Source organism: Roseibium sp. MB-4 (genome assembly GCF_053005265.1).
On the sequence record NZ_JBRKQB010000001.1, the window covers coordinates 112,666 to 225,129 of the forward strand.

113 protein-coding genes (2 of these 113 cut by a window edge) are annotated in these 112,464 nt (G+C 57.5%); 77 read left to right on the top strand and 36 right to left on the bottom strand.

Features of this window, described 5'->3' with window-relative positions:
- The 6 genes from ACVDG4_RS00595 to ACVDG4_RS00620 form a co-directional block, all read left to right on the top strand.
- Positions 1-1,986, top strand: the 3' portion of a protein-coding gene (locus tag ACVDG4_RS00595; protein WP_447233613.1) for an HWE histidine kinase domain-containing protein. The gene continues 591 nt to the left of window position 1, outside the view; 1,986 of the gene's 2,577 nt are visible here — the last part of the coding sequence; its start codon lies off the left edge, out of view; it ends in the stop codon at positions 1,984-1,986.
- A 501-nt stretch (positions 1,987-2,487) separates the two neighbouring features.
- Positions 2,488-2,973 carry a DUF992 domain-containing protein gene (locus ACVDG4_RS00600; protein WP_447233614.1) on the top strand — a complete coding sequence of 162 codons (486 nt, stop codon included), beginning with the start codon at positions 2,488-2,490 and terminating at the stop codon, positions 2,971-2,973.
- A gap of 80 nt (positions 2,974-3,053) precedes the next feature.
- Positions 3,054-3,638, top strand: coding sequence for an exopolysaccharide biosynthesis protein (locus ACVDG4_RS00605; RefSeq protein WP_447233615.1), 585 nt, complete (start codon positions 3,054-3,056; stop codon positions 3,636-3,638).
- A gap of 141 nt (positions 3,639-3,779) precedes the next feature.
- Positions 3,780-4,229, top strand: a complete 450-nt coding sequence (locus tag ACVDG4_RS00610; RefSeq protein WP_447233616.1) for a host attachment family protein — start codon at positions 3,780-3,782, stop codon at positions 4,227-4,229.
- Positions 4,230-4,278: 49 nt separating this feature from the next.
- Complete coding sequence (locus ACVDG4_RS00615; RefSeq protein ID WP_447233617.1) at positions 4,279-4,914, top strand: exopolysaccharide biosynthesis protein; 636 nt, start codon at positions 4,279-4,281, stop codon at positions 4,912-4,914.
- An 88-nt stretch (positions 4,915-5,002) separates the two neighbouring features.
- Entirely contained in the window at positions 5,003-6,046 is a 1,044-nt protein-coding gene (locus ACVDG4_RS00620) for a DNA topoisomerase IB (protein WP_447233618.1), read from the top strand.
- Between the two features lie 319 nt (positions 6,047-6,365).
- Here the strand turns inward: ACVDG4_RS00620 and ACVDG4_RS00625 are convergent, their stop codons facing one another.
- The 6 genes from ACVDG4_RS00625 to cyaB form a co-directional block, all read right to left on the bottom strand.
- Entirely contained in the window at positions 6,366-6,920 is a 555-nt protein-coding gene (locus ACVDG4_RS00625; protein ID WP_447233619.1) for a VOC family protein, read from the bottom strand.
- 12 nt (positions 6,921-6,932) lie between these two features.
- Positions 6,933-7,265, bottom strand: coding sequence for a DUF3140 domain-containing protein (locus ACVDG4_RS00630; RefSeq protein ID WP_447233620.1), 333 nt, complete (start codon positions 7,263-7,265; stop codon positions 6,933-6,935).
- 4 nt (positions 7,266-7,269) lie between these two features.
- Positions 7,270-8,034, bottom strand: coding sequence for a hypothetical protein (locus ACVDG4_RS00635; protein WP_447233621.1), 765 nt, complete (start codon positions 8,032-8,034; stop codon positions 7,270-7,272).
- Positions 8,034-9,431 carry a dihydrolipoyl dehydrogenase gene (locus ACVDG4_RS00640; RefSeq protein WP_447233622.1) on the bottom strand — a complete coding sequence of 466 codons (1,398 nt, stop codon included), beginning with the start codon at positions 9,429-9,431 and terminating at the stop codon, positions 8,034-8,036. Before ACVDG4_RS00640 ends, ACVDG4_RS00635 begins: the two co-directional genes overlap by 1 nt.
- Positions 9,424-10,806 carry an NAD-dependent succinate-semialdehyde dehydrogenase gene (locus ACVDG4_RS00645; RefSeq protein WP_447233623.1) on the bottom strand — a complete coding sequence of 461 codons (1,383 nt, stop codon included), beginning with the start codon at positions 10,804-10,806 and terminating at the stop codon, positions 9,424-9,426. The genes ACVDG4_RS00640 and ACVDG4_RS00645 overlap by 8 nt, the downstream gene beginning before the upstream one ends.
- A 402-nt stretch (positions 10,807-11,208) precedes the next feature.
- The gene (gene cyaB, locus ACVDG4_RS00650) at positions 11,209-11,796 is read right to left on the bottom strand and encodes a class IV adenylate cyclase (protein ID WP_447233624.1); all 588 of its coding nucleotides are present in this window, start codon (positions 11,794-11,796) and stop codon (positions 11,209-11,211) included.
- 415 nt (positions 11,797-12,211) lie between these two features.
- Between cyaB and ACVDG4_RS00655 the strand changes: the two genes are divergently transcribed.
- Positions 12,212-18,496 (top strand): DUF4347 domain-containing protein, encoded by a 6,285-nt coding sequence (locus ACVDG4_RS00655; protein WP_447233625.1) that lies wholly within the window; start codon positions 12,212-12,214, stop codon positions 18,494-18,496.
- An 87-nt stretch (positions 18,497-18,583) separates the two neighbouring features.
- Here ACVDG4_RS00655 and ACVDG4_RS00660 read toward each other — a convergent pair whose 3' ends face one another.
- On the bottom strand, positions 18,584-18,976 hold the full coding sequence (locus ACVDG4_RS00660) for a GNAT family N-acetyltransferase (RefSeq protein ID WP_447233626.1): 393 nt from the start codon (positions 18,974-18,976) through the stop codon (positions 18,584-18,586).
- 15 nt (positions 18,977-18,991) lie between these two features.
- Positions 18,992-19,246 carry a hypothetical protein gene (locus ACVDG4_RS00665; RefSeq protein ID WP_447233627.1) on the bottom strand — a complete coding sequence of 85 codons (255 nt, stop codon included), beginning with the start codon at positions 19,244-19,246 and terminating at the stop codon, positions 18,992-18,994.
- 725 nt (positions 19,247-19,971) lie between these two features.
- Here ACVDG4_RS00665 and ACVDG4_RS00670 point away from each other — a divergent pair.
- From ACVDG4_RS00670 to ACVDG4_RS00685, 4 genes are all read left to right on the top strand, one after another.
- Positions 19,972-21,606, top strand: coding sequence for a hypothetical protein (locus tag ACVDG4_RS00670; protein WP_447233628.1), 1,635 nt, complete (start codon positions 19,972-19,974; stop codon positions 21,604-21,606).
- 315 nt (positions 21,607-21,921) lie between these two features.
- A complete protein-coding gene (locus ACVDG4_RS00675; RefSeq protein ID WP_447233629.1) occupies positions 21,922-23,997 on the top strand; it encodes a putative bifunctional diguanylate cyclase/phosphodiesterase in 2,076 nt (691 codons plus the stop codon).
- A 489-nt stretch (positions 23,998-24,486) separates the two neighbouring features.
- Positions 24,487-25,473 (top strand): hypothetical protein, encoded by a 987-nt coding sequence (locus tag ACVDG4_RS00680; RefSeq protein ID WP_447233630.1) that lies wholly within the window; start codon positions 24,487-24,489, stop codon positions 25,471-25,473.
- A 33-nt stretch (positions 25,474-25,506) separates the two neighbouring features.
- Complete coding sequence (locus ACVDG4_RS00685) at positions 25,507-26,274, top strand: alpha/beta fold hydrolase (protein ID WP_447233631.1); 768 nt, start codon at positions 25,507-25,509, stop codon at positions 26,272-26,274.
- 14 nt (positions 26,275-26,288) lie between these two features.
- Here the strand turns inward: ACVDG4_RS00685 and ACVDG4_RS00690 are convergent, their stop codons facing one another.
- On the bottom strand, positions 26,289-26,903 hold the full coding sequence (locus ACVDG4_RS00690) for a TetR/AcrR family transcriptional regulator (RefSeq protein ID WP_447233632.1): 615 nt from the start codon (positions 26,901-26,903) through the stop codon (positions 26,289-26,291).
- An 87-nt stretch (positions 26,904-26,990) separates the two neighbouring features.
- Between ACVDG4_RS00690 and ACVDG4_RS00695 the strand changes: the two genes are divergently transcribed.
- From ACVDG4_RS00695 to ACVDG4_RS00720, 6 genes are all read left to right on the top strand, one after another.
- Positions 26,991-28,397, top strand: coding sequence for a flavin monoamine oxidase family protein (locus ACVDG4_RS00695; RefSeq protein WP_447233633.1), 1,407 nt, complete (start codon positions 26,991-26,993; stop codon positions 28,395-28,397).
- 112 nt (positions 28,398-28,509) lie between these two features.
- Positions 28,510-29,136: a histidine phosphatase family protein gene (locus tag ACVDG4_RS00700; protein WP_447233634.1), complete on the top strand. Its 627-nt coding sequence runs from the start codon at positions 28,510-28,512 to the stop codon at positions 29,134-29,136.
- A 2-nt stretch (positions 29,137-29,138) separates the two neighbouring features.
- Positions 29,139-29,576, top strand: coding sequence for a nuclear transport factor 2 family protein (locus ACVDG4_RS00705; RefSeq protein ID WP_447233635.1), 438 nt, complete (start codon positions 29,139-29,141; stop codon positions 29,574-29,576).
- 69 nt (positions 29,577-29,645) lie between these two features.
- Positions 29,646-30,308, top strand: a complete 663-nt coding sequence (locus ACVDG4_RS00710; protein WP_447233636.1) for a DUF6151 family protein — start codon at positions 29,646-29,648, stop codon at positions 30,306-30,308.
- Between the two features lie 176 nt (positions 30,309-30,484).
- On the top strand, positions 30,485-31,192 hold the full coding sequence (locus ACVDG4_RS00715; RefSeq protein WP_447233637.1) for a hypothetical protein: 708 nt from the start codon (positions 30,485-30,487) through the stop codon (positions 31,190-31,192).
- Positions 31,193-31,879: 687 nt separating this feature from the next.
- Positions 31,880-32,278 carry a VOC family protein gene (locus ACVDG4_RS00720; RefSeq protein ID WP_447233638.1) on the top strand — a complete coding sequence of 133 codons (399 nt, stop codon included), beginning with the start codon at positions 31,880-31,882 and terminating at the stop codon, positions 32,276-32,278.
- 224 nt (positions 32,279-32,502) lie between these two features.
- Here the strand turns inward: ACVDG4_RS00720 and ACVDG4_RS00725 are convergent, their stop codons facing one another.
- The 5 genes from ACVDG4_RS00725 to ACVDG4_RS00745 form a co-directional block, all read right to left on the bottom strand.
- Positions 32,503-33,912, bottom strand: coding sequence for an amidase family protein (locus ACVDG4_RS00725; protein ID WP_447233640.1), 1,410 nt, complete (start codon positions 33,910-33,912; stop codon positions 32,503-32,505).
- 31 nt (positions 33,913-33,943) lie between these two features.
- Positions 33,944-34,852 carry a helix-turn-helix domain-containing protein gene (locus tag ACVDG4_RS00730; RefSeq protein WP_447233641.1) on the bottom strand — a complete coding sequence of 303 codons (909 nt, stop codon included), beginning with the start codon at positions 34,850-34,852 and terminating at the stop codon, positions 33,944-33,946.
- A gap of 117 nt (positions 34,853-34,969) precedes the next feature.
- Positions 34,970-36,160: a low temperature requirement protein A gene (locus ACVDG4_RS00735; protein ID WP_447233642.1), complete on the bottom strand. Its 1,191-nt coding sequence runs from the start codon at positions 36,158-36,160 to the stop codon at positions 34,970-34,972.
- A 103-nt stretch (positions 36,161-36,263) separates the two neighbouring features.
- Entirely contained in the window at positions 36,264-37,436 is a 1,173-nt protein-coding gene (locus ACVDG4_RS00740; RefSeq protein WP_447233643.1) for an FAD binding domain-containing protein, read from the bottom strand.
- A 200-nt stretch (positions 37,437-37,636) separates the two neighbouring features.
- The gene (locus ACVDG4_RS00745; RefSeq protein WP_447233644.1) at positions 37,637-38,311 is read right to left on the bottom strand and encodes a DsbA family oxidoreductase; all 675 of its coding nucleotides are present in this window, start codon (positions 38,309-38,311) and stop codon (positions 37,637-37,639) included.
- Positions 38,312-38,482: 171 nt separating this feature from the next.
- Between ACVDG4_RS00745 and ACVDG4_RS00750 the strand changes: the two genes are divergently transcribed.
- On the top strand, positions 38,483-39,403 hold the full coding sequence (locus ACVDG4_RS00750) for a LysR family transcriptional regulator (RefSeq protein WP_447233645.1): 921 nt from the start codon (positions 38,483-38,485) through the stop codon (positions 39,401-39,403).
- 207 nt (positions 39,404-39,610) lie between these two features.
- Here the strand turns inward: ACVDG4_RS00750 and ACVDG4_RS00755 are convergent, their stop codons facing one another.
- Together ACVDG4_RS00755 and ACVDG4_RS00760 are read right to left on the bottom strand one after the other, a co-directional pair.
- Entirely contained in the window at positions 39,611-40,480 is an 870-nt protein-coding gene (locus ACVDG4_RS00755) for a hypothetical protein (RefSeq protein WP_447233646.1), read from the bottom strand.
- A gap of 565 nt (positions 40,481-41,045) precedes the next feature.
- Positions 41,046-41,984 carry a LysR family transcriptional regulator gene (locus ACVDG4_RS00760; RefSeq protein ID WP_409689164.1) on the bottom strand — a complete coding sequence of 313 codons (939 nt, stop codon included), beginning with the start codon at positions 41,982-41,984 and terminating at the stop codon, positions 41,046-41,048.
- Between the two features lie 96 nt (positions 41,985-42,080).
- Here ACVDG4_RS00760 and ACVDG4_RS00765 point away from each other — a divergent pair, with 96 nt between their 5' ends.
- Positions 42,081-42,548, top strand: a complete 468-nt coding sequence (locus ACVDG4_RS00765) for a cupin domain-containing protein (RefSeq protein ID WP_447233647.1) — start codon at positions 42,081-42,083, stop codon at positions 42,546-42,548.
- 267 nt (positions 42,549-42,815) lie between these two features.
- Here ACVDG4_RS00765 and ACVDG4_RS00770 read toward each other — a convergent pair whose 3' ends face one another.
- On the bottom strand, positions 42,816-43,100 hold the full coding sequence (locus ACVDG4_RS00770; protein ID WP_447233648.1) for a DUF1330 domain-containing protein: 285 nt from the start codon (positions 43,098-43,100) through the stop codon (positions 42,816-42,818).
- A gap of 247 nt (positions 43,101-43,347) precedes the next feature.
- Here ACVDG4_RS00770 and ACVDG4_RS00775 point away from each other — a divergent pair, with 247 nt between their 5' ends.
- Positions 43,348-43,494, top strand: coding sequence for a hypothetical protein (locus tag ACVDG4_RS00775; RefSeq protein ID WP_447233649.1), 147 nt, complete (start codon positions 43,348-43,350; stop codon positions 43,492-43,494).
- Positions 43,495-43,685: 191 nt separating this feature from the next.
- Here the strand turns inward: ACVDG4_RS00775 and ACVDG4_RS00780 are convergent, their stop codons facing one another.
- A complete protein-coding gene (locus tag ACVDG4_RS00780) occupies positions 43,686-44,009 on the bottom strand; it encodes a potassium channel family protein (protein WP_306149879.1) in 324 nt (107 codons plus the stop codon).
- Between the two features lie 249 nt (positions 44,010-44,258).
- Here ACVDG4_RS00780 and ACVDG4_RS00785 point away from each other — a divergent pair, with 249 nt between their 5' ends.
- Together ACVDG4_RS00785 and ACVDG4_RS00790 are read left to right on the top strand one after the other, a co-directional pair.
- The gene (locus tag ACVDG4_RS00785) at positions 44,259-45,590 is read left to right on the top strand and encodes a metal-dependent hydrolase family protein (protein WP_447233650.1); all 1,332 of its coding nucleotides are present in this window, start codon (positions 44,259-44,261) and stop codon (positions 45,588-45,590) included.
- Between the two features lie 13 nt (positions 45,591-45,603).
- Positions 45,604-46,341, top strand: coding sequence for a DUF3299 domain-containing protein (locus tag ACVDG4_RS00790; RefSeq protein ID WP_447233651.1), 738 nt, complete (start codon positions 45,604-45,606; stop codon positions 46,339-46,341).
- A gap of 121 nt (positions 46,342-46,462) precedes the next feature.
- Here the strand turns inward: ACVDG4_RS00790 and ACVDG4_RS00795 are convergent, their stop codons facing one another.
- Positions 46,463-46,681 carry a hypothetical protein gene (locus ACVDG4_RS00795; protein WP_447233652.1) on the bottom strand — a complete coding sequence of 73 codons (219 nt, stop codon included), beginning with the start codon at positions 46,679-46,681 and terminating at the stop codon, positions 46,463-46,465.
- Between ACVDG4_RS00795 and ACVDG4_RS00800 the strand changes: the two genes are divergently transcribed.
- A complete protein-coding gene (locus ACVDG4_RS00800; RefSeq protein ID WP_447233653.1) occupies positions 46,675-46,809 on the top strand; it encodes a hypothetical protein in 135 nt (44 codons plus the stop codon). The two genes, ACVDG4_RS00795 and ACVDG4_RS00800, sit on opposite strands and share 7 nt — an antisense overlap.
- Here ACVDG4_RS00800 and ACVDG4_RS00805 read toward each other — a convergent pair.
- Positions 46,806-47,357, bottom strand: coding sequence for a hypothetical protein (locus tag ACVDG4_RS00805; RefSeq protein WP_447233654.1), 552 nt, complete (start codon positions 47,355-47,357; stop codon positions 46,806-46,808). The two genes, ACVDG4_RS00800 and ACVDG4_RS00805, sit on opposite strands and share 4 nt — an antisense overlap.
- A 278-nt stretch (positions 47,358-47,635) precedes the next feature.
- Between ACVDG4_RS00805 and ACVDG4_RS00810 the strand changes: the two genes are divergently transcribed.
- On the top strand, positions 47,636-47,941 hold the full coding sequence (locus ACVDG4_RS00810; RefSeq protein WP_447233655.1) for a hypothetical protein: 306 nt from the start codon (positions 47,636-47,638) through the stop codon (positions 47,939-47,941).
- Here ACVDG4_RS00810 and ACVDG4_RS00815 read toward each other — a convergent pair.
- The gene (locus tag ACVDG4_RS00815) at positions 47,913-48,245 is read right to left on the bottom strand and encodes a helix-turn-helix domain-containing protein (protein WP_167578943.1); all 333 of its coding nucleotides are present in this window, start codon (positions 48,243-48,245) and stop codon (positions 47,913-47,915) included. The two genes, ACVDG4_RS00810 and ACVDG4_RS00815, sit on opposite strands and share 29 nt — an antisense overlap.
- A 144-nt stretch (positions 48,246-48,389) precedes the next feature.
- Between ACVDG4_RS00815 and ACVDG4_RS00820 the strand changes: the two genes are divergently transcribed.
- From ACVDG4_RS00820 to ACVDG4_RS00925, 22 genes are all read left to right on the top strand, one after another.
- The gene (locus ACVDG4_RS00820; protein WP_447233656.1) at positions 48,390-48,662 is read left to right on the top strand and encodes a hypothetical protein; all 273 of its coding nucleotides are present in this window, start codon (positions 48,390-48,392) and stop codon (positions 48,660-48,662) included.
- Positions 48,659-50,128 carry a helix-turn-helix domain-containing protein gene (locus ACVDG4_RS00825; protein ID WP_447233657.1) on the top strand — a complete coding sequence of 490 codons (1,470 nt, stop codon included), beginning with the start codon at positions 48,659-48,661 and terminating at the stop codon, positions 50,126-50,128. Before ACVDG4_RS00820 ends, ACVDG4_RS00825 begins: the two co-directional genes overlap by 4 nt.
- Positions 50,125-50,772 (top strand): transcription termination/antitermination NusG family protein, encoded by a 648-nt coding sequence (locus ACVDG4_RS00830; RefSeq protein WP_447233658.1) that lies wholly within the window; start codon positions 50,125-50,127, stop codon positions 50,770-50,772. The genes ACVDG4_RS00825 and ACVDG4_RS00830 overlap by 4 nt, the downstream gene beginning before the upstream one ends.
- Before the next feature lie 403 nt (positions 50,773-51,175).
- The gene (locus tag ACVDG4_RS00835) at positions 51,176-51,502 is read left to right on the top strand and encodes an HNH endonuclease (protein ID WP_447233659.1); all 327 of its coding nucleotides are present in this window, start codon (positions 51,176-51,178) and stop codon (positions 51,500-51,502) included.
- A gap of 226 nt (positions 51,503-51,728) precedes the next feature.
- On the top strand, positions 51,729-52,229 hold the full coding sequence (locus ACVDG4_RS00840) for a helix-turn-helix domain-containing protein (protein ID WP_447233660.1): 501 nt from the start codon (positions 51,729-51,731) through the stop codon (positions 52,227-52,229).
- A complete protein-coding gene (locus ACVDG4_RS00845) occupies positions 52,226-53,923 on the top strand; it encodes a terminase large subunit (protein ID WP_447233661.1) in 1,698 nt (565 codons plus the stop codon). The genes ACVDG4_RS00840 and ACVDG4_RS00845 overlap by 4 nt, the downstream gene beginning before the upstream one ends.
- Positions 53,923-55,209 carry a phage portal protein gene (locus ACVDG4_RS00850; protein ID WP_447233662.1) on the top strand — a complete coding sequence of 429 codons (1,287 nt, stop codon included), beginning with the start codon at positions 53,923-53,925 and terminating at the stop codon, positions 55,207-55,209. The genes ACVDG4_RS00845 and ACVDG4_RS00850 overlap by 1 nt, the downstream gene beginning before the upstream one ends.
- Positions 55,196-56,050 carry a head maturation protease, ClpP-related gene (locus ACVDG4_RS00855; RefSeq protein WP_447233663.1) on the top strand — a complete coding sequence of 285 codons (855 nt, stop codon included), beginning with the start codon at positions 55,196-55,198 and terminating at the stop codon, positions 56,048-56,050. The genes ACVDG4_RS00850 and ACVDG4_RS00855 overlap by 14 nt, the downstream gene beginning before the upstream one ends.
- Positions 56,051-56,064: 14 nt before the next feature.
- Positions 56,065-57,303 carry a phage major capsid protein gene (locus ACVDG4_RS00860; protein WP_447233664.1) on the top strand — a complete coding sequence of 413 codons (1,239 nt, stop codon included), beginning with the start codon at positions 56,065-56,067 and terminating at the stop codon, positions 57,301-57,303.
- A 106-nt stretch (positions 57,304-57,409) separates the two neighbouring features.
- A complete protein-coding gene (locus tag ACVDG4_RS00865; RefSeq protein ID WP_447233665.1) occupies positions 57,410-57,568 on the top strand; it encodes a hypothetical protein in 159 nt (52 codons plus the stop codon).
- A 6-nt stretch (positions 57,569-57,574) separates the two neighbouring features.
- Positions 57,575-58,165, top strand: coding sequence for a head-tail connector protein (locus tag ACVDG4_RS00870; protein WP_447233666.1), 591 nt, complete (start codon positions 57,575-57,577; stop codon positions 58,163-58,165).
- Entirely contained in the window at positions 58,165-58,503 is a 339-nt protein-coding gene (locus ACVDG4_RS00875) for a phage head closure protein (protein ID WP_447233667.1), read from the top strand. The genes ACVDG4_RS00870 and ACVDG4_RS00875 overlap by 1 nt, the downstream gene beginning before the upstream one ends.
- Positions 58,500-58,955 (top strand): HK97 gp10 family phage protein, encoded by a 456-nt coding sequence (locus ACVDG4_RS00880; protein ID WP_447233668.1) that lies wholly within the window; start codon positions 58,500-58,502, stop codon positions 58,953-58,955. Before ACVDG4_RS00875 ends, ACVDG4_RS00880 begins: the two co-directional genes overlap by 4 nt.
- A 1-nt stretch (position 58,956) precedes the next feature.
- Entirely contained in the window at positions 58,957-59,352 is a 396-nt protein-coding gene (locus tag ACVDG4_RS00885) for a DUF3168 domain-containing protein (protein WP_447233669.1), read from the top strand.
- A gap of 11 nt (positions 59,353-59,363) precedes the next feature.
- Positions 59,364-59,789 carry a phage tail tube protein gene (locus ACVDG4_RS00890; protein WP_447233670.1) on the top strand — a complete coding sequence of 142 codons (426 nt, stop codon included), beginning with the start codon at positions 59,364-59,366 and terminating at the stop codon, positions 59,787-59,789.
- A gap of 14 nt (positions 59,790-59,803) precedes the next feature.
- The gene (locus tag ACVDG4_RS00895) at positions 59,804-60,163 is read left to right on the top strand and encodes a hypothetical protein (protein ID WP_447233671.1); all 360 of its coding nucleotides are present in this window, start codon (positions 59,804-59,806) and stop codon (positions 60,161-60,163) included.
- 77 nt (positions 60,164-60,240) lie between these two features.
- Positions 60,241-60,513, top strand: coding sequence for a hypothetical protein (locus ACVDG4_RS00900; protein WP_447233672.1), 273 nt, complete (start codon positions 60,241-60,243; stop codon positions 60,511-60,513).
- A gap of 277 nt (positions 60,514-60,790) precedes the next feature.
- Positions 60,791-63,364 carry a bifunctional diguanylate cyclase/phosphodiesterase gene (locus tag ACVDG4_RS00905; RefSeq protein ID WP_447233673.1) on the top strand — a complete coding sequence of 858 codons (2,574 nt, stop codon included), beginning with the start codon at positions 60,791-60,793 and terminating at the stop codon, positions 63,362-63,364.
- A 300-nt stretch (positions 63,365-63,664) separates the two neighbouring features.
- Entirely contained in the window at positions 63,665-65,305 is a 1,641-nt protein-coding gene (locus ACVDG4_RS00910) for a hypothetical protein (RefSeq protein WP_447233674.1), read from the top strand.
- 91 nt (positions 65,306-65,396) lie between these two features.
- Positions 65,397-66,029, top strand: coding sequence for a phage distal tail protein, Rcc01695 family (locus ACVDG4_RS00915; RefSeq protein WP_447233675.1), 633 nt, complete (start codon positions 65,397-65,399; stop codon positions 66,027-66,029).
- Complete coding sequence (locus ACVDG4_RS00920; protein ID WP_447233676.1) at positions 66,026-66,916, top strand: phage/gene transfer agent baseplate hub protein; 891 nt, start codon at positions 66,026-66,028, stop codon at positions 66,914-66,916. The genes ACVDG4_RS00915 and ACVDG4_RS00920 overlap by 4 nt, the downstream gene beginning before the upstream one ends.
- On the top strand, positions 66,891-67,331 hold the full coding sequence (locus tag ACVDG4_RS00925; protein ID WP_447233677.1) for an NlpC/P60 family protein: 441 nt from the start codon (positions 66,891-66,893) through the stop codon (positions 67,329-67,331). Before ACVDG4_RS00920 ends, ACVDG4_RS00925 begins: the two co-directional genes overlap by 26 nt.
- Positions 67,332-67,335: 4 nt before the next feature.
- Here ACVDG4_RS00925 and ACVDG4_RS00930 read toward each other — a convergent pair whose 3' ends face one another.
- Positions 67,336-68,103, bottom strand: coding sequence for a hypothetical protein (locus ACVDG4_RS00930; RefSeq protein WP_447233678.1), 768 nt, complete (start codon positions 68,101-68,103; stop codon positions 67,336-67,338).
- A gap of 175 nt (positions 68,104-68,278) precedes the next feature.
- Between ACVDG4_RS00930 and ACVDG4_RS00935 the strand changes: the two genes are divergently transcribed.
- The 6 genes from ACVDG4_RS00935 (at position 68,279) to ACVDG4_RS00960 (ending at position 75,603) form a co-directional block, all read left to right on the top strand.
- Entirely contained in the window at positions 68,279-72,262 is a 3,984-nt protein-coding gene (locus tag ACVDG4_RS00935; protein ID WP_447233679.1) for a baseplate multidomain protein megatron, read from the top strand.
- A complete protein-coding gene (locus ACVDG4_RS00940; RefSeq protein WP_447233680.1) occupies positions 72,259-72,972 on the top strand; it encodes a DUF2793 domain-containing protein in 714 nt (237 codons plus the stop codon). The genes ACVDG4_RS00935 and ACVDG4_RS00940 overlap by 4 nt, the downstream gene beginning before the upstream one ends.
- A 370-nt stretch (positions 72,973-73,342) precedes the next feature.
- Entirely contained in the window at positions 73,343-74,263 is a 921-nt protein-coding gene (locus tag ACVDG4_RS00945) for a glycoside hydrolase family protein (RefSeq protein ID WP_447233681.1), read from the top strand.
- Positions 74,260-74,556 (top strand): hypothetical protein, encoded by a 297-nt coding sequence (locus ACVDG4_RS00950; protein ID WP_447233682.1) that lies wholly within the window; start codon positions 74,260-74,262, stop codon positions 74,554-74,556. Before ACVDG4_RS00945 ends, ACVDG4_RS00950 begins: the two co-directional genes overlap by 4 nt.
- A 102-nt stretch (positions 74,557-74,658) precedes the next feature.
- Positions 74,659-74,928, top strand: coding sequence for a hypothetical protein (locus ACVDG4_RS00955; RefSeq protein ID WP_422022968.1), 270 nt, complete (start codon positions 74,659-74,661; stop codon positions 74,926-74,928).
- Between the two features lie 234 nt (positions 74,929-75,162).
- On the top strand, positions 75,163-75,603 hold the full coding sequence (locus tag ACVDG4_RS00960; protein WP_447233683.1) for a GNAT family N-acetyltransferase: 441 nt from the start codon (positions 75,163-75,165) through the stop codon (positions 75,601-75,603).
- Between the two features lie 72 nt (positions 75,604-75,675).
- Here the strand turns inward: ACVDG4_RS00960 and ACVDG4_RS00965 are convergent, their stop codons facing one another.
- Positions 75,676-75,921, bottom strand: a complete 246-nt coding sequence (locus ACVDG4_RS00965; RefSeq protein WP_447233684.1) for a hypothetical protein — start codon at positions 75,919-75,921, stop codon at positions 75,676-75,678.
- Positions 75,922-76,095: 174 nt separating this feature from the next.
- Between ACVDG4_RS00965 and ACVDG4_RS00970 the strand changes: the two genes are divergently transcribed.
- On the top strand, positions 76,096-76,488 hold the full coding sequence (locus ACVDG4_RS00970; protein WP_447233685.1) for a hypothetical protein: 393 nt from the start codon (positions 76,096-76,098) through the stop codon (positions 76,486-76,488).
- A gap of 74 nt (positions 76,489-76,562) precedes the next feature.
- Here ACVDG4_RS00970 and ACVDG4_RS00975 read toward each other — a convergent pair whose 3' ends face one another.
- Positions 76,563-76,808, bottom strand: a complete 246-nt coding sequence (locus tag ACVDG4_RS00975) for a hypothetical protein (RefSeq protein ID WP_428525967.1) — start codon at positions 76,806-76,808, stop codon at positions 76,563-76,565.
- A gap of 266 nt (positions 76,809-77,074) precedes the next feature.
- On the opposite strand from ACVDG4_RS00975, the gene ACVDG4_RS00980 reads away from it, so the two are divergent.
- The 5 genes from ACVDG4_RS00980 (at position 77,075) to ACVDG4_RS01000 (ending at position 83,896) form a co-directional block, all read left to right on the top strand.
- Entirely contained in the window at positions 77,075-78,130 is a 1,056-nt protein-coding gene (locus tag ACVDG4_RS00980; protein ID WP_447233686.1) for a JAB domain-containing protein, read from the top strand.
- 46 nt (positions 78,131-78,176) lie between these two features.
- Positions 78,177-78,617, top strand: coding sequence for an RNA polymerase sigma factor (locus tag ACVDG4_RS00985; protein ID WP_447233687.1), 441 nt, complete (start codon positions 78,177-78,179; stop codon positions 78,615-78,617).
- Between the two features lie 139 nt (positions 78,618-78,756).
- A complete protein-coding gene (locus tag ACVDG4_RS00990; RefSeq protein WP_447233688.1) occupies positions 78,757-79,539 on the top strand; it encodes a hypothetical protein in 783 nt (260 codons plus the stop codon).
- 22 nt (positions 79,540-79,561) lie between these two features.
- The gene (locus ACVDG4_RS00995) at positions 79,562-83,710 is read left to right on the top strand and encodes a putative Ig domain-containing protein (protein WP_447233689.1); all 4,149 of its coding nucleotides are present in this window, start codon (positions 79,562-79,564) and stop codon (positions 83,708-83,710) included.
- An 18-nt stretch (positions 83,711-83,728) separates the two neighbouring features.
- A complete protein-coding gene (locus ACVDG4_RS01000; RefSeq protein ID WP_447233690.1) occupies positions 83,729-83,896 on the top strand; it encodes a hypothetical protein in 168 nt (55 codons plus the stop codon).
- Between the two features lie 469 nt (positions 83,897-84,365).
- Here ACVDG4_RS01000 and ACVDG4_RS01005 read toward each other — a convergent pair whose 3' ends face one another.
- The 5 genes from ACVDG4_RS01005 to ACVDG4_RS01025 all read right to left on the bottom strand — a co-directional run bounded on the left by ACVDG4_RS01005 (position 84,366) and on the right by ACVDG4_RS01025 (position 88,611).
- Positions 84,366-84,653: a hypothetical protein gene (locus ACVDG4_RS01005; protein WP_447233691.1), complete on the bottom strand. Its 288-nt coding sequence runs from the start codon at positions 84,651-84,653 to the stop codon at positions 84,366-84,368.
- A 641-nt stretch (positions 84,654-85,294) separates the two neighbouring features.
- The gene (locus ACVDG4_RS01010) at positions 85,295-85,945 is read right to left on the bottom strand and encodes an NAD(P)-dependent oxidoreductase (RefSeq protein WP_447233692.1); all 651 of its coding nucleotides are present in this window, start codon (positions 85,943-85,945) and stop codon (positions 85,295-85,297) included.
- 192 nt (positions 85,946-86,137) lie between these two features.
- Positions 86,138-86,902 carry a DUF3750 domain-containing protein gene (locus ACVDG4_RS01015; protein ID WP_447233693.1) on the bottom strand — a complete coding sequence of 255 codons (765 nt, stop codon included), beginning with the start codon at positions 86,900-86,902 and terminating at the stop codon, positions 86,138-86,140.
- Positions 86,903-86,983: 81 nt separating this feature from the next.
- Positions 86,984-87,709, bottom strand: coding sequence for an SUMF1/EgtB/PvdO family nonheme iron enzyme (locus ACVDG4_RS01020; RefSeq protein ID WP_447233694.1), 726 nt, complete (start codon positions 87,707-87,709; stop codon positions 86,984-86,986).
- A 170-nt stretch (positions 87,710-87,879) separates the two neighbouring features.
- Positions 87,880-88,611 (bottom strand): dienelactone hydrolase family protein, encoded by a 732-nt coding sequence (locus tag ACVDG4_RS01025; protein WP_447233695.1) that lies wholly within the window; start codon positions 88,609-88,611, stop codon positions 87,880-87,882.
- A gap of 264 nt (positions 88,612-88,875) precedes the next feature.
- Here ACVDG4_RS01025 and ACVDG4_RS01030 point away from each other — a divergent pair, with 264 nt between their 5' ends.
- Positions 88,876-89,436, top strand: a complete 561-nt coding sequence (locus ACVDG4_RS01030; RefSeq protein ID WP_447233696.1) for a hemerythrin domain-containing protein — start codon at positions 88,876-88,878, stop codon at positions 89,434-89,436.
- A 27-nt stretch (positions 89,437-89,463) separates the two neighbouring features.
- Here the strand turns inward: ACVDG4_RS01030 and ACVDG4_RS01035 are convergent, their stop codons facing one another.
- Together ACVDG4_RS01035 and ACVDG4_RS01040 are read right to left on the bottom strand one after the other, a co-directional pair.
- On the bottom strand, positions 89,464-89,721 hold the full coding sequence (locus tag ACVDG4_RS01035) for a TIGR03643 family protein (RefSeq protein ID WP_447233697.1): 258 nt from the start codon (positions 89,719-89,721) through the stop codon (positions 89,464-89,466).
- A gap of 13 nt (positions 89,722-89,734) precedes the next feature.
- On the bottom strand, positions 89,735-90,316 hold the full coding sequence (locus ACVDG4_RS01040; RefSeq protein ID WP_447233698.1) for an SOUL family heme-binding protein: 582 nt from the start codon (positions 90,314-90,316) through the stop codon (positions 89,735-89,737).
- Between the two features lie 262 nt (positions 90,317-90,578).
- Between ACVDG4_RS01040 and ACVDG4_RS01045 the strand changes: the two genes are divergently transcribed.
- The gene (locus tag ACVDG4_RS01045) at positions 90,579-91,565 is read left to right on the top strand and encodes a zinc-dependent alcohol dehydrogenase family protein (protein ID WP_447233699.1); all 987 of its coding nucleotides are present in this window, start codon (positions 90,579-90,581) and stop codon (positions 91,563-91,565) included.
- 141 nt (positions 91,566-91,706) lie between these two features.
- Here the strand turns inward: ACVDG4_RS01045 and ACVDG4_RS01050 are convergent, their stop codons facing one another.
- The gene (locus ACVDG4_RS01050) at positions 91,707-92,081 is read right to left on the bottom strand and encodes a PAS domain-containing protein (RefSeq protein ID WP_447233700.1); all 375 of its coding nucleotides are present in this window, start codon (positions 92,079-92,081) and stop codon (positions 91,707-91,709) included.
- 194 nt (positions 92,082-92,275) lie between these two features.
- Here ACVDG4_RS01050 and ACVDG4_RS01055 point away from each other — a divergent pair, with 194 nt between their 5' ends.
- The 4 genes from ACVDG4_RS01055 (at position 92,276) to mgtE (ending at position 98,733) form a co-directional block, all read left to right on the top strand.
- On the top strand, positions 92,276-92,635 hold the full coding sequence (locus ACVDG4_RS01055) for a DUF2237 family protein (protein WP_447233701.1): 360 nt from the start codon (positions 92,276-92,278) through the stop codon (positions 92,633-92,635).
- A 123-nt stretch (positions 92,636-92,758) separates the two neighbouring features.
- Positions 92,759-93,214, top strand: a complete 456-nt coding sequence (locus tag ACVDG4_RS01060) for a DUF1499 domain-containing protein (RefSeq protein ID WP_447233702.1) — start codon at positions 92,759-92,761, stop codon at positions 93,212-93,214.
- Positions 93,215-93,514: 300 nt separating this feature from the next.
- Complete coding sequence (locus ACVDG4_RS01065) at positions 93,515-96,769, top strand: EAL domain-containing protein (RefSeq protein ID WP_447233703.1); 3,255 nt, start codon at positions 93,515-93,517, stop codon at positions 96,767-96,769.
- A 548-nt stretch (positions 96,770-97,317) separates the two neighbouring features.
- Positions 97,318-98,733 (top strand): magnesium transporter, encoded by a 1,416-nt coding sequence (mgtE, locus tag ACVDG4_RS01070; protein WP_447233704.1) that lies wholly within the window; start codon positions 97,318-97,320, stop codon positions 98,731-98,733.
- Between the two features lie 19 nt (positions 98,734-98,752).
- Here mgtE and ACVDG4_RS01075 read toward each other — a convergent pair whose 3' ends face one another.
- Complete coding sequence (locus tag ACVDG4_RS01075; RefSeq protein WP_447233705.1) at positions 98,753-99,493, bottom strand: MarR family winged helix-turn-helix transcriptional regulator; 741 nt, start codon at positions 99,491-99,493, stop codon at positions 98,753-98,755.
- A gap of 144 nt (positions 99,494-99,637) precedes the next feature.
- Between ACVDG4_RS01075 and ACVDG4_RS01080 the strand changes: the two genes are divergently transcribed.
- Positions 99,638-100,063: an organic hydroperoxide resistance protein gene (locus ACVDG4_RS01080; RefSeq protein ID WP_209174959.1), complete on the top strand. Its 426-nt coding sequence runs from the start codon at positions 99,638-99,640 to the stop codon at positions 100,061-100,063.
- Between the two features lie 77 nt (positions 100,064-100,140).
- On the opposite strand, the gene ACVDG4_RS01085 is transcribed toward ACVDG4_RS01080, so the two are convergent.
- Positions 100,141-101,049 (bottom strand): transporter substrate-binding domain-containing protein, encoded by a 909-nt coding sequence (locus ACVDG4_RS01085; RefSeq protein ID WP_447233706.1) that lies wholly within the window; start codon positions 101,047-101,049, stop codon positions 100,141-100,143.
- A 296-nt stretch (positions 101,050-101,345) separates the two neighbouring features.
- Positions 101,346-103,283 carry a tetratricopeptide repeat protein gene (locus ACVDG4_RS01090; RefSeq protein WP_447233707.1) on the bottom strand — a complete coding sequence of 646 codons (1,938 nt, stop codon included), beginning with the start codon at positions 103,281-103,283 and terminating at the stop codon, positions 101,346-101,348.
- Positions 103,284-103,454: 171 nt separating this feature from the next.
- On the opposite strand from ACVDG4_RS01090, the gene ACVDG4_RS01095 reads away from it, so the two are divergent.
- The 11 genes from ACVDG4_RS01095 to ACVDG4_RS01145 all read left to right on the top strand — a co-directional run bounded on the left by ACVDG4_RS01095 (position 103,455) and on the right by ACVDG4_RS01145 (position 111,126).
- On the top strand, positions 103,455-103,877 hold the full coding sequence (locus ACVDG4_RS01095; RefSeq protein WP_306148390.1) for a VOC family protein: 423 nt from the start codon (positions 103,455-103,457) through the stop codon (positions 103,875-103,877).
- 55 nt (positions 103,878-103,932) lie between these two features.
- Positions 103,933-104,643 (top strand): GH25 family lysozyme, encoded by a 711-nt coding sequence (locus ACVDG4_RS01100; RefSeq protein WP_447233708.1) that lies wholly within the window; start codon positions 103,933-103,935, stop codon positions 104,641-104,643.
- 79 nt (positions 104,644-104,722) lie between these two features.
- A complete protein-coding gene (locus tag ACVDG4_RS01105) occupies positions 104,723-105,121 on the top strand; it encodes a MerR family transcriptional regulator (RefSeq protein WP_008194610.1) in 399 nt (132 codons plus the stop codon).
- A 2-nt stretch (positions 105,122-105,123) separates the two neighbouring features.
- Positions 105,124-105,567 (top strand): PaaI family thioesterase, encoded by a 444-nt coding sequence (locus ACVDG4_RS01110; protein ID WP_447233709.1) that lies wholly within the window; start codon positions 105,124-105,126, stop codon positions 105,565-105,567.
- 2 nt (positions 105,568-105,569) lie between these two features.
- A complete protein-coding gene (locus tag ACVDG4_RS01115; protein ID WP_447233710.1) occupies positions 105,570-106,028 on the top strand; it encodes a GNAT family N-acetyltransferase in 459 nt (152 codons plus the stop codon).
- Positions 106,025-107,197, top strand: a complete 1,173-nt coding sequence (locus ACVDG4_RS01120; protein ID WP_447233711.1) for an isovaleryl-CoA dehydrogenase — start codon at positions 106,025-106,027, stop codon at positions 107,195-107,197. Before ACVDG4_RS01115 ends, ACVDG4_RS01120 begins: the two co-directional genes overlap by 4 nt.
- 348 nt (positions 107,198-107,545) lie before the next feature.
- Positions 107,546-107,905 carry a YciI family protein gene (locus ACVDG4_RS01125; protein ID WP_447233712.1) on the top strand — a complete coding sequence of 120 codons (360 nt, stop codon included), beginning with the start codon at positions 107,546-107,548 and terminating at the stop codon, positions 107,903-107,905.
- 31 nt (positions 107,906-107,936) lie between these two features.
- Positions 107,937-109,175, top strand: coding sequence for an RNA polymerase sigma factor (locus ACVDG4_RS01130; protein ID WP_447233713.1), 1,239 nt, complete (start codon positions 107,937-107,939; stop codon positions 109,173-109,175).
- 81 nt (positions 109,176-109,256) lie between these two features.
- Entirely contained in the window at positions 109,257-109,655 is a 399-nt protein-coding gene (locus ACVDG4_RS01135) for an SET domain-containing protein-lysine N-methyltransferase (protein ID WP_447235066.1), read from the top strand.
- A gap of 153 nt (positions 109,656-109,808) precedes the next feature.
- Positions 109,809-110,315 (top strand): hypothetical protein, encoded by a 507-nt coding sequence (locus ACVDG4_RS01140; RefSeq protein WP_447233714.1) that lies wholly within the window; start codon positions 109,809-109,811, stop codon positions 110,313-110,315.
- Between the two features lie 121 nt (positions 110,316-110,436).
- A complete protein-coding gene (locus ACVDG4_RS01145) occupies positions 110,437-111,126 on the top strand; it encodes an SDR family NAD(P)-dependent oxidoreductase (protein WP_306148398.1) in 690 nt (229 codons plus the stop codon).
- 38 nt (positions 111,127-111,164) lie between these two features.
- Here ACVDG4_RS01145 and ACVDG4_RS01150 read toward each other — a convergent pair whose 3' ends face one another.
- Positions 111,165-111,476 carry a DMT family transporter gene (locus ACVDG4_RS01150; RefSeq protein WP_306148399.1) on the bottom strand — a complete coding sequence of 104 codons (312 nt, stop codon included), beginning with the start codon at positions 111,474-111,476 and terminating at the stop codon, positions 111,165-111,167.
- A 154-nt stretch (positions 111,477-111,630) separates the two neighbouring features.
- Here ACVDG4_RS01150 and speB point away from each other — a divergent pair, with 154 nt between their 5' ends.
- Positions 111,631-112,464, top strand: the 5' portion of a protein-coding gene (gene speB, locus ACVDG4_RS01155; RefSeq protein ID WP_422023031.1) for an agmatinase. It continues 144 nt past the right edge of the window; only the first 834 of its 978 coding nucleotides appear in the window; it begins with the start codon at positions 111,631-111,633; its stop codon lies beyond the right edge, outside the window.

The window sequence follows — 112,464 nt, forward strand, 5'->3', positions numbered from 1 at the left end:
GGATTGCGGTACCCGGCGAGCGATATTCCGAAACAGGCCCGGGCCCTCTATCTGAAAAGCGTGTTGCGCATCATCGCTGATGTCGATGCTCAGACCATTGCAATTCAGCCGGAAATGGATCCCAACGGTCAGCCGATCGATCTGTCCCTTGCCGTGACACGCGCAGTTTCTCCAATCCATCTGGAATATCTGAAAAACATGGGCGTTCAGGCATCCATGTCGGTGTCGATCATCCGCAATGGCGAACTTTGGGGACTGTTCGCCTGTCACCATGGCAGCGCGAAGTATCTTGGATACGAACTGCGCAGCGCCATTGAGCTTTTCGCCCAGCTCTTCAATTACGAACTGGCGCAGTTCGAATTGAATGCGGAACTCAAAAACGAGGATCGCGCCCGTGCCCTGCATGACGGCTTGATGTCGCAACTCTCGAGCGGCACATCCACTTTCGAAGCGTTTGATGCGTTTGTCTCTCAACTCGGCAGTATCATTCCCTTCGACGGTGCGGCGATCTATTCGGACGGGATATTCAAGGCCGTCGGATCCGCGCCGACCCTTGAAGAGTTTCTTGGTCTTGCAAGATTTTTGAACACGACACCGGCCGGGCAGATCTATGCCACCGAGGAGATTGCCGCGCGGTATCCGGCCGCCGAGCAGTTTGCTGATCGTGTTGCGGGGCTTCTTGCGATCCCGATTTCACGCACCCCGCGGGACTATCTTGTGCTTTTCCGGCGTGAAATCGCGCAATCGGTTGTTTGGGCCGGCAACCCGGAAAAGCCGGTCGAGGCCGGACCGAACGGCCAGCGGTTGACGCCGCGCAAGAGCTTTGAGGCATGGCAGCAAGTGGTGCACGGAACGTGCGCGCACTGGAAAACGGGGGAGCGGCGCGCAGCGGATGCTTTCCGGGTCACGCTCCTGGAAGTCGTCCTGAAGCTCACCGACGAGAGCAATCTGGCGCGCAAGCGGGCACAGGACCAGCAGGAACTTCTGATCGCGGAATTGAATCACCGGGTGCGCAACATCCTCAATCTCATTCGCGGCCTCGTTTCTCAGGGAAAACAGGATGCCGGCAGTCTGGATGCCTATCAAAGTGTGCTGGATGCCCGGATTCATGCGCTGGCGCGCGCGCATGACCAGTTGACAGAGACGGAGTGGGATTGGGTCTCGTTCCGAGGCCTTTTGCAAACGGAAGTTTCTGCTTTCCTTGGCGGCAATGCCGACCGCGTTCACCTGAGCGGTGATGAGATAGATCTTACGCCGGCCGCGTTCACGACGCTCGCCCTGGTGGTTCATGAGCTGGTGACCAACTCCGTCAAATACGGCGCGTTGAGCGATACGAACGGAACGGTGCTGCTGGAGGTCGATCTCACGGCCGACGGCACAGCGTCCCTGTCGTGGCGCGAAAAAAACGGTCCTCCGGTCGCTGCGCCGACACGCCGGGGTTTTGGCAGCACGATTATTGAACGGTCGATCCCCTTTGAACTGAACGGCAAGGCGGAGGTCCGCTATCGCATGTACGGATTGGAGGCCGATTTCCAGCTGCCAGCCAAACACATCCGCAAGGGCTCGAACGGAGAGCCAACACGCCACGGCGACCTTCCGAAAACTGAACCGGCGCAGCTTCTTTCCGGGAGAGCGCTCGTTCTGGAGGACAACATGATCATCGCGCTGGACGCGGTCGACATGCTGACCGAGCTCGGGGCTGAAAATGTCCAGACCGCAAGCCGTGTCAGCGATGGTCTGGACGCGTTGTCGACGGGTAAGATCGCGTTCGCACTCGTTGATGTCAACCTGGGGGACGAGCTGTCCCTTCCGGTCGTGGAGCGCTGTGTCGAGGCGGGAGTTTTCTGCATCCTGGCAACCGGGTACGGCTCTTCGAACGATGTCATCGGGCAATATCCGGATGTTCCGATCGTTCGGAAACCCTACACGGTTGAACACCTTCGAGCGGCGCTGTCGGACTGGCCGAACCAAAAGGGTTCAGCATAATCGACCTCCGCCCGAGATCTCCCGCCTCACGGCGGCAGAAAGGGAAGGGGCGGCGGCCCGTCAATGGAGCATAACGATATTGCCAAAGGAAACGTGCCCGCGGTGCGACCGCAATTTCATCTCAACGTTTGTCCCCGGCCCGCAGGCCCCTCCGCAGCTTTTGGACGTTGTCTGCGTACACTGCGGGACAACAACCCGGCGGGTTGCGGGACAAGGCCAGTTTGTCTCTAGCAAGCCGGTGACATCTAGCGGGTAGGCCGCGAGGGCAGGTCCTGACGCCTTGCCGGAGACACGGCCTTGCGTGTCCGCAGCTGATATCCTCCAACCTGCTTCGTCAAACGCGCTCACCGCGAACCGGTTGCGCATTTAAAAATCAAGAATTTCCGGAACCTTGGACGTGCCGGACCGTTCAGTTCCTAGTGCGGCACTCCAACGCGCCGCACCGGTCACTGCGGTGCGACCCCTTTGATCCCGCCGCGTCCAAAGCATAGGAGTTCGTTCATGACACGTCTGATGACCATCGCAGCTGTTTTTTCCGGGGCCAGCCTGTTGGCTATTTCGGCCGCTGCGGACACCAAAGGCGCCGGGGTCAAGGTTGGCACGCTGACCTGCGCCGTTGAACAGGAGACCAATTTCATCGTCGGCTCCTCCGCATCCCTGGCCTGCACGTTCAAGCCTGCCAATGGTCAGGGCGCTGTGTTTTACACCGGTACCGTCAATGACTACGGGCTTGATATCGGCACCACCGACACGGCGACCATGGTTTGGGGCGTGCTTGCCCCAAGCGCCGACATGGAAAAAGGCGCCCTCGAAGGGACTTACGGTGGCGTGACCGCCGGAGCGAGCCTTGGAGCCGGCGTGAAGGCCAATGCCCTGATCGGCGGATTCGACAAGTCGATCGCGCTCAACCCGATCAGCCTTGAAAGCCAGACGGGCACGAACCTGACACTTGGCGTGAGCCGGCTGACACTGGAAGCAGCGAGCTGACACCGCGCATGCAGGGAACGGGCCGGCATTTCGCCGGCCCTCTCTTTTGTCCGGCACCCCCTTTTTTTCCGAGCCGTTTCATGGCCCATGACACACTCACCACAATAACCGGCGTTCTGGACAGCTGGGAAACAGAGATCGAAGACGGATCTGCCGATGTGGGCTCCATCTTGCGCGCCGTCGGAAGCCGGGCTGCCGGACCGCTTCTGTTCCTGCCGGCCCTTGTGATGATTTCACCCCTGGGCGCCGTTCCTGGCGTGCCGCTGGTTTTGTCCGCATGCATCATTCTCATCTCAGTGCAGGTTTTATCCGGCAACGGGTCTGTCGCGGTTCCGCGCAGTCTTGCCAACACCTCGATCCCACGGGAAAAGGCCGCAAAAACCGTTGACTCGCTCCGGCCATATGCTGCGTGGCTGGATGGCATTCTCGGCCGGCGCCTGCAGCTGTTGACAGGCACCTGGGCAACAAGGGCTGTTGCCGCCTTGTGCGTGTGTCACGCCCTTACCGTTTTCCCGGCCGCGCTGGTTCCTCTTGCTGCTGCACTTCCGGGCGGCGCGATCATGGTCTTGTCTCTCGGGCTGTTGACCCGCGATGGCATCGTCACTGCAGCCGGTTTCCTGTTTTCGGCCGCGGCGTTTGCTGCGATCTGGTGGCTTGCGTTTTGACCTGCCGCCAAAAGGAAAGGCCTGCCGTGACTCCGTCTAACGCCACCCCTTTTTGCCGTCATACCGAGGGCAAAACAGACCGCGCACCGGAACCATTTGTCCCGTGAACCGTTCTCTCGAGAGACACAAGGGAGACACACGGTGCCGAAAAACATCACGTTGAAAAACAAGGGTTGGGTGGTCGTCGCAGATGGAGAAAAGGCCCTGTTCCTGCGCAATGACGGCGACGAACAGCACCCCAATCTTTCGGTCTTCAAAAAAGAGTCCCAGGACAATCCACCAACACGCGAGCAGGGAACGGACCGTCCCGGGCGCATGTTCGACGGCGGTCCGGGCCATCGCAGCTCTGTTGCAAACGCCGATTGGCACGAACTCGCCGAGGAGGACTTCGCGTCGGATCTTGCAGACATCCTCTACAAGCGCGCCCACGAAGGGAAGTTCGATGAACTGGTTTTGGTGGCGGCGCCTGCGGCACTCGGTCAAATACGAAAGGCGTTGCACAAGGAGGTCAGTGATCGGGTTCTTGCCGAAGTCGACAAGGACCTGACAAACCATCCGGTAGACGAGATCGAGCGAATTGTCCTTGGCTGAGCGCGCATCAACGGGATCGCTCGGCACCCCATGCGCGCGCAGGACCAGAATGATCAAAAGCATGCGTCCCAGGCTCACAAGTCCGGTTTGTCAACAGGGCGCGCTCGGGGACGAGGCCTCGCTCGGCCAGCTGATTGATGCCGCCGACGGTCTCTCGACGCACGGACAGGTGTCGGTCGAACAGATCATCGAGGCTTTCGGTGTGCGGAGTTTTGCTCCGGTCCTGCTCATCCCGGCGCTGGCTCTGGTGACGCCCTTGAGCGGCATTCCGCTGTTTTCCAGTGCGTGCGGCGTGTTGATCAGCCTCGTGGCCGGCCAATGGCTGATTGGCCGCCGGCGGATCTGGTTGCCGGCACAGTTTGCCCGGCGGGGCATTTCATCTGACAGATTTTCGGCGGCGATTGACCGTCTCCGGCCGCTGGCCGGCTGGCTGGATGCAAGATCCGACAATCGTCTTGGATTCGTATTCAAGCCGCCGCTGAAGTTTTTGCTGCCCCTGACCTGCCTGATGATCGGTCTGGTGATCCCGGTCCTGGAACTTGTTCCCTTCTCCTCGTCCCTTCTGGGTGGGACCGTGGTTCTGATTGCCTTTTCCCGATTGGTCCGCGATGGGGTGTTCGCACTGCTCGCGGTCCTTCCACTCGGGCTGGCGGGACTGGCCGCAAGTGCACTTTTGAGCGGGTGACGGCTGCTGACCGGCGCAGGTGCACCAAACGGGACGCATCTTGCGCGCGGGCGCAAGGCCATTCTCGCATCACGGTTGAGAGACCAAGATGGACACGGACGTGACAGAGCAAACACCAAGGTGCAACGGTGCGGCCCCCGGCATGATCGGCCTGAAATATGTCTCAGACCAGGAACCCGGCATCACCCGGATCCGGCGCGGCCGTGGCTTCTCGTATCACTTACCCGGCGGTGATCTCTTGCGGGACGAGGAGCACCTGGTGCGTGTCCGGGCGCTGGGCATTCCTCCCGCCTATTCGGATGTGTGGTTCTGTTTGTCCGCTGACGGATATTTGCAGGCCACCGGTCTGGATGCACGCGGGCGCAAGCAGTACAGGTACCACGCCGACTGGTTAACCTTCCGGGACCGGACCAAGTTTGATCAACTGCTGCCGTTTGGTGATGCCCTGCCAAGAATCCGAAACCGGGTCCGAACAGACTTGAAAGGGGAGGCGGACCGCGAACGCACGGTGCTTGCCGCCTTGTGCGTGTTGCTGGACAAGGCCCACCTGCGGGTCGGCAATCAGGTTTACGCAGACGAAAACGGGTCCTTCGGGGCCACAACGCTGCTCAAGCGGCACGTGCGCATCACCGGGGACCGGCTTCAGCTCAGCTTTACCGCAAAGGGCGGAAAACGGGTCCGGCGCTCGGTCAAACATGCCACCTTGAGCAGACAGCTTGAGAAAATCTCAGATTTGCCCGGCCGGCAGCTGTTCGTCTGGCGCGGCGAGGACGACCGCCTCCGGCCGGTCGATTCTGGAAGGTTGAACGCCTATCTGGCCGACGTGTCGGGTTTGGACATCACAGCGAAGACCTTCCGGACCTGGGCCGGGAGCGTGGCGGCCTTTGATCTCGCACGGCAAAGGGTTGCAGACGGCACACGGCCGAACATCAAGGCGATGTCCGAGGAGGCTGCCGCGGTCCTTTTCAACACACCGGCCATTTGCCGGTCCAGCTATATACACCCGGCAATCGTCCGGCTCGCGGATCCGGAGACCGCTGTCGACGAAGACTGGTTTGCATCTGCGAGCGGTGCTGAGAAACGGCTCAAAAAAGCGGAAAGCCTGATGCTGGATTTTCTCAAGACCGGCTGACGTCACGCCGTTCTTTTAAGGGCCGCCTGTCTTCAGGGTCTTCTGGTTTGATCCTTGCCGTTGCTCGCACCGTGCGCCGGCATTCCGGATCATCTGAATGCCGGGCCTTCGTGTGCGGTGGACCCGGTATCAATTGCAGCCGGGCCTTCCCAAACAGGTGCCCCGTCCGGGCGAGCGCAGTACTGCCCGGATCAGACCATTTCAGCTCAGAACACTCCGGCGCACAACACCTCCACCGTCCGGGCTTCTTCCGGTGACATCCTCGTGAGACACCGGAGGAAAGCCGGCGCGGTTGGTGTCTCTTTGAGCCGACCTGCTGTCAGTCGCTCAAGCTGGTCCGGTTTTCCGAGATCCGGGTCAAGGCTGCGGCAACATGTTTTGTTGCGATGGCATCGTCACCGGATCTGACCCGCTCCAGATGCGCGTGGTGCAGAACGCTTGATGCTGAATGACCCGCCGGAGGCACAAACTTGTAGGAGGCGAGTTCGATTGTCAGCCCCAGCGGGTCCTTGAAGTAGCAGGAATTCATAAAGCCCCGGTCCTTGAGCGAACAGGATATGCCGTGGGCCTCCAGTCTCTCTGTCAGTTCTTCGTAGATCGCGGCGGACACCTCAAAGGCGATGTGATGCACGGCACCGAGGCCCTGGGGCGCGGTGTCATCCGTCGGTTTTCGGCTTTCAGAAGTAAAAATCGTGATCAACCGGCCGTCGCCCGGGTCAAAATAAAGGTGCCCATCTTCCGGGTTGTCGAGGTTCGGCTGTTCAAACAGGAACGGCATTCCGAGAACGCCTTCCCAGAAGCCGATCGTGCTCTGCCGGTCCGCACCGATCAACGTGATGTGATGAACGCCTTGCGTTGGAATGATCTCGGGCATTGCCATCTCCCTTCATGTCTTGAGGGGGTCATGCCCCCAGTTCTTCAACGAGCAGCGCCAAGCAGAGGTCTCAACCCCGTCTTCGGGGCCGCCTTGCGCCAGATGGCGCTTAATGTAACCGACCACCTTGCCCATATGTGCCCATTGTCCGGTGGACAGCGCGTCTTTCCTGGTCCTCATGATGTCAACAATGCGGCGGCCGGATGCGTGACCGGTACTTTCTCCATCTTCCGTATCTCCCACGGACCTGGAGGCGTCTGTTTCCAGCCACTCTTCGAGTTCCTGTGGGGCCATGTTCACCAGATCCCGCCATTCGTTCCAGATTGTCTCCCTTGACTTGGACATTTGTTTATCTTTCCGTTTCCGCCGCCAGCTTCGGACGTACGGTTCTTACAATCTCAGACAGTGTTTCCGCGAATTCACCCGGACCAAAACGCACCATTCCGGAATGGGCTGCACAGAGCGTGCGTGTCTGCGCCCACTCCCGTGCGATCTCCTCCATCCAGTCGCAGAACGCCCACCCGGCGTCAGGCCCCCCCGTTAGCGCCGTTTGCAGTGTGGGATGGAGCCGGAGGCGCCGGATCCCGGTCATCTTTTGCAGGACCTTAGGGATCGGCAGAACATTGAACGTGTCGTCGACATAGAGCGTTCCACTCTCACGATGAAAGACGAGGAGAGATCCGGCGTGGACATGGTCTTTTTCATGGATGTAGGCAATTCCACGGGGCAGGGAGAACGCCAACTCCGGAAACCGGGCTGCAACGGCATTGCTCTCGACAGGGTCGTTTTCCCAGACGACTTCCGGCGCTTGTGCGTGATGGCGTGCCGATCCAAAAAAGGCGGCGCCGGGAAAATCCCGGGCCATCTGGGCACAATGCGTGGTGTGATACGGATGCACGTTCAAGACGGCTTCGACCGTTTTGCCGTTGTCGGTCCTGGCCATGATTTCCTGCCGCACCGCGCCTTTCAACGGGTAGCTGTCAAGAAACAGGTGCGTGCCCGACGGGCGCTCTATCAGGGCGCACTGCGTCCCAATGTCGACGAAGCCGCCGAGCTTGAAACTGCCGCGCACACACCAAAACCGGGGGGCTGGTTTTACAAGAGTATCCGACATCAGAAGTCTCCCGGCGCATGCGCCCGGTCCCTGTTCTCCGGTGCGGGCGTGCCGGACTGCGCGCAAATCTCGCGCAAGGCGTCTTTCAGGCCTTCTTCGAGGGTCGGGTGATAGAACGGCATTCCCAGAACCTCGTGGGCCGTCAACCGGTTTTCGATTGCCCAGGCGATAAGATGCGCCAGATGCTCGCCGGCGGGCGCGCATAAATCCGCGCCCGTCAGGCAGCCCGACCCATCCGCGTGAAGCTGCACAAGCCCATGGGCCTTGTCCTCGACCCGGGCCCGGCCTTGCTCTGCATAAGACACGCTTCCGCTGAGCGTTGCGGTGTCCGGGCCCTCTCCGATCGTGGCAACCGGCGGATCGGAAAAGGTCAGTGAAAAGGCGACCATCGGGTCCGAGGCGACCACCTCGGGAAAACGGGCGGCATTCCGTCCGGCAATCGTGCCGTCCGTGGAAGCTTCATGCAGCACCGGGCGAGTTCCCGTTGCATCGCCGGCCATGAAGACCGGCAGATGCCCGATCTGGAACGTGGACGGGTTCACGTCCGGACGACCTTTTTCATCCAGTCTTGCGCCGGTTGCGGGCAAATTCAGCCCGTCCAATGTCGGCGGCCGGCCGGTGGCCAGCAGGATGTAGTCAAAGGTTTCGCATCGGTTTTCCCAATGCATCTCCACCTTGCCGTGTTGCACCTTTGGTGCCGGATCTGCATCCAGATGGACCGTCATGTCCCGTTTCAAGGCGGCCAGCAGGGCGTGTTTGACCTCCGGCGTGCGCCCCGATGACAGCACGCTGCCGCGTTCGAACAGCGCAACCTCCACACCCAGCCGGGCGAAAGCCTGAGCCAGTTCTACACCAATGGCACCGGAGCCGACGACGGCAAGCCGGTCGGGGAGGCGGGGCAGGTCGAAGACCGTCCGGTTTGTAAGAAGCCTGTCTCCCAGATCCGTGTAGGCGTCTGGCACCATGGGGTGAGACCCGGTTGCGACGACCACGGATCGTGCCGAAATCGTCCGGCCGTCGTCCAGCAGAAGACTGTTCGGATTGGTAAAGCGGGCCGTGGCCTTGATCCGGACGCTTTCTGGCAAGGCATCAATGCTGTCTTGAACGCCGTCCACGAACTGCTCCCGGTAATTTTGCACGCGCGCCATCACCGCCGGGCCATCGATCTCGGGCGTGGCACGGATTCCAAAGGTTTCCGCATCACGGACGGCTTCCGCTGCCCCGGCTGCCGCAATCAGCAGCTTTGACGGCATGCACCCGACCTCCGCGCAAACGGTCCCGGCAAATTCCGGGTCGATGAGGCGGGTTTCCGCGCCTTCGTCCCGGGCGGCGCGTTCAGCGGCGAGGCCGGCGGTTCCAGCCCCGATCACGGCCACATCACACGTCAGATCAGGCATCATTTGCCGCCGGCAAGGTGATCGCCTTTGCGTTCACGAACTCCTTGATCCCGAAGCCACCATGTTCGCGCCCATATCCGCTGTCCTTGACGCCGCCAAAAGGCATGTCGGGCGAAGCGAGATTGAACTGGTTGATGAAGACCATGCCCGTATCGAAGTGGTCTCTTGCAATGCGCACGGCTTCGTCCTCATCGGCGCTGAAGATGCCGCCGCCAAGTCCATACCGGCTGTCGTTGGCAATCCGTAGTGCATCATCGGTGTCCTTCGCCCGGATGATCGATGCAACCGGTCCGAACAATTCATCGTCATAGGCCGGCTGACCGGGCAGGACATTCGTCAGGACCGTGGCCGGATACCATGCTCCCTTGCGGTCCGGGATTTCGCCGCCGCATTCCAGCCTTGCGCCTTTTTCGAGGCTCTCCTTGACCTGGTCATGCAATTCGTCCCGCAGACCCGCATTGGACATCGGGCCGAGGTCCGTGGTCTCGTCCTCAGGGTCGCCGACCGTCAACGCTTTCATTCCCTCGACATATTGCCGGACAAATTCGTCGTAGACGCTGTCCACGACCACAAAGCGCTTGGCATTCACACAGGTTTGTCCATTGTTGTAGACGCGGCCCTTGATCGCCGTTTTCACAGCCATTTGGAGATCGGCGTCAGCCAGAACGAGGTAGGCATCGTTCGATCCCAGCTCCAGTACGGTTTTCTTGATCGCGGCGCCGGACTTCTCACCCACGTGGCGGCCCGCACCACCGCTGCCGGTGAGTGTGACGCCCCGGACAAGGTCGTGCGCGATCAAGGTATCCGACTGATCGTGGTCAATCAGCATCACCGTAAAGAGGTTCTCCGGCAGTCCCGAGCGCTCCATGATATCCCGCAGGAGGAGACCGGACCCCGTGCAAATCTCGGCATGTTTGAGGAGAATCCCGTTGCCGGCCATCAGGCTGGCAATGGCATAGCGGATGGCTTGATAGGCGGGAAAGTTCCAGGGCTGGATCCCGTAAATGACGCCCAGCGGCGCATAACTCACGATGCCGCGGCGCCCGTCAACAAGGGTCTTGGTGTCATCGGCGAGCGCGTCCGGGCCGGTCTTCGCCGTCCAGCGGCAGATTGCGGCGCAAAGCTCCACTTCCTGACGGCTGTCGGACAGCAACTTGCCGGTTTCAGTGGTCATTAACCGGGCGAGGTCTTCGGCTTCCTTCTCCAGACCGTCCGCGATCGAATTGATGATTGCCGCGCGGTCTTCAAGCGAGACATGGCGCCAGCGTTCGAAGGCCGCGTGACAGGCCTCAAGGGCCTCCAGCATCCGGGCATCACTCATGGTTTCGTAAGACGCGACCGGTTCGCCCGTCGCCGGGTTGACTGTTTTCAACATGGCTTTCCCTGTTTCTCGGTTATGCGGCCAGCCGGGGCATGAGCCGTGGGACCATCGCCCGGGGACGGCAGGTTTCTTGCGGGGCCGCAACTGCCTGCCGTCCGGCGTGGTCCGCATCCAACACACCAGCCGGCTTCTAATTTCCAACGGCCAGGAGGCTGGTTGGTTCCCCGAATCTCAAAATCGGCGGGGCGGCGGACTGGACAAGACCATAGGCGGAGCGGTGCCCCCGGCGAGGCGGCGGAGGGGGGCGTCTTTCAAGAGGCACAGGCGGCTTTGCGCGCCGGAGGTGGCGCAGAAATCCCAGGGTATGGGGCGCGAGAAACGGTCCGGTGCGGTTTTAAACCGGTTCACCGGGATCCGGTGACGGTGGCGCCAGAGACCGGGATTGCCCGGGACGGCCTATCCGAACAGCAATTGCCGGTAGGACCCGGTTTCTTCCTGATGATGGGTGAGGCCGAGGTCGGCGACCACGTCTTGAATACCGAGCCGCAAGCCGGGCAGCTGGTTTTCATCGTCTGTCATGGCAGCGACTTCAACGAAAGACCCGAGACCGTCGACAACATCCAGCGTCACGTGAAAATCGCCAAGGAAGTAGATGTCGCGTTTCTTGCTGATTTTCCATTTTTCTACAAACCCGAGGGACTTGAGCATCGATCGCGCCTTGCCGATGTCCGGGAGGTCCATCGCCACACATTCGTCCTTTTTCGGACCCTTGGAAATCCAAAGCACGCGCCCGGACGGTTGCATGTGCCTGAGCGTGTGGACCTGATTGTTCCTCTCCAGCCGACAGTCAGACAGGTCGAAAAAGATATCGACTTCGGCATTTCCAAGGGTGAAAGCCACTGCGTTCCGCATCTCCAGCTCTTGCCGCACGGCTTCGAGATCCGCTACGCGAAATTTTCGCTCTACCTCGAAGCGCCCGACAAAATGGGTGCCCGGATCGGCAAGCATTCCCTTGGTCTCAAGATCGCGGGTTCCCTGAGGCATGGCTTGCTCCTTTCGTGGGGTGACCGGGCTCCGGGTTTTTTGCACCGGTGGGGTTCCAGCAGCAACTTTGCCCGGTAACTTTCCACCGGTAGATTTGCGCCGGCTGCCTTGCGCAGGCGCTTTTGCACAAGCGCTTTTGCCCAGGCGCCTATGCCCGCCAAGCCCCCCTGTGCGTGACCTCGCGTCCAAGCGTCCTTTCAGTCCTATCATTGTCAGAACCGGTGATAAGTAAATCCTCGGCTCGGACCGCCGGGGTAGTTAATCAATATACAATTTTAAATAGCATTTGACGGTGCATGACATTATTAAACTTACCTGTGGATACGGAGAAAAATTAGCTATTTTTAACAATCACCTACTGGAAATTATCGACTCTATTCAACAACTCTGACCGCTGTTTTAGGAATGGTCCATTATGCAAAAAGTCTTTTCTACCCCGGGTCGCCAAAGCAATGTTGTTTATGTCTTTGACACCTCTGTCGATAAATTTGAAACCCTTGTTTCCGGGATCAATAGGACTGCAAATATCATCCTGATTGACGGGTCCTGCGATGGTCTTCGACAGCTGGCCATTCATCTTTCCGGACAAGCGGATATCGAAGAGCTGCATATTGTCTCCCACGGCCGCGACGGCACGCTGGTGCTGGGCAATACGGTCCTCTCCAAAGAGACGCTGGGCACCTACGCCTCCGAGCTGATGATCCTCAACCGGGCCCTGAGCAGCTCCGCAGACATTCTTCTTTATGGCTGTGAGATAGCCAAAACGGAAAAAGGCGAAGCGTTTGTTGCGGACCTTGCGGAGGCAACAGGCGCCAACATTGCCGCGTCACAAACGCTGACCGGTTCCGCCGATCTTGGCGGCGACTGGGATCTTGACGTCCATGTTGGGGCGCTCACGGCAGGTATCGGGTTTTCTGACACTGCGCGCGCGCGCTACAAAGAGGTCCTTGCCCCGACAACCCTAACCTTTAGCTCCAATGGCGGCGGTAGTATTGGGTCTGACAATACAGCAAGCGATGGCGAGGGTGGCAGTACCGATATTTCCGGTATCGAAATCCAGATTATCAACATCTCCGATACAAACGGCACTCAGATCAGTTCCCTCAACTGGTACAGCGACGGTGATCTAAGCGCCGGCGATGGATTTACCGGTGTAACAACAGACTTCGGGTTCGGCGGCCAATGGAAGGGAATGGCGATCAAGAGCGCAGACGGCTCTGAATTCCAACTGGAGTCTTTTGATTTCTTTGACTGGGGGACATTCCCGTACAGCTCATCAACTATGGATATAGTCGGCTACCGCGACAACGTACAGGTGGCGACCGGAAGCTTCAGTTCAAATGGGAACAACAACCGCGTATCAGTCGATATTGCGTCCAATACGTCTTTCGATTCTGTTGATGAAGTCAGGATAACCTTTAACTCTGGCACCGGATACCTTTCCCTTAACAATATAGTTATTGACGACAATGTTCCGGCCAACTCCGCCCCTGCGCTCGGCGGTACCCCTGCGGACGATACGGCGACGGAAGATGTTGCAACGGCGATCGACCTGTCCGCCTACAATGTGTCCGATGCAGATGGCGATACGATCACGCTGACGCTGGCCGTCGACCGGGGCACAGTTGCCTCGACAGATGGCAACGGGACCACAGCCGGTGTCACAGTTGCCAATTCCGGCACCGGATCCATGACCCTTCAGGGCACGGCTGCCAATCTCAACACGTATCTCAACGATACGTCCAAGATTACCTACACCACAGCCTCCAACGATACGACCACAGCTGTTCTGACGGTCACGCCGAATGATGGCACCGTGAACGGCACGGCGGATACGGTCAACATCACGATTTCGGCGGTCAACGACGCGCCGGTCCTGGACGCCGCGCAGTCGCCTGTTCTGACGGCCATCGACGAAGATGCGGGCGACGATGACGGGTCGGGCGCGGATGGCGATGACGATGGCGCGAACAATGCCAACAACCCGGGCACCACGGTTGCCATGATGGTGGTCGACGGGTCGATTACGGATGCGGACGGCGGCGCGGTGGAGGCCATTGCCATCACCACCGTCGACAACACCAACGGCGTCTGGCAGTACTCGACCGACAACGGCACTTCCTGGAATGCTTTTTCCGGGACAACCGGATCTTCTGTCGACATTACATCGACGGCGCGGCTCCTTGATGGCAGCTTGAGTGGGGCCAGCACACAACTCGTCCGGTTCGTTCCGGAAGCGGGTTACAATGGCACGGCCACCCTCACATTCTATGCATGGGACAAATCCTCCGGAACTGCAGGCGGGACCGCCGATGCATCCACGACGGGCAATGCAACAGCGTTTTCCACCGCCTCGGACACCGCTTCGGTCACGGTCAATGCAGTGAATGATGCGCCAGTGTTCACGGGCCTCGACGGCACGCCGGCGTTCACGGAAGGCGGATCCGCGGTTGTTCTGGATGCCAATGTCACGGTTGCAGATGTCGAACTGGACGCGCTGAATGGCGGCAACGGTGACTATTCGGGTGCCAGCCTGACCATTGCCCGCAATGGCGGAGCTGATGCATCGGACGTCTTTGCCGTTCCAACGGGTGGCAACCTGACCGTCGCCGGTGGGCCGAACGGCGGCGGCACGATCACGGCGGGGGGCAATGCCATTGCCACCATTGCCAATACGGGCAATGGCCAGATCCAGCTGTCCTTTGCCGACAATGGCACCACCCCGACGACCGCGCTGGTCAACGAGGTGCTGCAGGCCATCACCTATGAAAACACCGGAAACGATCTGACCTCCGACCCGCAGCTCGACTGGTCCTTCTCCGATGGTGCCACCAACGGCACCGGGTCGATCACGGTGACCCTCACCGATGTCAACGATGCACCGACCCTAACCGCGACGGGGGGCAACCCGACCTTCACCGAAGGCGGTGGCGCCCAGGACCTCTACAACACCGTCAGCGCCGACACAGTCGAGACCGGTCAGACCTTCACCGCACTAACGCTCACCGTCACCAACGTGGCGGACGGGGCTTCGGAGATACTGTCCTTCGACGGCTCGGACGTGGCGCTGACCCACAACAATACGGTCACGCCCACGGCAACGAACGGCTTGACGGTCGGCGTGTCGGTCACCGGATCGACGGCGACCCTCTCCTTCTCGGGGGCAACCCTGTCCGAAGCGCAATTGCAGACGCTGGTGGACGGACTGACCTACCGCAATGAATCGCAGGACCCGACGACAGCGGGCAACCGGGTGGTCACCATCACCTCGGTCACCGACAGTGGCGGCGGCACCAACTCGGCCACACCCAACCTGACCTCGACCGTGTCGCTGACGGCCGTCAACGATCCGCCCGTGATCGGCAACCTGAACGGCGACAATACGGGCCTTCAGCCGGGCGCGACCGCCACTATCGACACGGATGGGAACGCGACGGTCGCGAACCCGGATGCGGCCGATTACAATGGGGGGTTCCTGACCATCACCCAAACGGGCGGGGCGGCAAGCGGCGATTTCTCGGTCGACGGTACCGCGGTCACATCGGGCGGAGATGCAACGGTTTCAACCGGTGAGGCCGTTCAGGTCGGCGGGATCGATATCGGAACGGTCAATGTGTTGGATGATGGTCAAGGCGGCAATGACCTGACCATTAACTTCGGCGCGAACGCAACAAGCGCCCGCATTGAGACCCTGATCCAGAACCTGTCGTGGAGTGCGGCCGCCGGATCCGGCGCCCAGACCTTCACGCTGACGCTGAACGATGCCGATGGCATTGCCAACGGCGGTGACGCGGACACGACCGCCAACTTCACCATGACGCTCGGCAATGCTCCAGTGCTGGATCTGGACGGCAACGACAGCGCGGGCACAGGCTCCGGCGGCTATGCCACCGCCTTCACAGAGAGCACCCCGGTCGCGATCGCCGATACAGACGTTGTGCTGACCGACAGTGATGGCGGGGCGACAATTTCCGCAATCACCATCTCTCTGACCAACGACCAGAACGGGGCCGATGAAGGTTTGTCCGTCAGCGCCGCGGCCCAGAACGCGCTCACGGGCATTGCGGGCGCTGCCGACATCACCCGCCAGGATACGATCTCGATCACTGGCGTAACGGCGAGCCTCGCGGAAGTGCAGACCTTCCTGCAGACCGTCTTTTACGACAACGTCTCGGACGCGCCGGATCTCACTGCCCGAACCATCACCGTGACGGTGACCGACAACGACGGCCTGACCTCCTCAAGCGTCACCAGCACGATCTCGGTGGCGAATGTCAACGATGTCCCTGTATTCGCAGGCGTGGACAACGCGGCCGCTTTCACCGAGGACGGCGCTGCCGTGGTGCTGGATGCCAATGCCACCGTTGCCGATGCCGAACTCGATGCTCTGAACAGCGGCAACGGCAACTACAATGGGGCCACGTTGACACTGGCGCGCAATGGCGGCGCAAACGCGGAAGACACATTCGCAAACAACGGATTGCTGGCGGCACTCACCGAAGGCGGCAATCTGACCTACAACGGCACGACTGTTGGTACGGTGACGACCAATTCGAGTGGCACTCTGGTGCTCACGTTCAACGCAAGTGCAACCTCGGCGCTGGTCGACAGTGTGTTGCAGAACATCACATATTCGAACAGCAACGACACTCCGCCGGCGAATGTCCAGATCAACTACACGTTCAACGATGGCAACAGCGGGACGCAAGGATCGGGCGGCGCCGGATCCGATGCCGACGATTCGATCACGGTCACCATCACCGCAGCGAATGATGCCCCCGTATTCACCAACCTTGATGGCGACGCTCCCTCCGGGGCTCCAAGTGCTGTCATTGCCTTCGATACCGGCGGCAACGTTACGGTGACGGATGCCGACTCGACCGATTTCAACACCGGGATTCTAACGATCACCCGCACCGGCGCGCTGGAAGGCAACTTTGCTCTTAACGATGCCAACGCCACATCGGGCGGCGACGGCACGATCGCGGCCGGCCAGACCATCGCGGTCGGCGCAACCAGCATCGGCACGGTGACCACCGATGGTCAGGGCGCGAACAATCTCGTGATTACCCTGAATGCCAATGCGACGCCAGCGAACGTACAGGCCCTTATCCAGGCGCTTACCTATTCGAGTGCGGAAACCGGATCGCACGGCTTTAGCGTTACCCTTACCGACGGCGATGGTGGAACTTCCTCGGCTGCCACCGTCACGCTGAGCGTTGCCAATCCCTCGACTGGCGGGGGAGGAGGCGGCTCGACCGGACCGGTTACGGTCGTGACCGAAGACAATGACGACGGCAGCGGACCTCCGACCACCACAACAACTGTGACGACGGGATCGGGGGGATCGGGATCGGCCGCCATCGTTCAAAACACGAACAACAACGGAAATGTTGTCACCGCAACCTTGCCGGCCAATACGAGCATCTCCTCAACGGGTCCGAAAACGGCTCAAACGCCGTCAGATGCGGTAACGACCCTTGTAAATGCTGTCGATGCACGTAATTCCAACTCAGAGAGCGACCTCATCATTGGGGCGCAAACCTTTCTCAATCAACTCGCGTCAACGACGACTTTGGATGTGCGCACCATCATTCCGACGACCACCCAAACCAGTCTGTCCGATCCGATCGTTATTACCGGAACTTCAACATCCGGAGGCTCCAGCCAATCGGAAGCCTTCGTGATCGATATGCGGACCCTGCCCACCGGCTCGACCCTGCAACTCGACAACATCGAATTTGCCTCAATCATAGGCTCGACAAGGGTGACTGGAGGGGCTGGCAGTAACTATGTCGTCGGGGATGACAATTCACAGTTCATCGTTTTGGGCGAAGGCGATGATCAGCTCTTTGGCGGAGCGGGCGATGACACGGTCGGCAGCACTACAGGGAACGACCAGATTTTCGGCGACGCCGGAGATGATCTTCTGTTTGGTGGTGCCGGCAACGACACGCTGAGCGGTGGTGCCAACCGGGATGCCGCGCTCTATGGCGCGACCCGCGACGGCGTCACACTTTCTGGAACCCGTGGCACGGTGACGGCTGTCGATGCCGGTGGGACCGACACGCTGACCGGTGTTGAGCTGGTTGTCTTTACCGGTGAAAACACGACAGGCAAGGACCGCGTGACGGTGTTGCTACAGGATAATGCGCCGGCTGCCGGGCAATACGGCTTCAATGAAGCGGCTTATCTGAATGCGCATCCGGACGTCGCAGCGGCGGTCGCAGCCGGTATTTTCGCCAGCGGTGCGGAGCACTATGCTCTGTACGGCGACGGTGAAGGCCGCATTGTCGATCTTGTGTTCGATGCACAGTTCTATCTGGCCGACAATCCCGATGTCGCCGCTGCGGTAACAGAAGGTATTTTTGCCTCGGCGTCAGAGCACTATCAGCTCCACGGCTATGCAGAAAACAGATCGCTCAATCCGCTGTTTGATGGTGAGTATTATCTCACGCAAAACGAGGATGTTGCCAATGCGGTGACTTCAGGGGCTTTTGAAAGCGCCTACCATCACTTCGTGCTTTACGGCGACCAGGAGGGACGGGCGGCGTCGCGTTTCTTCGATACAGCAGCCTACCGCACAGAACAGGGGCTCAGCAACGATGTGAGTGCCCTGGAGCATTTCCTGCTCATCGGCCTGCCGCAGGGCATGACGGCACCAACTGCCGCGGATTTTACCTCTGAAGGGCTCGCATAAGACTCTCACAGCCCGGCCGGTGTCACCGGCCGGGCGTAGGTTGTAGGATCTTCCGGTTCAACGCAGACCAAGTCGGTGACCTCCAAACTACCGATCGTCTGCGCTGCTTCGAAAATCCTGAAGGCGGATGATCTGCCGCCCCTGCGCGTCAAAGTTTTCGGGGTTCAGCCATTTTTCGAAGGCATCTCTGCACAGCGGCCATTCGTCCCGCAATATCGAAAACCAGGCAACGTCCCGTTGCCAGTTTTTGATGATCATTGCACGCCGCCAGGTGCCTTCGTGCGCAAAGCCAAGGTTGAGAGCTGCACGAAACGACCTGGCGTTTTGCGCCTGGCATCGCCACACAAGCCGCTCATACTGCAAATCATCCATACCCAGGCACATCAGAAGGAAGATGGCTTCCCGCGCTTCCCGCGATCCTTGCAGAGCCGGTGAAAACCAGATGCTTCCGATCTCGAACGCACCATCATCTTGATACACGTCGCATATCGAAAGTCAGCCTTCCGCGCGGCCTGACGTTCCAATGACAGCCCAGAAGGGCTGGGTATCGCGAGAGCTCAAGTCCGCGATCAGGGATTTCAGGTCTTCGCGGTCGTCGAAGGGGCCATAGCGCAAATAAGTAAAGCTGACCGGCGCATCCTTGGCACACATCCAGAGGTCATCCAGGTGCTTGGCTGAAAGTGGCTGTAACTCGATGTACCGCCCGGAGAGGACCGTTTTTTCAGGGAAACTCCATTCCTCACGATCCATTGCCTTGCCCAATGACACAGCAGCACACCTTCTTGCTGATTTCTGACCCCTTCGGATGCCAAAAATCACAGGACTTCGCAATGGCATCGACGTTCGCAAGTCAGTCATTCGGTGCCTGTGCAGCGAACGTCCGTTTTCCGCCCAAAAACGCCTACGGCGCTTGCAACGATCACCGACTTGAGCGGGCTTGGTTTCGAGCGGCGTCCGCGTTTCAAGCCCGGCCGGGTTGATCCCCCGTCTTCCAGCTTTTTTTGCACCCGCGGGCAGGCATTTTCGTTGGGTTCAGGCTTCGCGGGCTCGGTTTTTGAGGCGCAGGACAAACGGCAGGTCATCGTCGCCGAACATCCGGAGGGGGCGGGGCCTTTACCGCAACTCTGGAAACGAATGGATCCCCGATCAGGCCGGGGATGACATGAGCGGGGGCGGGTTTTGGCTTTCCAACTTCGGCTGAAGGCTGCGCTCCTGCGGTGCGTTTCCAACGCCGTTTCGATTGATTTGCCGGCAGAAGTATCCTTATGTTTTTGGGCGCACGGGCTTGTTGACGTCATTCAGTGCCTGCGTGCAGATGACGCTGCTCCAAACCGGGGTTTTCCGGGCGTTTTGCTCACACAACAGGGGGCTTTCGGTCCTTGATCACTTCTTGGGAATGTGCCTGCTTTTATCAGAAACGCAGTCAAATGGTCCCAGTTGCCGTGCCGAGGGTGTCAGGGCTCGAATGATGAAGCATGTCAGACTATTTCGACCTTGGTCGCTATTCGCGGCCTTCAAGTGATGTGGCAAACGCGCAAATCTGGCTGGACCGCGGCCTTGTCTGGACGTTTGCCTACAATCACGAAGAAGCGATCATCTGTTTTGAAAAGGCGTTGAGCGCTGATCCAGCCTGTGCGCTTGCATGCTGGGGCATCGCCTATGCAATCGGTCCAAACTACAACAAGGCCTGGGATGTTTTCACACCCGAGGAAAAAGCACCCTCCCTCGCAAAAGCCCATGCGGCGATTGCCGCCGGATTGCGTATTGAAACCCTGATGCCTTTGGAACGGGCGCTCCTGGAGGCTCTTGCCACGCGGTATCCACGGGATCCGGATCTGGAGGATTACCAGCCGTACACCGATGCCTTCGCCAATGCGATGCGGGAGGTCTACGCAGCCTACCCGGACGACCTTGATGTTGCCTGCATCTTTGCAGAAGCCCTCATGAACCGGACCCCGTGGCAACTCTGGGACTTTCACAAGGGCCTTCCGAACCCGGAGGCGTCGACGGTTGAGGCCATGGACGTTCTGGAACGCGCATTTGACCACATGCCAGGCGCGTGGGACCACCCGGGTTTGTTGCATATGTACATTCACCTGATGGAAATGTCGCCCTATCCGGAACGGGCGCTCCGTCATGGGGACTGTCTCACAGGCCTTGTCCCCGATGCCGGCCACCTGGTTCACATGGCGACCCATATCGATGTCCTGTGCGGTGATTACAACAACGTCCTGTCGCGGAACCTTGCAGCCGTTGCCGTCGATGACCGCTACAAGGACTATGCGGGTGCGGCGAATTTTTATGCCCTTTACCGCATCCATAACCTGCATTTTGCATCCTATGGTGCCATGTTCCTTGGTCAAAAGGCGGCGGCCCTCAAGACGGTCCTGCGCCTGCGGGACGAGGTTCCCGACGAGGTTGTCAGGTCGTATCCGGATATTTTCGAGACCTTCGTTGCTGCCGCGCCGCATGTCTATATCCGCTTCGGTCTCTGGTCGGAGATCCTGGATCTTGAGCAGCCGGCGGACACGGACCTTTATGTGACAACCCATGCCTTGCTGTATTACGCAAAGGCCGTGGCTTACGCGAATCTTCACCGGCACGCAGAGGCCGAAGCGGCGGCAAAGAATTTCTCGGACGCCTATGCGCGGGTGCCCGACACTCGGTTGCTCTTCAACAACACGGCCCGTGATGTTCTGGCCGTTGCCGAAGCCATGATGCAGGGGGAACTCGCCTTCAAGGCGGGGGATCACCAAGACGGACTGGCGCATCTGCGCCGTGCCGTCGTGTTGGAAGACACCCTCATGTACGAGGAACCCTGGGCGTGGCCACAGCCGACCCGCCATGCCCTTGGCGCCTTGCTGATGGAAGCGGGAAACCACGCGGAAGCCGAAGCGGTGTACCGGGCCGATCTCGGCCTGGATGGCAAACTGCCGCGTCCCTGCCAACACCGGCGGAATGTCTGGGCCCTCCACGGATTGCATGAGTGCCTGTTGCGGCGCGGCGAAACCCTGGAACGGCCGCACGTCGAACTGCTGCTGCAGCAGGCAACGGCCCGCGCCGATATTCCCATCAAAGCCAGTTGCCTTTGCCGGCACCGCGCGGCTTGACCGAGCGCGCCCGTGGCCGGTGGACAGAGCGCTGGTGCCGTCTGGGCCGCCTTGGAGAGATCCCATCAGCTGTCCGTCTTGCCGAATTGGCACCCGGACGGTCTGACACCGTTGTCCGGTTTTCGTTCGCCCGCGCAGCAGCGGAACCGCGCCGGCGACCGCCAATGCTGCCCGAATTTCAAATGGTGCTCTGGTCCATTTGCCAAAGGTCTTTGTCCTGGCAAGCACACGGGGAGGAAGTTCTTGACCGGTAAGCGAGACTGATGGACGCTGCGTCATCCGCCTGCAGGAAAAGAAAAACGAAAGCTGGCACACATGACTGACGTTTCGGAAGAGTCGGGCCCATCGATTATTTCCCTCCCAGTACCCGCCGGAAGACTGCCGGAGTTCAAGCAACCCTTTGACGTTGCACGGCGCCTGACCCAAGCGGTCTGGGTTTATGATATTGACCATTGCCGCGTCGTTCTGGCCAACGCCGCAGCCTTACGCCTGTGGAAGGCCGATACGGAAGCGGAACTTGCAGCCCGGGACCTGTCGATCGACATGTCGACGACCGTGGCGAAACGGCTCAAGCAGTACCAAGCCGGTTTTGGCGAGAGTGACGCGACCTTCAGCGAACTCTGGACGTTGTATCCGCAGGGGAAACCGGTCTCCGTCGACGTCATTTACACCGGCTACCGCTTGCCGGATGGCCGCATCGGGATGATGTGCGAAGCAACCCGGATTGCCGAAGATGCACCGGAAACGCTCAGAAGTGCGGAAGCCCTGTTGCATACCGATGTCATGATCTCCCTTTTCGCGGCCTCCGGCCGTGAGCTCTACATGAATCCGGCAGCCAGAAACACCTGGCGGTCGGAGACAACCCATTTGCCGGATATCTTCGAGACGTGCTCTGATTATGAGGCTATCCGCAGTGAAGCCGAAAACCGAGGTGATGCAAGAAGGGTCGTGCGGATCAAAACCGATGCCGGGCTGGCCTGGCATGACATGTCTTTCAAGAGCTGCAGGGATGCGGCGACCGGTGTGCCCGCGATCCTTGTGACTTCGATTGACGTTACCGAGCTGAAACACGCTCGGGACCGCGCATCCTATCTTGCAGACAAGGATCAACTTACCGATTGCTATAACCGGGCCTTCTTTCAACGGCACCTGGAAGCGCTCGCAGGTGATGGCAATGCTCCGTCGATCGCGCTTCTTTACCTTGATCTCGACAAGTTCAAACAGACGAACGACAAGTTCGGACATGAAGCGGGCGACAAACTCCTCATTGCGACATCGCAGCGGATCAAGGCCTGTCTCGAGCCATCGGACCTTCTGGCGCGGATTGGCGGTGATGAGTTTGTTGTCCTGCTGTCAGTTGCAGGCGCGTCCGATCATGTGAAACACCGTGTCGGGCAGATCCAGGAAACGGTGTGCCAGCCGTTCTTCTACAACAACAAGAAAATTGAGGTGACCACCAGCATCGGTGTCTCCGTCATGCCGCGCCACGATGGCGACTTTGAAAAAATTGTCCGTCAGGCGGATGTCGCACTCTATGAATCCAAGCGGCTCGGCCGAAACAGGGCCTCTCTTTATACCGAACAGATGGGCCACATCGCTGACGAACTGTTGCGGACCGAAGCGGAACTCGCATCGGCTTTCGAGCGCGGGGAGATCCAACTTCATGTTCAGCCGTGCGTGGATTTGTGTTCGGGAAAGGTGGTAGCGGCCGAAGCCCTGGCGCGATGGCAGCATCCAGTCCGTGGGCTCATCATGCCGGCCGACTTTATCACCGTGTGTGAAGAAACCGGGCTCATTGAGGTCCTCGATCATTATGTCCTGCAACACAGTTGTGGGTTGGTGAAACACTGGCACAGGGCGGGCCTGAAGATTGGCGTGTCGCTTAATGTTTCCCCGCGGCAATTTCTGGATGAGAGTTTCATGTCAGCTCTGGCCGCACATGCCCAAGATCCCGATTTTGCAACCGGGGATGTGCAACTTGAAATCACCGAGTCTGTTCTTGCAGAGGAGCAGGACGCGGTTGCCGAACGGCTGAGACGCATTACAGCCTTGGGGTACAAGATTGCGGTTGACGATTTTGGGACCGGCTATTCCAATCTCGCCTACATCTCCAAGTTTCCGATATCCTGCATCAAGATCGACAAGTCGTTCATCGATACGATGCCGGCATCAGTGCCGGTGATCCGTCTGATCCAGAGACTGGCGGAAGAGGTCGGGGCGCAAACGGTTGCGGAAGGCATAGAGGATCTTGCCGCGCTCAAAACGATTTCCGAGATCGGATGCTGCCGCATTCAGGGGAATTACTTTTCTGCGCCGGTGGCGATCGAAGCATTTCAATCAGCTGTCGACCGAATTGAAACGCAGATTGCAGCTGACCGTCGCGGCGTGTGACGCCTATGTTCGCCTGAAAGCCGCGTACAGACCTAAGGTGCGATCCCCTATCTTCGAGGCTGACCTTAATTTGACGGTTGCAGATAGAGCCGGGAACAGGTTCTAGCCTCATTTCAGGTTTGCGCGTGCGCTTCTTTTTTCCGTTTCCCAAGTTCACACGGGTTGGCCCCAGGGAATGTCGACTTAACGGCAACCTTAAAAGCGGCACTTTCTTCCGTGTCCGAATGTGGCATCGGTATTTTTTACCTGTCTTGTTTTGCGGTGTCCGTCAAACGGGGTCGGCGATGCTGAATACAAAGCGGTGTTTCTCTTAGGTTGTGAGCCTTCTTGAAGTGTGCCGAAAGTGGCATGTTTTTTGCCGATCAAGTGCAGTCCATGCGTAGATAGGCAACACTTATGCACAAAGTCGGTTTTTCAACTCCCCACTTTTTTCCAACCAGTTCCCTGAGGTCTCCCGGGACCAATCCGGTAGACGCTCCGGAGCAGCCAGTGGGGGCGCAAGACCGGCCCGTCTCCGCTATTGGCACGCAGTCGTCTGCGCCCGGCCAAGAGGCGTCCACCGGTCAACACGGCTCCAGGTCTGCATTTTCAACTTACTCCACTCAAGATTTCTTGGGTGTTCACCAGCTGATGCAGGCGACCGGAGGGTCTGAGGACGTGCGTTCGAGTGGGCAGACCGGCGAGTTGGATTCGTTGCTGTTAAAAATGTCAGATGATGTCGCCTCCTTGAGCCTCGATGAGCTCGATAAACTGCTTCATTTTCATGCGGAGCGATACGATGCCAGCGGTTCCGGAACGAGTGAGCGCAGGGATGCAGTCCAGAAAATCAATCTGTTGATGCAGACCATGGCAGATGCCCGGTATGAACTCGCCCAACACGATCAAGCAGAATTCACGTCGGCCGGCGGCGTCAAAGTCGCAGTTTCTGGACATCGCTTCGACACTCCAAACGCAACAGAAACGGGTCCTAGTCCCGAAATGACTGAAGAGGAAATCTCGGCACAAAACGAAGCGATCCAGCAATTGCTCTCAGATGGCCTGAAGCTGGCAACGATGAAACAAGGGATTACGCTCGGTGATTCAGAACTGGGGTTCGGTGTTGCGCCGATGATGCCGCTTTCATATGCCGGTGTCGGCAATGGAGGCACGGGCATGCTTGAACCGCTGTTTAATTCGCAAACGGAACAACGGGAGTTTGCACGAAACAAGCTGAATGCGTTTATGGATATGCTCGACATCGAGCGCGATCTGAAAAGCCAGTACGGGGAGGATGTAAAGGTTTTCTACAATGCTTTGGACAAGCAATGGACAATGTTGCGCCCAGGAGACCAGTTCTATGACAGTGATAGAATTGTGAGTGGGGAACAAGCGCTAAGCGACTTGCGTCAGGACATTGTGAAAAGCAGCACTCTTGGTGCACTCGGCCGTCATGAAATCGAAGCGATGCTCAACGCCCGCGGCTATTCAATGGCCTAACGGCATGACTTTAACGCAAAGAGACTTTCGACAGTGACCGCCGTTAACAACCGATCCGCGGATCACACCGATCCAACCGGCAACCACCTTCTCAACTATAAAACAGTCTGGATCCATGGAGCGGGTCTTTCCGGGAGTACCTGGGATCGGCTGGCCGCTCGTTTTGAGGACGCTGCCCAGCCAGATCTGCCGGGACACGGCAGAGCAGCCCCGGTACTACCTGCGCGGGTGGAGACATTTGCCGATACGATGCAGGGTGATGTTCCGCAAGGGGCCGTATTGATCGGACATTCGCTTGGCGGCATGGTCGCCCTCGAACTTGCGTCCAGGCTTGGAAGCAGTGTCAAAGCTCTCGTTCTGATCGAATGTGTTCCAACAGTTCGCACCGGACCGGCAGCAAGACTGATCGCGTCTATGTTTGCGGGCATATTCTCCGCTTTGCCACCCGGCTGGCTGGCCAAGCTGTCCGCCTTAGGCCAAACAGCGGACACTGCGGCAGAACTTCAAAACCAGATATCCAGAATGACGAGAGCAGGGGTGCGATCCGCTCTTGAAGCCTGTGTTCACTATGATGGCCGCCGTCACCTTGCAAACATCCACGCGCCCTGCCTGATTCTGATCGGCCGAAGAAACAAAGCAACACATCAAGGCGCCAAACTGATGGCAAGCCGGATTGCCAAAGCAAAGCTGGTCGAGCTTGAGGGCGGACACATTCTGCATACCGATGCCCCAAATGCTCTCATGACCGCAATTGAGGATTTTGTGCGGAAAATCGAACCAATAGAAAAAAGGCCGTCTTGAAAGGTTGGGAGGAGTTAGCTTGCCGGCAACGCCTCACTTTTGCGTTGTCGGTACCCGAGTTCCATTTCGAACTGGGCGATTATCAGTTTTTTGGCCTCATCAAGTGTGAGCCCGCGTGTTCTTGTGACCAAGATACCGGCCAAACCGTCAATTAATGCGCTGAGCCGCCACGCAGCGGCTTCCGATTGAAAGTTCTTCAAACCGCGTGCTTCGGAAACGCGGACAAGGAGCGCCGCAATGCATTTATGCCATCGGGCATACGCGCTTTTCATCACCTCTTCGAGCGCTGCGTCCTGACGGCCTTCAACAATGGCGTTGAGCCAAAGGTTCCAGTGCTTGTGTTCATCATCTTGGGCCATCCAATCGACGAATGTCTCAACCAGAAGATCAGCCGGCAGGCAAGACAGTCGTTGCTCCAGATCCGTGATCTCGGAATGCACAAATGCGTCTACGGTTTCCGCTCTCAATGCCTGCCAATTCACAAAATGATGATGAAGAAGGCCTGACCCCATGTTGAGGCGCGTTGTCACATCCCGAGTAGACACGTTTGCAAGGCCCTTTTCCAAAAAAAGCTCACACGCTGTTTCGATGATTTGGTTGCGTCTTTCGCGTGCAGTCGGGCGGGGCACAGACATACTCCTTGACATGAGGAACAAATTGAGCGACTGCTCAGTTGAGCGATTGCTCAATTAAACTATATTCCCGGGTTTAGCATAATGCACACTTCTGTAAATGTGGTCGTTGTTGGTGCAGGTGCGGCCGGGCTCGCCGCTGCGGCCCAGTTCAATGAACTGGGTTTGAGCTGTCAGGTAATTGAAGCGCAGAACCGGGTTGGTGGCCGGGTCCGCACGCTGTTTCATGGCAATGGCCGTGCCGTAGATCTGGGCGCGCAGATGATCAACGCCGACATGCGGAGCGTCCTGGATTTGGCAAGAACCGGCAGTCTTCACTGTTCTGTTGTCCCGAATTCCGGGCAGGACTTGTGCGTGATTGCAAACAAGGTTTTTCCACGCGACGAATTTATTGACCAAGACACGGTCGATATGGTGCTGGAAGCACGACTTGACCGCGTTTACGGCCCGTCGAGCGATGTCCGGTTTTTTGATTGTCTCACGACGTGGTTTCGGACTGTGGGCTTTAGAAAACCTTTTCGAACCCAGCAGAACAGCCGGGATGCTTCAGTCCTTCGGATGAGTGTCGCTGATGTTTTGCGCATGCTGCCGCTTTCGACCCATGACAAACAACTCGCCCGTACCCAATTCTGTGAACAGTATGGCGTCGCGGCCGAGTGTCTGAACGCTCTTGCCGTGAAGCAAGCTTTTCAGTCTTATCAGTCTGACCGCCCTGACCTTGAGTTTCACTTCCCCGAAGGCATGGAGAAGATAACCGATCAACTGGCCGGTCAGTTGTCCTTCCCACCTAAGTTAAACGCGCGGGTGGAAAGAGTGTCATGTGTTGGGCAAAGGGTTGAGGTTGTCACAGGCGCAGACATTTGGCTGTGCGATTTTGTGGTGATCGCAGTCCCGCCTCCGGCAGCGAGCAAAATCAGTTTCGTGATTGAGGAAAGCAAGGCGCTGAGGGACCTCCTCGGTTCCTTTCAACCGGGCTCGGTCATCAAGACAACGCTGGAGTTTCGGTCAGCGTTCTGGCGGTTGCACGGCTGGAGTGGCCGGATTTCTTTCACTGATCCGATGGGTCTGGAGGTTGTCGATACGAGTTTTGATGACAGCAGTCCTCCGCGCCTCACAGCTTTCTTAGGTGGTCCCAAAGCGGCGGAATGGGCCAGTTTGAACTCTGATCATAGGATCGCAAAGCTCTTGGACCTTCTTGCTCTCGCGCTTGGTGATGAAGCCAGAACCCCCAAGTCTTTCGAAGAAGCTCTATGGGTTGAAGGTTCTGTTTGCGGTGGTGGCTACAACTCGTCTGTTCGTGTTGAGGGAGTTCATAACGCGGCCCAAAAACTGCGGGAATGGACCGGCCGTGTCCGGTTTGCTGGTGCCGAATTGGATACCGCCTTTGCAGGATATGTTGAAGGTGCCATCCGAAATGGGCGGGCAGTCGCCGCCGAAATTGCTCACACACTGCACGCGAACGGCAAACCTCATTTGGCGCATGAGCGCTGATCCAATCGCCTGCCACCAGATCAAACAACTTTTTCAAAGGCTTAGGGGAGCAGCTCTCAGCGATATAACTCCCTAGCTGCCGCTGACGTTCACTTATTCAAAGGTCACCAGAATGCTCGCAAGATATCTGACCCACCCCCAGGTGTTGATTGATGAAGCTACCCCTATCCAAGATTGGGCTCTGTCAAGCCAAGGACGGGATCGCGTCATGAAACTTGCCGATGCAAATCCCTGGCCCCAAACCGGCCGGATCATTTCCAGCCGGGAACGGAAGGCTGTTGAGACAGCCCGGATACTTGCCGAGGCCTGGGACTGCTCTTTGGAGCTTCGAGACAACCAACACGAAAATGACAGAAGTTCCACCGGCTTTCTGCCGAGACAACAGTTCGAGGCCGCAGCTGATCAGTTTTTTGCCTCTCCAGACGACAGCTTTCGGGGTTGGGAGACAGCAAGGGCTGCACAGCACAGGATTGTTTCTGAAGTGGATCATTGCCTCTCTCAACCCGTCGGCCACGACACTCTGTTTGTCGGTCACGGAGCCGTCGGTACTCTGCTTTATTGCGCGCTGTCGAAACACGAAATTGATCGCAACTTTGACCAGGCAGATGGTGGCGGGAACTGGTTTGCGTTTTCCGCGGTCGATCTGAAACCGTTGCACGGGTGGCGACCGCTTGAGGATTGCCTGAGTCGAGTTTTGCCCACCACTCCGGGCGGTGTTTACCCAAAACACAAGAGATAAACATGGACAGAGATCATCCCAATCTCTCGCTGCTCAAGGATCTTGATATTCAAAATGTCCGGGATCTTAAGCACGTATTCCGTGAGGATGTGGTTTGGCACTTCTTCCATGCCGCAATGCCGGATCTTCATGGGGACTATACCGGCATCGAGCAAATTGCCGACTTCTTTGAGTCTCTGAAGCAGCGGTCTGCCGGTACCTTTACGGTCCTTCCGCGCGATGCACGGGCAATCGGTAATGAACTGGTCGTTGTCGAGACGCAAAACAGCCTTGTGCTGGATGGGTCAAGGCTCACCTTTGAGGTGGCCATCGTTTGGCGGATTATCGACGGTCAAATCGCAGAGGTCTGGGACATTCCCGCGATCAATACGGCAAGCCACGATTCACTGAACGCCATGCCGTATGACAGCGGGCGAACGGGCGGGGCAACAAGACCATGAAGCGTCGCGAACGGACGAACCTGGCAATTTTCGTCGCCATTGCGGTGGCTGTGTTTGTGGCCGTTACCAATGCCGACTGAATACAGTGCACAAGCGCAGCCGGTTGCAGACGTGAACCTCTCTTGCAGCTGTGGTGTGGTGCAAGGCACGCTGACTGTTTCGAGGCGAGCTTCGGTGCCACGCTATGTCTGCTATTGCACGGACTGTCAGGCATTTGTCAGACATTTGAGAGCAAACGAATTGGTGTTTGATCAAGCCTCGGGCAGCGAAGTCATCCATCTAGAACCGGCAGCACTGAAGATCAGCAAAGGGCTGGAACATCTCAGGTGTCTGGACTTGTGCGGGAGAGGTACCCTTCGATGGTATACCGTCTGTTGTTCAACACCAATCGGTAGCACCCTGTCCAGTGGCGGCTTTCCGTTCGTCAGCCTTCTCACATCATTTTGCTGCGAAAGCAGCGAACCAACGCCATTTGGTGAGGTTCGAGGGCGGGTTGGTATCCGGAATGCCACCGCATTGCTTCCCGGGGAAAAGGTGAAAACAGTTACCGCGTTTCGGATGCTGTTTGGCGTTGCCTGGATCATGGTCCGTGCGCGGTTGTTTGGCCGGCACAAGCCCTTCGTTTTCTTTCCTGAAGGCGGTTCAAGACCCATCGCATCGCCCGGCCGCTTGACCAAGCACCAGCGGGCGACCGCTTATGGATTGTCTGGACGATGCTGCAATGGGACGTGAATGAGCGTTTCCACCGCCGGTGCAGCGCTGGTCGTCAAGAACCGAAATCGGCTGCGTTCCATTTCCGAAAAGGACCCCAGTTTCGCCAAAAAGACTTTTGGAGCGTGGAAGGAACTTAGTCTCTGACAATAACATGCAGTATTCTGAAGAAAAATCAAATAATTAGGAAATATTAAATGGAAAATATACTTTTAAAATATGTCTCTCCGATGCGTGCTTGCATGCCCTCTTTCACCTTGATGATCGTATCTTTGCTGGTCGTATTCTTCAGTTGTGCCCCTGCACAAAGCAGCTCCTTCCAATCGGCCAGTGCTCCAAACGAAGAAATGTATCTCATCTACGTTCACGGGAGAATTATCGAAAACAAAGGCCCGAATGCTGTTTCGGACACATTTGGACTCTACGAGTTTTATGAGATCAAAGAAAAGCTGCAATCGAAAGGTCATTTGGTGACTGCTGATATCCGGCGGCCGGGTACGCTGGAATATGTTGATGTTATTGTCTCGAAAGTGTCCGATTTGCTCTCAAATGGCGTAAGTCCCGACAAAATCACGATTGTTGGGTTTAGCAAGGGCGGATACATGGCGCTCAGAGCGGCCGCCAAACTTCAGAACCCTGACATAAACTATGTCATCCTTGCCGGCTGCATTCATGGTGTGGTTTCGGGCGATGACCGTTCGGCAGATGGAGCAAAGGGCCGTTTCCTGTCAATGGTCGACGCGTCCGATGACCTCGGTTTTTCCTGCCGGAAATTCTTTAACCGCAACCCACAAATTACTGAGCGTGCCGACATCATCTTTAAAACCGGCGAAGCTCACGGCCTTTTTTACAAAGCGAACCCCATGTGGATCAATCCTGTTCTTGAGTGGTCCTCCAGGGACTAGACGGTTCTGGCGAACAATTTCCCAATCCAGGTCCACCCTTCCTGTAAGCTCCGGTCCATAAGGAAACGTATGATAAACAAAAGATATCTGTTGTTCTTTTACTTTGTTCTTTTGACGCTGATCGTCTGTCCGGTTCGTGGTGAGGCTGAGACACGTGATGAACGGCGCGTCAGAAACTGTACCGCCTACAAGGAAACGTATTCCAAAGCGCTCACATACATAGAAGAAACAAAGCTGACACAGGAGTTTCGAGCCGCACATGACGCGTTCTTGGCGACTGGATGTCTGTCAAACATACCAGCGTGTCCCATTTCTGCGGAGGATCTGTGGCTCGCTGACCGGCTATTCATGATGACAATAAATGCCAACATGGGAAGTACATTCACCCCATTTCGTTGCCCGGGCTCAGCGCGCTGAGGCTGGGGGCAAGGGAGGCGACACTTTGGTGCAATGCGGTTTGCAGGCCATTTCGTTTCATTTTCGCACCGGTTTCTTCACAGGTGATGGCCTCCAATAATTGTGATCGTCATGGACGTTTGCGCTAATCGAACGAAAGCCGGCCAGTGGTTTTCATGCCGCGGCGTCAAAGTTCTGTCTTCGGCGATCAGGTTTGTTTACGCGTCAGCGTCGAACGTCATGTACGGGGGGGTAAAAAATAAATAAATCAATATATTAGCGGAGTTCGATATGATCGGATACATTACACTGGGTACAAACGAACTCGAAAAAGCGGCAGTTTTCTATGACACGCTTCTTGAGAAGTTCGGCGCTGCACGTACCTATTCACTGGAGAGAATGATTGCCTGGGGCAGTGACCCTGCCAAGCCCATGCTGGTGGTCACAAAGCCGAGCGATGGCAACACCGCTCGACCTGGAAACGGCAATATGATTGCCCTGATTTGTAAAGACACAGATCACGTGCGGGCGGTACATAAGCTTGCGGTCCGCCTTGGAGCAGAAAACGTAAGCCCGCCCGCAGAATACGGCGGTCAATTTTTTGGCGATTATTTTCGTGATCTCGACGGCAACAAGATCTGTGTTTTCGTTATGTCCCAAGACACAACAGCGCCAGTGTCGGAGGACTAACTTGCCCTGAGATCGCTGGGGGCATCAATCCAGTCCACCATTTAAACTGACAAAGTTTCATTGAGGTAGCTGAAGTTTATCTTGTTGGTTCGGATTGTCTCTGCCTCCATCAAAAGCGTTGCGCCGCAACATCCATCCTGCTTGACCAGCCGAAGACGGGCGCTGTTCAGTTGCTTGCGCGAGTCGTCGGTGACCGTTTTCCGGTGCCGGAGGAGCAACGGCGTTTATCGGGAGTTTTCTCCAGGCCTCATTTGGCCTCCCGTGATCTCCATCAGCTTCGCTGCGGTTTCAAGCAATCGGATTTCTGTGCCGGGGTGACCGGTAATCTGTGCGCCCACTGGGATGCCGTTGGGGTCCTTGCCAATCGGAATGGTGATGACTGGCCAACCGAGCACGGTCACCGGCAATGTGAAGTGGGTCAGGGCATCGAAGTAACCGATCTCACCGGCTTGGGTCGCAAACCCTTCATCATAGCGGCGCACCCCGTTTTGATCGGAGTTCGCACCGCGGTGCGGGAAGGCGCACACCCCGGTGACCGGCAGGACAAGCGCGCGATGGTCGGCGTATGTCCGGCCCATCGAGGTTCTGAAGTCTTCCAGCGTCTTAAGGTTGTTCGAGTATCTCTTGGAGTTTCGGCGGTATCCTTCGTGGATTGGAGCGAGAAAGCCTGGCGAGCCTGCTGCCGCCCGCCGGTCACGCCGCAGGAGCCATCGGATGATCCCCGGCATCAAGGCCCCGGTCTCGTGGCCCAGAACCTCACCGGCAGCGCACCGCACTCTGCTCTCAAGAAGTTCCGTCATGCCATGCTCCTCAACCAGATCTCTGGAACGACCGATCACCGTCTTCCGGAACGTCTCCCACGTGTGCAGGGTCGCGCTGTCGCAGACAGGGGCAGCGCCCGGTGTCCAAATCGCAATCCTGTCCGGGGTTCGGTCCAATTCCGGGGGGGCTTCGGGCTGAAATGCCGTTCTCCAAAGAAACTCCAGATCCTCCGGACTGCGCGCGAGAAACCCGATGCGGGCAAAATGGTCGAGCGTCTGCTCCTTTGGCAGCATCCCCTTGTTCGACAGGGCCCCTTCGGTTGGCACAAGAGAACTGACGCCGCACCAGGCCGCCGGAATTCTCAATGACCCGCTCAGGTCAGCGCCGACATCAAGGCAGCTCATGCCGGTGGCGACGGCCGCAGCTCCCCCTCCGGAGCTTCCCCCACATGTGTAATCCTGGTCGAAGGGATTGCATGTCGGGCCCCGGCGCTTGCTGTAGGTCTGAAAGTCCATGGCGTGCGGCGGCAGGGCCGTTTTGCCGGTCACAATGGCTCCAAGGTCTTCAAGACAGGCGATAACAGGCGCGCTTTTCCGGTCGGGCTTTTTCGCGGGGCGGTCGGTTCCAAAGGTCCTTTGCCAGCCGGCCACAGCGATCTGATCCTTTACCGTGATCGGAAGTCCGTTCAATGGCCCATGGACGGTGACAGGACAGTTTTCCTGCCGTTGTTCGAAAGCGTTGATGCCAGGTTCCCAATGTGACCGGCTCGCGGATAGACAGTTATAAAAATCCCGCCGTTCAGCCTCCAGAGACAGCTGTTTGCTGAGTGTCTCCAGCGGTAAATCCCAAGGGTGTGATGTGCCGGTGCGCATGGGCCTCTCCAGTTGATTGAAGAGGTCTGGTTTAGGGGACCGGAACTGGCGGCGTTTGTCCGATTGTGCCTTTGTGAACCGGCAAGTGGATGAGGGCTGACAATTTTTCCGGTTTGGCAAACACGGTGTCGATCAAATAGGTCTCGAACATCCACGTCTTTGCAAACGTCAGCCCATGCTGTTCAACACCGGCCCGAACGCATTTGTGCCAGGTCAGATGCAGCGTTGTCAGGGGGCCGTAATGGGGAAACACTGCGTAGAGACCCGCTTCCAGCAGGTTCGCACCGTCCGCCCAATCAAGATCAGTCCTGTCCGAAAGAAGCGCTCCGAAATACGCGACCGCCGTGTCGTCAAGAAAGGCGCGCGGTCCGTTAATGAAACCGGTCGCCAAGTGCGCTTTTCGTGATCCAAGCTCCTGTCTCAAAGCCCAAAAGGCTTTGCCGACAGATTTCAGATCCGGGAAATACCGACCGTCAACCATTCCCGTTGCCTTGCGCCAGTGCAGCCACTGCGGTGGCAGGTCGATCAGATCAAAATCGACTGACAGGCCCCGGGAGGCGAGGGGCCGCAGGAACGGGCGTGGCGGCATTCCCTGGAGGTGGTCCGGAAGGCCTTTGTCCCGGAACGCCGCCGGGCTGAGACCGAAATGTGAGCTAAATGCACGGGTCAGGGCAGCATGGGTCTGGAACCCGCACTCGAGCGCGATATCCAGAACGCGCATGTTCGACATGGACAAGAGACGTGCCGCTTTTTCCAGCCGCCGGCTTTTGACGTATCCCGCGACCGTTTCGCCAGTGGCGGCCGCAAACCGGCGCTGAAAGTGATGCTGGGCCATGGCACAGGCATCGGCCAACTGGTCAATCCGCCAAGGTCTGCTCAAGTCACTTTCGATCAGGACACAGATCCGGGCTATGCGGTGCTGCGGCGAAACAGCCGTCATGTTTCCTGTCCTTGGAAATCCATACATCTGTTCAAAGCGTTTTGCGGAAAATCGGCCAATGGTGTCCGCCCAGGTTGGAACTGGAGCCATTCTTGCCTTTGGTTTGTTTGTTCTGCGTTACACATTGAACCCTTTCATTCGCGTGCGTCCGAGCGGCAAGAGAATCTGCGACAGAAGTGCTGCCCCCCATATCAAGTTTCCCACCAGAGATGGAGCATGGAGGACCACTAAGAAGCACAGGACTGCGAGGGAAATTCCAATTATCTGGTCATACCCTTGTCCCACGGCTCGAGCCTGATCGTTGTCCATAACGCGCCGCAGTGTCCAGAGCATGGCGATGTATCCGGCAAGACCAAAACAGCCGAGAGCTGCATAGGCCAATGGGTAAGGTTCCCAGAAACCGATCTTGACTTCGGCGGCCAGCGCAACGCCAACCATGACCGCACACAACATCAACACCAAATGGGCAAGCCACCAAATCACAAGTGTCGACGGTTTCCCGTCCTTTGGTTTTGTGCTGCCGATCGTGTCGAAATAGAGCCAGCACATCAAAAACATGGATGCTCCACCAATCACGAAATTGACCAGCACATCGCCGGATACCTTGTAAATTCCTTTCTCAGAAAGCGTAACCACGAGTTTGAAAAAGCCCTCTCCAAGAACGATCAGCGTCAGCAGAGCAAATCGTTCAGACATGTGACCCATGCGCGGTGCAAACCGGTCAAGATGCAGAACCGAAGTCGCGGGGATGATGTAAACGGCCTGTGTTGCCGCGATACCTGCTGCAAAAAGCCAAAAGGATAAGGGGTGCGGCAGAAAGGCGGATATCGCAAACAACCCGGCAAAAATGGAAAAATTGCGGGCCTGGTGTTGCGACAGAGGACTGTTGTCCGGGTCGGTCTTCCTTGCGCGAAAATACAGGAGCGCAATGATGAGCCGGTTCGCAGCGAAACCCAGTGCGAAGTATGTCCACCCATGGCTTTCAATCGCTGGAATGGAAGCTGCCATGAACATCACGGTGCTGATCATCATCAACATGTACAGCCGGTGCCAGACATCGGTGCTGACGTAGATGGAATTGAAGATGCTCAGTTCCCCCCATGCGAACCATAGGGCGATAAAGACACCGGCGAAGGTTACGAACCCGTAGAGGTCCAGATTGTTGGTCAGATAATTGCCCAACAGGAAAATGGAGACCACGTGGATCAGATCGTAGAAGAGTTCAGCCCAATGAACATGCTCGGATTTGGTATCGAGATCGTGGTGGTGCTGCGGCTTTCGCCATATCGGGAGGTCACGAAATGTCATGGGTTTGATGTCTTTCCTGTTCGAACATGCCGGGCTCTCAACGGGCGCCATGACGGACCCGGCCTGCACCTGTATCCTGTCACGGCTCCTGGCCAAGGCATGTCTAGCCAATCCGTTCGCTGCGGTTGCGCCCGAAAAGCAGACTGTCCCCGGCTCTGGTGCCCTGTTCATAAAGAACGTCTCCGAGGTACAACTGCTGCGGCTCCCAAAGCGCAAGAGCTGCGTCTATGTCATCCGGGGATCTGGCCAGAGCATCATGGAGGGCAAGTGCGTTTGCCGCCGCCTTGGAGGTGCTGGCTGCCGTATGCGGCCGGGGGATAAACGCCGCATCACCCAGCAAGATCACACGGCCGTCAACCATGGTTGGAACCTTCAGGTCCCGAATGGCTTGAGCGAATGGTTCGCGGGTTGAGCGGACCGCGTCGCGGAAAGGTTTAGGCAACAGATCGTCCGCCTGATCGTAGACGTGACCTTTCCAGTGTGTGCTCAAAAAGCCTTCCGGCATGGAATAGCCCCGGTCCCGGCCGTTCCTGTCGGTCATGATCAACCGAAGCGTCTCATCGTCAGCGACACGGTACCAGACCCAGTTATAAAGGCGTTGACCTTCCCGTGTGGCATTGTTTTCGCCTGGAACAAGATATCCGAGGATATGCGATCCGGTGGTGTTCGCAAAAGCGAAGTCGCCAGCCAGGCCTTCCCTTGCAGCCGGTGGCAGGTCGTTTTCAGGAACCAAGCCACGCCAGGCCAAGTAGCCGGCGTATTTGGGGATCGCGTCCGGCCAGATGAGCTGGCGGACTGTTGAACCGTTGCCGTCAGCACCGACAAGCAAATCGCCGGTCTCCCGTGTCCCGTCCTCAAATATCGCCGTCACGGTTCCCGCCTCACGGTCCTGTTCAATATCCGACAAAACTCGACCGGCGTGATAATGGGCGTCACCGAAAACATCCTTCATCGTCGTGTAAATCAATGACCAGGACGTTTGAACTTGCGGGGCAAGCCGTCTATCGGCAAGGCTGCCGTCAGGTGCGAACACCACCCGGTTTTTGGACGGAACCCCAAGGTTCATTTTCGAGGTTTTAACACCGACCTCCCGAAACACCTCGACAACGTCCGGCTGAAGCACAACGCCCCCCCCTCGGCTGTCAAGGTCGCGCACCGAGCGTTCAAAAATGTCGACCGTCCAGCCGGCTTTTTGCAACATGTTACCGGCGAATAGACCGCCCAGGGATCCGCCGATCACGAGCGCGCGGGGGCGCGCATTATCCGTCTGCGTCATTTGATGATCCTTTCCAAGCTTCGTTTCCGGTTAATCGCAAGGTAATCGAGTGTATTTCTGACGATAATCTTTTTGTTTTCGATAACAGCGTTGCGTCTGGAGCAATGATAAGTGCGCAACAAGAACGCCGGCAGCATCCGAAGCGCGGCTTATTGTCTTACACTGCATATTAGAGCACCCGGGGGGCGGGGATGCCGAGGTCAGACCTTGTTCAGGCCGTCAGACTGTTTTCGCTTCGCGGCTGCCTGGATCGTTTTTGCGAGGAGCCGGGCAGATCGCGCTCCGTACACCGGTGTGCCGTCGATATCGAAATGCGGCACACCTGTAATGCCGGCTCCTGATGTTGCTTCCATCAATTTGACCACAGCGCTGTTGGTGTTCTTGTCCTTCAGGTACTGGCTGGCCGCATCGGGGTCGAGGCCAACATCCGCGGCGATGCGGGCAAGAACGGCGGGATCGCCTATGTCCTCGCCCATGACAAAATACGCATTCAAAATGCGATGTGCGGTATCGGCTTGTTTGGCATGTAAACCGGCCCAGTATGTGAGCTTGTGAGCCGCAAACGTGTTCGGCGTGCGCTTGATCCGGTCATAGTTGAAGGTGACACCGTCAGGTTTACCGGCCTCGACAGTGCCGGCATCAAGTTGCCTGCTGCGGTCCCAGGAGCCGAATTTTGCTGACCTGTAGGTCTTCCGGTCCAGACCCTCTTTCGGCATGTCAGGGTTCAGCTGAAAAGGCAACCATCGGACGTCGACCTGAATGTTTTCGGGTATTTGCCTGATGGCATCTGCGAGCCGTTTTTCGCCAATACGGCACCATGGGCAAATGAAATCTGACACGAGATTGATGGTTACGGCAGGTGTCGGCCGGGTCATGGGATCACTCCGGTTGATCTGATTGAGCGACAGGTGATCTTCCGACAAGACATAGACAATAGATGTCTTTTGCGCGTCAGCGTTGCGCAACTTGCAACAATAGGGTTGCCTTTCGATCCATGCGGGCTAGTCTGGCCCGGACTCTCACTTAGGTTTGCCCCGGAGACTGCCATGGATCGGTTCGCGGCCTTGAAGGCCTTTTGCACGGTTGTCGAAGAGGACGGATTTGCACCAGCTGCCCGGCGGATGGGGCAGGCGACCTCGTCTCTCACGCGCCAAGTCAATGCACTAGAAGAGAGCCTTGGTACCCAACTGCTGAACCGCTCGACCCGGAGTGTGACCCTGACCGACGCAGGGGGCGGATACTATGATCAGGCTGTTCTCATTCTTGAAGCCTTGGACGAGGCCAACAAGTCTGTCAGCGAAGCAGGCGAAGGACCGCGCGGACACTTGCGGGTGTCACTGCCGGTAGTTTTTTCTTCTCTTCATATCGCACCGGCGATTGGCCCGTTTCTGCGTCGGTTTCCGGATATTAAGCTGGAGCTGGAACTTAGCGACAAACTTGTGAATCTGGTCGAGGACCGGATCGATGTAGCCATCCGGATCGGTATCCTGGAAACAGGTAGTCTCATTGCCAGAAAACTGGCCCCAAACCGGCGCCTTGTCTGTGCAAGCCCGGATTATCTTGCCGAGCGTGGCGTTCCGCGGCATCCGGAAGACCTTTTGGCCCACAATTGCCTGTGCTTCAGATTTGCTGACGGGGACCGCACCTGGCGGTTTGAAACCGCGGCCGAACGCCTTTCCGTCAAGGTTCATGGCACGATGGTTGCCGACAACTCCGAAATGCTACGCCAAGCGGCTGTCGGTGGCGCAGGACTGTTGATGATGCCCAGCTGGCTTCTTGGAGATGACCTCACGGCCGGGCGGTTGGTTCCCGTGCTTGAGAGCTGGACGGCCGGCCACCGGGATGTTGAAACGGCGATACACGCTGTTTATCTCCCGAACCGCAAAACCTCAAAAAAGGTGCGCGCATTCGTCGATCATCTGATGGATCATTTCGGCACTCCGCCTTATTGGGATAAACCAGCGTGAGGGACCCAGGGGGCTCTCGCATTCCGTAAAACGGGTCGTGACCCGGCCCATCTTCCGCTTGCGGGCGTGTGACAAACGCCAGGTTGCCATCGGATGCCGGAACGGGGAAGGTTGAAGTCTGCAAGGGTCGAGAACATACGACTCTGTTCCTGAAACCTCTTGGGCCAACGTTCAGACGGGTACCGCCCGGCGCCAGGACCCGCAGAGCTACGCGATCTCCACGAAAAAAGTGTCGGAGCGTTCCAGTTTCCAGCCAAGTATGTTTTGAACGTTGTCTGCCTCAGCCTGAGACGCGGTGAACAAGTGCGTGCCGGTTTCTTCATTATAGAGCCGGAACACGCCCTGGTCGTTGCTGCCAGTCTCTTGCGTATATACGTACATGGCAACGCCCTCATATGAGAACTGCGGAAAGCTGGCCTCGACATAGGCTTTTTCTTCTTCCGAGGTCGTGAAGAAATGCGCATCCGTCACAGTGTTGTAGAACCGGTGCAGGGCAGTGCCCGTGCCCGCACTGGCATCCATGATGAATGTGGGGCCCTCAAGGGTCATGTGAGGAAGGTTTGCGGCTATGTCGTCACGTTCTTCCACCGATGTCGTGTAAAAGTGCGCTCCGCTCTCAGAATTGTAGAACCTGTACACAGCCCCCTCTGGCCCAGCCAGATCGCTTAGTGCGGTGCTCAGCTGGTTCGCAGCTGTTTCGATCATCAAATTCAGGTCCGAGGAGGGCAGTGTGCCTCCGTTTGTCTCGGCCAGCGCCTGGTACTGCGCGTCGGAAATGTCGTTGATGGCATTCGTCAGGACGGTCAGGATCTCTGTGGTTGAGAACTTCTCACCGTTGCCGGGCGGCACGTCCACGTCGACGAGGAAGCTCGCGAATGCGGTTCCAAAGACCGCGCCGATATCCGTGCCTAATTCGCCCGAGAACACAGCTCTTACCGTATCGGCAACGCCGTTTTTGCCAGCGCTGGTCACTGCGTCGTCCAGTGCAAATGCAATGTCCTGCTGGGTTTTTGCATCTGCCCGCTGATCAGACAGGCCCCTGATCAGATCTGGCCTGATTTCTTCGATGGTGGTCATTTCAGACTGTTGGCTCGTTATTACGCCTTGTGTGGACGTTCTTTGGAGGCGCTAACCCGCTGATTGCGTGGTTTGGGGTTCAGCTCGTTCCTATCCGAGATGCTTGCGCCTCTTGGGAGTGCCGGTGTTGAAGTGTTGATATGGACACCTTTGGGTTGTCGGTACCTGATCTAGGCACTGAATATGTCGGATTTTCGACAGGCCTTTGAGTTCGGCACCTCTTGGTGTTTCAACACAGCTCACTGAGTGCCACCAGCTGGCCCGTGGGGATCGATAAAGTAAATCGCCCTGCTGCTGGTCTTCTTGGTCCTCGCCCGTCTTTCAGCCTCAATATCCAGGCCCGGGTGATGGCCTCTTTGGTGCGCCACGGAGGATCCTTGTTTGGAGTTCGCTCGAACCGGGCGTGTCCTTTAAGGTCTTGGGGAGGGATGAGTATGAGCGGGCCGTGCGTGCGACGCCGTCGATCGGCGCTCTCGGCCCTGAGCAGACTTTTGATGCACGGGTGGTGAATGTCTGCTCATGAGATGCCGGACACTGTTCGCAGCCGAGACTGTAGGTCTGTATACTAGGCATCGTCATAGGACTTCAGGAGGGCGCATATCTGCTCGCGAAGCCATTGGTGCGGAGGGCTGACCGAGTATCGACGATGCCAGATCAAAAAGAGACGGGCAGGATCGACTGGCACTGGCGGCCGAAAGATATCAATGTTCACAGAACCAGCCACACGATTTGCAAGCGCGGTCGGCAGCAACGCAATTAAGTCCGACCCCGCCACAGCACGATATACTCCGGAGAAGACCGGAAGCGTCATTTTTACGTCTCGGCTGCGGCCGACACGCGCCAAAGCCTCATCTCCGACGCCCGTCGGATGTCCCTCCGTCGAAAACAGGACGTGACCCAGTTCACAAAAGAGATCCAACGGCATCTCATCACCCGCAACGATCCCACTTGCGGCCAGCCTAGGATGCTTTTTGCGGGCAATGGCTGAAAAGGAGGCGCTGAACACCGGTACACCTTCAGCCCAATCTGGCAATTGCGTTTCTGGCAGGAGCGCAAAATCTACTTCGTAGCGTGCCAACGCCCCAACGCGGTCGTCTGGAACAAGGTCGACGAGGTGAACCCGCATCGATGGCGCCTCATGCGCCAAATGCTCAGCCAGTTGCGGCATGAGCATTTCCGCAAAAAAATCACTTCCGGAGATCCGAAAGGTCGCCTCAGAATGCGCTGGGTCAAATGCCGCCCGCCCGCCGATGAGCAACTCAATTCGGGTTAGAATATCCTGAAGAGGCTCCTGCAAGGATAGTGCAAATTCGGTTGCCTCAAGCTTTTGCCCGCTTCTGAAGAATAGATCGTCTTCCAGTGACAAGCGAAGCCTTCCAAGCGCTCCGGACACAGCCGATTGGGAAAGACCTAAGCGTTCACCGGCCTTGACAGTCGAATGCTCAATAAGAAGCGCATTCAGTACGCGCAAGAGATTGAGGTCAAAATTGGATAAATTGGCCATGCCAATTAATATGATCAAAACAAACGATTTAACAGATTTATTAGTCCCGATTACCGTTTGCTGAGTTCACCGCTCACTAAGAGAAGGAGCCTCAGCATGTCGGATCGTCCCCGCACCTACAATGTTCTCAATATTCTCATGAAGTTTCATGCGTTTCCGTCTGAGACTATGGGCAAGTTCTGTTTCGTTGAATGCCTGGTCCCTGTTGGTGCAGGCGCACCACCCAATCACCATGCAGGAGAGACGGAATCGTTCTATGTGACAGAGGGTCAAATAGGCTTCATGGTTGATGGAGAAGAGTTTTTGGCGGGGCCGGGCGATCATGTGGCGATCCCTGACGGGGCAGTTCATGCGTTTCAGGCAGTCGGCGACAAGCCCGCACGGGTCTTGATCATCAATGCGCCCGGGATGATGCATGACAGATTTTTCACTGGCATTGGACACCCTCTGCCGGAGGGGCAGACTGACCTGCCAACACCGAGTGAACCCGATATTCCATCAGTCTTCGCGATGGCACAGGAAGTCGGCATGACACTTGTCACTCCCCAACCTGAGCCCGCTTAACCGCAATAATTCTTGCAAACATAAAATGGTGCGTGGCACCTGGCGTGCCCGCATCAACAACCAGATTAGTAATAACGGCCCGGAGCGGACATTTGAGCCGATTGCGGTGAGTGACCGGAACGAACCCATTCCGCTTGATGCTCCGTTTCCTAAGAACGTCCGGAATTCGAAACATGTTCAAAAACGCAACACAAACAGTTGCAATTCTGGCGAGGGCCTAGGTCAAGCGATTAATCAGTAAAGTTGCAGATCGCAGTCTAACCGAGTCTACACGCCCTCGATGACGCGCATGTCGCGCATCACTCCAAGGCGAGGCAATATGGCTTGATACGTTGGATGCTCGTAAGCCTCGATTGCTGCGTCTGTGCTCTCGAATTCGATAATTACCGACCGCTCACTCTGACCGGCTTCGAATGTTCTAACGGGCATGCCTCTCGCGATAAACCTGCCGCCGAGCGCCTCAATTGCCTTCTTTGCGTCTGCCGCATAAGCGGATAGATTCTCTTCGGAAGGTGGACTTTTGTAGCAGACAACCAGATAACCTTTTGCCATCGGTAACTCCTCTATTTGACGTCAGGGAGCAAACTGGCCTGAACAGCACACTTGGTCAACGCGCTTACGGGACGCGCGAGCCATGCTGAAAAGGCGTAAACGACTATTTATGCAGATGATTGCGGGCGGAGGGTTCTTGTTTGATAACTCCTAAAGCTGACCTTTGCGCAGTGCGCAGCGAAGGTCTAAAATCCGCCCATTCTGGCCATTGCCCTGCCACGCATCAACGACCTAAGCGGGTGCGTTTATGAGCCGCGTCCGCGTTTCAGGCCCGGCCAGGGGGATCCCCGTCTTCCAGCATTTTTTTCACCTGCGGGCGGGCATTTTCGTTGGGGTCAAGCTGCGCGGGCTCGTTTTCGTGGCGCAGGGCAAACGGCAGGTCATCGGCGCATAACATCCGGAGGGGGCGGGGCCTTTGTCGCAGCTCTGGAAATGAATGGATCCCCGATCAGGTCGAGGATGACCTCAGTAGGAGCGGTCGGGGCCTGGCTTTCCAACGTCGTCGTGCGTGCAGCGCAGGTACTAGCGGGCCGTGCTCGGGGCGCCACCGATTGGTGCTCTCTGCCCAAAGCAGACGCTCGCGGTTCACTTGGTGTCGCGTAGAAGTGCTCTGCCGAATTGTGCAAAGAGAGCAACAAAAACACCAACGCCTGCAAAGATATAAACGACCGTGAACAGCTTACCGGCTTCGGTTTGAGGCGTCAGGTCACCATACCCCACCGTCGAGAGTGTTGCGGCGCAAAAATAAAGCGCGTCGATCCACGGCCAACCTTCCACGCTGCTGTAGAAAACAGTGCCCGAGACCAGCATCAGAATGCATAGAACAAAGCCACCCTTGAAATGCGGGTCTTCCCAGGATCGCACGATCGCTTTGAAAAGCCGAAGGGCGTTCAGGAAAAAGGCAAGCATTTCATAGTCTCCCGGTAAGTCAGCTATCCAGACGTTCGGCCTGCGGCCATGAGATTGTCAATGATCCATTTATGCGAGCGCGCACCGATGTGGTTCGGCAGCTGCGCTCGCCGCCACCGCATGTTTGAAATGCGCATTGATGAATTTACGCAGTTGCGCGGGAGAAGAAACGCCCCTTAGTCTCGCTACGGTAGGACGAAACTGGCAAGTCGCACGATGCTTGTCGACATCGAGGCAGGAGGTTTACGCATGAGGCTCAAATTCTGGATAGGTGTCGTTGTTGCCTGCTGTCTTGGAGTTCAAGCAAGCGCCCAAGATGCGAAACCGAAAATCCTGATCAAGAACGTCCACATCTTTGATGGTGTCAACGAGGCGCGCATCGAGAATGCCAACGTTCTTATAGAAGGCAATCTCATCGCGTCCATTTCTACCGATGAAATCGATGCCGCGGAAGCAACGATCATTGATGGCGGCGAACGCACAATGATTCCAGGCCTGATCGATGTGCACTGGCACACAACATATGCCTACACGCCTGCAACTGTGCTCATGTTGAACCAGGGCGATATGGCTGAAGTTGCGATCCGAAGCATGACAGGCGCAAAGGAGACACTTTTGCGCGGCTTCACGACCGTTCGGGACCCCGGCGGCAATCCCTTCGCCATCAAGAAGCTCATTGACAGCGGAGACTATCCCGGACACCGGATCCTGCCGTCCGGGCCCTTCATGAGCCAGACATCAGGACATGCGGACTTTCACAGCCTCTTGGAAAATCCCAGAAGCTCTTATTCGGAATTGAGCTATTGGGAACGCAATATGATGGCCATGGTGTCAGATGGTGTTCCGGAAGTGCGCAAACGGACACGTGAGATCCTCAAATACGGGGCGACTCAGGTCAAGATCACGACCGGCGGCGGGGTTTCTTCTCAGTTCGATCCGCTCGATGTCAGCGAATACTCCGTTGATGAGATCCGGGCAGTCGTCGAAGAAGCAACCAACTTCAACACATATGTGCTCGCACACGTCATGACAGACGAGGGCATTCGCACTTCTGTAGAAAATGGTGTGATGAGCATTGAGCACGGGTTCTTTGCCTCGCGGGAAACTCTTGAACTCATGAAAGAGAAAGGGGCCTGGCTCAGTCCGCAGGCCATGTTCGAACCCGACATGGTTTGGGACAGCCCGATTAGCGCTGCAAAATGGAAACAGGTCACGGATGCGGTAGACCAACTCTACCCGATGGCCGTGGACCTTGGGGTTAACCTTGCCTTTGGGACGGACCAGTTAATGGACCCGGCGAAAGCTTACCAGCAGAGTATCTACCTTGCCCGCCTTGGAACATGGATGACACCCTATCAAGCACTCAAAATTGCAACCTCCGAGAATGCAAAGCTGCTTGAGTTGAGTGGCCCGCGCCATCCCTATCAGGACGGTCCGCTTGGTGTGATCAAGGAGGGCGCTTATGCGGATCTGATCCTTGTCGATGGTAACCCGCTGGAGGATCTCGAATTGGTCGCAAACCCAGGTGAAACCTTCGATCTGATCATGAAAGACGGCGTTGTCTATAAGAACGAGCTCTAATGGGAGAAAACGGATGCGTATGACGGCTTGTCTTGTCAGTTTCCTCCTGTTTGTGCTGCCCGCTTCCGCAACGCAAATTGGGGCAGATTGGTCGCAACTTATCGATCAGAACGCTCGGACTTTTGAGGACCCGTTTAAGGCCCTTACAGTGTCCCAGCTTAACGATGTCGCGACAGTTTCGCGCTTGCGGCAAAGACTGAACCGGGAAGAGCTCACGGAAGACGAGAAGACGCAGGTTCTGGCGCGACTTGAGCTCAAGGAAACGTCGCTCTCAAAGGCAGACATTGATTTCGACTGGCTGATCTCCCAGCGCTGGATTGTGGCTGACAAGCGAAAGAAAGCCGCATGGTCAGTGAACGGGCAACTGGACGGACAAACGATCAGTATCAAGGGGTATTTCCTGTTAGCTGGTTCCCTGTCCGAAAAGAAGCTGTTGACCTATCTCGTGCCGGAGATTGGTATGTGCGCGCATGTGCCGCCGCCAGCGCCCAACAACCTTGTCCGTTTGGCGTTGCCAGAGGAGATGGAGCTTCCAGAGAAACTGTTCACACCTGTCGAAATCGTTGGAACCCTCAGATCATCTCCGGACAGTATAACAGCACGGGTGGTGGACGGCCCTGTTAAGATGGCCAGTGCCTGGGAGCTATCGGTCGATAGCATGAACGTGTTTGAGAGGGCGGACTCTGAAGCCACTGGAAACTGGCCAGTGGTGATGCAAGCAGGCGGACATATCAAAGTGCCAAATCGCTAGGTTCGTGGCAATAAGGCAAACGTCCGGTTCCCGCCCATTCTAGCCGTTGCTCCGCCACGCATCAACGACCTAAGCGGGTGCGTTCTTGAGCCGCGTCCGCGCTTCTGGCCCAGCCGATCTGTCACCCGTCTTCCAGAACCTTTTGGACCCGGGCGCGGGCGGCTTCCTTGGCTTCATGCTGCGCAAGCTCGGTTTCCAGGCGCATGAAAAACGGCAGGTAGTCGTCGCCGAGTTTCTGGACCAGGAGGGCCGTGACCTTCAGGGCGGACTTCAGCCGGGCTGTGTCGATGGGCCGGCCGGCCGCTGCTGATGGCGCCGTCGATGGCGCCGTTGATGTCAAAGATGTTGCCAAAGATGATGCCAAAGATGTTGCCGGTGCGGCTGGCGATGCCGCTGCCACCGTCGATGCCGATGCCGATGCCGATGGCGATGCTGCTGCTTGGGCAGATGCTGAGGGTGGGGCTTTAGTCCGGGGTGTGCCCATGGCGGGGTCCGTTCTCGGCAAGGAGGCGGCTGGTTTCCAGGATCAGGGCAATGAGCCCGTGTCTGGCGAGCAGCGCTGCGGCGCGCTCGCGGGCCTCCCGGTACTGGTCGAGCCAGAGATCGGGATCGGTGTGCGGGATGGAGACAGTGGCAAGATAGGCCTCCAGCCAGTAGCGCACCGCCGTCTTTGATTGGGTGGTGCCGGTTGCGCGCAACAGCGCGTGGGCATTCAGCGCCTCGGCGATCAGCCGGGCGGCGCGGTCCGGGTCCTCCAGGCCTTCGTTCACCACACACATCAGATAGGACGGCACCCGGATGCGCGCCTTGTAGCCCTGAACCCGGCTGGCGGTCTTGAACACCAATGGCCCTTCCGCCCGGTAGGGGCTGGCCGTCGACCGGTCGCAGGTGACGGGACGCGAGCCTTTCGGGAGCGAGCCTTTCGGGAGCGGTCCTTTTGGGCGTGGTCCGGGTGTCATCACGTCTCTCCTTTGTGGATGAGCACGTTCAAGTTGCAAAAACAGGTATAAAATCATACTAAAAGGTTAAATTAGTCAATAGGGGCGATTGAGATGGCCGGGGAATTCGGAGGGTGTGGCGACGGTTTTTACCGACATAAATGTCCTCAAGATATTGAATTGTTGTACTTTCTCTGATCCGTCCCGTTTCTTTTCGGGGGGCGCCGTGCCGATTTCGTTGAGAGCGGGGTGCCACACTCAAAAGATGTGCTTGAGAGTGGTGGTGCCAAAAGGGTGTGATTTGGGGATTTGAGAGTGTGGGATTTGGGAGATCGGGATGAGGGGGAGTGGGGACAATGGGGCAAGAGCTTGCGGGGCGGGACGGCCGGGATGTCAAAGCCCGGCTTTGGGCGCTGATAGATCAACTGGACGAGGCGGAAGCGGCCGCGTTTCTTGCCGAGCTTCAGGGAGAGCTTCTGGGGGACCTTCCGGGAGAGCGTCAGGGGGACCTTCAGGCAGAGTTGCCGACGGAACCCGATCGGTCCGGCCCGGAAGATCCGGATTTGGCGGCGCCAGACTTGGGGGCGCAAGACTTGGGGGGACCGGACTTGGATCTGGCGGATGCGGGGCGGCTCAGGCCCGGCGGGACAAAAGACGGTTGAGCGCGTCCCTGGCTTCGTCCTCGCTCATCGCCTCCACCAGGGCATGGAGCTGCTTGCGGTTTTCAGACCAGGGGTTCTGGCTGTCGAGCACCGCCGTGTTGGAAATCTCCAGCGCGGCACAAATCCGCTCCAGGCTTTCCCAGCGCATGGTGCGGGTGTCGCCGCGCAGGAACTTGTTCAGCGTGTTGACGCTCAAGTTGGCGTCCTGGCAGATCCGGCTCGGGTTCGTGCCCTGCCAGGCGATGACCGCCCTCAGGTTGCGCCGGCGCCGGTCCCAGATGTCGTCCGATGTGTGGCTGCGCATGGTGTCCGTCCTGTCGTTCGCGTCCCGATCTTCACCTTTTTCGGTGAACTTGTGAATAACGGGAAAAAGCATTTCCATAGAAACTGAGTATGAATTTAACCTTAAAAGGTGATTTTCTACCATTTAAGGCCCCGGGAGTGGATCATGGACCTGCCAGAGCCTCGTGATTTTCGCCAATGGATCAAACGGGTGCTCACCGTGCTCGATCTCACCGGATACCGCTGGTCGCGGGAGGCCGGGGTGCCGCCGAATCTCGTCTCCAAGTTGTTGAGCGGCGAGCAGACGGACCTGAGGCTTTCCGCAGCTTGTGCCCTGGTGCGCATTGCGCAAAAGACCGCCCGGGACCAAGGCATTGCCCTGCCGCCGCTGGAGCGGGACCGGTTTCCATCTGATCTTGGAAGGTGGTCCCGGCCATGAGCCACAAGGCGACCAACTGGGCGATCCTGCAGCGCGGCTTGAAACCGGCCGCCAAGATCGTTCTTTGGCACCTGTGCGACCGGCACAATCCGGACCACGGCTGTTTTCCCAAACAGGAAACCCTGGCGCGGGACTGCGAAATGAGCCGCTCCACCTTGAACCTGCATCTGAAGGACCTGGAACGGCGCGGCCTGATCCGCCGGGAACAGCGGCGCAACCCGAAGACCTATCAGCAGGAGGCGACCCGGTACAAGCTGGGCTTTGAAGCCGATTTTGTCGCCCTTGCGGCCGAGCGCCCTTGTCCGGATTCCGGACAGGGGACCAAGACCGATCCCGTGTCCGGATCTGCGTGCAGTCCGCGTCCGGATTTGGGCCGGTCCCGTGTCCGGGTTCCGGACACAAACCCTGTAAAGGAACCTGTAAAGAACCCTCTTTCGGACCACGTGCGCGTGGAAGAGGCTAGGGGCGTGGATGGGGGCGCGGATGAGGGCGCGGACAAGGGCGTGGAGGCTGAGCCAGAAACGTCTCAAGCTGGGTCTGAGGAGGAAGTCCCCGACATGGGTCCCGATGGGGGTTCAGATGCAGCTCACAATCCGAAGCAGATCGAACGGCAGTTCTGGAAGCTGGTGCGGGACTGGCCGGGGCTGGACGGCATGCCCAAGCAGCGGGCCTTGCGCGCCTTTCAGGCCTTGAGCGCTGCGGACCGGGCGGCCGCGCTTGCCCGCCGGGACGCCTGGTTTGCCTTGCTGCGCGCCACCGGCCGCTCGTTCACGCCCGCGCCCTCGACCTATTGCACCGAACGGCTCTGGCAGGATGTGCCGGATCCGGACACACGCTCCGGGGGCAGTGGATCCGGGGGCACCGCGACAGGTCCCGTAAAAAGTTCTTTGGCCGGGACCCGGGCGGCGCCCTTCGGCAAGGCCTGGAGCGCGGTGCGTTTTGCCGACCTGATGCGCCCGCCCTATGGCCGGTTCCCCAAGCCCTCCGCCTACTTGCAAGGGGTGCTGTCAGCGGGCGGTGCCATGGCGGAGGGCGAACGGCTGCGCCGCAGGGCCGTTTATGGCTGGCCGAAGGTGAGCGCGCTGCAGGCCCGGGCCCTGCGCCAGCGCAAGGGCTGCGCCGCGGACCCGGCCCTTGTCCCCCTGGAGGGGCTGTTCGGCGCGGTGCGGGTCGGGTCGGAGCTTTGGGCGGCGTGGCAGGCGCTGCACGCGGCCCGCGGCTGGCCGTGGTTCGGCGCGGACCGGGATCTGCCGGACTGGATCTATCTGCCGGAGCCGCCGGAGGGGTTTGACCGGTATCCGGATCTCAGCGCCGCAGTGGCGGCGGCGCTCGCCCGGTTTAAGGCGCAGCATCAGGTGCTCGATCGGGCCCAGACTCAGACCCAGACTCAGGGTGTGGGCGCGGGACAGGACCGGGGGCTCGACGGGCCCCAGGACAACGGGAGCAAGGGGGAGGCGGCGGAATGAGCATCCCGCGGATCAAGCAGCCGCAGATCGTGCACAATCTGGAGCTCCTGAGCCGGCTGCTCTTGCGCGCCGAGGCCGAGTGGGTGGTTATCCACACCAATCCGAAATGCGAGACCCGGGCGCGGGACGGGCTCTTGGGCGCGGGGCTTCTGGCCTTCCTGCCGATGGAGCAGATCGAGCGCCGGCACGGGCGCGGGCGCAAGGTCAAACCCGCGCAGACCTACACCGTGATCCGGCCGATGTTTCCGCGCTATCTCTTTGCCGGGATGGACGTCAAAAAGGGCCAGAGCGTTGACCAGATCCGCGCCTGTGACGGGGTGAAAGGTGTTCTTTCCTTTGACAAAACCGGGGCGGTTGCCCGGGTGGCGGTGGGCGATCTCATCAAGATCCTGGAGCTGTCGCACGGCACCTTTGAGGGCCGGCCGGTGGCGGACGGACAGATGGCCGATGTGGCGCGCCTGAAAGAGGGCGCGGTGGTGAAACTGGTGAAAGGCTCCTGGTGCGGGCAGGACCTCACCGTGACCGGCTATGACGCGGCGAAGGACCGCGTGACCGGCGAGCTGACGGGCTCTGCCATGCGCCTTGCCGTGACCGCGCCCCTTGACGCGGTAATACAGCCTGAGGTAGCAAAACGAACACGCTGAACGCGCTGGATCCCTCGGGCCCGGGTGAGACTGTTCACCATTAAGCGGAGCGACCGGGGCAGTGCATGGCCAACCTGAGACGCAGGATCTGCGGAGTTGGCGCGGCGGGGATCTATGGGATTTTTCTGAAAAACAAGCGGGATGGGACGGGGCTCCGGCGAGGGCTGCGGAGCGTCGGTGGCTGGGGGGCGGATGGTCGTTGGCTGGGGGATCGGTGGAAGCGGGCCGGGCTGTGTGATGCGGCTTCCAAGATTCCGGCGGTGTCCGGCACGTGCGTTTGTCTGAGCTTTGCGTGTGGTAGACTGTGGTTCCGTCGAGCGGGTGGCGTGTCCAGGATCTGCGTGGTTTGGAGCCGGCGATTGGGAGCAGGACGGATGGGAGCCGCATGTAGGGGAGAAAAGCCGTGGCGTTGAAGATGATCCGCAAAACCACGCGAACCCTTGCGCCCCGGATCAGGCCGCCGGTGAAGCTCACCGACCCGTTCTACCAGTCAGCCGCCTGGCGCGCCCTTGCTGCCGACATCAAGCGCCAGCGCCGCTACCGCTGTGAGGCCTGCGGCAATGATTTCTCCAGGCGGGCCGACAAGCTGATCGCCGATCACATCGTGGAACGGAGCGCGGGCGGGGCGGAGTTTGATCCGCTGAACATCCAGTGCCTGTGCATCGCCTGCCACAACCGCAAGACCGCCAGAGCTCGAAAGGCCCGCACGGCTGGCACGGCGGGCGGTTAAGGCCTCGATCGCAGCCGATCGAACAGCGATGCAGCTCTCGCGCGGGCAGCGGATTAAGCGGTCACGAGCGAGCCGGACTTATCGTTGGGGGCAGGCCTGATTGTCGGTCGGGAGCGGGCCGGATTCATCGGCAAAGGGGGCCGAATTCACCGGTTATAGGGGGGGGCAAAAACTCTGACTCCACCCCCACCCGGACCGGTGGGGGAACTCATGGGGGGATTTTTTTTTGGGGGCGTTTGATTTTGACCTGCTTGGTGATCCGATCCCGGAAGGGTTTGGCAAGCGCGGGCGGCCGCCGCACCGGCCAACGGAGGAAAAGCGTAAACTAGTCATACAGTTATGCGCCTTCCAATGGCCGGTCGACAAGATCGCGGCCGCGCTCGGCATCACCGCGCCGACCTTGCGCAAGAATTATTTTCGGGAGCTGAAGGCCAAGGCGGAGGCCCGGTGCCGGGTCGAGGCCAAACTCCTGAGCGCGCTGATGGGCGAGGTGGAAAAGGGCAACGTGTCGGCGATCGACAAATACATGAAACGGCTGGAGCGCCATGACCGGCTGATCGTGGCCGAGGCCATTGCCAACCGGGGGCAGGCGGCCGACGTTTTGGCCGCTGGCGCGCCAAGTGTCGGCGCGGCCGGTGGAAAGCTCGGCAAGAAGGAGGCCGCGCGCCGGGCGGCCGGCGACTACACCGGCATCTTCGCACCACCCGACGGACCGGTTCTCCAGTGACGCCGACCTGGTCGACCGCCTGTCCGGACTGGGAACAGCGGATTGTTGCAGGCCGGTCGCTGATCCCGTTCGCCCCGCTTTTCCCGGAAGAAGCGGAGGCGGCGCTGAAGGTGTTCAAGTCCCTGCGCGTCGTGGACCTGCCCAACCAGCCGACCTTCGGGGCCTGTTCGGACCAATGGGTGTTCGATTTCGTCGGGGCGATCTTCGGCGCCTATGATGCCCGAAATGCCCGCCGTCTGATTTCGGAATTTCTCCTGCTGATCGCGAAGAAGAACAGCAAGTCGACCATTGCCGCCGGCATCATGATCACCGCGTTGATCCGCAACTGGCGGCACACCAACGAACTGACGTTGCTGGCACCGACCATGGAGGTGGCCAACAACAGCTACATTCCCGCCTCGGCCATGGTGAAGGCGGATCCCGAACTGCAAATGGTGCTCAGGACGAGCGATCACCAGCGCACCATCAAGCACCTGACAACGGACGCGGAGTTGAAGGTGGTGGCGGCCGACAGCGACACATCCGCGGGCAAGAAATCCGGTTTCATTCTGGTGGACGAGCTCTGGCTGTTCGGCAAGAAACCGAGATCCAGCGCCATGCTGCAAGAGGCTACGGGCGGATTGATTGCCCGGCCCGAGGGTTTCGTCATCTACCTGACGACACATTCCGACGAGCCGCCTGCCGGTGTCTGGAAAAGCAAACTGGACTATTTCCGAGATGTCCGGGACGCCAAGATCACGGACACCGAAAAGCTGGGCGTTCTCTACGAATTTCCGGAGCCCATGATCGAGGGGGAAGCGTATCTCGATCCGGACAATTTCTACATCACAAATCCAAATATCGGCCGGTCCGTGCGGCGTGGCTGGCTGGAAACCAAGTTGAAGGAGGCCGTCTCGGGGGGCGGGGACGACGACAAGCAGACCTTCCTTGCCAAACATCTGAACGTGCCGATCGGAACCCGGTTACGTAGGGACCGCTGGGCGGGAGCTGATGCCTGGGACAGCGCCGCCGATCCGGAACTTGCCAGCCTTGAGGACCTTCTTGACCGGGCCGAGGTTGTGACGGCGGGGATCGATGGCGGCGGCCTGGATGATTTTCTGGGTCTCGCCCTGATCGGCCGGGAGCGCGGCACGCAGCGCTGGATGCTCTGGACGATGGCGTGTTGTCACGAAAAGGCGCTGGACCGCCGCAAGGATATCAAAACCATGGTCCAGGGCTTTGCACAGTCCGACGAGGTTCTGATTTGCCGGTCCGGGGAACAGGACATTATTGCGGTGGCGGACATCATCGAGCAGGTCTGGAGCCGGGGCCTGTTTCCTGAAAAAAATGCCGTCGGCCTCGATCCGGTCGGAGTGGCCGCCATCATGGACGAACTGATGGCCCGGGAGCTGCCCGAAGACATGCTGGTTGGCGTTCCCCAGGGCTACAAGCTTTCCGGTGTGACAAAGGGCATGGCGCGCAAGGTGGATGACGGGTCTCTGGTGCACGGCGGCAGCGGCCTGATGTCCTGGTGCATCGGGAACGCCAAAACCGAAAAACGCGGCAACGCCGACTACGTTACCAAACAGGCCTCCGGCTCCATGAAAATCGATCCGTTGATTGCCGCTTTCAATGCCTTCGACCTGATGAGCCGTCATCCGGATCCCGCCGGCGGACCGTCCGTCTATGAAGATCGCGGGATTCTGTTTCTCTGATGGCCTCTCTCTTCCGGTTCTTGAGCCGAACGACCGTACCGGCGCGGACCGAGCCGCCCGCCTTGAATGTGGACGCAAGGCCCGGAACGCCGCTTCAGGCCATGGCCGGTGACGCGGCCGTCTTCTACGACTTTGATGATCCACGGTTTCTCGACTTTGTGCGTGGGGGCGGCGGGGCCCTGACCGAAGCCGGCGTGACGATCACACCGGAAAAGGCGCTGAAAAACACGACGGTGTTTCGATGTGTGTCCCTCATCAGTTTTGCAATCGGAATGTTGCCCCTGCACCTGCGAAACAAGGCAACCAAAGCCAAGGCCGAGGACCATTCCGCTTTCCGGGTTCTGCATCGAAAGCCGAACGCCTGGCAAACGGCCTTTGAATTCCGGAGCCTCATGCAGCAAAGGGCTCTGATCCATGGAAATGCCTATGCCAGGATCCTGCGCCGGGGACACAGGGTCTTGCAGCTTGTGCCGTTTGATCCGGCAAGGACCAAGGTGGAACAGATGCCGGACTGGTCCCTGCGTTACCGGTACCAGCGGCCCGAAGGCGGTGAAACCGTCCTCCCGGCCAAGGATGTGTTTCACCTCCGGTTCGGACTGTCCGAAAACGGAATTGAGGGCATTTCCCTGGTCGCCAAAGCGGCTGAAGCCATTGGTCTTGCCATCCAGACGGAAACTGCCGCAGCGCGCCTGTTCCGAAACGGCGTCATTGCCGGTGGTATCCTGTCCATGAAAAAGCGTTTGTCTCCGGAAGCGTATGACCGTTTGAAGGCGAGTCTCGAAGACCGGCGGGGGGCGGGCAACGCCCATCGGGACATGATCCTGGAAGAGGACATGGACTACAAGGACGGCACCCAGTCCGGCCGGGACAACCAGCATCTAGAAACGCGCAAGCATCAGATTGAGGATGTTGCCCGACCGTTCGGCGTGCCACGGCCGCTTCTGGCAGTCGACGACACCTCCTGGGGATCCGGGGTGGATGTGCTCGGACAGATGTTTGTCCGATACGGCTTGAACCCCTGGTTTACCGCCTGGGAACAGGCCATTGAGCGGGACATTCTGACCGACGCCGAGACCGAGACCATCGAGGCCAAGTTCAATGCCGGCGGGCTTTTGCGCGGATCGATGACGGACCAGGCCGAGTTTTTTGCCAAGGCGCTTGGGTCCGGTGGCCATCAGCCCTGGATGACACCAGAGGAGATCCGGGCGTTGAGCGATCTAACACCGGGCGCCGATCTGCCCATGGCGCCCGGAAAACAGAGGGAAGCGGACCATGAGCCTTCTTGAGTTGCCGGACGTCAGGGCGTTTCAGCGCCCGGACTGGATGGCATTTGAAGCACCGGCACAGACCCTGGATCACTATGATGCAGCCGTCTCTGCCACCGAGACAGATGATGACACGGTTATCACGATCTATGGCCAGATCGGTTTGGACCCCCTGTCATCGGCCGACAATTCGGAACGCCGGATTTCCCGGGCGCTCCGGGCGATCGGACAGCGGGATGTCACGGTCAACATCAACTCACCCGGCGGTAATTTCTTCTCCGGCCTTGCGGTCTACAACCTGCTCCGCATGCACAGGGCGAAGGTGACCGTGAACGTGATCGGGCAAGCGAGCTCGGCGGCCTCGGTGGTTGCCATGGCCGGCGATGAGATCCTGATGGCGGATGGTGCGACGCTCATGGTGCATAATGCATCCGGTGTCACGATCGGCAACAAATTCGACACGCAGGACGCAACCGACATCTTGACGGATATCGACGCGGTGATGGCCGAGATCTACGCGGCGCGCTCTGGCGCGGATCCCAGCACCGTGTCCGGGTGGATGGATCGCGGGCGCGGCGCCGGAACCTGTTTCAGCGTCAAGCGGGCCCTGGAGGCCGGACTTGCGTCCGGCAAACTGGACCAGCGGCTTGTCACAGCCGATGCGGACGCACCAAAGCCGGCGCCACCGGCCCGGGTTCTGGAAGCCGCTCTGATTGCCCAATGCAACATGTCGCCGAAGGACGCCAAAGCCTTCGTATCCCAATTCAAGGCCGAGACGCGGGATGCTCCGGCCGCTGTCACGCGCGATGCTGACACTGTGCGCGAAGCGCTGACCGCCCTTCGCAAAACGCTCACGTCCTAACAAGGATCATACCGATGAAACATTTGATGCCAGCGCGGGTATCCGCGCGGGGGCTCTGTTCCGTGCGCGCCGACGCTAGCGGCGACATTGCCCAGTTGATCACTGCATTGAACAAGGATTTCAGTGCCTTCAAAGAAACACTTGAAGCAAAAGAGCAGGAAACCGCAAGACGGTTTGAAGATGTGGTCACGACAGACAAACTTGAGCGGATCAACGCCAGCGTAGGGGAGTTGCAGGCAGCGGTCGACATGGTCAATGCTCAAATGGCAGCGCTGGAGATGGGTGGCCTTGGCGGCAGCGCCGGGCCCGTCGATGCGGACTACACCAAAGCCTTTCAGGCCCATTTCCGGCGCGGTGATGTCGAGGCCTCGCTGAACAAGGGCACCGATTCCGAAGGCGGATATCTTGCGCCGGTTGAATGGGACCGGACAATTACCGGCAAGCTGATCGAGGTCTCGCCAATGCGGCAGGTGGCCAGCCTGCAACAGATTTCGGGGACCACCTACCGAAAGGTTTTCAACCTGCGGGGAACCGCCTCCGGCTGGGTCGGTGAAACGGCCGCGCGGCCCGAGACGGACACGGCAAGCATTGCCGAGATGCCAATTGCAACGGGTGAAATCTACGCAAAACCGGCCGCAACCCAACAATTGCTCGACGATGCGGAAATCGACGCCGAAACCTGGCTTGCCGGAGAAGTGGAAACGGAATTTGCCTTTCAGGAAAGCAATGCCTTCATTGCCGGCGACGGTGCCAACAAACCCCATGGGTTCCTGACCTTTGCCGACGGGGCGGCCAACGCAAACCGGAATCCCCTCGGGCCGATCGAAGCCGTGCCGGTGGCAGCCGCTGCAGATGTGACATCCGATGAATTGCTTGATGTCATTTACGCGCTGCCGTCGGTGTATACCCAAAATGCCCGCTGGGTGATGAACCGCACAAGTCTTGGCACCATCCGGAAGCTGAAAGACGGCCAAGGCAACTATTTGTGGCAACCGAGTGCCCAGGCCGGGCAACCCGCAACCTTGCACGGGTACCCGGTCAGTGAAATGGCAGGAATGCCTGACATGGCTGCAAATGCCCTGTCGATCGCGTTTGGAGATTTCCGCAGAGGGTATCTCATCGTTGATCGGGTCGGCATCCGGGTTCTGCGGGACCCCTATACCAACAAGCCTTACGTCCTGTTTTACACGACCAAACGGGTTGGTGGCAGCGTGATTGACCCGCAAGCGCTGAAGGTCATCAAACACGCGTGACGGCGGGGCCGCAGAGCGGGCGACCCAGCAAAGCAAGACGCCGGGTGGCGGTCATGCCACCCGCAAGAGCTCCCCATTCGTTTGAACCTCAAGAGGGAAGACCACCATGGCAAACACCAAGCAAGCTGCCACCTCCGATGAGGAGACCGGCTCACTACCCGAACCGGCCCGCCCGAAACAGTCAACCCGAACCCCGAGATACACGCGTGACCAGATCCTTGCCTGGGGGCTCGATCCGTCCGTGTTCGGGCTCAAGGCGGATTAAACCGTCGTGTTGCGTCCGAAGCGCGTTCTTGCACCGACGGAAACGCCGGTGACCGTTGAGGAGGCGAAATGCCATCTCAGGGTTTCGACCTCTGAAGAGGATACCCTGATCGCCGGTTTGATCGACACCGCCGTCGACAGTTTCGACGGCCGGGCCGGCATCCTCGGCCGGTGTCTGGTGTGGCAGACCTGGAAAGCCTGGTACCACGGGTTTCCTTGTGGCCGATCTGTCCGCCTGCCATTTCCGGATGTCGATGCGGCGTCCGTGGTCGTTCGGTATCTCGACACAACTGCCACCGAACAGACCTTTCCGGCCTCCGGCTTCAACGTCTTTGAAGACACCAGCGGCGCCTATCTCCTCCGGCATCTGGAGGGCTTGTGGCCCGCAACGTGCGACCGGCCGGATGCCGTCTCCGTTGAATTCCGGGCAGGGTTCGGATCTCCTTCGGACGTGCCTGGACCTCTCAAGTCCGCCATCTTGTTGCTGGTCGGGCACCTTTACGAAAACCGGGAAGCCGTGACCCAAGGTGCCCGGGCCGGAGAAATGCCGCTCGGTGCGATGCATCTGGCCGGGCCCTACCGGGTCAGAAGACTGTGATGCCGGCAATCGGAAAACTTGACCGCCGCGTGACGATCCAGCGTGCGTCCTGGCAGCAGAATGAATTTGGCGAGGATATTGCGTGGTGGTCGGAGGTGATCACGCTCTGGGCGATGCGCGCCGATGTCCGCGACGGAGAACGATTGGCCGCCGGTGAAGTCGGGTCCCGATTGCAGGCCCGGTTCACGGTCCGGGCGTTCAGCACGACGAGGACCGTTACTCCGGCAGACCGGCTTCGGCACGAGAGCGCCGTCTGGGACATCATCGGCGTCAAGGAAACCGCCGGCGGACGGAACCGGTTTATCGAAATCACAGCGGTTCGGGATGCGGATGCATGAGCGTGACCTACAAGATAGCCGGGCTTCGAGCGGTTGAGAGATCTCTGAAGGCTCTCAACAGCCATGTCACGGCCCGGAGCGTCGCACGGCGGGTTTTGAAGAAGGCGGCTGCACCCGTTGCCGAGAAGGCCGCCCTTCTGGCGCCGGATGATCCCGCAACACCTGGGAATGACCTGAAAGCCTCGATCGGTGTGTCCACAAGACTGACAAAACGCCAGCGGCGGGCAGTTGGAAAAACCGGAAAGAGCGCCGTTGAAGTCCATGCAGGGACCAGCGACCCGGCCGGCGTGCAGCAGGAATTCGGGAACGTCAACCACGGCGCGCAACCCTTTCTGCGGCCGGCCTGGCTGGCGACCAAAATGCACGCGCTGGCCGTGGTGACGCGGGACCTGGCGCACGAGGTGACGAAAACCGCGCGCCGGGTGGCCGCCCGGTCAGCGAAGCGGCGGTGACATGGAGGAGGGGCTGCTGGACCTTTTGCGTGGAACGGCCGCACTGACGCAGCTGACGGGACCGCGCATTTATTGGGGACGGCGTCCGCAGGGCCGCGAGACCCTTCCCGCGATTGTCCTGACCCGCCTCGGGGGACGGCGCGACAGCAACCTTGGCGGCCCATCCGGTCTGGTGGACAGTCTGGTTCAGGCAGACGTCTATGCCACGCGCTATGGTCAAGCCAAACGGGCAGCAAGGGCTGTCCGGGACGCCGTGAACGGATATTCCGGTGACCGGTCGGGGACGTTTTTCCAGCTGATAGCCATCGCAAACGAGCGGGACAGCTCCGAAACCGCCGCAGCCGGAAAGCCGGTCTTCCGCATTTCGATCGATCTGACACTTTGGCACGATGAATAGGAGGCGCAGCCATGTCGGCGCAGGCACGCATTGGACACGGGACCAGTTTTCAAAGATCGGGGGACGGAACCGCCGGAGGTGTTTTCGCAAGCCTTGCCGGTGTGATGGCGATCAGCGGTCCGGGACTTTCCCGCGATGCGGTGGATGTTACCGACATGGCTTCCTTGGGAGGGTGGCGGGAGTTTGCCGGTGGGCTGAAAGACCCTGGCGAGGTCAGTCTTGATCTGGAGTTCGATCCGGATGGCCCGGATGTGACCAGCCTTCTTGCGGACATCCATGAGGACACGCCCGGTTACTACAAGATCGTTTTTCCGGACACGACCGAGTGGGGCTTCCCGGCGTTTGTGACCGGGTATGAGCCAACGGCGCCGCTCGACGACAAGATGACCGCCTCGGTCACCTTCAAACTGTCCGGCCAGCCGGCCTTCATCGCTTGAATTGGGAGACCGTCATGGCAAACCGGCAAAAGGGTGAGACGGGTTTTGACGCCCTCGGGCAGACATGGACGCTGCGCTACGGGACCAACGCGCTGTGCGAGATCGAGGATCTGTTCGGCCGCAGTGCACTGGATGTTGCGCGGGACTTTGAGGATGAAGCCACGGTCCGGATCCGGAGTATTCGTGATTTCTTTCTCTGCGGATTGAAAGACCATCACCCGGACGTTGATGCGGCCAAAGCCGGGGAGATCATCGACGCACTTGGGCTGGACCAGGTTGGCCCCAAAATCGGCGAAGCGCTGGCGCTTGCCTTTCCATCTCCGGAAGACACCCATGCGCCGGGAAAGCCTCAGGATCCGGCGATGACCGGCTAGACTGGGGCCCGCTGGACTGGGACCGGCTGCAACGCCGGTTCTTTGCCGCAGGCGGGGATCCGGAGCAGTTCTGGCGGATGACCTTGAGGCAGCTGGATATTTTCTTGAAGGCGGCGACGGACCGTCACCTTCTGGACCTCGATCTGGCTTATTACACGGCCTACCACGCCGGGCTGTTCAGTCAGCCGTTCAAGGGCGGCAAGTTTCCGAAATATCAGACCCACCGGCCCAACAAGGAGCGCAACCGTCCCGTCTCAAAACAGCGGCAAAGCTGGCAGCATCAAAAGCAAATGGCCCTGGTCATGAATGCCGCTTTTGGCGGGCGCCGTGAAGATACGCGCAGAGGGTGAGCCCGCACCGGTTTTCCGAATCCTCCCATTGTTGTTGGTCCGTTTCGCAAGGTGATCGTCTGCTGATCGGAGCGGTTGGAAACGGCGGGTCTCAGATACAGATCTTCTTTACGCTTCTGCTTTAGCTTTTTGGCAATCGATGTGTAAATCCGGTCTTCTGACGCAGTGGGATCCAGCGAGTTCAGCCGCGATGTCTTTCAATTTGAACAGACTTATCAATAGGTATCGACTGCGTCCGAGTTATCTCATCGCCGGGATAGCAGTTTCAGTTACGCTGGTGACGGCAGTTTTTGCCGAACTGCAGAACCGCGCTGTCCATCGTGAGGGCGCGCGTGCTGCCATAGGGGAGCAGCTGAGCAAGGTCCGCGCGCAGCTTGAAGGAAACATCAACAGCAACCTGCAGCTTGTCCGGGGGCTGGTGGCTGTCATTGCCAATCAACCGAACATCGATCAGACCCAGTTCAGTCAAATTGCCAGCCATCTGATCGGCGACCATTCGCAACTGCGCAACATCGCGGCAGCACCCGACCTTGTTATCCGCCTGATGTATCCGATTGCCGGTAACGAGAAAGCAATCGGGCTTGACTATAGAAAAAATGACCAACAGCGAAGGGCTGCTTTGCAAGCCGTTGACGCAAAGCAATTGGTACTCGCAGGTCCAGTCAATCTTTTGCAAGGCGGCCGGGGGTTCATCGGACGGTTCCCGGTCTATACGACGGATTTAGCCGGTTCCAAAAGACTTTGGGGTCTGGTGTCCGCTGTCGTGGATGAAACCCGTCTTTATGCCGACAGTGGTTTGCTCGATCCTGACCTGCCTCTTGATATTGCGATCGCTGGGCAGGACGCAGATTTGAGCGATGCCAACGCCTTCTTCGGGGATCCGGACGTGTTTTCGAGAGATCCTGTGGTCACATCGATTTCGCTGCCTTCGGGCGGCTGGCATATCGCGGCAATTCCTCGCGGCGGTTGGAATTTAGCTCCGGACAATGTGTGGCTGGTTCGCGGACTCGTGTTTGTTGGCGGGTTGTTGCTGGTCGTGCCAATTCTGGTTGCCGGGCAACTCTATGATGAACGGCAACGCCATCACCGCGAAGCAAAGTTGCAACAAGAGGAGACGGAGCGCCTCTCCCAGCGTTTGAGGCTTGCGCTTGATACGTCCAAGATCGGTATCTGGGAGTTCAATCTCGAGACCAAGGTGCTTGCGTGGGACAAGAGGATGAAGGAACTCTACGATGTTCCGGACCACACAGATCCGAACGACTATAACGTCTGGAGCGACCGCCTTCATCCTGAAGACCGCGAGCGCGCTGAAACGGAGTATTGGGGCGCTATCAACTCGAATGGGGTCTATCATTCCGAGTTTCGCGTCGTGTTACGGGATGGAACGCCTCGCTGGATCCGGGCGATCGGGGCGGTCCATCAAAGTAAAAGCGGCCAACGTTATATCGTTGGTGTGAATTGGGACGTTTCTTCAGATGTGGCCTTGAAGAAACATCTGCTCGAGGCGAACAAAAGTGCCGAGCTCCGGAATCAGGAGCTGGAAACCGCACGCGCGCAAATGGAACACAATGCGCTGCATGACAGCCTGACAGGATTGCCGAACCGACGGTTTCTGGATCAACGCCTCATGGAGGCCGATCCCTCCCGCGGTCCAACGGCGCTTTTGCATATCGATCTAGACCGTTTCAAGCATATCAATGACACTTTGGGGCATGCTGCCGGTGATGCGATGCTGGTCCATACAGCTGCAATTTTGAAAGGCACGGCACAAGACGGTGATTTTGTGGCGCGTATTGGTGGCGATGAGTTTGTATTTGCCGTTACCAGGTCAACGGACGAGATGGAATTGTCCATGCTCGCAGATCAAATCATCAGCAGGCTCAGCGAGCCGGTATCCTACCAGAACCACCTCTGCCGTTTTGGAGGCAGCATCGGCATTGCGATGGTGGATGAAGAGACTGGGAGCCACCGGCGTAACCTGCTCGTTGATGCCGACATCGCGCTTTACCGGGCAAAAAGCAACGGGCGGAACCGGTTTGAATTCTTCTCTGGTTCGCTGAAGGCGGAAATCATTCGCACGAAACGGGTTGCCGATGACATCCTAACTGGGCTGGAACAGAAACAGTTTGTGCCGTTTTTTCAACCCCAGTTTGATGCCGCAACGCTCAAGGTCGTCGGTGTCGAGGCGCTCGCCCGCTGGGACCACCCGAAGGAAGGCATGCTTGCGCCAGACACGTTCATGAAAACGGCCGGTGATCTGAACGTCGTCCCTCTGATCGACCGAACCATTCTGGAACAAACGCTTGAGGCTTCTCTTCGTTGGAAGCTGGCCGGCCTTGATGTGCCAAAGGTGTCGGTGAATGTGTCGGCCGGACGACTTGCGGATGCCAGCCTGTTCGAAAGTCTCGACGGGTTGTCTTTTACTCCCGGCGGGCTGTCCTTCGAACTGTTGGAGTCGATTTTTCTTGATGATCAAGACCCCATGATCACATCCAATTTGAAGCGCCTGCAACAGATGGGCATCGACATCGAGATTGATGACTTTGGTACCGGTTATGCCTCAATCGTCAGTCTCCTTCATCTCCGTCCGGCACGTCTAAAGATCGACCGGCAGTTCATCTATCCTTTGCTCGGCTCCCATGAACAGCAAAGGTTGGTCGCGTCCATCATCGATATTGGGAAATCCTTCGATATAGAGGTTGTAGCCGAGGGCGTTGAAACAATGGATCATGCCCGCATCCTTAAAGATCTCGGATGCGATATCCTACAGGGCTATGCGCTTGGGCGTCCGATGCCGTCGGATGACTTGATTGCCTATGTAAAGGCTGAAAGCTGGAAAACTGCTGCCTAGTGTGTACAGCCAGCCAACTTAAGCTCCGGAGTGCGGAGCAGACCAAAAGAAAAGCCGCCTGAGACGGCGGCTGAGGTCAGCAGAAAGGCCGGTCTTGGGAGGACATCAACCGGCCTTGCTGTAGCGTTATTCAACAACGGGCCAGGCGGGCTGTCCGTGACATAAATCAAAAATCTGACGTTGCGTTAGTTTTTTTGCCGCCGAGAATTTGCAAATTCAGCGGTAATCCGGGCTTTTGCGCCCGTCTCATCGTCCCGCCGATCTTCCAGTTTCTCCTTCTCCTTATCCAGGACCCGTCCCATGGCCCAGGCAGTTGTTGGCGCGCTGCGCGTGACGCTCGGTATGGATTCCGCAGCCTTTTCCAAAGGTCTGCGAAACGCAGAAACGCGGTTGTCCCGGTTCGGCAAGATAGCGTCCAAGGGATTGCTGGCGGTTGGGGGCGCGGCGACAACGGCGGCAGCGGGGCTCGCTGTGTCCGTGCGCGGAACGTTGACGGCGGCCGATGCCATGGCCAAGGCGTCCCGCAAAATCGGGGTCCCGGTCGCCGAGTTGTCACGGCTGAAACACGCCGCGGACCTTTCCGGTGTCTCCTTTGACGGGCTTCAAACCGCGTTGCGCCGGCTCGCGGTGAGCATGGAAGATGCAAGGGACGGGACAGGGGAGGCGCATGCGGCCTTTGGCCGGCTTGGTGTGAGCGTCAGCCAGGCGGACGGAACGCTGAAGTCCTCCAGCCAGGTCCTGCGGGAGCTCGCCGCCGCCTTTGCCGGTCTGCCGGATGGTGCGGAAAAAACCGCGCTTGCGATGGATCTCATGGGACGGTCCGGCACGGACATGATTCCGATGCTCAACGGGGGCACAGCCGCCCTGGACAAAATGATGGCCGAAGCGGATGGGCTCGGGCTTGTTTTTACGGAAGACATGACGGCCCATGCGGAGGCCTTCAACGACAACATGACCCGGCTCGGGGCCATCTTCAGCGTGCTGGGCCGCCAGCTGGCGGCAGACCTTGCGCCGCATCTTGAAGCGTTTTCCGATTGGCTTGTGACACATGCGCCGCGCATTGCCGAAATGTCCTCGGCGATGATTTCATTCGGCGTTGCGGTTGTGCGCGAGATCTCTTCCATCGTGACGGCGCTCGCAGATGCCTGGGGCGCATTCGAGACCTGGTGGGACGGTCTGGTCGACTGGGGCGGGCGCGTCAAAACAACGGTCCGCGAGACGGCCGATGCCATTTTGACCGCCTTCGCCGAGCTTCCGGGCGAGATGGTGGATCTTGGCCGGCAAATCATGCTCGGGCTGGTGGACGGGATCCTGTCTGAGGTGACCCACCTCAAGGACCAAATCCTGGAGGTCGGTGCCAATATCAGCGCCTGGTTTCGCGACACGCTTGATATCCGGTCGCCGTCCAGGGTGATGATGACAATCGGCGAAGAGGTCATGCGCGGACTGGCGCGCGGGCTTGCAGGACTGCAGGACAGCGTCGTGGGGCTTGCCGGGACGATCTCAAACAGCGTGGCGGGTGCCTTTACCGGCATCGTCACTGGAGCGCGGTCGGTTGAGGATGCCTTGAAGTCGGTTCTGGAGCAGGTGTCGAATGCGGCCCTGACGCGTGCCGTGAACGGGTTTGTGTCCTCTGCTTTTGCAGTGTTCGGGGGCGGGCTCGCAAAACCGATGTTTGGCGGCTTCTTTGCAGATGGTGGAACGCTCGGGGCCGGCCAGTGGGGCATTGCAGGAGAAAACGGACCGGAGATCATCCACGGCCCGGCGCACATCACGCCCCTGGAGGCCGGAGGCCGCACACAGTCGGAGGCGGAGGATCGCGCGCCGGTTGTCATCCATATGTCGGTCCAAACACCAGACGCTGACAGCTTCCGGCGCTCGGAAGGACAAATTGGCGGGATCCTTCTGGACACGGTCGCGCGCGGCCGGCGCGGACGATGACGGTTGGGATTGAACCGGGCGCGCTGGATCCCGGATCGGCCCGCAGCCTGTGCTGCACTTGTCCGGGATGGCGGGAAGAAATCTGAACGATATGCCAGATGAGTTTCATGATGTCCGGTTTCCGGACAGTATTTCGCTTGGGAGCCGGGGCGGACCGGAACGCAAAACGGTTGTGGTGGCCCTGGCATCCGGCAAGGAACAACGGAACCAGCAATGGCAGGAGTCGCGGCGCCGGTATGACGCCGGATATGGCATCAAGCAGGTCGATGACCTGAACGCGGTCATTGCGTTTTTTGAAGAACGGCGGGGGCGGCTGAGTGCCTTCCGCTGGAAGGACTGGGCGGATTACAAGTCCTGCGATCCCTCTGATCTCGTGACAGCCACGGACCAGCCCCTGGGTATCGGGGACGGTGTGCAGACGGACTATCAGTTGATCAAGACCTATGGCGTGGGCTTCAACCCTTACGTCCGGACCATCACCAAGCCGGTGCCGGGATCCGTGCGGGTTGCCTTGAATGGCACCCTTCAGGGGGGCGGATTTGTTGTGAACCCGATCACCGGGCGGGTCAGCTTTTCGGTTGCGCCCGGCGTCGGCGTGGTGGTCACGGCCGGGTTTGAATTTGATGTCCCGGCGCGGTTCGACACGGACTATCTGGATGTTCAGCTGAACAATCACCGGCTGGGGTCCATCCCGGCCATACCGATCGTCGAGGTTTTGTCATGAGACAGTTTGGAGCCGGGTTTTCGGCACATATTGCCGGGGTAGTGACAACGCTGTGCTGGTGCTGGAAGGTGACCCGCAATGACGGGGTGGTTCTCGGATTTACGGACCATGACCGTGCCCTGATGTTCAATGGCGTTACCTTTGAAGCCTTTTCGGGGTTTTCGGCAACCGAAATTGAAAGCAGCCTCGGGCTGTCGGTGGACAATCTGGACGTGGAAGGGGCCTTGTCCTCGTCCGCGATTACCGAAAACGACATTGCCGGCGGGCTCTATGATGACGCGGAAATCGTGCTTTATCGCGTGAACTGGCAAGACCTTTCTCAAGCCGAGGTCATCAAGCGCGGCCATATCGGGGAAGTGACCCGCGGGGACATCGCGTTTCAGGCAGAATTCCGGGGGCTGGCGCACAAGCTGAACCAGACTGTCGGGCGAACCTATCAATACGGCTGTGATGCCGCGCTGGGTGACAGCCGGTGCGGGGTTGATCTGGAAAGCGCGGCATACAAGGCCAGCGGCACGGTGACGACGGTCAAGGACCGGGTGTTTCAGGTGAGTGGCCTCACCGGCTTTGCAGACGATCACTTTTCACGCGGGACCCTCACCTGGGGCAGTGGTGCGAATGCCGGGCAAACCGTCAAGGTAAAGCTGCACCGGGTGAATGATGGCAGAAACGAACTCACCGTCTGGCAACGTCCGGTCAATGCGATCCAGCCGGGGGATGCGTTCACGGTGCGGGCCGGCTGTCCGCATACGTTTTCCGCCTGCCAGTCCAAGTTTTCAAACGGTGTGAACTTCCGGGGGTTCCCGCATATGCCCGGCAATGATTTTGTCCTTGGCTATGCGGTGACAGGGGAAACGGACAATGACGGATCCGCAATTGTCGGTTAACGCGCATGTGGTCGATCTGGCGCGCGGCTGGATCGGCACACCCTATCACCATCAAGCCAGTCTGAAGGGCATTGGATGCGATTGCCTGGGACTGGTGCGCGGAGTCTGGCGGGAGCTTTACGGCCAAGAGCCGGAAACACCGCCGGCCTATTCCCCGGACTGGGGGCAAGTGTCAGCGGAAGAAACCCTGCTGGCGGCCGCCAAGCGGCATTTTGCGCCGGTTCCGATCGATGCACTGGAGCCGGGCCACGTGGTTATTTTCCGCATGCGGCCGAAAGCCATTGCCAAACACTGCGGGATTATCTCGGGTGACGGCCGAGTGATCCATGCGCTGGAAGGGGCGGGCGTATGTGAGGTCAGCATAAACTCTGTTTTGTTAAGTAAAGCGGTCGGTGCTTATAGATTTAACGGATAATCGACTAACTTGATGTAAAAATTAATCCATGAACAATTTTAAAAAATACATCAGCTGATGGGATCAATAGTAAAATAAATCCAAATGAAAAAGCGAAAAAAGTCAAAAATCTGCTAATGGGATCCGCGTAATTTTCTAATTGAAAAGTAGTTACATGTATATCCGAGGCAAATTCCTGCCGCGCATGTTGTTTAAATTCCTGTGTAAATGCCCAAAGCACGCGGGGGCTCATGTAGACCATTTGGGCAACAACAGCAGCATTTACTGTTCCGTTTGGAAAAAAGATACCATCTCCTAATTCTTCAGGTTCCTCATCGAGTTGATCATCACATTCATCAAGTTTTTGGCCGGGTAAATAAGTATTCTGGGGAAGGGTATTTACAATTTCTATGATAAGCCGATTTATATTTAACTCGATTGTTTCGGGGAATGAAATTGAGTTTGTTATTTCGTCACTAACTTTCGAGTATCTTTCCAGTAAAAAATCTAAGTTATTGTAAGTTATGATGAGAGAATTTTCCTGATTAAGTAAGCTCGAATACTCGACATCGCTGTCAGCCCTTTTTTGGGGGGCTGGGCACCTGAAGGTAAACAAAATGGAGCCCACGCCAAGGAAAATGGTACCAAAATAAAACAAATACAAATTACGATGTATGCCGGTGTTTGTGTTGTAAATGTTTAGTTCCGTGAAGACGTTGTTTACAAAGGAAACAGTGTGATCATTAAATAAAATTATATAACCGATGAAAGGTGCCGCAGAAATAACCCGCATCGAAGGTGATCTTCCGATTGAGGCAATCGTTGACCAAGTAATATTCAGAAGTAGTTTTTGAAAAGTCGCTACAGTATTATTTTTAATTCTACAAAGCATGTAACAGCTCGTTTTTTCATTTTACAGCATCGAAGCGTCGAAATAACGTTCAACCCATATCAATCAGTGAAACATCATGGCAACACTTCTTTTGGGTGCGGCCGCGTCGGCGCTTGTCGGGGCGACCGGCGCGACGGGTCTTGTCGCAAGCGCCATCACAACGGCTGCCACCATTGGCGGTTCCTTGCTGGACAGCTATTTGTTCAGTGGCGGTGGATCTTCCCAGACTGTCGAAGGTGCGCGGCTGGACAGCCTGCAGGTTTTATCGTCGACGGAAGGGGCGGCGATCCCGATTGTCGCCGGGTTTGCGCGTGTCTCGGGGCAGGTGATCTGGGCCACCAACCTGGAAGAGGAAATCCAAACGTCCACGCAGCGCGCCGGCGGCAAGGGCGGGGGCGGTGGCTCCAAGGTCACCACAACCACATACGCTTATTATGGCAACTTCGCCGTGGGTCTATGTGAAGGTCCGATTGCAGCGGTCTTGCGCGTTTGGGCGGATGGCAACGAACTGGACCTGACCCAGATCACGCACCGGATCTACACCGGGTCTGAAGACCAGTTGCCGGACAGCCTGATTGAAGCCAAGCAGGGGGCGGGCAACGCGCCGGCGTATCGCGGCCTTGCCTATGTGGTCTTTGACCGTTTGCCTCTGGAAAAATTCGGCAACCGGATCCCGCAGCTGACCTTTGAAGTGATGCGCAGTGTCGGGCGGGAAGAGGAGCTTTTGACCGGGATGTGCATCATTCCGGGGTCAACGGAATTTGGCTATGAACCGCAGCGGGTCGCGGACTTCATCAATGCAACGGACAAGGTGGACAACAACCGCCACACCAAGACGCACACCAGCGACTGGCTGCACTCCCTGGATCTCTTGAAAGCCGTTTGCCCGAACGTTGACACGATCGCGCTTGTGGTTGCGTGGTTCGGCACGGACCTGCGCTGTGACCAGTGTCTTGTTGAACCGCGCATTGAAGCGGTCAAGCAAACAGATCCGATCGAATGGCAGGTGGCAGGGTTGAGCCGCGAGACGGCAACGGTTGTTTCCTATATCGACGGCAAACCGGCTTACGGCGGATCCCCGAACGATGCCAGCGTGATTGCCGCCATACAGGATCTCAAAAGCCGCGGCTTCAAGGTGTTGCTCTATCCCTTCATCATGATGGATATCGAAAACGAGAACGGCTTTCCGGATCCGTATGGGCGATCAGAACAGCCGCCGTATCCCTGGCGCGGCAGGATCACCTGTCATCCGGCGCCGGGGCAGCCCGGCACACCGGACAAGACGGCGGCTGCGGCAACGCAAGCCGCCGTTTTTATTGGGACCGCGCAGCCGGGGCATTTCTCGGGCAGCGGGACAACTGTGACCTATTCCGGGCCGCAAGAGTGGTCTTACCGGCGGTTTATCCTGCACCTGGCCAAGTTGGCGCAGCTTGCCGGCGGCGTGGATGCCTATTGTGTCGGCACGGAAATGCCGGGCATGAGCACCATTCGGGGCGCTGGCAACAGTTTCCCGTTCGTGTCCGCCCTGGTGGCGCTGCTTTCGGATGTCCGGTCGATGCTTGGGGCATCAACCAAGCTGGGGTATGCAGCGGACTGGTCCGAATACCATTCCTACCGGCCAAACGACGGCAGCGGGGACGTGTTTTTTCATCTGGATCCGGTCTGGTCGTCTTCAGAGTGTGATTTCATCGGGATCGACAATTACATGCCGCTGAGTGACTGGCGGGATGGCTTTGGACATGCGGACCACATGGCCGGGCATTCATCGATCTATGATGTCGCGTACCTCAAAGCGAACATCGAGGGCGGGGAATACTACGACTGGTTTTATGAAAGTCCTGAAGACCGGGACAGCCAGACGCGCACACCTATCGAGGACACGGCGCATGGGGACCATTGGGTGTTCCGGCAAAAGGATGTGCGGAACTGGTGGCAAAGCGCACACCAGAACCGGCCGGGCGGGGTGCGTGACCCACACGTGACAGGCTGGGTGCCGCAATCAAAGCCGGTCTGGTTTACCGAAATGGGCTGTCCGGGCATCGACAAGGGACCCAACCAGCCGAACGTCTTTTATGATCCGAAATCCTCGGAATCGTTCGTGCCGTATTATTCATCCGGCGCGCGCGATGACTTTGTTCAGCGCCGGTATCTGCGCGCGATGCTGGAGTATTGGGCGGATCCCGCGAACAACCCGGTGTCGTCCGTTTATGGCGGTCCGATGCTGGAGCCCGGCCGGCTCTATGGCTGGGCCTGGGATATAAGGCCGTTTCCGAGTTTTCCGATTGCCGCCGAGGTCTGGGCCGATCACGCCAATTTTTATACCGGACACTGGCTGTCCCGGCGTATGGGCGGGGCGCCGGCGGATGGCATTGCCAAACTCATGATGGAGCGGAGCGGGCTTGTTGAGGGCGCGGACTTTAATACGGACGGCATGATTGGCACGGCGGACGGCTACATCATCGACACCATAACCTCCGCCCGGTCCGTGATTGAAAGTATGGGGGCCGCCATGGCCTTTGATCCGGTGGAAAGCGGCGGGCGCATCGAAGGCCGGTCCCGGCGGCACCTGAAACCGGTGGCCACTCTGGATCCGGCGGACATGCTGGACCGGGGCAAAAACCAAGCGCCCGTCACCATCCGCCGGGCGCAGGAAACGGACCTGCCGCGCGCGGTTCGGGTGACCGCTTATGACGCGGCACGGGATTTCCAGACCGTGACCGGGGAAGCCCTTCTGGACATGGTCGTCAGTGACCGGGTGGTGGTGACCGATACGCCCATGGTGGCGGACTTTCCGCGCATGGTGGCGCTGGCGGAATTCCTGCTGCAGGAAGCCTGGGCCAGCCGGGAAGGTTATCAGTTTGGCACGTCAGAGGCAGATCTTGCGCTGGAGCCGGGAGATCTGGTGTCGTTTGACTTTGGCGGCCGCTCACATCTGGTGCGTCTGACAAAGGCCGTGGACGGTCTGGGCCGCAAGATCGAGGGCAAGAGCTATGACGGGCCGGTTTATGAACCGGCGCGCAATTCGATCATCGAGCTTGGCCGGATTGGCGGCGGTGGCGGGACTGGCAGCGGTGGATCCGGTGGCGGCAGCACCGGAGGGGGTGGCGGTGGCTGGCCGGATGTGACGGCGGACGTGACGCCGGTCTTTATCGATGGGCCTTTGCTGCGCGATCAGGACAGTGCGCATCAGGGATATCTGACGGGAACACGAAAACCGTTTGCGTCCGGTCTGGTGTTTTTGTCCAGTCCGACCACAAGCGGATATGTGGTCCGCGCCAGCCTGGCGGTTCCTGGCCACATCGGGCATCTGACGGCCGATCTTGCGCCGGGGCCGCTCTATCGCTGGGATCGCAGGACCGCGCTGGAAGTGGAGCTGTACGACGGCCAGCTGCAGGGTCTTGATGATCTTCAGGTGTTCGCCGGCGGCAACGCTGTCCTTGTCGAGGCGCCGAACGGGGAGTGGGAACTGCTGCAGTTCGCAAATGCGGAGCTGACCGGTGCGCGGACCTACCGTTTGACCCGGCTGCTGCGCGGTCAAAAGGGTACGGAAACGGCCATGGGCGCGCTGAAGGGTGCGCGCGTGGTGTTTCTGGATGGCGGGTTGGAACAGTCTGGATTGGATCGCGCACAGATCGGCTTGCCGCTCAACTGGCAGATCGGACCGGCAAGCGGCGCGGTTGGGGATGCGGACTTTGTCGGAAAAACCGTCACCTTCACCGGGCGCGGGGAACAGCCGCTATCCCCGGTTCATCTAAAGCCAAGCGACGCGGGGGGTGGTGACATCGCCTTGTCCTGGATCCGCCGGACCCGGATTGGCGGGGACGGATGGGAACAGGCGGACGTCCCGCTTGGCGAAGATTTTGAGGCTTATGAAATCGAAATCTGGAAAGACGGAAGCCTGAAGCGAACGCTTCAGTCGACCAGCCAGACTGTCACCTATACGGCCGCCCAACAGGCGGCCGATTTTGAATCAAGTGGGCAACCGTTTGAATTCCGCGTTTTCCAGATGTCCGCAACCTATGGCCGGGGCGCGGCCGCAGAGGGAAGCTATCAGCCATGAGCACACCGAACCTGAAACTGCCGGAAATTGCCGCCAGTCAAAGCCAGAAGCACATCACGCACAATGAGGCCTTGGCGGTACTGGACGCCGTGGTCAACCTGTCCGTCCTCTCGCAATCGGTCACCAGCGATCCGGCAAGTCCCGCAGACGGCGCCCGGTATCTGGTCCCGTCCGGGGCTAGCGGCGCCTTTGCCGGACATGACGGCAAGATTGCGTCTTACCGGGGTGGTGTCTGGACTTTTTACGAGGCGCAAGCCGGGTGGCGGGCCTTTGTGGCAGATGAGGGCGGTTTTGCGGTCTATGACGGGACCAATTGGAGCGGGCCGGACCCGTCCCTGATTTCCGTCACCCCAAACGGCGCGGAAAGCCGGATTGTCACCGTGGAAGAGGAACTTTCACTTTCCGGCGCAAGTGTCTCCAGCACCACAGTAATCCCGAACCGGGCCATCGTCTTTGGCGTGTCGACCCTGACGACGGAAGACGTGACCGGTGTCTGGCAATATCACTGCGGCATTTCCGGGCAGCCTGAGAAGTTCGGCGGCTATCTCGGGATCGCGGCCGGATCCAACAATGCCGGGGTGATCGGGCCAGAGGCCTTTTATGCCGATACACCGGTGGTGATCACGGCGCATGGCGACACGGAAGCCTTTACCGGCGGCAAGGTCCGGATCGCGCTGCATTATTTCTTGCCGGTGGTGCCGCAAAGCTGATAACGCTGAGGAAACAGTGTCAGTTAGAAGTGTGAGGAGTGAGTGGGGAACAGCTCTGATGGCCTATGGTACGTCCTATTTTATGGCCCATATGTGTTCGCCGGAATCCTTATTGGAATTCCCATCACGATAGTCATCTATTCTGTTTTTCACTCAATCAATAAACCCAAAGTGAAGCGTTATTCTCGTTGCCGCTGCAGGATTCCGGACGAGTTTGATGAGGCTTGGAAAGCCGCTGGATTCTGCGCACGATGCGGCGGGGAAATCCCAAATAAAAATGCTTCTTAACTAGCCAATAGGTTTTCCTAGTACCTGAACCTATGACCGCCGCAAGGCGGTTTTTTTATGCCTGAAAGAAAGGGGGCAGATCATGCAAATCAGTGAAAAAGGACTGGCGTTCTTGGCGGGCCATGAAGGGTTCGCGAGCCGCGCCTATATCGACCCGGCCGGCGTGGTAACGATCGGCTACGGGTTCACCATGCGCGGCCGTGTGTTTGCCGCCTGGTGGCGGACCCGCCATGGCCGCAAGTTGAGGCTTGGGGATACGATCAGCCGGCGGGACGCGGACCACATCATGACGCGGATGCTGGATGATGAATATGAAATCCCGGTGGAGCGGACCTTTGAAACCCTGCCGCAACACCAGTTCGATGCCTGCGTGTCGGTCGTCTACAATTTGGGCGCCCGGGCGCTGAGTTGGAAATGGGCCAAGGCCTTGAAGCGGGGCGATGTCAAAGAGGCTGGAAGACTGTTGCGGCAAACGGGAACAACCGCCGGCGGGCATCGTCTGAACGGATTGGTGCGCCGGCGGAAGGAAGAGGCCGCGCTGCTTGAACATGGGATCTACACCGGTGTTTTGGAAGGCCGTCCGCGTCTGGCCCGGCCGGTGCCGCCGGCAGAACCGGATCCCGTTATCAGGGAAGCGCAGGAAGCGCTGACCCGCTTTGGATTTGATCCGGGCGTGATTGACGGCTGGATGGGGCAGCGCACAAAGGCGGCCGTGCTGGCCTATCAGCGCCAGCATCCGGACCTTGTGAACGACGGCATCATCGGACCGGCCACCCTGGCGCAGCTCAGAAAGGATGCGCTTGTCATCAAGGACAGCCAGATCGGCGGGGCGCTGGTCACGGCTGTGACCGGTGGCGGTCTGTTCGGTGTGCCGTGGACATGGACCTTAAGCGCTGCCTTCGGGCTCGGGCTGATCCTTATCGTGTACCTTGTCTGGCGTTATGGCGATGTTCTGACGCGCCGTCTTCAGGGCAGCGCGGCAAAAAGGGAAGCTGCGCCATGATCGCCATGTTCAAGTTTTTCGCGCTCACCAAAACCGGCCGCCTGTGTGCGGCCGTTTTGGTTGGTGCTGTGTTCATTGCGTCCGTTTATGCGCTTGGGGGAAACCACGCGCGGTTAAAGGACAGGGCCAAGGATCTGGAAGCGGCCCTGGAACTCGAACAGGGAAGGGCGCGCGACGATGCCTATTTGCAGAACCTGGAAGACGATCACTTGTGTCTTGAGTATTTCCGTGGGTTTGGCCGGGTGCGAGACCCTGAAGAATGCCGGGCCTTGCGCGGGGTTCAAAGCAAATAGTTTGAGCCCGGCCGGGTTTGCAGCCCTGGTGAAGATCGATCGCGGCGGGGCGGAACGCGTCGCCGGCAATGACCGCAACGGCAAACGGCGGGGGTGCTGGTGATGGAAGGTCCCATAACTTGGGAACAGTTGCTGGGGCTGGCCTTTATCGGCGGGGCGCTTGGCGGGGCGTGGTGGTTCCTGTTTGCCGCGATCTTAGGGGTTCGGCGGGACCTGAATGAATTCCGCCTGAAGGTGGCAGAAGAATACGCCAGCCGGGAACACCTGAAGGAAGTTGAATTGCGGCTGGTGGATGCGATCAACAAGCTGTCGGACAAGTTTGAAGCCCTGCCATCAAAGATCGCCGCCGCGATGCACCCGCCGAATGACTAGAGCCCATCGCGTGCTATCGGGATCGCTTTTCCCCTTCTGAAATCGAGGGTTTCAGCGCAAAAAGCGATGCTTTTATCCGATCCAAACACGACATGCTCGAAGGCGCGACTTTGGCTATTGGCGCAGGTGGCCGGCGATTGGCAATTTGTTGATGTCCTGAACGACGTGAAGGGCATGCTGGATCGAGCGGCGGTATCAGACTAGACCTTTTCTTAGCCAAAGGGGGGCCGCGGAGTGAGCGCTGACATTCGAATAGAGACTGCTGATGCAGCGGATGCAGAGGGACTGGCCGCACTTCGGGTTGAGGCCATGCGCCCGAGCCTGGAGGCTGTCGGGAGGTTCGACCCCGTGCGCGCCAGAGACCGGTTCCTGAGCACCTTTTGTGCTGCAGATACCAAGATAATCCGTTTAGAAGGTTCAGTGGTTGGATTTTTTGTTGTTCGACGAAACACCGATCACATCTACCTCGATCATCTTTATGTCACTTCAGCCTGTCAGGGCCGGGGGATCGGGCGTTCAATCGTTGACGACGTGCAGGCCGAAGCGCGCCTTGCCGGATTGCCGGTCCGGTTGATGGCCTTGAACGGAAGTCCAGCCAATTCCTTCTATCAGTCGTGTGGTTTTAAGACGGTTTCGAAGGATGCGCTGGACACCCATTACGAATGGGTGCCCTAACGACAACATCTGTCTTGAGGTGTTTGCGAAAGCCGTGAATTTGGCGGCCGCAAACAGATTCCTATTCCGGCCTCACTGCAGCTTTGGCTGCGGTACGATCAACGATGTGCCCTGAACCTCGGCAAGCTCAAGGAATTCATATCCGAGCCTCAGATCGGCGTTCGGGCGTTTGGCCTTTTCCGCCTCCAGCGCGTCGTAGGCAGCGGCAATGGCCGGGTCGAGACAGTCCGGGGCCAATTCATGAACCGCCCGGGCAAAGGCCAGAAGCGCGTCCCCCAACCCCCGGGTTTCATCGTCACTCTCTTCAATCCTGGACATGCCGGAGCCTCTTTTCACGGGGTGCAACAGGCGCCCAGCTTAACCGGAAGATGTGCCGCCTTTGAAGGGGCAATCGGCGGCAAAGGGGCCGAGCCAGGGGCAGTCGTGAATGTGATGTGAGCTTTTCCGGATCGGCGCTTGACGGTTTTCGTGACTTGAGAACATAAGAAGAACATGAGCGCGGATTGGACAACGGAAGAAGAGCTGGCCCGGTTGATCCGGGCCCGGGCCGCGCGCGGCAGAATGGTCACCTTGCGGCCGGAGACCGCCGAGAAAATTGCCCGGCGGCTGCTCACCCCCTCCGGCGCGGACCGGCATCTGGCCGGGCTCGGCTTTCGCCTGGAAGTCTGGAGCCCGGACGGGCGCGGGTTCCTGGAGCTGCTTGCCGCCACCCAGAGCTATCAGCTGATCAAGCTGGTCTTTGATGCGGCCTTAAAAACCCGTCCGGGCGGGCGGCTGGTGGTGCGCCAGGGCATCCGGGTGGTGCTCGATTCCGGGCCGCCGGATCCGGGCGGGGCGGGCAATGTTGTGCGTTTGCCAACGGCGGGACCCGGCCGGGCGCGGTGAAGCAAAATGGCTGTCCGTCATGATTGTGGCTGCGGCCCGGAACCCGGAACCATTGGAGCAGATGCGTCGCCGCCTCATCGGCGGGTCCGGCCGCCGTCCTGAAAACCTTCTTTCAGGATCTCCACGTAAACCTTTTGCGTGTTTCCCATCAAGGCCGCCGCGGCCCGCAATTTGCCGGCCGTCCGCCGCTGGCCCATGGACTCGGCCAGGATGGCTAGGCGCAAGGCCTCGGCCGCGTATTCCTTCAATTCGGCATGGGCCTGATAGGCACATTCGGCCAGCTCAAGGCGTCGTTTCAGGTCAGGTACACTCCGTCTCATATTCTGTGTCCTCTCTGATGATGTATTACCAATAGTAGAACAGAGCCATGTTCCGCCATCGCAAGTAAAACGAGGTGAGGAATCGCTTCTTAATAAAATCTTAAGGGCACAAGGTCGCTATTCCATTTGGTTTTACCCTCCCGGTTTCTTTCCGAAGACTACGTTACGGAAATTTTTCCTAGCGGAAAGCTGAAAAAGTGTCTTAAGATAAAATACAACCAAAATTGTTTTGAGATTGTGCAGACGGTTGCACCGGGGAGGCCGGCATGTTGGCAGACAGGGCATTGATGGAAGCGTTTTTGGGATTTGCAGAACCCTTGCGGCCGGCGGCGACGCTCCACCGGACGTGCGTTGCTGCAGCGCGCGCCCGGGTCGCGGGACTGTCCCCCAGTCCGTCGGAGCATAGCCTTGCAGAGGTGCTCCGGCTGCTCGAGAGCCTGGAAGCAGACGGTCAAACGGGCGCTTTCACACGCATGGACCTGCAGCGCGCGGACAGAGCGGGATCAGGGCCGAACGGGGACGCCGGTCCTGCGTCCGCGGGGTGGGCCGGTCTAAGCGTGCGCGGGGACATGGAAACCCGGCTGGACCATCTGGAAGATCAGGGTCTTCTGGAGGCCGTGCTGAACCTGGTGGTGCCGGCGGCGGACGCGACGATCTTTTCCATGGCCCTTGTTGCGGAATTCGGCACGCTGGATGCGGTTTTATGTGCCAGCGATGCCAGGATCATGATGATTTCCGGCGCCGATCACCGGCTCACGGATCTCCTTGCGCTTCTGCGTGCCATGCGCACACGCTCCTTTCTGGAACAGGCGCGGGCCGCACGGCCGGTTCGCAGCGCCGAACAGGTGTTCGACTATGCGATCGCAGCCATGGCGCATTTGCGCCGAAGCGAGATCCGGGTGTTGTTCCTGAACAAGCACCGGGAGCTGATCGGGGTCGAGGTGCACCAGCGGGGCGACATGGATCATGTGGCCTTCTACCCCCGGGAGGTGATTGCGCGGTGCCTGGACCTTGGGGCCCGCTACTTCATCGTGCTGCAAAACCATCTGGACGGGGAAACCGAACCGGAGATGGGAGACTTGAACCGGATCTGCCAGCTGGAAGCCGCGGCGGCTGGCCTCGGGATCGACCTCATCGATTATGTTCTGGTGACCCCTTACCTGTGTGTCAGCCTGCGGGAGCAGGGGCTGATCGGTGCGGACAAGCCGAGGTTCCTCTGGTTCAAGGACGGCCGGGGATCGACCGACTGGCCCGATACTTGGCCCGAGACCTGGCGCGAAATCTGGTCGGAGCTCACCGCAAACCGGGAGCCGGACCTGTGAGCCCGCGGCACGCCTCAAACTTTGCGGCACGGAAGGAGGGTCCGAAATGACGGATCTGGAGACGGAGAGGGCGCGCACTCCGGGCGGCCTCTTGGTGCTGCCGGGTGTCTTTGACATCAGCGCGCTGCCGGTGCCGCAAACCCGGCCGGTGCGGCCGAGGGATTTTCCGGCGTTCGCCAAGCCATATGTGCGAAAGCGGGGCCGTCCACAGTCTCACCCAAAGCCCGGCTGGTCTCCGGGGTTTGCCGAGGACACCGACCCGGCACCGCGACCGCCCTTGTTGAACCGGGCCAGGTTGCGTGCGCACGAGGCGGACATCCTGGCGGGTTTGGCGCCCCACTTCCGCCCCTACTATTACCTGCGCTTTCACCATCACCGCACCTACCGCGAGATCGCCGACCATTTGAAGATCTCCGAACCGCTCGCGCGCAAGCGGGTTTATCAGGTCCGGCAGTTCCTGAAGGAACTGTTGGGGGAGCGGCGGTGAGCCGGGCTAGTAGCAATTGTCTGAGGGGTATAAGCAAAAAAATAAACTTTGGGTTGATAATTATTGTTATAAATACCAAGGGCACATGTGTTAGCAAACACCTGATGATATCCATGCTGAAAAATGAGGTGCCGGACAGATGTTGAACGGCAAAGCTACGCAAAAGAATGCGAAAAAACCGTGGACCGATCACCTTCTGGGCAAATCGGGGATTGGTCTCGTCCTTTTTATTGCCGTGGCCCTGGCCAACACCAATGCAAGGGCAGACCAGACGCCCTTGGTTTGCGATTCCTTCAAGGATACCAGCCAGTTTGTAACGGCGCGGATCAACAATTTGGATATTGCTGGCGCTGAGCTGCAGTTTCCCGAAGACTATCTATTTTCTCGCCCGTTTAAGAGTGGTGAGGACCGCGACGGTTTGTTGTTGCGCGCCGATGCGAAAGACTTCTCGTCGTATCCTGAAGCAAAACAACTTTTGCCCAACGGGGGCAGCAAACTTAACGCTGGCATCCGCGACTATGTGCAGATCCTGATATCCGCATACTTGCCCATGCCGGTCATTTTTAAGGCAGCTTTAACCAATAAATACAAGGCGTTTGCCCAAATTGACCCCGGGTCAATGCGGGTGAATTACAAAACCGTTCAAAATGGCTTGCGGACACCTGCAGGATATTCGGCGGATGGGTTCTTAAAAGACGACATATTCTTTCAAGAGGACTCGTCCGGAGTTACAGACGTTATTGTTTGCTCCAGCGCCAGCCGCTTGCCGAACCCGGGATGCCGGCACACGTTCGAAGCCGGTGCCTATGACGTCAGGATCACCTATGGGCGGGCCGAGCTGCCCCGCTGGCGGGCGCTGCGCGACGGTACGGCAAAATTGCTGCAGTGCTTTACCACCAAAGATCCAAAACAACTCCCGTAATCTTTCATAATGGAGTGCTGTTGTGCCAAAACCGTTGGGTGCAGAAGAGTTATCGATTCTTTCCGAACACGTCGAAGCCGGAGACCGGATTGCGTATTATGGCAAGCTTGAAGAGTGGGGGTACCGGTATGGCGCGCTCGCTGGCAGCGTCGTGGCAAATGACAGCCTCGCTGGCGCCACCGCGAATATCTATTTCGTTCAAGAATATTTGCAGGATACCGGCTCGGCTTTTGGCTTTGAAAACCTTGCCAATGTCAGCCTGGAATTGATGCGCCGGGATTTTGTTGCGCGTCAAACATCCGAAGCCGTTGCAAATGGCGGCGATCTAAGTGTCGACGCAATACGTGATTATCACTCAGCCGTCTTTGCGGACTTTGGCGCACAAGCTGACAGCTGGACGCCTTATGTCGCCCTACAGCAGTTGCAAACCTTGGAAGAGCGGCAGGCGCTTTGGGACGGGATGCTCGATGCCGGCACCGCAGCTGCCAGTTTCTTTTCCTATCTTGATATCATCACAACTGCCGGGATCGGCAATCCGGGATACATTTTTGATGTTTCGGCAGCTGGTGCCTTAGCTGGGACAGCGACGAGTACGGATTATGGACCCTATACCGTCGCAATCGGCAATGGCGGGTCCGCCGTTGGCGGCAACGCGGACGGCAATGGCAGCATCACCGGAACCTCTGGCAACGACGTTTTAATGGGGTTTGACGGGGATGACGTGCTGACCGGAAACGCTGGTGAAGACCGGTTTTACGGTGGCAATGGATACGACACCTACATCGTGTCCATCGCCCACAATACAAGCAGCCAGTCAACGTCGGTCTTTTATGATGCACCTGATGGGCTGAAGGGAAATTATGTATTCAATCCGCTGGTCGCCGACAGTGTGGACTTTGTCATGGATCTGGACGGCCTCGGGTTTGTGGAGATCAAATTCGAAGGCGGTGACGGCTGGCTGAATGGACAGTCCGAATACATGTCCCTTGGCGAAGCGCGGCTGGTCAAATCGACCTATTCGCCAGTGCAGGGCACCGCGGTCTATGAAGCCTATCGCGGCGATTCCTTTTTGGGACAGGGTGTTTTCGTCGAGAGGGATTTCATCTTTTACGAATCCGAGAACTACGGAGCGCTGTTTGGCCTCCTGGACTACCAGAGTGGTGACAGTGGCTTCTATCTATATGAAAAGGCCCACAATGGCACCAATGCAAATGATGTTTCCATCGGGACGAACGACAGCGATTACTTTTCCGCTTCCGCCGGTTTTGATGTTCTGATCGGCGGGGCGGGATCGGACACTTATGGAGAATTTGGCAAGAACTGGGAAACAACCGGCATTGACGTCGTTGAGGATATCGGTGCAGCAACAGATGTGGATCGGCTCGAAGCCTATGACTATGGCGTCAATGATGTTTCGATGGGGCGCGGTGGTACATCAGGATTCGAATCTGCAAGCAACGGTTACTCGGCAGGATCCAACGACCTGGTGATGCGTTTTACCTCTTCCTATGAGGAGAACGGTTCTGTTGTGACGGATGCCGAGAGTTCGGTGATCATCAAAAACTATTTTCTAGGGACCAGCACAGCGATTGAAACCATTGCCCTTGGCGGCGGTACCTCGTTCGCCTACCCCTCGGTTTCTGCCAGCTTTGTTTATGATCCGACCCAGGGAGCAGACACACTGACGCTGGACGACGAAAAGAACATCATCGACGGCCAGGGCGGAAATGACACGATCGAGGGTCTTGGCGGCGACGATATTCTTTTGGGTGGCGCGGGCGCCGACACGCTCCGTGGAGGTGCCGGCAATGATACGCTCGCGGGTGGTCTGGACGGTGACACGCTGGAGGGCGGTGAGGGCGCAGACACCCTAAACGGCAGTTTTGGCGATGACACCCTGTCCGGTGGAGTTGGCGGTGACTGGCTTTTTGGCAATGAAGGGACAGATAGCCTGGAGGGCGGTGATGGGGCCGATGTGCTGTCCGGCGGCGATGGTAACGATACGCTAAACGGTGGATCTGGGTCTGACACCTACAGCTATTGGGTCCATGACGGCAACGATATCATTCGCGAGACCGGCCTGCAGACAGATCAGGACACCGTGGTCCTAAACGGACTGGGAGCCGAAGACATTGCGCTGGAGCGCAACGGTCCAGAGTTTGCCGATCTTGTCATCAGAATCCTGAGTACCAATGAAACCATTTTGGTTGAGGGCCACTTTCTTGCTAGCCAAAATGGCAGTGCAGACACGTCCATTGAACTAATTTCGATCAGCGGAACCAGGGGCGATGGCTATACGGACGCTGCCGAATGGGACAAAGCGGAAATCGAAAACCGGGCTGTTGAGACGCCTCCAGACAATAGGGCACCTGAAGTGGCCAACCCGATCGCATCGCAAACGAGCCCAGAAGATTCGCCGTGGAGCTTTACCGTTCCTGCAAACACCTTTTCTGATGCGGACGGTGATGCGCTAACTTTCTCAACCTCTCAAGCCGATGGTTCAGCCTTACCGACGTGGCTCACTTTTGATACAGCAAGCCAAACTTTCTCCGGCACACCGCCGCAGGATTTCAACGGCACACTCTCGTTGAAAGTGACAGCCTCCGATGGACAGGCGTCTGTCGACAACACCTTCAATCTGGTGATTGATCCGGTGAATGATGCCCCGGTCATTGCTGTGCCCATTGCGGATCAGACAGGAACGGCGGGAACAGCATGGAGCTTTGCCGTACCGGCAGACACCTTTGCCGACGTGGACGGCGATCAAATCACCCTAAACGCCACCTTGTCTGACGGTTCGGTGTTGCCGGCCTGGGTCTTGTTTGAAGCTGCAAGCCGGACGTTTTCAGGAACACTTCCTGCGGCGCTTGCGACACCGCTTTCCATCAAGGTGATTGCCTCTGACGGGTCCCTGTCGGTTGAAGAGGTGTTCAACTTGGCCGTTGAAGCGGGTACGCCCGTCGGTCAAACGCTCACCGGGACCAGTGGCGCGGATGTCATAAACGGTGGTGCTGGTGACGATGTCATTTCGGGTCTTGCCGGGAACGACACGCTCAATGGCGGCGCCGGGGCCGACGAAATTTACGGTGGTGACGGCGATGATGCCATTTATGTCGATGCGGCTGACACCATCTTTACCGGCGATGGTGGGGTCGACACTCTTCACTATCTTGGAACCGATGACCGGCAATACGCATTGGCCCAGGGGGGGTTCGAACATGCTGTGATGGGCTCCGGCAACAACACGGTGTGGGGAACAGAAAATGTCAATCATTTGGATGGCGGTGCCGGCGGCGACGTGATCCATGGTTATGGCGGCAATGATATCCTGACGGGTGGTGCCGGAGCCGATTCCCTTATGGGGGGCGAGGGTGACGACACTATTTATGCAGATGCGGCTGACAGCTGGTTTTCCGGTGACGCAGGCACTGACACGTTGATCTACACCGGCACCAACAACTTCGAATATGCACTGGCACAGGGCAGTTTTGAAAAGATTTATGCCGGTGCAGGCGACAACAAGATCTGGGGCTCGAACAGCGCCGAGGAGATCTATACCGAAGCCGGCAACGATTTTGTTCAAGGCGGTGGTGGCAACGATGTTCTGGATGGGGGGGACGGCAGCGACTCTCTGCAAGGACAAGGCGGAGATGATGTAATCTATGCCGATGCGGAGGACAGCTGGTTCTCCGGGGACGCCGGGATCGACACACTGGTTTACACAGGCAACGATGATCGTCAGATCTCTTTGGGCCAGGGCGGCTTTGAGCACGCCCGAATGGGCAGCGGCAACAACACAGCCTGGGGCACGGGAGATGCCAACATTCTTGAGGGAGAGGCGGGCAATGACGTCCTGTTTGGCTACGGCGGCGCTGACCGTCTCACTGGCGGAACCGGCAATGACTACCTGGTCGGTGGAACTGAGAGCGATACCTTCGTCTTTTTTGCTGGCAACACCGGTCACGATATCATTGCAGACTTTACCGCAGGCTCGGCGTCTGAAGATGTGGTTCAGTTTGAAAGCAGCGTTTTTGCATCATTCAGCTCGGTTCTGGCAGCCGCCACAGATGACGGGACAAGCACGACAATCACGATTGACCATGAGACGACGATCGTCATTCAGAACATCACAGTCGCGGGGTTGCATCAGGACGATTTCCAGTTCGCCTGATATTGAACAAATGCTCCAATGCGGACAACGGTCAGCCGGCAGGAGAGCTTTCTTGCCGGTGTCTTTGGTCAAGGTGTCCGGCAAGTCGGGGTGGCGCGCATCCTGAGAGCCGTTTTCGAAGTCTCCTTTGGCGGCTATCGGGAGCGTGGACACACTGTCCCGCACTTCTTGGGATCGGTGACTTGAGCGCCTCAACAAAAAAAAAGCCCGGATGTTTGTTTGAGAGACATCCGGGTTCACAAGTTGATCGAGGTAAGGATCGAGGCTGAGCCTTCGTAGCCCCAATTCCCAAGTGCAGAAGACCGCGGCTGCCGCTCAGTTTTCAAGTCTATCTGCGCCGAAGGCGTCGGTTTGGGGGACACGCCTGAAAACCCGATACACTTGCTTTATGAGCCGCAGCCTTGGTCCGCCTTGCCAAACCAGACATAGATCGCAGACTGGCGGCATCAATTGGCCATTTTTGTCGCAGTCTCCTTGCACCTAGGAAGCTCCGATTTCCTGCGTCCCGGGTGCTGACTGCGAAGCTTGAGACCGTGATCGGACGCGATCGATCACGTAAAGCCGTTGGGGAGTGGTGTGGGCCGGCAAAGGCCTGCGCCAGAGTTTGGGTTCGTATGGCTCTCCAACATGGCTCCAAAGGCGAGCATCGTGCCGGTCAAAAACACGACGTCCCGCTGATGGTTTCAAACGTGCTGCAGCTGGAAATGTAGTTGAGGGAACGATCCGGCTGGATCTCGATCACATGCCGGCTGCCGTCGGAACAGGCCGCCGCAACGATGCCCGCGCCGCTGGTCGACTTTCCAAGGACCTTCACTCGTGTCACGGCGGGACAGGCCTTTCCCTGCGTCGTGATCACGGCTTGAAAGAGCACCTCCACTGACTGGGCCAGGCCCGGCGGCGAAAGAAGCAACAGGACTGCAGCCGAGAAAACAAATGTGCGCATACGGACCCTCTTGCCTATCAGCAGGGAAAGGAAGGTTTCAAATTACGTGCATTTTATAAAATTACAATCAATAGATGTGTATTTCGCCTTCGCACCTGAGGACTCTTTACCCCAGTTTTTACCCCAACTTTTACCCCAAAATGAATCGCATAAAAATTTATGTCATTGAAAAATATAATAAAAGTATTTGAATTTGGGCGTCTCGACCGCACCATCAATCACACTACCAAGTGATTGAGTTTATAAAGAAGCCGGCCTTTGGGTCGGCTTTTTTGTTTTTGGTATTCACCCCGTTTTTCGCGTCGACTACTGGCCTCAGAAATCTGAAGTTCGCGCACCCTTCGGGACCGCGTTTCTGATATGGTCGTACCTTCAGTTCAAAAAAAGACCCACCAACTGGCGTTGGCGGGTCAGCAGGAGGAGAACGCAATATGCTGCAGGGGGAGCGCAGCAGGCCTTGCGTTGAGACAAGATCCAAGATCGGGATCTAAGTTTGTTACGCACTCATTTTTGATATGGATTTTCAGATGTTGGAATTTTTGATGCGATTTTCGGTTTTTTCAGAGCTGGACAGGTTTTCTTATGTCCTGAGATCCAACCGGCTATCCATCGCCTGATGAGATGAGAGCTGGGTCAAGAGATCACAAAGGCCAGCGGATCAAGACCGGTTTTTTGCAGCCAAGCGGTTCGTCTGACAGCCGGCTCGCGATGAAATCGGCCACGTCCGCGCGCGCAATGATGCCATTGCGCCATTTTTTCGGGTCTTCCAGAACCTTGTACCGCCCGGATTTGGGTTGATTTGTCAGAACGCCCGGCCGAACAATCAGATAATCAAGCCCGCTTTCCGAGATCATCGCTTCCTGCGTGGTTTTATCCGCGTATGCGCGTCCGAGAAGCGCCTTGAAGGGGAGGCGTTGCAGCGGATTGATGGCTGAGCGGCTATCACCGGCCCCAAATCCCGTCACGGCTATGAGTCGGTTGATGTTGGCATTCTCCATCGCCGGAAGCAGCACCTGGGTGGCTTTCGAAAACAAGGTTACGGGGCCTGTGATCATGTCCAGGGAAGCCGGAACGCCTAAAGTCAGGACCACTGTGTCGATACCGCCGAGTGCGCGATCGATGTCGCCGCGATCCAACGCATTGCCTTGGATTGCTTCAATCGCGCCGGTATTACCGATCGGAGTTGTTCCACTGCGAGACATTGCGCGCACGGCGTGCCCTTTTTCCGCAACTGCTAGACAGACTGCTTTGCCAATGCCCCGGCTGGCGCCGATCACCAATATGTTCGCCATCAGACCTCCAAATCCTGTTCGTTGAGCGTTTTTGAGCACTCATGCCTGCGGATAAAAATCGGCGGGGAAGGCCAACCGGCAAGCGTGGCCAAACACCGCAGGAACGATTTTTGTAAGGAGAGGCGTGCCGATCAAAGATTGGTTGGGGCATCGCTGATCAGGGCAGTTGCTCTGCCCTTCGCCCAGCGATCTTCAGGCCGAAGGCGTATTTCCGGGCGAAAAACCGATGCGTCCGATCATTGGCAATTTCAGAGAAAAATCTTTGAGATCAATGCCGTAGGTGAGGCCCAAGATATTGAGCTCCAATCCTTCTTCCCAGGCAACCAAAACCCCAAAGAGCCCCATCAAGGACAGTTGGTAGCCGGTGCCACTCGGTGCTGAGGCCCACAAACCGGAGGCTAGGTAGTCCTTGCCAACAGCGGTAGGGGGCAGGTCCAGCCGCAATTCAGGGAGCACTCTGCCAAGATGTGCGACAAATGTATTCGAGTTTGGGCCGGGCCAGACTGTGTAGATGCTGTTGAATTCGTAAGCGTCAATGGCAGTTTGCAGGCGCACGATCGCCTCGTTTGCCGGTTCGCCGCGCAGTTCTGCCAGAAGCTCTGGTTCGGAGCCGAACCAGCGGCTGTCCGGTGCACGCCGGGAGGCCCGGACGGCGTTGCCGCCGTAGCGGACCCGCCACCCCGTAACTTCATAAGTGGTAAAATGATCGGCATTCGCCGGTTTCACGGATATCCAGCTGTGGACACCAAAATAGCCGCGCCAGCTGAACGCCCGCGCCGCATAGACCTGAACGATGGCCTGCTGTTCCGTCCGCGGATCTGGCGCAATGCCAATGGGCTCCCGGTTGGCGGTACTCCAGTGGGTGTCCGGTGACCGGACGCCCGACAGATAGGCGGTCAGCCCCAGCGCCAAATTGAACAGGATAAAACAGGCACTCCAGATCAAGAGCCGACGCATGGTGTTCCTTTCGTCACGGACGTTCTTGATCGGAGGCAATTTTGGTTTTCTTTTGACCAAGACACTGGCAGCGCACTCCGCCTACAAAGACCGGGCACAGCGAAAGCCGATATAGACCACCGCTGTGCCAGCCGGTTTTGTTGCGATGTGATCCCGATGCATTTGCCGCGGCCCATACCACCAAGAGCCGCCGCGCGTGGTTTTTTGACCGCCCGCGCCATTGTCGGTCCACTCCCAGACGTTTGCTCCCATATCGTAGAGACCGTTGACACCGGGCCGTGTTGTTCCGGCTGGAGCATGGCCGGTGCCACGGCGCAATACAGCACTGACGTCAATAGCTGGTGAGGCGCCGCAACCCTCAAGACAGTTGGCGCCTTCCGGGGTCTTTCCGGTCGGGTAGGGGTATGTCACACCCGGTTCGAAGGGCGCGGGCGGTGAAATCCGGCGCTCCGTGTAGGCTGCTTCGACCCACTCCGCATCAGTCGGAAGACGTTTTCCGCGCCAGGCGCAATAAGCTGATGCCTCCTCGAAGGTCACGTGCACGGCGGGCTCCGTATCCAACGCAGGAAGGCCGAAGGGCGTTCGCCATGTCCAGCCAGGTTTTTGAACCCAGCCGGATTCATACACTTCCCCGCCGCCCGCGATTTCCGCCGACGTCGTTGTGTTTGTGGCATCAAAGAACTCGCGGAAGGCGCCGATTGTGACCTCGGTCCTGTCTATTTCAAAGCTGCCGATACTGACCATCTCTTCAGCGTTCGCGTTGCCAGAGAAAGCGAGCATAAGAAACAGACACGTCAAACTTCGCATGAGCACTTTCTTTGTCTACTCTGGTATGCCCTGAGAGGTGGCTGGGCGGTTATGTGCGACGGGCTTCCCGCCGAAGCCGCGTACAGCACCGCTTTTGGAATGTTCACTCGGATCGAGCCGTCGTCCGGAACTGAGCGGTTTGGTGGCCGCGCAGGAGTAAAATGACCCCCTCAGAGCTGTTCACTCAAGAAGGTCGAGAAGGCATCCCAGCTCGCGGTGTCCGCCCGTTCCTGGTAACGGTTCGAGCCGAAGACTGTGAAGGCATGGGGCGCGCCAGAGTATACTTCTATGGAGTATGGCGTGCCGACGGTTTCCAGCTCTTTGGCGAGCGTTGCAACATCATCCAGCGTGATTGATGTGTCGGCGCCACCGTGCAAAACCAACAGCGGTGGTTCATCGCCGGTCCAGGATTGACCCTCTGGTGTGGACAGACCGCCATGGAAGCTGGCATAGCCGGTCGCCATGCCGGACATGTCGCTGCGGGCCATTTCAAGGGCGACCGCACCACCAAAGCAGTACCCCATAACAACCATTTGGGTGTCACCTGCCAGTTGTTTCGCCTGATCAACACCTGCTTGGATCAGGGACCTCATGCGATCGCGGTCCTGATAAAGCGCACCGGTTGCAGCCCGACGATGGTCAACTGTTTCGGTTGGTGTGTCATTGCCGAACATATCAAGGGCGAAGGCGTTGTACCCCATGTCCGCAAGCATATCTGCCCGTTTGCGTTCGTAATCGGTCATGCCGTCCCAATCATGAACAATCAGAATAAGGCCTTTCGGGTCTTCAGCCTTGGCAAAGTATCCGGTGAAGGCTTCTCCGGAGACATCATAGGCAACATCTTCGGCTAGGGCTGGACCGGTCAGCATTATCGCAGCCAGAAGCGGTATCGTAAAACGCATATCAAATCCCACCTTATATCGAGTCGTTAACTTGATCTGCGGCCTCCGCCGCTGACCAAACGTCAGATAGGACAGGTGGGCTCTATGGCAATCTAGTGTGGGTTTGCGCTAGTGTGACTGCGCATGAGGTACGCCAAATGACGTGAAGCGATCTGATTTCGGCGCCACAGCGCTATATCCCGACTGCGGAAATTCATTCTTGAACCACAGCCTCCGACAGAAAGCTCAAACGGCAGTGTTGGGTGGCATTGCCTGCGAAGTCTTATGGACGAAAAGCTTTCCCTAAACTATCGAACCGCGCTTCCAGACGCCTTGCGCGTGCTTTTGGAGGACTATCCACGCACCGGATGGACGCAAGAAGCTGGGTACAACGGTTTGATCCAGTTCTGGCTCGAACGGCACATGATGTTCCGCGATCTTCTCGCGCGCCTGAATTCCCTGTGTGAGCATCGGCTAGACAAAGTGATTGCGCCAGAGGTCTTCGCATCAAACCTTGCCCAATACGGATCCCTGCTGGTTTCTGAGTTACATGGGCACCACACGATCGAAGATCACCACTATTTTCCAGTGCTTGTGTCTAAAGACAATCGGCTTGCTCAAGGGTTTGAGTTGCTGGACTCCGATCACCATTTGCTGGACACCTATCTGCAAGGGTTTGTTGATCAGGCCAACGCCGTCTTGTCTCAGTCGAATGAAGAAACAAACGCTGTCTCTGCTTTCCATGAAACAGTCGAGCGACTGTCCGAAAAACTGGATCGCCACTTGATAGATGAGGAAGAGCTGGTTGTGCCGGTTCTGCTGAAGTACGGCGCGCATGGTTTGTGAGTTGTCAGCAGCTGCTCGTACGCAGCGTCATTTGTAATGTGCGCGCCGGTCGGAGAACTTGCGGACCCGCTTGCGCCAGGCCCGGTAGCTGGAGGGTTTCAAGCGCTCCCGCATCAGCGCTTTGACTTGTGGTTCATAGAGCCCGTATTCCAGTTCAATCTCGGCAAAACTGATGTGATCGGAAAGGGCCATCTCGATCACCTCACTTGCATGCTCCTCAGACAGATGAGGGGGATCCGTCAGCTTTTTGCGTCGGGTCGAAGACTTGGCTTTCCGTGGCAGCATGCCTTGTTCAGCGTTACTCGACCTCAATTTGAACCTCGTTATATCTCTTGGCCGGGAGCACAGACGGTGCATCATAAAATGCGAAGGAGACCGGGCCGGTTGTTGTAAAACCGTGCTCTGTCAGACCGGCAAGCAAATGCATCGCCTCATCCGCGAAATTCTCATCCGACCACCGGCCGGAGAAACTGCGAACCGCAACCTTTCGTTCGCCAAGAGTTGTTGCCTCAATGCGTGTATTGATCGGCTCTGCTGCGGAAGTCGCGTCGACACCGTCAGGCAGAAAGAAAAACATCTCCCAGTCGCCATCCACCAGATCGCTTGTCGCGCCTGATCGCGGAGATGCGTTGTTTGAACCACACGCCCGCTGCAAAACCGGCGCGGTCATGTCGTAGTAATGCCGGTCTTCGTTGTTTCCGGTGATGTAGCTGTAAAGGGCGTTGAAGCCGCTTCGGGTTGCCGCGCTCCGGCCGTTGTTTTCGACAATCCGGACCGCAGCTGCTGGCGGGTAGTGCCGGATCTCGAACTGCCTGTGTTCCTGCAATAGCTCAAAAGAGGGCTGCTGAAGTGTTGCCCGATCGTGAATTGCGCGTACCATCAAGGTCTCCATGAAAGGTGCTGTATAGCCAAATGGCGCACCGGCGAACGAATGCCAGTCCCGTCTGTTCGCCCGGATGCGGCATTTTTGACAGATCCACTCAAGAAATGCGGGGTCGGCAAACGAGCCAGCAGTTTGTATTGGGATCGATCAGTCCAGCTTTTATGCGTAAAATCCGAAAACAGAATGCTACATTGGCCAGTTTATACGGAAAATGAAAAGTTTCATCTTCGCGGCAACACGCTGTTCAAGGAGATGATTTATGAAAGCGATGGTCTTAAAGGCATATGGTGAGACTGCAGAATTTGATGCTGTCCAATTGCCGGATCCTGAGGTGCAGCCCGGACAAGTGCTCGTGCGCATTGGTGCGACCAGCGTCAACACTGTTGATACGATGATCAAACAGATGGGGACCGACCTTCCGCTGTCTCCAGAGTTGCCAGCCCTCTTGGGAATGGACTTTGCCGGCACGGTTGAGGCCGTGGGCGAGGGTGTTGACGGCTTTGCTCCGGGCGATGAGGTTTATGGCTGCGCTGGCGGGCTGGCCGATCTGCCGGGCGCATTGGCGGAACTGATGGCAGTTGATGCGCGGCTCATTGCCAAGAAACCCGAGTCTTTGACCATGCGCGAGGCAGCAGCACTTCCGCTTGTTGGTATCACCGCGTTTGAGGGTCTCGCCCGCGCGGACGTTAAAGCGGGTCAAAAGGTTCTGGTTCATGGTGGCGCTGGTGGAGTTGGACATGTTGCAGTCCAGCTTGCGAAGCATTTCGGTGCGGAGGTTTATGCGACCGGCTCCAAAGACGCGCAATTGTCTTCGATCAACGGATACGGCGCGACAGCCATCAACTATACGTCCGAGGCGGTCGCCGACTATGTGGCGAAATACACGGATGGCCAGGGTTTCGATGTTGTCTTTGACTCCGTTGGCGGCGCCAATATGACAAACTCATTCGAGGCAGCAGCGCTGAACGGAAATGTCGCGTCTACAGTGGCGTTGGTCGAGCTGGACTTGAGCGTCGCCCATTTCAAGGGCCTGTCCCTTCATGTGATCTTTATGCTGATCCCCATGCTGCATGATTTCAAGCGCACAGAGCACGGCGTCATCCTCACCAGACTTGCCGAAATTGTTGATGCTGGGGCGCTGAAACCGCTTTTGGATACAACAAGTTTTCAGCTTCCGGAAGTTGGGGCGGCCTATGACCGGCTGACAAGCGGGCAGGCGATCGGCAAGGTCGTCGTGGAACTGTAGCCGCAATATAGTTTGAAGGCGGGAAACGAGTTTAATTCGATATTCTGCGCCAATAAATTTGGCCGCTCGGACTGTTCAGTTAGGGCGGTCTTTGCCAATCAACAAGCTCGAGCAAAGCGTTCGATATCGGAAGTGCGCTGTTCAAACTGGGTTTTGCGCACCAGCGAAAAAAGTCAGCCGACCATCGCCATCGAAGATTGGCCTGATGCGCAACCGGTTCATGAAGGGTGTGCCGTCTTTTCGATAATTCAGAATATCGATTGTAAAGCGCGTTTGGGCTTTCAAACCCTGGCGGATTGCTTCGATCGCGAAAGGGTTGGTTTCCGGACCTTGAAGGAAACGGCAGTTGCGTCCAACGGCTTCCGCCGATGTGTACCCGGTCTGCCGTTCGAATTCCTCACTGACAAAGATCATCGGATTGTCAGGGATATTTGGATCGGAAAATACGACGCTCATGTCCTGTTCTTCAGTTTCCAAAAGAGATCTCAGTTGATCGTCAGTTAGAGAGGTGACCATGGCGCTTTCCTCCGAGTTTTATCTTGCGGCATGACCATAGAAGATCTCATCGGCGCGCCATATTCAACAAAAGCGCAAGCTGAATTCCCAGGGCCTCGCTGATGCCGTCCGCCTTGTCGCCTGGATGTCTTGCTCTATCTGGCTGGCGACTGACGGCAAAGGCAACTTACCTCCATTTCTGACGGAAGCTTTGCATGGCAAAGAACATTCTTGGCGATCTTCTCGAGAGCTGTTGTACCGACCCGATGACCGGATATCTTCGGGATGGGTTCTGTGCAACGCATGATCAAGACCGAGGGAGCCATGTAATCTGCGCTGTGGTGACGGAAGAATTTTTATCCTTCACCAAGGCACGCGGGAACGATTTACAAACGCCCATTCCAGCCTTCGGTTTTCCCGGGCTTAAGCCGGGAGATGGCTGGTGCCTATGCGCCCTTCGTTGGAAGGAGGCGCATGAAGCGGGGGCGGCGCCAAAAATCAAAGCTCGCGCAACTCATGAAAGTGCTCTTAGTTTCGTACCGAAGGATGTGTTGCTTGCCTATCGGATTGATTGATGTGCGCTGCGATGAAGCAGGTGCAAGCTCTGCTTTGAACCGCTTTGGCGAAAAACATCACCGGCTGTCCGGCACCTGCTTCAGGCAAAATTCACGTGGTTGCTCTTTGCCTCGGAGGACATCATGAACGGTTTGCAACTCAGTTTCGGCAGTTCATGGCTCTGGGGCTTGGTCGCGCTTGTTGTGGTGTTATGCGGATTGGGGGCGGCCCTGTTTTTCCGCTTTGTACCCGTGACCAGGGCGGATGTTCCTGCGGTGACAACGCGGTCCGCCGCTGGTGATACGGAGCTTGCTGGCGGTTTTTATGCTGTCCGCCCACTTGAGGCCGTCAATCTCTCGGCACTAGAACAGCAGATTGCTCAGACCGCCCGCACACAACGCGTGTCAGGTTCACTGGATAATTTGCCGCTCGTATTCGTCCATCGCTCGAAGGTGTGGGGGTTTCCGGATGTCACGCAGGTCTGGGTGGAGGGCGATTTCGTCCACATCTACTCGCACCTTGTTTATGGTGGCTCTGATCTTGGTGTGAACCAGGATCGGATGGTTGGTTGGTTCGCAGCTCTTGGCATTCAGCCTTAAGGGCCGGGCACGGCCAAATTCTGAATTGTTGTAGACGTCGCTTCGGCGCACTCGCTTTTGGTTTCAGCGCTGAAAAGCATCGACCAAAGCCGACGATTTGAGCTAGCAGGGTTTGAAGACCATTGTCATTATTTGCAGTTGAACAAGTCACACGTTAGAGCTCAAAAAAATTTCTTTGTATATTGCGCTGAATTTACAGGCTTGTGTTCGTGTTTTCTTTAGTCTTTGCTCATGAATATGACTGTTGGGGCGTTGTTTTGCCTTAGAGGAATTTGCGCGTGTGATCTGATGTGAGTGCCAATGAAGCAACCTGCTCAGTTTGACGAGAAGTCCCGCTTTGAAGCTCCGGAATACGATCTCCTGCGTGCCGCATATGAAAATCTGCCGCAACCTGCTTGGGTTTTCGACAGAGCTGGCCGGTATGTCTTCCAAAACAAACTTGATCGAAAAGCCTTCGGGAACCTGATCGGCAAACGGGCTGATGAAACACGCATGCCCAAGGAGCAGGTCGAGCTTTGGGCCACGATGCATAAAAACGTATTGGCGGGGGAAACGGTCCATTGCATGACCGAAACTGAGACCCGCCATGGCCGTATCATGTCTGAAACGACCTTGGTGCCGCTCATAATAGGCGGCCGCATCGTCGGCGGGATTGGTGTTGCGACAGACAAGACTGCGCTTGTGGCGGCAGAACGGCAAAAAGCTGCGGCGCAAGCGCGTCTGGAAACTCTTTTGGCCCTATCGTCCGATTGGTTGTGGGAAGCGGATGCAGAACATCGACTGACGCGCATCCAGGGCGATGATGGTTTGATGGTCAAGCAATTCCCGGACTGGACCGGCAGCAAGCTCTGGGAAATCATAGAAGACAAATCGGACCTCGACGGCAACCCGGCAAAATTCCATGATGTCTTGACCAACCGGCAAGCCATTGAGGGCTTTATCTGTGAGCTCCGAGGGCGCGATGGATCGGCGTCTCATTTTGAGGTCCACGGCGAGCCGCGTTACGACTCCAAGGGCAATTTTCTGGGCCATTGGGGCGTTGCGCGCGATGTGACCCGCCGGGAAGCTCTGACCCGGCGTCTGAAATTTGCCGATCAGATTATCAATGCGACGAGAACACCCGTCATCGTTGGAGATGCAGATGGTGCCATCGAATGGGTAAACCCGGCTTTCGAAGAACTGACTGGATACTCCTTGGAAGAAGTCGCAGGCCGTAAACCTGGCCACTTCCTGCGCTGTGACGAAACCGATCCTGAAACGTCCGCCCGTCTGACAGCCGCGATCCGGGCAGGCGAACCGGTTCGTGAAACCATACTCAATCAATCAAAATCTGGTCAAAAGTATTGGCTGGATATGGAAATTCGCCCGCTTCGAAATGATGCTGGTGTTTTGACCGGGTATATGGCGATAGAGGCCGATGTGACCGCTCTCGTTGAGAGTCGGCAGCGATTGCAGGCGATTGTCGACAACGTCACGGCGGGTGTGGTCCTTCATGGTCAAAACGGCGAGATTATTGCCGCCAATCCAGAGGCTTGCCGTCTTCTTCATATGAGCGAAGCGCAAATGCGCGGTCAGGAAATCATGGACCCGACTTGGGGCACGATATTTCCTGATGGCCGTCCAATGGGTGGAGAAGAAATGCCGTCGACCGTTGCGCTGCGCACCGGCGAGCCGGTCATGAACCAGATTGTTGGGGTCAAACGTCCGGATGGCGGGGTGCAATGGCTGAGGGTGAATGCGAGGCCCACAAGATCTACGCCAACAGGAGAGCAAGAAGTGGTGGCCAGTTTTGTGGACATCACAGCTGAGGAAAACCATAAGCGCGAGCTTGAAGAGGCGCGAACCCTTCTGAGGGATGTGATTGAAACAATACCAGACGCTGTTGTTGCATTTGATAGCAACGACCGTTTGATCATGTGCAATCAAGCTTACCGTTCCAACTATGCCGATACGGCGCCTGCCATCGAGGACGGGGTTACGTTCCGCGAGATGTTGATGCATGGGCTTGACATAGGGCTTTATGCGGATGCGGGAGATACTCCAGAAAAACAGGAACGCTGGTTAAAGCGGCGCTTGGAATCGTATCGAAATCCCAAGTCCATCTTGGTGGAAAAACTCACCGATGGTCGATGGGTTCAAATTCGTGAACGGGTTTCGGACAGGGGTGTCAGCGTTGGCGTGCGCACAGATGTAACATCTCTGAAAAGGGCGGAAGAAGAGATCCGCCGGATTGCCGATACGGATTCGCTGACGGGCGCAGCCAACCGGAATGTCATGATCCGGGAGCTTTCCAAAATAGCGGAAAGAGCAAAGGTGGCATCAGAGAGCGCGCTGTTCGGGATCGTGGACCTGGATCAGTTCAAATCCGTCAATGATACACTGGGGCATGATGCTGGTGATCTTCTGCTGCAGGAAACCGTTGCCCGTCTGGAACGGTTTGTTGACCAGGCCGGTGGCGGCACGGTCGCGCGTCTTGGAGGCGATGAGTTCGCCTTTATCGTTCCGGGCCTCGGTGGCCTCGATGGTGGGCTCTCCGATATGCCCGGCCTGCATGCTGCGCTCTGCCAGCCGGTCCAGTTAGGGTCGCGAACAATCCCTTCAACGGTTTCAATGGGTTTGGCACGCGTGCCGGCCGATGGAGACACATCTACTGAAATCTTCAAGAGTGCAGACCTTGCGCTCTACCAGGCCAAAGCGTCCGGCCGGAACGGATGGCGATGTTATGACGAGCTCTATAGGCGTAGCCTTGAGCGGCGCCAAGACCTTGCGCAAGGGTTGAAGGCAGCGATCGCGAACGATCAGATTACTGTTGCCTACCAGCCTCAGGTTGAGGCGGCAACGGGCCGTTTGGTTGGTTTTGAAGCTTTGGCGCGTTGGGCGCAAAACGGAACGCCTGTATCGCCCGCCGAATTCGTAGCCATCGCTGAGGACGCGGGGCTCGGTGTTCCCTTGGGATGCGCCGTGATCAAGGCGGCTTGCCGCGACTTTGCAAAGCTGATCGATGAGGGATTTGATCCTGGCCGTTTGGCGATCAATCTATCGACGTCTCAGCTGTGCGATCCGGAATTCCCGGATCGCGTTGCGCGCCAGTTGGACAATCTAAAGGTCCTGCGGGGGCGGCTTGAGTTTGAAATCACGGAAACGGTGCTTCTGGACCAGCGTTTCGAGGAAATCCATCGGAATTTGGTTCGGCTGCATGAGTTTGGTGTGCTGATCTCGCTTGATGATTTCGGTACCGGCTATGGATCCCTCAAACACCTTTTGCGGCTGCCGATCAACAAAGTGAAAATAGACAAGTCCTTCGTCGAAAACCTTGATACGAGTGAAAGCGCGGCCACAATCGTCAAAACAACCATTATTCTGGCAAAGAGCCTTGGTATGGGCGTTGTTGCTGAAGGCGTCGAAACCCGGGCACAGCGAAATTTTCTAATTGAGGCCGGGTGTTCGGATATCCAGGGTTTTCTGATCAGCAAACCGGATGACCTGGTCAATGCGTACCATGCTGTGTTGGATGCTGAGCAGGATGACCGCCCGGAAAGCTCCTGGAGCATTTAGGCACGTTTCGATTGTTCATCGGCTGAAATGGTTTTGCGAATCGAGCGGGGTTAGCGGATACCTAGGAGATGGCAAAGCACACCTGCGAACGATTGTTTTCAGTACCCATACCCCGGATGAAGGTCCTTATTGCTCTGGTCGCGCTCCTTTTGTGGCCGCCGGTTGTCCATTCGCAAGAGTTTACGCCAAACAAGTCTTCGCTTGGTTCTTTGACCTGTCAGCAGCTTTGGTATGTGGAGCAGGAAGTGTTGGCAGAAGGCCGCGTATGCTTGAAGAGCCGGCGGGCACAAAATGCGTTCAAACGAGCCAAGCCTTGCATTTCCGATGAGGAAAGAATTTTGCCGGCGAAGGCAAGGGACTATCTCTCAGCGGTGCGGGAAACGGCAACTTTGAAGAAGTGTTCCTGACTAGACGAGTTTTCGTTAAGTCTGTGGACCTCCATCGCTTTTCCGGTGGCGCTTTTGTGCATCTGCCGTTAATTCTGGAGGCACCTGCAAATAGGATGCAGCTGCGTCCGGTAAGAACGCACGGAACAAAGGGAGGGCGAAATGAGCAATGCTGCCGAGCTTGATATGCCCCCTTTACCGGAGCTGCAGATCCCGGTTCGCGACGAGGACGAACGGCTTAATCCGGACTTCATAGCGGCCGTAGAAACCGCAATCGCGGCGGAAGACAAATCCGGGCTGTCAGCAATTGCAGCTGATTTGCACGAAGCAGACACGGGCGACCTACTTGAGGCCTTAAATCCGGATGACCGGGCCGCCTTCATCCGGCTTCTCGGCGAGGATTTTGACTACACCGCCTTGACGGAGACGGACGAGGCGGTCCGTCTGCAGCTTCTGGAAGACCTGCCGAACGAAGTCATCGCGGAAGGGCTTGGCGAACTTGATTCTGATGACGCGGTCTACATCCTTGAAGATCTGGACGAAGACGACCAGGCCGCAATCCTTGAGGAACTGCCCTATGCGGACAGGGCCCAGCTCAAAAAGGCGCTGGATTATCCGGAAGACAGCGCCGGCCGCCGCATGCAGAGTGAGTTCATCGCGGTAGCGCCGTTCTGGACCGTTGGCCAGACCATCGATTACATGCGCGAAGCGCGGGATCTCCCGGATGACTTTTATGAGATCTATGTTGTCGACCCCTCGTTCAAACTGTTGGGGTCTGTCCATCTCGACAAGATCTTGAGAACCAAGCGGCGCGAAAAAGTCACCTCGATCATGGCCGAGCGGCTGGACGCCGTCCAGGCGACGGAAGATCAGGAAGAGGTCGCCCGCCGGTTCGAACGCTACAATCTTGTATCTTCTGCGGTGGTTGATGAAAACGACCGCCTCGTTGGCGTTTTGACAGTCGATGACATCGTTGACGTCATCCAGGAAGAAGCCGAAGAAGATCTGCGTGCCCTCGCTGGAGTGGGCGATGAGGAAATTTCCGACAATGTCATGACAATTGCCAAGTCCCGTTTGACCTGGCTGGTTGTCAATCTTGGCACCGCGGTTCTGGCGTCTGTCGTGATCGCGCTGTTCGAGGACACAATCGAAGCGATGGTTGCACTTGCCGTCTTGATGCCGATCGTGGCGTCGATGGGGGGCAATGCCGGCACCCAGACCATGACCGTTGCCGTTCGAGGTATCGCGACCCAGGAGCTCAGCGCCCGGAACCTCATGCGGGTTCTTAATCGCGAGGTCCTCGTCAGCTTTTTGAACGGATTGGCATTGGCCGTCCTGATCGGTGTGACCGCCTGGTTGTGGTTTTCAAGCGCCGGGCTTGGCGTTGTGATCGGCAGCGCCATCGTGATCAATATGCTGTTTGCCGGTTTGTCCGGCCTGTTGATCCCGATCGCACTCGACCGGCTCAATATTGATCCGGCAATCGCATCCAGTGTGTTCGTGACAACCGTGACGGACGTCGTAGGCTTCTTCGCCTTCCTCGGCATTGCCGCTCTTTGGTTCGGGTTGCCGTTTTAGAGCATCCGAAGACCTTGCGTCAGTTGAGGTCAGTGTTTCTGAGGTTATCCCGCAACTTCATGATCTTGGTTTGAAGATCCACAATCTCCTCAAGGCTCAGGCCCGTTGAAGAGAAGATGCACTCTGCAAAGTGTTCAGTCTTCTTTTGGAGATTGCGGCCTTTGCGGGTGAGCTTCAGGATCACCTGCCGTTCGTCCTTGGTGGAACGGGTGCGGGTGAGGAGACCCATGGCTTCCAGGCGTTTCAACAGCGGTGTGAGCGTGTTGGTGTCCAACTGAAGTTTTTGCGTGATCGCCCCGACCGGGACGTTGTTCTTGTCCCACAAGACAGTCATGGCAAGAAACTGCGGATACGTCAGACCGACGTCTTTCAGCAGCGTTTTATAGACACCGTGCATCGCATGGTTTGCTGAATAGAGCGAAAAGCACAGATACTTGTCGAGCGGCAGCGGGCCATCAGGACGGATCTCCAGCGTGCCGATGCCGTCGGATTTCTCGCCGTTTTCAATTGGATTTTCTACGGCTGCGTCCGATGTGTTCGCCGAATTGTCAGCAGTTTCATCTTCTGGATCAGTGACATCAACTGCTTCCACATCCGAAGCCGAGGCTGCCGTTTCAGCGGTCTTTTTGGCCTTCCGTTTTTTTGGCTTGGAAGATTTTTCCGGCGCAGCTGACTTCTTGTCTTTTTTTGGTTTTTCGTCTTCGGGCGCATTGAAGTCGATTGCGTCCAGAAGAGACATTTGATTGGTCGTCGTGCTCATAAACCGCCTTATAAATCGCGCGCGACTTGATCACAACCTGTTGACGTTTCTGCCGGTGCAGCTTATGTGGGTAAATTATATCGCGCACGATATAAAATAGCGCCTTCGGGCAAATCCAGTTTTCACGTTTAAGGGAATGATAAGATGAGCGTTGAAGTGCTTTATGAAACGAAAGCAAAGGCGACCGGCGGGCGCGATGGAGCTGTCGAAACCCTGACGGGATCGTTCAAGACCAAGCTGACGACGCCAAAAGAACTCGGTGGTGCCGGAGGTGAAGGCAACAACCCGGAAGAGCTGTTTGCGTCCGGTTACGCAGCCTGTTTCATCGGGGCCATGAAATTCGTTGGCAGCCAGGAAAAAATCGCGGTCCCAGCAGACACATCCATCACCGCGACAGTCGGCATTGGCCCAAGATCCGAGGGTGGATTTGGTTTGGAGGTCGCTCTGGAAGTCTCGGTTCCGGGCATGGACAAGGCTGAGGCCGAAGCGCTGGTTGCCAAAGCGCATGAGGTATGCCCGTACTCCAATGCGACCCGTGGCAACATCGACGTGAAATTGTCGGTCGTTTGACGTGATCCGCCGGTTCATCTCCAAAGGTGGACCGGCAATCTATTTTAGCCCGACCATAAAACTGGATTAGGTTGCTACTACCGAGTGGTAGTTTGTTCGGTGCGATCGTAGGTGAGCGGATCGAAAATGTACTCTTTCCAAGCCGGATCCAGTTCCGAAATATGAGGATTGGTTAGTCGGAAGATTTTCCGCGATCCGAGTTTTACAAACTTGATGCTGGATCCATACTCTCTTTGCCACAACGCGATCAAGGAGCGGTCGTTATACGCACGGATCAGGCCTTTATTCAGCCTTTCAATCAATTCGGTATTTGATTTGGACGTGACAAGAAAGCGGGGAAGAGGGTAATAGAGCGCAATACCTTCGTCATAAGCCAAATTCAAAATGGACCTGTGTGTTTCCCATTCCGCTTTCAGCTCGTTGGCGCCGCGCGGAAACAGATCTACCCGGTTTAGCGCAACCATTCTGAACATGCTGTTGTGATCCCCGATTGTCCGGACATCAAACCCGTGGTGCCGCAAGATTGCAGTATCAAGCCACCCGATCCCTTGTACGACGTTAAATTTTTTCAAGTCCTCCAGTGTCTCCACAGAAGTGAGGCTAGCTTTTGTTTTGTTTGATGCAAAGGCAACACGGTAGCCCACGATCCCTAGATCGACTGGGAATGGAACCATCCCGACCAAGTTTGCCAACTCATTGTTCGCTGAAGCTTTTATGACGTAGTTTTTGTAAGAACCGTTCGCTGCGGCGGCAAGGGCTCTTTGGGTGTTCTGGCCGATTGGGGTTTCCTTGATAATGAAGTCGCCATACTCGGCTCTGGTCTTTTCCAGAGCGAGGTGAATCACCGCATGATCGTAGTCGTAACGGGCGTCGGTTTCTGTTTCAGGTCCCTGAACTGTAACAACAAGGGGGGCTGCCAGTACCGCACCATTGGCAACGAACAGCAGGGTGCTCCCAAAAAGGAGGGTTCTAATCAGATTCCGCAACTTCATCCTCCCCGCCAGTAGAGTCACGCAAATCTGGGCGATAATGCCAAATAATAAGTTAGTAATCTGGGGGAGGTTTCGCACAAATGGGGCGACCTTGCATCGAGGGCATTCTCGCGACTGCGTTTTATGTCAATGACATGGATGCTGCGCATGGCTTTTGTGACGGGGGTTGGGCCTGGCAGCTGCAGGTGGCCATCTTCACTGGCCAGACACTCCTTCGACGTCGTCCCAGTACAGCGAAACAAACGACAAACTTATCTGCTTCGCTGGATCTGGAACGAGCTGTGATCAGTTCAATGCTCACTGGCGATAGGGGGCGGGGTCTGAAGTCTGATGTTGCGGGCGAGTGGATAACACTCGCTCAGTTTGCGTTTTGTCTCATCGATAACGTTTGGGATCATGTCACGAGAGTTTGCCGGCTCACGCACTGGAATGAACGTTACGGACCGGCTCCATGGCACAAAGTCCTGGCCCATAGTTAGCTGAGGGGTGACGCCGCCGAACCTAACGCACGGCACGTCCAACACGCCTGCCAAATCAGCAACGTTGGTGTTTGCAGATATAACGACGTCACAAAGATTTATGAGGCACGCAAGTGTGTCGAGGTCATTGAAAAGGTCGGCATTCTTGAAGTGGAAAAAGCGGCCCTTGCACTTGGAGGCAATTTTCTCGATCTCTTCGTCAGTGACCTTGTATTGAAGGTTGATATAGATCGCGTCTTCTTTGTTGATGATTTCAATCATATCGTCCGCGTCCATGTAGTAACGGGCGCGGCTCGCCTTCATGTTCTGAGATCGCCAACACAGACCTATGATTGGCTTTTCATCATGCCCAGGAACATCGGATAAGATGTTTCGAGCGCGTTCGATATCGGTGGTGTAGACGGTCTCCTTGACCTTTTCGAAGCTTTTGATGTCCGGCCTCAGAAATCTTGGCGTGTCACTCAAACAAAATGCCAGGTCGAAGTCTGTTTGTTTTTTTGACTTCCGCGCAGCCTGTGTACCGGTGGTTCCGGTAAAGGGACGGACTTCTATTTGCGGAAACGAATTGCTGAAGAAGGGGACAAACCGTGGCTCGGTTTCGAGGATGACTTTTTCCGCACACTGAGCAAGCTCGGGAATGAGCGAAGCGCCTTTCAACGTGTCTCCGAGGCCTTGATCGGACCATACCAACAACGTCTTGCCTTTCAGGTCTTCTCCGGTCCAAGAGGGTGCAGGGTAGTTTAGAAAAACAGCGCCATTGACGGCCCCGGTGTCAAATCGCGCGCCGTAGTGTTCCCAAGCTTGTTCGATATTGCCGCGCCCGAACTCAATGAACGCCCTGAGCCACTGAAACTGGCCAAGTGTTCTTTTGCGCTCCGAAGTGGGTGTCGTATGTTGATGGTGCTTGATCCAATCGCGAATGAGTAGATCCGCTTGATCGTAGCGCTCCAGCATCAGCAGGCAATGAACATGCAACTCGCGGCCCTTAGCATCGCTCGGGTTGTTGTTCGTACAGAGCTCAAGATACGGCAATGCCTCATAGTTTCTTGACAAATGCAGCAAGAGGTTTGCGAAGCAGAAGGCGATAGCTGTATTTTGTGGCTGATCTAAAGCTGCTTTGGACAGAATGTTGAAGCACTCAAGGTTTTGTTCCCTTGCAAACTGAATGTCTGCCTTCAGAACGATGAATTCGGTGTCGTTTGGAGCGGCTTCCAGGAGATAATCGGCAATCTGTTCAGCCCGTTCGGATTTACTCACTTGCTGGAACGCTTTTGCGCATTGAGCCAGGAATTTGAGGTCCGGCTTCAGCTTGGCCATTTCTTGGTCAATCAAAGCTTCAGCGTCGTCAAACCGAGCGTGTTTTATGAGCAAAGAAGCTTTCAGAGCATTCGCTTCCACTGATCCTGGAGCAAGTTTGAGCGCTTTATCCAAAATATTGAGGATTGATTGAAGCTCTGCGTTTTTCTTCACCAGGGCTGTGGCGAGTTTTATATGCGCCGCTGGGTCCTCCGGGGCAAAGCGGACCGCTTTTCGAAAGGCGTCCACCGCTTTTTCCGCCTCGCCATTGCCCAGGTATGCCGAACCCAGGAGAAGATTGACTTGCGGCGATTTTGGAAGTTTTTTTGCAAGTGGTTTGAACAGCTTTGCTGCATCCTCGAACTGTTTCGAGTGAAGATATTGAGCTGCTAGGTGTAACTTTTCCTGATAAGGATTGGCGGCTTTGGTCTTCTTTGAAACGAGCTGTTGCAATGTTGTGCGTCCATTTGCTTTTGCCAGAAGAGCACCGCTTCCATGCGCAAAACGCTCATCTTTCTTAGAGCCGTTTTTTCCTCTGGAGCGATAATCTCGGACCAGGCTAGTTGGCGGAGCTGACGCGAAGCTGAACTTGGACCCTGCCAGCCACGATGAGGAGTTAAGCGCGTGCGGCCAAAATTGGACGGAATTCTTGAGACTGCGGTCTACGTCGATGACATGGACGCTGCGCATGTTTTTTATGAAGGGGTTTTGGGCTTGAAGCGCATGGTCGCTGGCGATCGGCTGTTCGCCTACGATGCGGGGCCGGCGCAAACTCTTCTTGTCTTCTACCGCGGACACACCGGAGAGGATGTTTCAACGCCGGGCGGAATTGTTCCTGGCCATGACACAAGCGGGCATGGGCATTTTGCCTTCCGGATTTCAAATGATCAGCTCGATCCCTGGAGGGATTACCTCTCATCGAAAGGCGTCGACATCATCAGCGAGGTTGTATGGCCGGCGGGTGGCACAAGCCTTTATTTCAAGGATCCGGACGGCAATATTCTTGAACTCGCATCGGCGCCGCTTTGGCCGAATTTTCTGGCCTAAATTATAAAGACTTTTACGCCATGGTGGCCGCTGCATGGGGACGGCGAGGGATGGTATGAAATTCTTGCAAGCGGTATTGCGGACCTTGTTCTACATTGCCGTCGGTGGTGTGATTTCGATTGCAGGGGCGGCTTTCTTTTTCATGAACTGGGAACCGGACCGGGACGATTTTCCTGTGCGCGGCATTGATGTCTCGCATCATCAAGGCGACATCGACTGGGTGAAGGCTGCGCGCGACGACGTTGCCTTCGCTTACATCAAGGCGAGCGAAGGTGGTGATTTCCGCGACCGGGCATTTGCTGCCAACTGGCAGGCGGCGAGGGCCGCCGGCCTGCCGACGGGGGCCTATCACTTCTTCAGCTTGTGCAAGGACGGTGCCTCGCAGGCGCGCAACTTTTTGGCCGTCCTGCCGGACGAGCCGGATATGCTGGCACCCGTTGTTGATCTGGAGTTTGAAGGAAACTGTGCCCGGCGGCCAACAACTGACGAAGTGCTGCGGGAAATAAGCGCCTTTGTTGCGGCGGTGGAACCGATCGCGGGCAAGCGGGTCATTTTCTATGCGCCGGAAGAGTTTTATCGGATGTATTTGAGCGGCAATGGGCTGAACCGCAGGCTTTGGGTGCGCTCCATCTGGCATGCGCCGTCCTATGCCTCAAATTGGGTGCTCTGGCAGTATCACCAGCGCGGGACTGTCGACGGGATTTCCGGCAGCGTTGATTTGAATGTTCTCCAGAACGATTTGTCAGTTGTTGATATTAAAAGTTAAAATATTGAAATAAATATCGAAAATAAGATCTATTGACTTTAACGTAAAAAGGCGGAAATGTGCCCGCGAAGGATCGGGTATGCAGCGCTATTTTACCATTACACAGCTCACGCAAGAGTTCGATATCACCACCAGAACGCTTCGGTTTTATGAGGCTCAAGGGTTGGTGACACCCCAGCGCCGTGGCCGTCAAAGGCTGTACACGCCCGGAGACCGAACCCGTATCAAGTTGATTTTACGCGGCAAACGGTTGGGCTTTTCGCTGGCCGAAGTCAAAGAGCTCATTGGCATGTACGGCAGTGCACCGGGAGAAGCCGGGCAGCTGCGTCTTCTCATGGAGAAAATCGCTGCACGGCGCGAAGAGCTTTTGGAAAAACAGCGCGACATTGAATTGACGTTGCTTGAGCTGGAAGAGGTGGAGGCCGGGGCGCTCGCGCGTATGGAAGAGCTTTCCCCCGTGACCAGTGAGGAGCGTTGAAGATGGATTTGAAACCGCGATCAGCCGACTGGGAACAGCGGGTCCGCAAGAGTTTTGAAGCGCAAGCCTTCATGGATCACCTCGGTGCCCGTATGGTCCATTTGGCACCTGGGGCGGTTGATCTGGAACTGTCGATGCGTCCTGAGTTGACGCAACAGCACGGGTACTTTCATGCCGGTGCCACATCCTCGATTGCTGACAGTGCGGCCGGTTATGCGGCTCTGACCCTTTTTGCCGATGGCACTGGCGTTCTGACCACCGAATACAAGATCAATCTTCTCAATCCTGCGGCCCAGCCAACGCTTGTTGCCCGCGGCCGCGTTCTGAAACCGGGGCGGACGCTAACGATTGCCCGTGCTGATGTTTATGGGCTGTCGGACGACGCACAAGTCCATGTGGCAACCGGACTTTTCACCCTGATGAGCCTTGCGGGCATGAAGGATTGAACATGACACCAGTTACGATCAGAGCGATCGAGCGGGCGGACAAAGCCGCATGGCTGCTGCTGTGGCAGGCCTATCTGGCGTTTTACGAGCAGGCCCTGTCAGGCGAAATCACCGATGGGCTGTTCGAGCGGTTGCTTTCAGATGGCTTTCATGACGGGCTGGTGGCGGAACAAGACGGCAAGCTGGTTGGTTTCGTGCATTTCCTTGAGCACGCCTCGACCTGGTCGCTCACCCCGACCTGTTATCTCGAAGATCTTTATGTCGACAACGCTCAGCGCGGCGGCGGTGTTGGCCGCAAGCTAATTGAGGCCGTCTACGCAGCGGCTGAACAAAGCGGCTGCAGCAATGTCTACTGGCACACACACGATCACAACACCGTTGCCCGGCAGCTTTATGACCGGGTCGGTATCCTGAGCAATTTCGTGCGCTACGAAAAGCGCAAATGGGAGGACAGCGTATGATCCGCAACGATTTTCCAAGCTTCAACTTCGACCTCGGCGAGACCGCCGACATGCTGCGCGACACCGTGCGGTCCTATTCTCAGGACCGCATCGCGCCGCTGGCTGAAAAGATTGACCGGGACGACTGGTTCCCGCGCGAGCTGTGGCCGGAAATGGGTGAACTGGGCTTGCACGGCATCACGGTTGAAGAAGAGTGGTGCGGTTCCGGCCTCGGCTATCTTGAACACTGCATTGCCATGGAAGAGGTCAGCCGGGCCTCGGCCTCGATCGGCCTGAGTTATGGGGCGCATTCGAACCTGTGCGTGAACCAGCTGCGCCGTTGGGGCAATGACGATCAGAAAAAACGCTATCTCGGCAAATTGGTGTCCGGTGAACATCTCGGCGCGCTGGCGATGTCTGAACCGGGGGCGGGTTCAGATGTTGTGTCGATGAAGCTGCGCGCCGATAAAAAGGGCGACAAATACATCCTCAACGGCTCCAAGATGTGGATCACCAACGGTCCGTCCGCGGACACGATGATCATCTATGCCAAGACAGATATGGATGCGGGCCCCAAAGGCATGACGGCCTTCCTGGTCGAGAAGGATTTCAAAGGTTTCTCCGTTGCCCAGAAGCTCGACAAGCTGGGTATGCGCGGATCTGAAACCGGGGAACTCGTCTTCCAGGATTGTGAAGTGCCGGAAGAAAATGTGCTCGGTGAAGTCGGCAAGGGCGTCAATGTCCTGATGTCCGGCCTCGATTATGAGCGCGCGGTTCTGGCCGCCGGTGCCGTCGGCATCATGCAGGCCGCCATGGACGTGGTCATCCCGTACGTTCACGAGCGTGAGCAGTTCGGCAAGCCGATCGGCACGTTCCAGCTGGTTCAGGGCAAGGTCGCGGACATGTATGTCTCCATGAACGCCTCCAAGGCCTATGTCTACGCGGTCGCAAAGGCCTGTGACCGGGGAGAAACCACCCGCGAAGATGCGGCCGGCGCAATCCTTTATGCCGCTGAAAACGCGACCAAGATGGCGCTGGATGCCATCCAGCTTCTCGGCGGCAACGGTTACATCAACGAGTACCCGACCGGACGGCTTCTGCGCGATGCCAAGCTCTACGAGATTGGCGCAGGCACATCTGAAATCCGGCGCATGCTGATCGGCCGTGAGATCTTTTCAAAAACGGCCTGATTTTGTGATGGATTAGACCACCCAAAAAGCCCCGGCTTTGTATGCCGGGGCTTTTTTTTCTAAAGCGCTTCTCGTTGCTGCGGTCGGACGATTTTTTCAAATTAACTTTCGGGCATGTCGAAAAAGACGGACGCCGAACGTCTGAAGGGTGTCGAAACCTAAAACTGGTGTTTTGAGAGGACCTTCTAACGGACCGGGATGGGTGTGACCCTGTTCACTTCCTCCGATCAGCTCAAGGATGCCTTGGGAGCAAGCGTCTTGCGATTTGGTCGGAAAAGAACAAGTCTGCTCGTGGCCCGATTTTGGATTTTTGACAGTTTTTGACACTGAAGAAACGAGGATTTCAGTATGAAATACATGATGTTGATCTATGCAGACCCCGCCCGCGAGCCGGTTTACGGCACGCCGGAATTTGAAAAAATGATGGCCGGCTATTTTGCCTTGAGTGAAAAACTGACGGCGGACGGTGTCATGCTGGCAGGCGAGGGGCTGAAAGAAGCCGAGACGGCCAAAGCGCTGCGTGTGCGCGGCGGAAAAGTGGAAACCATGGATGGACCGTTTGCGGAGACCAAGGAGCACCTTGGCGGGTTCTATCTTATTGATGTTCCGGATCTTGATGCGGCCCTTGGTTATGCCGCTCAGATCCCGAGCGCGGAATACGGGACGGTCGAAGTGCGGCCGGTGATGGACTATCCTGACGCCGACTGACGGCGGTGTTTTAAACCGTCTGGAAATCTCAATGACCGCCTCCGCCTCGAATGCCATCGCAGTTACCAAAGTCCTGGGTGGCCTCGCCCGGGACGAGCGGGGGCGGTTATTATCTATCCTGATTGGCAAATTCCGGGATTTTCAGCTCGCCGAAGACGTCCTCCAGGATGCCATGGTGTCCGCAGTCTCCCACTGGGGGCGGAATGGTCTGCCCAAATCTCCTGAGGCCTGGCTCCTGAAGGTTGCCTATCGAAAGGCAATTGATCGCATCAGGCGCAAACAAACAGTCGATCGCGCCGAGACGGACCTTTCCATGATGATGGCTGAGGTGTCCGGGCTTGAGGAAAACGATGATGTCCCGGATGAGCGATTGCGCCTGATCTTCACCTGCTGTCATCCGGTACTTGAAACCAAATCCCAGGTGGCGCTGACGCTCCGCACTTTGGGCGGGTTGACGACTGGAGAAATCGCACGGGCGTTCCTGGACCGGGAGACCACTATGGGGCAGCGATTGACCCGCGCGAAAGCGAAGCTTGGCGGCGCAGGGATTTCGTATGAAGTGCCGGGTCCCGAACAATGGGCGGAACGGCTCGATGCCGTTTTGGGCGTGGTCTATCTGATCTTCACAACCGGCTTATCTGCACCTGAGGACGATCAACGCGGTCTCGCACACGAAGCTATCTTCCTCTGCAACATATTGAACAAACTTCGGCCTGGTGACCCGGAGATCGAAGGGTGCCTTGCGCTTTTGACACTCAACTATGCGCGACGTGGCGCACGGTTTGACGGCGAAGGAGCGCGCGTTGCCTTTCTCGATCAGGACCGGGGGCTCTGGAAGTCGGCAGAACTGCAAGACGGCATCTCGCTGGTCGAAACTGCCCTGGCGCGCCGAAAACTTGGGCCTTACCAAATCAAAGCGGCGATTGCCGCCTGCCATTGTGAAGGCGCATCACCAGACTGGGCGCAAATCCTGTTGCTCTATGACGAGTTGCTGGTTTTCGAGCCGACGGATGTGGTCCGCCTGAACCGGGCTGTTGCATTGGCGGAGATCGGCGCCCTCGATGAGGCACTGGAGCTGATTGCGGCGTTGGAGCCGGATCTCTCAGACTATCAGCCTCTTTATGCCGCCAAGGCGGAACTGCTTTACCGCTCGGGAAACCTCGATAGGGCGCACTCCGCCTATGCAAAGGCAATCGCGTTGGCACAGGCAAAAGCAGACCGGTTATTTCTGGAACACCGGGCAAAGCGGTGTGTGAGTGAGAGCTCATGATCAGATGATATCGGTCGATTTCGCCAAACGGTAATTGAAGGGCGCGGTCTTTTTGCCATTGCGCCAATCACCAACGGTGAGCTGGTTGTCGTCAAAGGCGGTCATGTGTTTGATCGTGCAAGGCGCGACGAACTTGCAAAGAGTTTGGGACCGGCTGAGATCCAAATCGGTGACGACCTGTTTATTGGGCCGGTTTCTGCTGACGAGCGGGAAAGCTCGATGATGCATCTCAATCATTCGTGTGCACCGAATCTTGGAATTCGGGGCCAGATTGCGTTTCATGCGATGCGGGATATCAAGGAAGGTGAAGAACTCGGTTTTGACTATGCAACGGGCGATGACGATGACTGGGAAATGGAATGCGCTTGCGGCACGGATCGCTGCCGCGGATTGATCACCGGACAAGACTGGCGCCGTGCAGAACTGCAGGTTCGGTATGCGGGTTGGTTCTCGGATTACTTGGCGCGGAAAATTACATAAAATATAGATTTCATTTTGTTTGATTGACTTTCAATAAGATCATGTTTTTCTGTAGTAATTGTAATAATTAAATATCTGAAATAATTATTGAATATATGTATGGGTGGTCGCATCTCCAGTGCATCGGACGGCACAAACTCATGGAGGAATGACATGCCCCTGAAAAAAACACTTATTTCAGCAACTCTCGCCACCGCAGCTTTGGGAATTGGCAGTGCGCACGCACTTGAACAATGCCAACCATTTTCGGTTACGGCGCCGATGAATGAACACCGCGTCGTCAAAGTGGTCAAGCAGGGATCCGATGCACCGATGCCCGGCGATCTTCGGATCGGTCACAGCGATCTTGTCGACAACAACGGCAACGCGGTCGGTTCTGTCGAATGGGAAACCCGGGTCCTCGGTGAAGATGATGCAGGTCAGGTCCGGCTGGCGTCCGATGTCGTCTTGAGCTTTGAAAACGGCAATCTCTATGCCCGGTCGGGAGCTTACACGGTCGATAAACCAGTTCATTCACCGGAAACCCGCACGATCGCCAATGACCAGACCCGCGATGTGCTCGGTGGATCGGGCGTGTTCGAAGATGCCAATGGCAAGATCACCTTTTCCATGCAGGAAAATGGTGACGCCAAACTCAATGTGAACATCACCTGTACCTGATAGCTCAAGGCAGATCGGATTCCATCAAACCGGTCTGCCTTGCCCTCCACAATTGTCATCGTCTCCACAAATCCCGATTGGCCGTTGTTGCGTAACGACATAAACGCAAACAGGACGATCTATGGGTACTTTGGCAATTGTGATTGGGGCAACGGGCGGTATCGGGTCCGCTTTGGTGCGGGTGTTGGATGAAAGCGGGCCCTATGACCGCGTGGTTGGCCTTTCCCGCAGAACCCATCCCGGTTTGGATTTGCTTGACGAGACCAGCATTCAAGCCGCTGCCAAATGGGTTGCCGGGCAGGGGGATGATCTGCGGCTCGTGTTTGATGCTACCGGTGCTTTGACGCTCGGCGATCGTAAGCCGGAAAAAAGTCTTCGGGAGCTAGATCCCCAAGCGCTTGCAGAATCTTATGCCATCAACGCCATCGGCCCGGCGCTCTTGATGAAGCATTTCCTTCCGCTCCTGCCCAAGGAAGGCAAAAGCGTCTTTGCAACACTTTCGGCGCGGGTTGGATCCATTTCAGACAACAGTCTAGGGGGCTGGTACGGTTACCGGGCGTCGAAAGCGGCCCTCAATCAGCTTGTGCGGACCGCGTCCATTGAGCTCGCGCGGCGCAAAACGCATGCGGTCTGTGTGGCGCTGCATCCTGGAACCGTGCGGACACCTTTGACCGAAGGGTTTGCCAAATCGGGTCTGGAGGTGCAGGCGCCCGAAAAGGCCGCCGATCGCCTGCTGTCGGTGATCAATGGCCTGACACCGGCTGAGACCGGCGGTTATTTTGATCACATGGGCGAACGGATCGAGTGGTAGCCCACGCCGATCCGGTCTTTCTGTTGCTTGCGGTGTGATCAAGACAGTTTCATGGTCACCATGCCAGCGACGATCAGCAGTGCGGCGATCAAGCGTTGCGGGGTGATTGCTTCGCCAAGGATCCAGACACCGACAGCAAAAGCGCCAATCGCACCAATCCCGGTCCAGATCATGTAAGCCGTTCCGAGCGGCAAGCTGCGCATCGAAACGGCCAGCAGGCCGAAAGACCCGGCCATGGCCACTGCCATAATGAGGGTTGGCAAGAGGCGACTGAAGCCGTGCGACTGTTTCATCGCATACGCCCATATGATTTCCAAAAGGCCGGCCAATAACAACAAGACCCAAGCCATGTTTGTCTCCATGCTCGGGTCGTCCCGGATTGATTTTTAGGGAATACGCGGACGTCCGCGTGACTGACAGATAAGAAGTCCCTTGACGGGTTCAAGTCTGATTATGTTCAATCAGGCACCTTTTGCTCCAGCCGTCTCGCCTTGGGAGTTGTTCATGTCAGATCCGTTCTTTCAGCCCGTTTCCGGGTTCGACCTGCCGCGCTTTGCCGGTGTGCCGACATTCATGCGGCTGCCGCATGTCGAACTCGACAGCCCCCGGCTGGCAGACGTGCAGATCGGGCTGATCGGAGCGCCGTGGGACGGCGGCACGACCAACAGGCCGGGACCGCGCCACGGTCCGCGGCAGCTCCGGGATGCCTCGACAATGATCCGGGCTCAAAACGGGGACACCGGCGTCCGGCCGTTTGAACTGGTCAATTGCGCGGATCTTGGGGATGTCGGCCCCAACCCGGCAAGCGTCGACGACAGCCTGCACCGCATGACTGCGTTCTATGATGACGTTCTGGAAGCGGGTGTTGTACCGCTGACAGCGGGCGGCGATCACCTGTGTTCCCTGCCGATACTCCGAGCAATTGCAAACAAGCACGGCCCGGTTGGGATGATCCATTTCGACAGCCATACGGATCTGTTCAAGAGCTATTTCGGCGGCATGCAATACACCCACGGAACGCCCTTCCGGCGCGCAGTCGAGGAGGGGCTGCTGGACCCAAAACGGGTCGTGCAGATCGGAATCCGGGGCACGGCCTATGATTTTGAAGACCGCGACTTTGCCGAAAGTGTGGGCATTCGGGTGATTGCCATCGAGGAGTATTTCGCCCGCGGGGTGCAGGATGTCCTGGCGGAGGCAAAGGAGATCGCTGGTCAAGGCGCGACCTATGTCTCCTACGACATTGATTTTGTCGATCCGGCGTTTGCACCAGGCACCGGCACCCCGGAAGTGGGCGGGCCGAACTCGTTTGAAGCGCTGCAAGTCGCGCGCATGCTCGAC

Excerpts from the sequence above, each read along its gene's own strand:
- ACVDG4_RS01150 (WP_306148399.1), bottom strand. The coding sequence starts at position 111,476 with ATGGCTTGGGTCTTGTTGTTATTGGCCGGCCTTTTGGAAATCATATGG.
- ACVDG4_RS00925 (WP_447233677.1), top strand. The coding sequence starts at position 66,891 with ATGACGGATCCGCAATTGTCGGTTAACGCGCATGTGGTCGATCTGGCG.
- ACVDG4_RS01030 (WP_447233696.1), top strand. The coding sequence starts at position 88,876 with ATGGACGAAAAGCTTTCCCTAAACTATCGAACCGCGCTTCCAGACGCC.
- ACVDG4_RS00715 (WP_447233637.1), top strand. The coding sequence starts at position 30,485 with ATGGAAAATATACTTTTAAAATATGTCTCTCCGATGCGTGCTTGCATG.
- ACVDG4_RS00810 (WP_447233655.1), top strand. The coding sequence starts at position 47,636 with ATGGGGCAAGAGCTTGCGGGGCGGGACGGCCGGGATGTCAAAGCCCGG.
- ACVDG4_RS00775 (WP_447233649.1), top strand. The coding sequence starts at position 43,348 with ATGAGCCGCGTCCGCGTTTCAGGCCCGGCCAGGGGGATCCCCGTCTTC.
- ACVDG4_RS00695 (WP_447233633.1), top strand. The coding sequence starts at position 26,991 with ATGCACACTTCTGTAAATGTGGTCGTTGTTGGTGCAGGTGCGGCCGGG.
- ACVDG4_RS00945 (WP_447233681.1), top strand. The coding sequence starts at position 73,343 with ATGCAAATCAGTGAAAAAGGACTGGCGTTCTTGGCGGGCCATGAAGGG.
- ACVDG4_RS01115 (WP_447233710.1), top strand. The coding sequence starts at position 105,570 with ATGACACCAGTTACGATCAGAGCGATCGAGCGGGCGGACAAAGCCGCA.
- ACVDG4_RS00965 (WP_447233684.1), bottom strand. The coding sequence starts at position 75,921 with ATGTCCAGGATTGAAGAGAGTGACGATGAAACCCGGGGGTTGGGGGAC.
- ACVDG4_RS00970 (WP_447233685.1), top strand. The coding sequence starts at position 76,096 with ATGAGCGCGGATTGGACAACGGAAGAAGAGCTGGCCCGGTTGATCCGG.
- ACVDG4_RS01025 (WP_447233695.1), bottom strand. The coding sequence starts at position 88,611 with ATGCGTTTTACGATACCGCTTCTGGCTGCGATAATGCTGACCGGTCCA.
- ACVDG4_RS01060 (WP_447233702.1), top strand. The coding sequence starts at position 92,759 with ATGAACGGTTTGCAACTCAGTTTCGGCAGTTCATGGCTCTGGGGCTTG.
- ACVDG4_RS00725 (WP_447233640.1), bottom strand. The coding sequence starts at position 33,912 with ATGCGCACCGGCACATCACACCCTTGGGATTTACCGCTGGAGACACTC.
- ACVDG4_RS00770 (WP_447233648.1), bottom strand. The coding sequence starts at position 43,100 with ATGGCAAAAGGTTATCTGGTTGTCTGCTACAAAAGTCCACCTTCCGAA.
- ACVDG4_RS00740 (WP_447233643.1), bottom strand. The coding sequence starts at position 37,436 with ATGACGCAGACGGATAATGCGCGCCCCCGCGCGCTCGTGATCGGCGGA.
- ACVDG4_RS00975 (WP_428525967.1), bottom strand. The coding sequence starts at position 76,808 with ATGAGACGGAGTGTACCTGACCTGAAACGACGCCTTGAGCTGGCCGAA.
- ACVDG4_RS00895 (WP_447233671.1), top strand. The coding sequence starts at position 59,804 with ATGGCAAACCGGCAAAAGGGTGAGACGGGTTTTGACGCCCTCGGGCAG.
- ACVDG4_RS00985 (WP_447233687.1), top strand. The coding sequence starts at position 78,177 with ATGACGGATCTGGAGACGGAGAGGGCGCGCACTCCGGGCGGCCTCTTG.
- ACVDG4_RS00600 (WP_447233614.1), top strand. The coding sequence starts at position 2,488 with ATGACACGTCTGATGACCATCGCAGCTGTTTTTTCCGGGGCCAGCCTG.
- ACVDG4_RS00705 (WP_447233635.1), top strand. The coding sequence starts at position 29,139 with ATGGACAGAGATCATCCCAATCTCTCGCTGCTCAAGGATCTTGATATT.
- ACVDG4_RS01010 (WP_447233692.1), bottom strand. The coding sequence starts at position 85,945 with ATGGCGAACATATTGGTGATCGGCGCCAGCCGGGGCATTGGCAAAGCA.
- ACVDG4_RS00915 (WP_447233675.1), top strand. The coding sequence starts at position 65,397 with ATGCCAGATGAGTTTCATGATGTCCGGTTTCCGGACAGTATTTCGCTT.
- ACVDG4_RS01125 (WP_447233712.1), top strand. The coding sequence starts at position 107,546 with ATGAAATACATGATGTTGATCTATGCAGACCCCGCCCGCGAGCCGGTT.
- ACVDG4_RS00850 (WP_447233662.1), top strand. The coding sequence starts at position 53,923 with ATGGCCTCTCTCTTCCGGTTCTTGAGCCGAACGACCGTACCGGCGCGG.
- ACVDG4_RS00865 (WP_447233665.1), top strand. The coding sequence starts at position 57,410 with ATGGCAAACACCAAGCAAGCTGCCACCTCCGATGAGGAGACCGGCTCA.
- ACVDG4_RS00640 (WP_447233622.1), bottom strand. The coding sequence starts at position 9,431 with ATGCCTGATCTGACGTGTGATGTGGCCGTGATCGGGGCTGGAACCGCC.
- ACVDG4_RS01100 (WP_447233708.1), top strand. The coding sequence starts at position 103,933 with ATGAAATTCTTGCAAGCGGTATTGCGGACCTTGTTCTACATTGCCGTC.
- ACVDG4_RS00825 (WP_447233657.1), top strand. The coding sequence starts at position 48,659 with ATGAGCCACAAGGCGACCAACTGGGCGATCCTGCAGCGCGGCTTGAAA.
- ACVDG4_RS00755 (WP_447233646.1), bottom strand. The coding sequence starts at position 40,480 with ATGACCACCATCGAAGAAATCAGGCCAGATCTGATCAGGGGCCTGTCT.
- ACVDG4_RS00780 (WP_306149879.1), bottom strand. The coding sequence starts at position 44,009 with ATGCTTGCCTTTTTCCTGAACGCCCTTCGGCTTTTCAAAGCGATCGTG.
- ACVDG4_RS01005 (WP_447233691.1), bottom strand. The coding sequence starts at position 84,653 with ATGCGCACATTTGTTTTCTCGGCTGCAGTCCTGTTGCTTCTTTCGCCG.
- ACVDG4_RS00860 (WP_447233664.1), top strand. The coding sequence starts at position 56,065 with ATGAAACATTTGATGCCAGCGCGGGTATCCGCGCGGGGGCTCTGTTCC.
- ACVDG4_RS00785 (WP_447233650.1), top strand. The coding sequence starts at position 44,259 with ATGAGGCTCAAATTCTGGATAGGTGTCGTTGTTGCCTGCTGTCTTGGA.
- ACVDG4_RS00900 (WP_447233672.1), top strand. The coding sequence starts at position 60,241 with ATGACCTTGAGGCAGCTGGATATTTTCTTGAAGGCGGCGACGGACCGT.
- ACVDG4_RS00890 (WP_447233670.1), top strand. The coding sequence starts at position 59,364 with ATGTCGGCGCAGGCACGCATTGGACACGGGACCAGTTTTCAAAGATCG.
- ACVDG4_RS00670 (WP_447233628.1), top strand. The coding sequence starts at position 19,972 with ATGTCAGACTATTTCGACCTTGGTCGCTATTCGCGGCCTTCAAGTGAT.
- ACVDG4_RS01045 (WP_447233699.1), top strand. The coding sequence starts at position 90,579 with ATGAAAGCGATGGTCTTAAAGGCATATGGTGAGACTGCAGAATTTGAT.
- ACVDG4_RS00630 (WP_447233620.1), bottom strand. The coding sequence starts at position 7,265 with ATGTCCAAGTCAAGGGAGACAATCTGGAACGAATGGCGGGATCTGGTG.
- ACVDG4_RS00620 (WP_447233618.1), top strand. The coding sequence starts at position 5,003 with ATGGACACGGACGTGACAGAGCAAACACCAAGGTGCAACGGTGCGGCC.
- mgtE (WP_447233704.1), top strand. The coding sequence starts at position 97,318 with ATGAGCAATGCTGCCGAGCTTGATATGCCCCCTTTACCGGAGCTGCAG.
- ACVDG4_RS00920 (WP_447233676.1), top strand. The coding sequence starts at position 66,026 with ATGAGACAGTTTGGAGCCGGGTTTTCGGCACATATTGCCGGGGTAGTG.
- ACVDG4_RS00665 (WP_447233627.1), bottom strand. The coding sequence starts at position 19,246 with ATGGATCGTGAGGAATGGAGTTTCCCTGAAAAAACGGTCCTCTCCGGG.
- ACVDG4_RS00830 (WP_447233658.1), top strand. The coding sequence starts at position 50,125 with ATGAGCATCCCGCGGATCAAGCAGCCGCAGATCGTGCACAATCTGGAG.
- ACVDG4_RS00750 (WP_447233645.1), top strand. The coding sequence starts at position 38,483 with ATGGATCGGTTCGCGGCCTTGAAGGCCTTTTGCACGGTTGTCGAAGAG.
- ACVDG4_RS01120 (WP_447233711.1), top strand. The coding sequence starts at position 106,025 with ATGATCCGCAACGATTTTCCAAGCTTCAACTTCGACCTCGGCGAGACC.
- ACVDG4_RS01105 (WP_008194610.1), top strand. The coding sequence starts at position 104,723 with ATGCAGCGCTATTTTACCATTACACAGCTCACGCAAGAGTTCGATATC.
- ACVDG4_RS01130 (WP_447233713.1), top strand. The coding sequence starts at position 107,937 with ATGACCGCCTCCGCCTCGAATGCCATCGCAGTTACCAAAGTCCTGGGT.
- ACVDG4_RS00940 (WP_447233680.1), top strand. The coding sequence starts at position 72,259 with ATGAGCACACCGAACCTGAAACTGCCGGAAATTGCCGCCAGTCAAAGC.
- ACVDG4_RS01110 (WP_447233709.1), top strand. The coding sequence starts at position 105,124 with ATGGATTTGAAACCGCGATCAGCCGACTGGGAACAGCGGGTCCGCAAG.
- ACVDG4_RS00635 (WP_447233621.1), bottom strand. The coding sequence starts at position 8,034 with ATGTCGGATACTCTTGTAAAACCAGCCCCCCGGTTTTGGTGTGTGCGC.
- ACVDG4_RS00855 (WP_447233663.1), top strand. The coding sequence starts at position 55,196 with ATGAGCCTTCTTGAGTTGCCGGACGTCAGGGCGTTTCAGCGCCCGGAC.
- ACVDG4_RS01035 (WP_447233697.1), bottom strand. The coding sequence starts at position 89,721 with ATGCTGCCACGGAAAGCCAAGTCTTCGACCCGACGCAAAAAGCTGACG.
- ACVDG4_RS00720 (WP_447233638.1), top strand. The coding sequence starts at position 31,880 with ATGATCGGATACATTACACTGGGTACAAACGAACTCGAAAAAGCGGCA.
- ACVDG4_RS01065 (WP_447233703.1), top strand. The coding sequence starts at position 93,515 with ATGAAGCAACCTGCTCAGTTTGACGAGAAGTCCCGCTTTGAAGCTCCG.
- ACVDG4_RS01040 (WP_447233698.1), bottom strand. The coding sequence starts at position 90,316 with ATGGTACGCGCAATTCACGATCGGGCAACACTTCAGCAGCCCTCTTTT.
- ACVDG4_RS00615 (WP_447233617.1), top strand. The coding sequence starts at position 4,279 with ATGATCAAAAGCATGCGTCCCAGGCTCACAAGTCCGGTTTGTCAACAG.
- ACVDG4_RS00990 (WP_447233688.1), top strand. The coding sequence starts at position 78,757 with ATGTTGAACGGCAAAGCTACGCAAAAGAATGCGAAAAAACCGTGGACC.
- ACVDG4_RS00675 (WP_447233629.1), top strand. The coding sequence starts at position 21,922 with ATGACTGACGTTTCGGAAGAGTCGGGCCCATCGATTATTTCCCTCCCA.
- ACVDG4_RS00875 (WP_447233667.1), top strand. The coding sequence starts at position 58,165 with ATGCCGGCAATCGGAAAACTTGACCGCCGCGTGACGATCCAGCGTGCG.
- ACVDG4_RS00815 (WP_167578943.1), bottom strand. The coding sequence starts at position 48,245 with ATGCGCAGCCACACATCGGACGACATCTGGGACCGGCGCCGGCGCAAC.
- ACVDG4_RS00765 (WP_447233647.1), top strand. The coding sequence starts at position 42,081 with ATGTCGGATCGTCCCCGCACCTACAATGTTCTCAATATTCTCATGAAG.
- ACVDG4_RS00710 (WP_447233636.1), top strand. The coding sequence starts at position 29,646 with ATGCCGACTGAATACAGTGCACAAGCGCAGCCGGTTGCAGACGTGAAC.
- ACVDG4_RS00930 (WP_447233678.1), bottom strand. The coding sequence starts at position 68,103 with ATGCGGGTTATTTCTGCGGCACCTTTCATCGGTTATATAATTTTATTT.
- ACVDG4_RS00735 (WP_447233642.1), bottom strand. The coding sequence starts at position 36,160 with ATGACATTTCGTGACCTCCCGATATGGCGAAAGCCGCAGCACCACCAC.
- ACVDG4_RS00880 (WP_447233668.1), top strand. The coding sequence starts at position 58,500 with ATGAGCGTGACCTACAAGATAGCCGGGCTTCGAGCGGTTGAGAGATCT.
- ACVDG4_RS01055 (WP_447233701.1), top strand. The coding sequence starts at position 92,276 with ATGGCAAAGAACATTCTTGGCGATCTTCTCGAGAGCTGTTGTACCGAC.
- ACVDG4_RS00790 (WP_447233651.1), top strand. The coding sequence starts at position 45,604 with ATGCGTATGACGGCTTGTCTTGTCAGTTTCCTCCTGTTTGTGCTGCCC.
- ACVDG4_RS00910 (WP_447233674.1), top strand. The coding sequence starts at position 63,665 with ATGGCCCAGGCAGTTGTTGGCGCGCTGCGCGTGACGCTCGGTATGGAT.
- ACVDG4_RS00605 (WP_447233615.1), top strand. The coding sequence starts at position 3,054 with ATGGCCCATGACACACTCACCACAATAACCGGCGTTCTGGACAGCTGG.
- ACVDG4_RS00800 (WP_447233653.1), top strand. The coding sequence starts at position 46,675 with ATGTCAAAGATGTTGCCAAAGATGATGCCAAAGATGTTGCCGGTGCGG.
- ACVDG4_RS00820 (WP_447233656.1), top strand. The coding sequence starts at position 48,390 with ATGGACCTGCCAGAGCCTCGTGATTTTCGCCAATGGATCAAACGGGTG.
- cyaB (WP_447233624.1), bottom strand. The coding sequence starts at position 11,796 with ATGCCTCAGGGAACCCGCGATCTTGAGACCAAGGGAATGCTTGCCGAT.
- ACVDG4_RS00980 (WP_447233686.1), top strand. The coding sequence starts at position 77,075 with ATGTTGGCAGACAGGGCATTGATGGAAGCGTTTTTGGGATTTGCAGAA.
- ACVDG4_RS01145 (WP_306148398.1), top strand. The coding sequence starts at position 110,437 with ATGGGTACTTTGGCAATTGTGATTGGGGCAACGGGCGGTATCGGGTCC.
- ACVDG4_RS00935 (WP_447233679.1), top strand. The coding sequence starts at position 68,279 with ATGGCAACACTTCTTTTGGGTGCGGCCGCGTCGGCGCTTGTCGGGGCG.
- ACVDG4_RS00950 (WP_447233682.1), top strand. The coding sequence starts at position 74,260 with ATGATCGCCATGTTCAAGTTTTTCGCGCTCACCAAAACCGGCCGCCTG.
- ACVDG4_RS01080 (WP_209174959.1), top strand. The coding sequence starts at position 99,638 with ATGAGCGTTGAAGTGCTTTATGAAACGAAAGCAAAGGCGACCGGCGGG.
- ACVDG4_RS01050 (WP_447233700.1), bottom strand. The coding sequence starts at position 92,081 with ATGGTCACCTCTCTAACTGACGATCAACTGAGATCTCTTTTGGAAACT.
- ACVDG4_RS00805 (WP_447233654.1), bottom strand. The coding sequence starts at position 47,357 with ATGATTTTATACCTGTTTTTGCAACTTGAACGTGCTCATCCACAAAGG.
- ACVDG4_RS00760 (WP_409689164.1), bottom strand. The coding sequence starts at position 41,984 with ATGGCCAATTTATCCAATTTTGACCTCAATCTCTTGCGCGTACTGAAT.
- ACVDG4_RS00645 (WP_447233623.1), bottom strand. The coding sequence starts at position 10,806 with ATGTTGAAAACAGTCAACCCGGCGACGGGCGAACCGGTCGCGTCTTAC.
- ACVDG4_RS00730 (WP_447233641.1), bottom strand. The coding sequence starts at position 34,852 with ATGACGGCTGTTTCGCCGCAGCACCGCATAGCCCGGATCTGTGTCCTG.
- ACVDG4_RS01075 (WP_447233705.1), bottom strand. The coding sequence starts at position 99,493 with ATGAGCACGACGACCAATCAAATGTCTCTTCTGGACGCAATCGACTTC.
- ACVDG4_RS00955 (WP_422022968.1), top strand. The coding sequence starts at position 74,659 with ATGGAAGGTCCCATAACTTGGGAACAGTTGCTGGGGCTGGCCTTTATC.
- ACVDG4_RS00625 (WP_447233619.1), bottom strand. The coding sequence starts at position 6,920 with ATGCCCGAGATCATTCCAACGCAAGGCGTTCATCACATCACGTTGATC.
- ACVDG4_RS00745 (WP_447233644.1), bottom strand. The coding sequence starts at position 38,311 with ATGACCCGGCCGACACCTGCCGTAACCATCAATCTCGTGTCAGATTTC.
- ACVDG4_RS00655 (WP_447233625.1), top strand. The coding sequence starts at position 12,212 with ATGCAAAAAGTCTTTTCTACCCCGGGTCGCCAAAGCAATGTTGTTTAT.
- ACVDG4_RS00700 (WP_447233634.1), top strand. The coding sequence starts at position 28,510 with ATGCTCGCAAGATATCTGACCCACCCCCAGGTGTTGATTGATGAAGCT.
- ACVDG4_RS01140 (WP_447233714.1), top strand. The coding sequence starts at position 109,809 with ATGCCCCTGAAAAAAACACTTATTTCAGCAACTCTCGCCACCGCAGCT.
- ACVDG4_RS01020 (WP_447233694.1), bottom strand. The coding sequence starts at position 87,709 with ATGCGAAGTTTGACGTGTCTGTTTCTTATGCTCGCTTTCTCTGGCAAC.
- ACVDG4_RS01000 (WP_447233690.1), top strand. The coding sequence starts at position 83,729 with ATGCGGACAACGGTCAGCCGGCAGGAGAGCTTTCTTGCCGGTGTCTTT.
- ACVDG4_RS00885 (WP_447233669.1), top strand. The coding sequence starts at position 58,957 with ATGGAGGAGGGGCTGCTGGACCTTTTGCGTGGAACGGCCGCACTGACG.
- ACVDG4_RS01015 (WP_447233693.1), bottom strand. The coding sequence starts at position 86,902 with ATGCGTCGGCTCTTGATCTGGAGTGCCTGTTTTATCCTGTTCAATTTG.